Source organism: Serratia sp. BFP-2025, assembly GCF_050880365.1.
GTDB lineage: Bacteria > Pseudomonadota > Gammaproteobacteria > Enterobacterales > Enterobacteriaceae > Serratia > Serratia surfactantfaciens.
In genome coordinates, this window is sequence record NZ_JBPAFV010000002.1 from 1 (window position 1) to 115,343 (window position 115,343).

101 protein-coding genes and 1 tRNA gene (1 of these 102 running past the window's edge) are annotated in these 115,343 nt (G+C 60.5%); 33 read left to right on the top strand and 69 right to left on the bottom strand.

All coding sequences use genetic code 11. The features are described 5' to 3' along the window. Positions 1-165: 165 nt before the first annotated feature. Positions 166-1,419 carry an N-acetylmuramoyl-L-alanine amidase AmiC gene (gene amiC / locus ACRAWE_RS15535; protein WP_019455729.1) on the bottom strand — a complete coding sequence of 418 codons (1,254 nt, stop codon included), beginning with the start codon at positions 1,417-1,419 and terminating at the stop codon, positions 166-168. Positions 1,420-1,640: 221 nt separating this feature from the next. Here amiC and argA point away from each other — a divergent pair, with 221 nt between their 5' ends. Continuing rightward, the gene (gene argA, locus ACRAWE_RS15540) at positions 1,641-2,984 is read left to right on the top strand and encodes an amino-acid N-acetyltransferase (RefSeq protein ID WP_154747479.1); all 1,344 of its coding nucleotides are present in this window, start codon (positions 1,641-1,643) and stop codon (positions 2,982-2,984) included. 42 nt (positions 2,985-3,026) lie between these two features. Here argA and recD read toward each other — a convergent pair whose 3' ends face one another. From recD to rppH, 12 genes are all read right to left on the bottom strand, one after another. After that, entirely contained in the window at positions 3,027-4,877 is a 1,851-nt protein-coding gene (gene recD / locus ACRAWE_RS15545; RefSeq protein ID WP_432525592.1) for an exodeoxyribonuclease V subunit alpha, read from the bottom strand. Beyond that, entirely contained in the window at positions 4,874-8,434 is a 3,561-nt protein-coding gene (gene recB, locus ACRAWE_RS15550) for an exodeoxyribonuclease V subunit beta (protein WP_432525593.1), read from the bottom strand. The genes recD and recB overlap by 4 nt, the downstream gene beginning before the upstream one ends. After that, positions 8,431-11,319: a pitrilysin gene (ptrA, locus tag ACRAWE_RS15555; protein WP_432525685.1), complete on the bottom strand. Its 2,889-nt coding sequence runs from the start codon at positions 11,317-11,319 to the stop codon at positions 8,431-8,433. The genes recB and ptrA overlap by 4 nt, the downstream gene beginning before the upstream one ends. Positions 11,320-11,551: 232 nt before the next feature. Continuing rightward, complete coding sequence (gene recC, locus ACRAWE_RS15560) at positions 11,552-14,923, bottom strand: exodeoxyribonuclease V subunit gamma (protein WP_154747475.1); 3,372 nt, start codon at positions 14,921-14,923, stop codon at positions 11,552-11,554. A 32-nt stretch (positions 14,924-14,955) separates the two neighbouring features. Continuing rightward, positions 14,956-15,312, bottom strand: a complete 357-nt coding sequence (locus ACRAWE_RS15565; protein ID WP_156785438.1) for a prepilin-type N-terminal cleavage/methylation domain-containing protein — start codon at positions 15,310-15,312, stop codon at positions 14,956-14,958. Beyond that, positions 15,302-15,748: a YgdB family protein gene (locus tag ACRAWE_RS15570; RefSeq protein ID WP_063917945.1), complete on the bottom strand. Its 447-nt coding sequence runs from the start codon at positions 15,746-15,748 to the stop codon at positions 15,302-15,304. Before ACRAWE_RS15570 ends, ACRAWE_RS15565 begins: the two co-directional genes overlap by 11 nt. Further along, positions 15,745-16,323: a prepilin peptidase-dependent protein gene (locus ACRAWE_RS15575; RefSeq protein WP_432525594.1), complete on the bottom strand. Its 579-nt coding sequence runs from the start codon at positions 16,321-16,323 to the stop codon at positions 15,745-15,747. Before ACRAWE_RS15575 ends, ACRAWE_RS15570 begins: the two co-directional genes overlap by 4 nt. Beyond that, on the bottom strand, positions 16,317-16,820 hold the full coding sequence (locus ACRAWE_RS15580) for a prepilin peptidase-dependent protein (protein WP_019455720.1): 504 nt from the start codon (positions 16,818-16,820) through the stop codon (positions 16,317-16,319). The genes ACRAWE_RS15575 and ACRAWE_RS15580 overlap by 7 nt, the downstream gene beginning before the upstream one ends. A gap of 175 nt (positions 16,821-16,995) precedes the next feature. Next, positions 16,996-17,790: a thymidylate synthase gene (gene thyA, locus ACRAWE_RS15585; protein ID WP_016929918.1), complete on the bottom strand. Its 795-nt coding sequence runs from the start codon at positions 17,788-17,790 to the stop codon at positions 16,996-16,998. Between the two features lie 7 nt (positions 17,791-17,797). Next, positions 17,798-18,670 carry a prolipoprotein diacylglyceryl transferase gene (gene lgt / locus ACRAWE_RS15590; protein WP_019455719.1) on the bottom strand — a complete coding sequence of 291 codons (873 nt, stop codon included), beginning with the start codon at positions 18,668-18,670 and terminating at the stop codon, positions 17,798-17,800. A 222-nt stretch (positions 18,671-18,892) separates the two neighbouring features. After that, positions 18,893-21,139 (bottom strand): phosphoenolpyruvate--protein phosphotransferase, encoded by a 2,247-nt coding sequence (gene ptsP, locus ACRAWE_RS15595; RefSeq protein WP_019455718.1) that lies wholly within the window; start codon positions 21,137-21,139, stop codon positions 18,893-18,895. A 12-nt stretch (positions 21,140-21,151) separates the two neighbouring features. Further along, positions 21,152-21,679 (bottom strand): RNA pyrophosphohydrolase, encoded by a 528-nt coding sequence (rppH, locus tag ACRAWE_RS15600; protein ID WP_025160232.1) that lies wholly within the window; start codon positions 21,677-21,679, stop codon positions 21,152-21,154. A 696-nt stretch (positions 21,680-22,375) separates the two neighbouring features. Here rppH and mutH point away from each other — a divergent pair. From mutH to ACRAWE_RS15620, 4 genes are all read left to right on the top strand, one after another. After that, on the top strand, positions 22,376-23,062 hold the full coding sequence (mutH, locus tag ACRAWE_RS15605) for a DNA mismatch repair endonuclease MutH (RefSeq protein ID WP_019455716.1): 687 nt from the start codon (positions 22,376-22,378) through the stop codon (positions 23,060-23,062). Positions 23,063-23,162: 100 nt separating this feature from the next. Continuing rightward, a complete protein-coding gene (locus ACRAWE_RS15610) occupies positions 23,163-23,879 on the top strand; it encodes a TerC family protein (RefSeq protein ID WP_019455715.1) in 717 nt (238 codons plus the stop codon). A 156-nt stretch (positions 23,880-24,035) separates the two neighbouring features. Continuing rightward, positions 24,036-24,254, top strand: coding sequence for a YgdI/YgdR family lipoprotein (locus ACRAWE_RS15615; protein ID WP_019455714.1), 219 nt, complete (start codon positions 24,036-24,038; stop codon positions 24,252-24,254). A gap of 206 nt (positions 24,255-24,460) precedes the next feature. Beyond that, on the top strand, positions 24,461-25,501 hold the full coding sequence (locus ACRAWE_RS15620; protein ID WP_019455713.1) for an NADP(H)-dependent aldo-keto reductase: 1,041 nt from the start codon (positions 24,461-24,463) through the stop codon (positions 25,499-25,501). Between the two features lie 34 nt (positions 25,502-25,535). Here the strand turns inward: ACRAWE_RS15620 and lplT are convergent, their stop codons facing one another. The 3 genes from lplT to ACRAWE_RS15635 form a co-directional block, all read right to left on the bottom strand. After that, entirely contained in the window at positions 25,536-26,720 is a 1,185-nt protein-coding gene (gene lplT / locus ACRAWE_RS15625) for a lysophospholipid transporter LplT (RefSeq protein WP_432525595.1), read from the bottom strand. Continuing rightward, the gene (aas, locus tag ACRAWE_RS15630; RefSeq protein ID WP_432525596.1) at positions 26,720-28,873 is read right to left on the bottom strand and encodes a bifunctional acyl-ACP--phospholipid O-acyltransferase/long-chain-fatty-acid--ACP ligase; all 2,154 of its coding nucleotides are present in this window, start codon (positions 28,871-28,873) and stop codon (positions 26,720-26,722) included. The genes lplT and aas overlap by 1 nt, the downstream gene beginning before the upstream one ends. Before the next feature lie 350 nt (positions 28,874-29,223). After that, positions 29,224-31,482 carry a molybdopterin guanine dinucleotide-containing S/N-oxide reductase gene (locus ACRAWE_RS15635; RefSeq protein WP_432525597.1) on the bottom strand — a complete coding sequence of 753 codons (2,259 nt, stop codon included), beginning with the start codon at positions 31,480-31,482 and terminating at the stop codon, positions 29,224-29,226. 220 nt (positions 31,483-31,702) lie between these two features. On the opposite strand from ACRAWE_RS15635, the gene galR reads away from it, so the two are divergent. The 3 genes from galR to ACRAWE_RS15650 all read left to right on the top strand — a co-directional run bounded on the left by galR (position 31,703) and on the right by ACRAWE_RS15650 (position 33,533). Beyond that, the gene (gene galR, locus ACRAWE_RS15640) at positions 31,703-32,722 is read left to right on the top strand and encodes an HTH-type transcriptional regulator GalR (RefSeq protein ID WP_025160231.1); all 1,020 of its coding nucleotides are present in this window, start codon (positions 31,703-31,705) and stop codon (positions 32,720-32,722) included. 158 nt (positions 32,723-32,880) lie between these two features. Next, entirely contained in the window at positions 32,881-33,225 is a 345-nt protein-coding gene (locus tag ACRAWE_RS15645) for a type II toxin-antitoxin system RelE/ParE family toxin (protein WP_033652133.1), read from the top strand. A 5-nt stretch (positions 33,226-33,230) separates the two neighbouring features. Then, entirely contained in the window at positions 33,231-33,533 is a 303-nt protein-coding gene (locus tag ACRAWE_RS15650; RefSeq protein ID WP_211130137.1) for a helix-turn-helix domain-containing protein, read from the top strand. Positions 33,534-33,560: 27 nt separating this feature from the next. On the opposite strand, the gene lysA is transcribed toward ACRAWE_RS15650, so the two are convergent. Further along, entirely contained in the window at positions 33,561-34,823 is a 1,263-nt protein-coding gene (gene lysA / locus ACRAWE_RS15655) for a diaminopimelate decarboxylase (RefSeq protein ID WP_432525598.1), read from the bottom strand. Positions 34,824-34,957: 134 nt separating this feature from the next. On the opposite strand from lysA, the gene ACRAWE_RS15660 reads away from it, so the two are divergent. After that, positions 34,958-35,881 (top strand): LysR family transcriptional regulator, encoded by a 924-nt coding sequence (locus ACRAWE_RS15660; RefSeq protein WP_019455705.1) that lies wholly within the window; start codon positions 34,958-34,960, stop codon positions 35,879-35,881. Here the strand turns inward: ACRAWE_RS15660 and ACRAWE_RS15665 are convergent. Continuing rightward, positions 35,871-37,025: an MFS transporter gene (locus tag ACRAWE_RS15665; RefSeq protein WP_154747467.1), complete on the bottom strand. Its 1,155-nt coding sequence runs from the start codon at positions 37,023-37,025 to the stop codon at positions 35,871-35,873. The two genes, ACRAWE_RS15660 and ACRAWE_RS15665, sit on opposite strands and share 11 nt — an antisense overlap. Positions 37,026-37,342: 317 nt before the next feature. After that, positions 37,343-38,251, bottom strand: coding sequence for a LysR family transcriptional regulator (locus ACRAWE_RS15670; protein WP_019455703.1), 909 nt, complete (start codon positions 38,249-38,251; stop codon positions 37,343-37,345). A gap of 108 nt (positions 38,252-38,359) precedes the next feature. Here ACRAWE_RS15670 and ACRAWE_RS15675 point away from each other — a divergent pair, with 108 nt between their 5' ends. Beyond that, positions 38,360-39,244: an MBL fold metallo-hydrolase gene (locus tag ACRAWE_RS15675; RefSeq protein ID WP_063917950.1), complete on the top strand. Its 885-nt coding sequence runs from the start codon at positions 38,360-38,362 to the stop codon at positions 39,242-39,244. 66 nt (positions 39,245-39,310) lie between these two features. Then, complete coding sequence (locus ACRAWE_RS15680; RefSeq protein ID WP_015378930.1) at positions 39,311-39,958, top strand: DsbA family protein; 648 nt, start codon at positions 39,311-39,313, stop codon at positions 39,956-39,958. Positions 39,959-39,986: 28 nt separating this feature from the next. On the opposite strand, the gene ACRAWE_RS15685 is transcribed toward ACRAWE_RS15680, so the two are convergent. Next, positions 39,987-40,694, bottom strand: a complete 708-nt coding sequence (locus ACRAWE_RS15685; protein ID WP_019455701.1) for a hypothetical protein — start codon at positions 40,692-40,694, stop codon at positions 39,987-39,989. A gap of 206 nt (positions 40,695-40,900) precedes the next feature. Between ACRAWE_RS15685 and ACRAWE_RS15690 the strand changes: the two genes are divergently transcribed. After that, on the top strand, positions 40,901-42,628 hold the full coding sequence (locus tag ACRAWE_RS15690) for an ABC transporter ATP-binding protein/permease (RefSeq protein WP_019455700.1): 1,728 nt from the start codon (positions 40,901-40,903) through the stop codon (positions 42,626-42,628). Between the two features lie 36 nt (positions 42,629-42,664). Here ACRAWE_RS15690 and agaF read toward each other — a convergent pair whose 3' ends face one another. The 6 genes from agaF to agaR are packed head-to-tail and all read right to left on the bottom strand — an operon-like array spanning position 42,665 to position 47,346. Then, entirely contained in the window at positions 42,665-43,099 is a 435-nt protein-coding gene (agaF, locus tag ACRAWE_RS15695) for a PTS galactosamine/N-acetylgalactosamine transporter subunit IIA (protein WP_019455699.1), read from the bottom strand. A gap of 10 nt (positions 43,100-43,109) precedes the next feature. Continuing rightward, the gene (locus tag ACRAWE_RS15700; protein ID WP_019455698.1) at positions 43,110-44,003 is read right to left on the bottom strand and encodes a PTS system mannose/fructose/sorbose family transporter subunit IID; all 894 of its coding nucleotides are present in this window, start codon (positions 44,001-44,003) and stop codon (positions 43,110-43,112) included. Then, positions 43,993-44,772 carry a PTS N-acetylgalactosamine transporter subunit IIC gene (agaW, locus tag ACRAWE_RS15705; RefSeq protein ID WP_019455697.1) on the bottom strand — a complete coding sequence of 260 codons (780 nt, stop codon included), beginning with the start codon at positions 44,770-44,772 and terminating at the stop codon, positions 43,993-43,995. The genes ACRAWE_RS15700 and agaW overlap by 11 nt, the downstream gene beginning before the upstream one ends. 15 nt (positions 44,773-44,787) lie before the next feature. After that, on the bottom strand, positions 44,788-45,264 hold the full coding sequence (agaV, locus tag ACRAWE_RS15710; protein ID WP_019455696.1) for a PTS N-acetylgalactosamine transporter subunit IIB: 477 nt from the start codon (positions 45,262-45,264) through the stop codon (positions 44,788-44,790). Position 45,265: 1 nt separating this feature from the next. Beyond that, a complete protein-coding gene (locus tag ACRAWE_RS15715; RefSeq protein ID WP_019455695.1) occupies positions 45,266-46,549 on the bottom strand; it encodes a D-tagatose-bisphosphate aldolase, class II, non-catalytic subunit in 1,284 nt (427 codons plus the stop codon). Between the two features lie 23 nt (positions 46,550-46,572). Further along, a complete protein-coding gene (gene agaR / locus ACRAWE_RS15720) occupies positions 46,573-47,346 on the bottom strand; it encodes a transcriptional repressor AgaR (protein ID WP_004931804.1) in 774 nt (257 codons plus the stop codon). Positions 47,347-47,849: 503 nt separating this feature from the next. Between agaR and ACRAWE_RS15725 the strand changes: the two genes are divergently transcribed. Beyond that, on the top strand, positions 47,850-49,070 hold the full coding sequence (locus tag ACRAWE_RS15725) for a CynX/NimT family MFS transporter (RefSeq protein ID WP_019455693.1): 1,221 nt from the start codon (positions 47,850-47,852) through the stop codon (positions 49,068-49,070). A 178-nt stretch (positions 49,071-49,248) separates the two neighbouring features. On the opposite strand, the gene ACRAWE_RS15730 is transcribed toward ACRAWE_RS15725, so the two are convergent. Next, complete coding sequence (locus ACRAWE_RS15730) at positions 49,249-49,365, bottom strand: YmiA family putative membrane protein (RefSeq protein WP_071532867.1); 117 nt, start codon at positions 49,363-49,365, stop codon at positions 49,249-49,251. Between the two features lie 387 nt (positions 49,366-49,752). After that, a complete protein-coding gene (locus tag ACRAWE_RS15735) occupies positions 49,753-51,405 on the bottom strand; it encodes a multidrug ABC transporter permease/ATP-binding protein (protein WP_063918002.1) in 1,653 nt (550 codons plus the stop codon). 178 nt (positions 51,406-51,583) lie between these two features. On the opposite strand from ACRAWE_RS15735, the gene ACRAWE_RS15740 reads away from it, so the two are divergent. From ACRAWE_RS15740 to lldD, 3 genes are all read left to right on the top strand, one after another. Continuing rightward, positions 51,584-52,504, top strand: coding sequence for a LysR family transcriptional regulator (locus ACRAWE_RS15740; protein ID WP_019455690.1), 921 nt, complete (start codon positions 51,584-51,586; stop codon positions 52,502-52,504). Positions 52,505-52,827: 323 nt separating this feature from the next. After that, positions 52,828-54,411, top strand: a complete 1,584-nt coding sequence (locus tag ACRAWE_RS15745) for an L-lactate permease (protein WP_211130520.1) — start codon at positions 52,828-52,830, stop codon at positions 54,409-54,411. Positions 54,412-54,453: 42 nt separating this feature from the next. Further along, the gene (gene lldD, locus ACRAWE_RS15750) at positions 54,454-55,593 is read left to right on the top strand and encodes an FMN-dependent L-lactate dehydrogenase LldD (RefSeq protein ID WP_063917954.1); all 1,140 of its coding nucleotides are present in this window, start codon (positions 54,454-54,456) and stop codon (positions 55,591-55,593) included. Between the two features lies 1 nt (position 55,594). Here the strand turns inward: lldD and ACRAWE_RS15755 are convergent, their stop codons facing one another. Together ACRAWE_RS15755 and ACRAWE_RS15760 are read right to left on the bottom strand one after the other, a co-directional pair. Beyond that, on the bottom strand, positions 55,595-56,404 hold the full coding sequence (locus ACRAWE_RS15755) for a MoaF C-terminal domain-containing protein (protein WP_432525599.1): 810 nt from the start codon (positions 56,402-56,404) through the stop codon (positions 55,595-55,597). A 35-nt stretch (positions 56,405-56,439) separates the two neighbouring features. Beyond that, positions 56,440-57,705: an MFS transporter gene (locus ACRAWE_RS15760; protein WP_063917956.1), complete on the bottom strand. Its 1,266-nt coding sequence runs from the start codon at positions 57,703-57,705 to the stop codon at positions 56,440-56,442. Positions 57,706-58,360: 655 nt separating this feature from the next. Between ACRAWE_RS15760 and ACRAWE_RS15765 the strand changes: the two genes are divergently transcribed. Then, the gene (locus ACRAWE_RS15765) at positions 58,361-58,792 is read left to right on the top strand and encodes a VOC family protein (RefSeq protein WP_019455685.1); all 432 of its coding nucleotides are present in this window, start codon (positions 58,361-58,363) and stop codon (positions 58,790-58,792) included. A gap of 6 nt (positions 58,793-58,798) precedes the next feature. Here the strand turns inward: ACRAWE_RS15765 and ACRAWE_RS15770 are convergent, their stop codons facing one another. Continuing rightward, entirely contained in the window at positions 58,799-60,343 is a 1,545-nt protein-coding gene (locus tag ACRAWE_RS15770; RefSeq protein ID WP_063917957.1) for a BCCT family transporter, read from the bottom strand. A 158-nt stretch (positions 60,344-60,501) separates the two neighbouring features. Here ACRAWE_RS15770 and betI point away from each other — a divergent pair, with 158 nt between their 5' ends. Further along, positions 60,502-61,098, top strand: coding sequence for a transcriptional regulator BetI (betI, locus tag ACRAWE_RS15775; RefSeq protein WP_063917958.1), 597 nt, complete (start codon positions 60,502-60,504; stop codon positions 61,096-61,098). A 9-nt stretch (positions 61,099-61,107) separates the two neighbouring features. On the opposite strand, the gene ACRAWE_RS15780 is transcribed toward betI, so the two are convergent. Further along, positions 61,108-62,877 carry an ABCB family ABC transporter ATP-binding protein/permease gene (locus tag ACRAWE_RS15780; protein WP_025160225.1) on the bottom strand — a complete coding sequence of 590 codons (1,770 nt, stop codon included), beginning with the start codon at positions 62,875-62,877 and terminating at the stop codon, positions 61,108-61,110. A 180-nt stretch (positions 62,878-63,057) separates the two neighbouring features. Here ACRAWE_RS15780 and ACRAWE_RS15785 point away from each other — a divergent pair, with 180 nt between their 5' ends. After that, positions 63,058-63,915 (top strand): AraC family transcriptional regulator, encoded by an 858-nt coding sequence (locus ACRAWE_RS15785; RefSeq protein WP_211130057.1) that lies wholly within the window; start codon positions 63,058-63,060, stop codon positions 63,913-63,915. A 193-nt stretch (positions 63,916-64,108) separates the two neighbouring features. On the opposite strand, the gene actS is transcribed toward ACRAWE_RS15785, so the two are convergent. Then, a complete protein-coding gene (gene actS, locus ACRAWE_RS15790) occupies positions 64,109-64,861 on the bottom strand; it encodes an amidase activator ActS (RefSeq protein ID WP_432525600.1) in 753 nt (250 codons plus the stop codon). 149 nt (positions 64,862-65,010) lie between these two features. Here actS and ACRAWE_RS15795 point away from each other — a divergent pair, with 149 nt between their 5' ends. From ACRAWE_RS15795 to ACRAWE_RS15815, 5 genes are all read left to right on the top strand, one after another. Next, on the top strand, positions 65,011-65,580 hold the full coding sequence (locus tag ACRAWE_RS15795; protein WP_432525601.1) for an HdeD family acid-resistance protein: 570 nt from the start codon (positions 65,011-65,013) through the stop codon (positions 65,578-65,580). A 147-nt stretch (positions 65,581-65,727) separates the two neighbouring features. Further along, positions 65,728-66,066, top strand: coding sequence for a hypothetical protein (locus tag ACRAWE_RS15800; RefSeq protein WP_074056032.1), 339 nt, complete (start codon positions 65,728-65,730; stop codon positions 66,064-66,066). A gap of 251 nt (positions 66,067-66,317) precedes the next feature. Further along, positions 66,318-66,932, top strand: a complete 615-nt coding sequence (locus ACRAWE_RS15805) for a 2OG-Fe dioxygenase family protein (RefSeq protein WP_230329007.1) — start codon at positions 66,318-66,320, stop codon at positions 66,930-66,932. Further along, a complete protein-coding gene (locus ACRAWE_RS15810; RefSeq protein ID WP_432525602.1) occupies positions 66,929-68,161 on the top strand; it encodes a cysteine desulfurase-like protein in 1,233 nt (410 codons plus the stop codon). Before ACRAWE_RS15805 ends, ACRAWE_RS15810 begins: the two co-directional genes overlap by 4 nt. 254 nt (positions 68,162-68,415) lie before the next feature. Then, positions 68,416-69,408, top strand: a complete 993-nt coding sequence (locus ACRAWE_RS15815) for a LacI family DNA-binding transcriptional regulator (protein ID WP_211130061.1) — start codon at positions 68,416-68,418, stop codon at positions 69,406-69,408. Between the two features lie 90 nt (positions 69,409-69,498). On the opposite strand, the gene ACRAWE_RS15820 is transcribed toward ACRAWE_RS15815, so the two are convergent. Genes ACRAWE_RS15820 through ACRAWE_RS15830 form a run of 3 tightly spaced genes read right to left on the bottom strand, consistent with a single transcriptional unit; the run spans position 69,499 to position 73,129 of the window. After that, the gene (locus tag ACRAWE_RS15820) at positions 69,499-70,896 is read right to left on the bottom strand and encodes a c-type cytochrome (RefSeq protein WP_063917964.1); all 1,398 of its coding nucleotides are present in this window, start codon (positions 70,894-70,896) and stop codon (positions 69,499-69,501) included. Then, positions 70,893-72,545, bottom strand: a complete 1,653-nt coding sequence (locus ACRAWE_RS15825; protein WP_432525603.1) for a GMC family oxidoreductase — start codon at positions 72,543-72,545, stop codon at positions 70,893-70,895. Before ACRAWE_RS15825 ends, ACRAWE_RS15820 begins: the two co-directional genes overlap by 4 nt. Continuing rightward, positions 72,542-73,129 (bottom strand): sugar dehydrogenase complex small subunit, encoded by a 588-nt coding sequence (locus ACRAWE_RS15830; RefSeq protein ID WP_019455671.1) that lies wholly within the window; start codon positions 73,127-73,129, stop codon positions 72,542-72,544. Before ACRAWE_RS15830 ends, ACRAWE_RS15825 begins: the two co-directional genes overlap by 4 nt. Positions 73,130-73,877: 748 nt before the next feature. Here ACRAWE_RS15830 and ACRAWE_RS15835 point away from each other — a divergent pair. Then, the gene (locus ACRAWE_RS15835) at positions 73,878-74,828 is read left to right on the top strand and encodes a 2-hydroxyacid dehydrogenase (RefSeq protein ID WP_432525604.1); all 951 of its coding nucleotides are present in this window, start codon (positions 73,878-73,880) and stop codon (positions 74,826-74,828) included. A gap of 87 nt (positions 74,829-74,915) precedes the next feature. Next, positions 74,916-76,226, top strand: a complete 1,311-nt coding sequence (locus tag ACRAWE_RS15840) for an MFS transporter (protein WP_019455669.1) — start codon at positions 74,916-74,918, stop codon at positions 76,224-76,226. Between the two features lie 204 nt (positions 76,227-76,430). On the opposite strand, the gene ACRAWE_RS15845 is transcribed toward ACRAWE_RS15840, so the two are convergent. The 6 genes from ACRAWE_RS15845 to xerD all read right to left on the bottom strand — a co-directional run bounded on the left by ACRAWE_RS15845 (position 76,431) and on the right by xerD (position 82,847). Continuing rightward, positions 76,431-76,504: transfer RNA gene (locus ACRAWE_RS15845), tRNA-Gly, on the bottom strand. A gap of 147 nt (positions 76,505-76,651) precedes the next feature. Continuing rightward, the gene (gene lysS, locus ACRAWE_RS15850; protein WP_019455668.1) at positions 76,652-78,169 is read right to left on the bottom strand and encodes a lysine--tRNA ligase; all 1,518 of its coding nucleotides are present in this window, start codon (positions 78,167-78,169) and stop codon (positions 76,652-76,654) included. A gap of 9 nt (positions 78,170-78,178) precedes the next feature. Then, positions 78,179-79,277 (bottom strand): peptide chain release factor 2 gene (gene prfB, locus ACRAWE_RS15855; RefSeq protein WP_100219139.1). Its coding sequence is split into 2 segments (ribosomal slippage): positions 78,179-79,201 and positions 79,203-79,277, totalling 1,098 coding nucleotides; the frame shifts between segments, so codons are not numbered across the junction. A 166-nt stretch (positions 79,278-79,443) separates the two neighbouring features. Beyond that, positions 79,444-81,177 carry a single-stranded-DNA-specific exonuclease RecJ gene (gene recJ, locus ACRAWE_RS15860; protein WP_019455665.1) on the bottom strand — a complete coding sequence of 578 codons (1,734 nt, stop codon included), beginning with the start codon at positions 81,175-81,177 and terminating at the stop codon, positions 79,444-79,446. 6 nt (positions 81,178-81,183) lie between these two features. Continuing rightward, a complete protein-coding gene (gene dsbC, locus ACRAWE_RS15865; protein ID WP_019455664.1) occupies positions 81,184-81,900 on the bottom strand; it encodes a bifunctional protein-disulfide isomerase/oxidoreductase DsbC in 717 nt (238 codons plus the stop codon). A gap of 26 nt (positions 81,901-81,926) precedes the next feature. Continuing rightward, a complete protein-coding gene (xerD, locus tag ACRAWE_RS15870; protein ID WP_154747450.1) occupies positions 81,927-82,847 on the bottom strand; it encodes a site-specific tyrosine recombinase XerD in 921 nt (306 codons plus the stop codon). 85 nt (positions 82,848-82,932) lie between these two features. Between xerD and fldB the strand changes: the two genes are divergently transcribed. After that, positions 82,933-83,451: a flavodoxin FldB gene (gene fldB, locus ACRAWE_RS15875; RefSeq protein ID WP_019455662.1), complete on the top strand. Its 519-nt coding sequence runs from the start codon at positions 82,933-82,935 to the stop codon at positions 83,449-83,451. Positions 83,452-83,487: 36 nt separating this feature from the next. Here the strand turns inward: fldB and creD are convergent, their stop codons facing one another. From creD to sdhE, 5 genes are all read right to left on the bottom strand, one after another. Continuing rightward, positions 83,488-84,852, bottom strand: coding sequence for a cell envelope integrity protein CreD (gene creD / locus ACRAWE_RS15880; RefSeq protein WP_019455661.1), 1,365 nt, complete (start codon positions 84,850-84,852; stop codon positions 83,488-83,490). A gap of 80 nt (positions 84,853-84,932) precedes the next feature. Then, positions 84,933-86,351 carry a two-component system sensor histidine kinase CreC gene (gene creC / locus ACRAWE_RS15885; RefSeq protein ID WP_432525605.1) on the bottom strand — a complete coding sequence of 473 codons (1,419 nt, stop codon included), beginning with the start codon at positions 86,349-86,351 and terminating at the stop codon, positions 84,933-84,935. Beyond that, positions 86,348-87,043 carry a two-component system response regulator CreB gene (gene creB / locus ACRAWE_RS15890; protein WP_432525606.1) on the bottom strand — a complete coding sequence of 232 codons (696 nt, stop codon included), beginning with the start codon at positions 87,041-87,043 and terminating at the stop codon, positions 86,348-86,350. Before creB ends, creC begins: the two co-directional genes overlap by 4 nt. Beyond that, positions 87,043-87,465 (bottom strand): protein YgfX, encoded by a 423-nt coding sequence (locus tag ACRAWE_RS15895; RefSeq protein WP_019455658.1) that lies wholly within the window; start codon positions 87,463-87,465, stop codon positions 87,043-87,045. Before ACRAWE_RS15895 ends, creB begins: the two co-directional genes overlap by 1 nt. Beyond that, entirely contained in the window at positions 87,446-87,712 is a 267-nt protein-coding gene (gene sdhE, locus ACRAWE_RS15900) for an FAD assembly factor SdhE (protein WP_019455657.1), read from the bottom strand. The genes ACRAWE_RS15895 and sdhE overlap by 20 nt, the downstream gene beginning before the upstream one ends. Before the next feature lie 321 nt (positions 87,713-88,033). Here sdhE and ygfZ point away from each other — a divergent pair, with 321 nt between their 5' ends. Continuing rightward, positions 88,034-89,026: a tRNA-modifying protein YgfZ gene (gene ygfZ / locus ACRAWE_RS15905; RefSeq protein ID WP_154747448.1), complete on the top strand. Its 993-nt coding sequence runs from the start codon at positions 88,034-88,036 to the stop codon at positions 89,024-89,026. A 38-nt stretch (positions 89,027-89,064) separates the two neighbouring features. Here ygfZ and ACRAWE_RS15910 read toward each other — a convergent pair whose 3' ends face one another. Both ACRAWE_RS15910 and trhA read right to left on the bottom strand, forming a co-directional pair. Then, the gene (locus tag ACRAWE_RS15910) at positions 89,065-89,562 is read right to left on the bottom strand and encodes a DUF2165 family protein (protein WP_154747447.1); all 498 of its coding nucleotides are present in this window, start codon (positions 89,560-89,562) and stop codon (positions 89,065-89,067) included. A gap of 150 nt (positions 89,563-89,712) precedes the next feature. Next, entirely contained in the window at positions 89,713-90,387 is a 675-nt protein-coding gene (trhA, locus tag ACRAWE_RS15915) for a PAQR family membrane homeostasis protein TrhA (RefSeq protein WP_063917971.1), read from the bottom strand. A gap of 183 nt (positions 90,388-90,570) precedes the next feature. Between trhA and ACRAWE_RS15920 the strand changes: the two genes are divergently transcribed. After that, positions 90,571-91,179, top strand: a complete 609-nt coding sequence (locus ACRAWE_RS15920) for an HD domain-containing protein (RefSeq protein ID WP_025304127.1) — start codon at positions 90,571-90,573, stop codon at positions 91,177-91,179. A gap of 40 nt (positions 91,180-91,219) precedes the next feature. Here ACRAWE_RS15920 and rbsK read toward each other — a convergent pair whose 3' ends face one another. From rbsK to ACRAWE_RS15980, 12 genes are all read right to left on the bottom strand, one after another. Continuing rightward, entirely contained in the window at positions 91,220-92,146 is a 927-nt protein-coding gene (rbsK, locus tag ACRAWE_RS15925) for a ribokinase (RefSeq protein ID WP_019455653.1), read from the bottom strand. After that, entirely contained in the window at positions 92,143-93,051 is a 909-nt protein-coding gene (gene alsK, locus ACRAWE_RS15930) for an allose kinase (protein WP_019455652.1), read from the bottom strand. The genes rbsK and alsK overlap by 4 nt, the downstream gene beginning before the upstream one ends. A gap of 10 nt (positions 93,052-93,061) precedes the next feature. Next, a complete protein-coding gene (gene alsE / locus ACRAWE_RS15935; RefSeq protein ID WP_019455651.1) occupies positions 93,062-93,733 on the bottom strand; it encodes a D-allulose 6-phosphate 3-epimerase in 672 nt (223 codons plus the stop codon). A 31-nt stretch (positions 93,734-93,764) separates the two neighbouring features. Further along, positions 93,765-94,799, bottom strand: a complete 1,035-nt coding sequence (locus tag ACRAWE_RS15940; protein ID WP_019455650.1) for an ABC transporter permease — start codon at positions 94,797-94,799, stop codon at positions 93,765-93,767. A gap of 10 nt (positions 94,800-94,809) precedes the next feature. Then, on the bottom strand, positions 94,810-95,796 hold the full coding sequence (locus ACRAWE_RS15945; protein WP_154747444.1) for an ABC transporter permease: 987 nt from the start codon (positions 95,794-95,796) through the stop codon (positions 94,810-94,812). After that, entirely contained in the window at positions 95,789-97,306 is a 1,518-nt protein-coding gene (locus ACRAWE_RS15950; protein WP_432525686.1) for a sugar ABC transporter ATP-binding protein, read from the bottom strand. The genes ACRAWE_RS15945 and ACRAWE_RS15950 overlap by 8 nt, the downstream gene beginning before the upstream one ends. Positions 97,307-97,308: 2 nt before the next feature. Then, positions 97,309-98,292, bottom strand: a complete 984-nt coding sequence (locus ACRAWE_RS15955) for a substrate-binding domain-containing protein (protein WP_019455647.1) — start codon at positions 98,290-98,292, stop codon at positions 97,309-97,311. A 48-nt stretch (positions 98,293-98,340) separates the two neighbouring features. Next, positions 98,341-99,159, bottom strand: a complete 819-nt coding sequence (locus tag ACRAWE_RS15960; RefSeq protein WP_004931653.1) for a DeoR/GlpR family DNA-binding transcription regulator — start codon at positions 99,157-99,159, stop codon at positions 98,341-98,343. Between the two features lie 380 nt (positions 99,160-99,539). Further along, positions 99,540-99,857, bottom strand: coding sequence for a BrnA antitoxin family protein (locus tag ACRAWE_RS15965; protein ID WP_063917974.1), 318 nt, complete (start codon positions 99,855-99,857; stop codon positions 99,540-99,542). Beyond that, positions 99,820-100,143 carry a BrnT family toxin gene (locus ACRAWE_RS15970; RefSeq protein WP_063917975.1) on the bottom strand — a complete coding sequence of 108 codons (324 nt, stop codon included), beginning with the start codon at positions 100,141-100,143 and terminating at the stop codon, positions 99,820-99,822. The genes ACRAWE_RS15965 and ACRAWE_RS15970 overlap by 38 nt, the downstream gene beginning before the upstream one ends. Before the next feature lie 77 nt (positions 100,144-100,220). Further along, complete coding sequence (locus ACRAWE_RS15975; RefSeq protein WP_432525607.1) at positions 100,221-100,967, bottom strand: SDR family oxidoreductase; 747 nt, start codon at positions 100,965-100,967, stop codon at positions 100,221-100,223. Positions 100,968-101,062: 95 nt separating this feature from the next. Next, positions 101,063-101,296 carry a hypothetical protein gene (locus ACRAWE_RS15980; protein ID WP_019455641.1) on the bottom strand — a complete coding sequence of 78 codons (234 nt, stop codon included), beginning with the start codon at positions 101,294-101,296 and terminating at the stop codon, positions 101,063-101,065. 189 nt (positions 101,297-101,485) lie between these two features. On the opposite strand from ACRAWE_RS15980, the gene ACRAWE_RS15985 reads away from it, so the two are divergent. Genes ACRAWE_RS15985 through ACRAWE_RS15995 form a run of 3 tightly spaced genes read left to right on the top strand, consistent with a single transcriptional unit; the run spans position 101,486 to position 104,095 of the window. Beyond that, positions 101,486-102,145, top strand: a complete 660-nt coding sequence (locus ACRAWE_RS15985; protein ID WP_019455640.1) for a response regulator — start codon at positions 101,486-101,488, stop codon at positions 102,143-102,145. A gap of 4 nt (positions 102,146-102,149) precedes the next feature. Continuing rightward, complete coding sequence (locus ACRAWE_RS15990) at positions 102,150-103,556, top strand: ATP-binding protein (RefSeq protein ID WP_019455639.1); 1,407 nt, start codon at positions 102,150-102,152, stop codon at positions 103,554-103,556. An 11-nt stretch (positions 103,557-103,567) separates the two neighbouring features. Continuing rightward, positions 103,568-104,095: a GNAT family N-acetyltransferase gene (locus ACRAWE_RS15995; protein WP_025160214.1), complete on the top strand. Its 528-nt coding sequence runs from the start codon at positions 103,568-103,570 to the stop codon at positions 104,093-104,095. 10 nt (positions 104,096-104,105) lie between these two features. Here the strand turns inward: ACRAWE_RS15995 and ACRAWE_RS16000 are convergent, their stop codons facing one another. The 8 genes from ACRAWE_RS16000 to ACRAWE_RS16035 form a co-directional block, all read right to left on the bottom strand. After that, a complete protein-coding gene (locus ACRAWE_RS16000; protein WP_074056052.1) occupies positions 104,106-105,071 on the bottom strand; it encodes a quinone oxidoreductase family protein in 966 nt (321 codons plus the stop codon). Positions 105,072-105,179: 108 nt separating this feature from the next. After that, positions 105,180-108,059 (bottom strand): aminomethyl-transferring glycine dehydrogenase, encoded by a 2,880-nt coding sequence (gene gcvP, locus ACRAWE_RS16005; RefSeq protein WP_004931634.1) that lies wholly within the window; start codon positions 108,057-108,059, stop codon positions 105,180-105,182. 93 nt (positions 108,060-108,152) lie between these two features. After that, the gene (gene gcvH / locus ACRAWE_RS16010) at positions 108,153-108,539 is read right to left on the bottom strand and encodes a glycine cleavage system protein GcvH (RefSeq protein WP_025160212.1); all 387 of its coding nucleotides are present in this window, start codon (positions 108,537-108,539) and stop codon (positions 108,153-108,155) included. A 163-nt stretch (positions 108,540-108,702) separates the two neighbouring features. Further along, complete coding sequence (gcvT, locus tag ACRAWE_RS16015) at positions 108,703-109,800, bottom strand: glycine cleavage system aminomethyltransferase GcvT (protein ID WP_019455634.1); 1,098 nt, start codon at positions 109,798-109,800, stop codon at positions 108,703-108,705. A gap of 508 nt (positions 109,801-110,308) precedes the next feature. Then, on the bottom strand, positions 110,309-111,511 hold the full coding sequence (gene ubiI / locus ACRAWE_RS16020) for an FAD-dependent 2-octaprenylphenol hydroxylase (RefSeq protein ID WP_211130108.1): 1,203 nt from the start codon (positions 111,509-111,511) through the stop codon (positions 110,309-110,311). 78 nt (positions 111,512-111,589) lie between these two features. Further along, a complete protein-coding gene (gene ubiH / locus ACRAWE_RS16025; RefSeq protein WP_019455632.1) occupies positions 111,590-112,768 on the bottom strand; it encodes a 2-octaprenyl-6-methoxyphenyl hydroxylase in 1,179 nt (392 codons plus the stop codon). Between the two features lie 4 nt (positions 112,769-112,772). After that, a complete protein-coding gene (gene pepP / locus ACRAWE_RS16030) occupies positions 112,773-114,086 on the bottom strand; it encodes a Xaa-Pro aminopeptidase (protein WP_019455631.1) in 1,314 nt (437 codons plus the stop codon). Positions 114,087-114,141: 55 nt separating this feature from the next. After that, complete coding sequence (locus ACRAWE_RS16035) at positions 114,142-114,720, bottom strand: YecA family protein (RefSeq protein ID WP_025160211.1); 579 nt, start codon at positions 114,718-114,720, stop codon at positions 114,142-114,144. 319 nt (positions 114,721-115,039) lie between these two features. Here ACRAWE_RS16035 and zapA point away from each other — a divergent pair, with 319 nt between their 5' ends. Beyond that, positions 115,040-115,343, top strand: partial view of a cell division protein ZapA gene (zapA, locus tag ACRAWE_RS16040; protein ID WP_019455629.1) — the 5' portion only. Its footprint extends 26 nt past the window's final position; 304 of the gene's 330 nt are visible here — the first part of the coding sequence; its start codon is at positions 115,040-115,042; its stop codon lies beyond the right edge, outside the window.

Genomic DNA, 115,343 nt, shown 5'->3' on the forward strand with positions numbered 1-115,343 from the left:
CGGGGTGGAGCAGCCTGGTAGCTCGTCGGGCTCATAACCCGAAGGTCGTCGGTTCAAATCCGGCCCCCGCAACCAACTCTTGATGACAACAGATAAGCACCCTGACGGGTGTTTTTTTGTATCTGCAATCCGCGAAAATAGCCGGACTCGCGCCCGGCCCTGCCGTTATCGGCTCGCCAACGCGCCGCCGTTGGCGAAATAAGCCTTAATACCCGCCAGAATCGACTCCGCCACCTGCTGTTGGAAATGGCTGGTGCGCAGCTTGCGCTCCTCTTCGATGTTGCTGATAAACGCCGTCTCCACCAGGATCGACGGGATATCCGGCGCCTTTAACACCGCAAAACCGGCCTGATCGACGCGATTCTTATGCAACCGGTTGATTTTGCCCATCCGATTCAACACTTCCTTGCCGAACTTCAGGCTGTCGTTGATGGTCGCGGTCTGGATCAGATCGAACATGGTGTGGTCGAGATAGCGGTCGCCGCTCTTGCTGACGCCGCCGATTTGGTCCGACGCGTTCTGTGTCTGCGCCAGGAACTTGGCCGCCGAACTGGTGGCGCCCTTGGTGGACAACGCGAACACCGATGAACCGCGCGCCGCGCGGCTGGTAAAGGCATCGGCGTGAATCGAAACGAACAGGTCCGCACGCTGCTTGCGCGCCTTGGCGACGCGCACCTTAAGCGGGATAAACACGTCTTCGTTGCGCGTCATGAACACCTTCATGTTCGGCTCGCGCTTGATCATGGCGCTCAGCTTGCGGGCAATCTGCAGCACGATGTCTTTCTCGCGCGTCTTGTACTTGCCGATCGCACCGGGATCTTCGCCGCCGTGGCCAGGATCCAGCATGATGACGATTGGCCGATCGCGCCCCGCCTTGCCGGCCTGCGGCGCTTCCGGCGGCAGCGTGCGCTCCAGATCGCCCTTGTTGTAATCTTCCAGTAACGCCAGTAGCGGATCATACTCCTCACCGCCGCTGCCGACCTTGGTCGGATAGAGATCCATCACCAGACGGTTGCGATACTCCGGCACCGGCGCCAGCGTGAAAATATGCGGGCTGACGCTTTGTTTGAGCTCCAGCACCAGCCGCACGGTATTCTGATCAAACTGGCCAACGCGCGCCTGCTTGAGATAAGGATCGTCGGCGCGCACCTGCCCGGCGATGCCTTTCAGCACGCTGTTGAGGTGAACGCCTTCAATATCCACCACCACGCGATCGGGATTGGTCAGCGCAAACTGCTTGTATTTGAGTTCGACGTTGGATTCCAACGTGACGCGGGTATAGGTGGAGGATGGCCAGACGCGCACGGCGATCACGTGCGATGATGCGGCGAAGCCCGTACGACTCACACTCAGCAACCAGCTGGCGGCAACGCCCTGTAATAAACGACGGCGGCCCAGATTGTGATTAGAGTTTGGCATGCGGCTCCGGCAGTAATAGCTGTTTACAACAGATGAAAAAAACACCAATGAAATGGGGATGCCGAAAACTTTAACCAATCATTCCAGCCCTGTCATCAGAAAATCTTTTTATGGTTTTTCAATTTATTAACGATTTAGCGCCCTTAGCGCACTCTTCATGACGATTTCCCACTTGCCATCGGCACAATAAAAGAATAAAAATACAAAAATACCGTATAAATATGCAAAGAGGTTTGGCCGTGAAGGAACGTAGTACAGAGCTGGTGCAAGGATTCCGTCACTCAGTCCCCTATATCAACGCCCACCGCGGCAAGACGTTTGTCATCATGCTCGGCGGGGAAGCCATCGAACACGAGAATTTCTCCAACATCGTCAACGATATCGGGTTGCTGCATAGCCTGGGCATTCGCCTGGTGGTGGTTTACGGCGCGCGGCCGCAAATCGACGCCAATCTGGCTCAGCATAACTATGAGCCGATCTACCACAAACACACCCGCGTGACCGACGCCCATACGCTCGAACTGGTCAAGCAGGCTGCCGGCCTGCTGCAGCTCGACATCACCGCCCGGCTGTCGATGAGCCTCAACAACACGCCGTTGCAAGGCGCGCATATCAACGTAGTCAGCGGCAACTTCATCATCGCGCAACCACTGGGCGTCGATGACGGCATCGACTACTGCCACAGCGGCCGCATTCGCCGCATCGATGAAGACGCAATCCACCGTCAGCTCGACAGCAACGCCATCGTGCTGATCGGCCCGGTCGCGGTTTCGGTCACCGGCGAGAGCTTCAATCTGACGTCAGAAGAAGTGGCTACCCAGTTGGCGATCAAACTGAAAGCGGAAAAAATGATCGGTTTCTGCTCCTCGCAGGGCGTAACCGATGCCGAAGGCAATATCCTTTCCGAGCTGTTCCCCAACGATGCGCAAAAGCGCCTTGAAGAGCTGGAGGAAGGCGGCGATTACCATTCCGGTACCGTGCGTTTCCTGCGCGGCGCGGTGAAAGGCTGCCGCAGCGGCGTGCGCCGCAGCCACCTGATCAGCTATCAGGAAGACGGTGCGCTGGTGCAGGAACTGTTCTCGCGCGACGGCATCGGCACCCAAATCGTGATGGAGAGTGCCGAACAGGTGCGCCGGGCGACGATCAACGACATCGGCGGCATCCTGGAGCTGATCCGGCCGCTCGAGCAGCAGGGCATCCTGGTGCGTCGTTCGCGTGAACAGCTGGAGATGGAGATCGACAAATTCACCATTATCGAACGCGATAACCTGACTATCGCCTGCGCGGCACTGTACCCGTTCCTGGAGGAAAAAATCGGTGAAATGGCCTGCGTGGCGGTGCATCCCGATTACCGCAGCTCTTCGCGCGGCGAAATGCTGCTGCAGCGGGTAGAAAACCAGGCGCGGCAGATGGGGTTGAAGAAGCTGTTCGTGCTGACCACCCGCAGCATCCACTGGTTCCAGGAACGCGGATTCACTCCGGCGGAGGTCGACGTGCTGCCGATGCAAAAACAGGCGCTGTACAACTACCAGCGCCGTTCCAAAATCCTGCTGGCCGATCTGTAATCCCTGCGGGCGCGGCCGTTCCTTGCCGCGCCCTTTTGCCGCTTATTCCGCTGTCTGCAGCCGTTCAGCCAGCCCGCTGCGACGCTGGGTCGGCGTGCGAATGGCCCGCAACAGCACCGCCTCCGTAGCGTACAGCGAGAGCTGCTTGCGCGCACGGGTGATCGCGGTATAAACCAGCTCGCGCGTCAGCACCGGCAAGAAGTGATTCGGCAATACCAGGACCGTATGGTCAAACTCCGATCCCTGGGACTTGTGCACCGTCATGGCATAGGCGGTTTCATGCGCCGGTAAACGGCTCGGCTGCACCGATTTGATGCTGCCGTCCGGCAGTTGGAAATGCACGCGCAGTTCCCCCTGTTCATCCGGCAGCGTAATGCCGATATCCCCATTGAACAGCCCCAGCGCGCTGTCGTTGCGGCCGATCATCACCGGCCGCCCTCGGTACCAGCGGCCGAGCACGCCCGGCTTACGGTCGATCAGACCGGCGCGCTGCAACCCGAGCTCAATGCGCTCGTTCAGGCCGGCGACGCCGAACGGCCCTTCACGCAACGCGCACAGCACCTGGAAACGGCCAAAGGCCGCCAGCACCGTCGCTGCGTCCGCGCCTTCGGCGGTCAGCCGTAGAGAATCGCGATAGCCCGCTACGCAGGCATCCAACAGCGCCTGATACTCTTCACTCGTCGCCAGCGCATAGCCCGCGACATCGCCGAAACTGCCGTTTAGTGCCGCCAGCGCGCGATCCCCGGCACCGGCGTTAACCGCCAACGCCAGTTGGCCGATGCCGGAGCGGGCATCGAAGCGATAGCTCTTGCGCAGCAGGCATAGGCTGTCACGCACCGCCGCTTCTGCGTCAGCCTGCCGCCCTTTGATCGCACAACCGGTCAGGCGGCTCAGCTCTGCCGCGCGCGCATCGCTGTATCCCTGCTCGGCAAAACGGCAAATGTCCCCCAACACCGCACCGGCCTCCACCGAGGCCAGCTGGTCACGGTCGCCAAGGAAAATCACCCGTGCCTGGTCGGGCAGCGCGGCAATCAGGCGCGCCATCATCGGCAGATCGACCATCGAGGCCTCATCCACCACCAACACATCCAAATGCAGCCGGTTGCCGCGGTGATAGCGCATGCGCTGGCTGTTCGGCTGCGCCCCCAACAAACGGTGCAGCGTCGCCGCCTCGGTCGGGAACAGCGCCTGCTGCGCCGGGGCCAGCGCCAGCTGGCGGCTGGCGCTGCCGAGCGACTCCGTCAGGCGCGCCGCCGCCTTGCCGGTCGGCGCCGCCAGCTGAATGCGCAAGCGAGCGCTTTCATCCAGCTGTACCAGCGCCGCCAACAGTTTGGCGACGGTGGTGGTTTTACCGGTGCCCGGCCCGCCGGAAATGACCGCAATACGCCGCGTTGCAGCCACCGCTGCGGCGATTTTCTGCCAGTCGGGCTCGTCGCTCGCCGCGCCGAACAAGCGATCGAGAATGGCACGCAGCTCCGCCTCCGGCACCGCCAGCGATTCGCCTTCACCACCGATAAACGCCGCCACTTCACCTTCGTTTTGCCACATGCGCTGCAGATATAAACGCGGCCCGCGCAGCACCAACGGCGTAGCGCCGCTGCCGTCTCCGACCGCCGCACTGGCCGCCAAACGCTGTTGCCAACGCGCGCTATCCGGTCGCCCGGCGGCTTCCCACATCGCCAGCGCCAGCGCCGGCTGGCGCCCTTCAAACAGGGTGTCCGCCTGCAGTTGATCCAGCATCAGGCAGACGTGACCGGCCCCTGCCTCTGCGCTCAGGCAGGCAGCGGCCAGCAAAATATCGGGTTCGTCTTCGCTCGCCACCACGCGGGCAAACTGCACGTCCAGCGGCCGCAGCGCGCCAAGCACCACCGCCTGCTCCAGCAGTGCGATCATGATTCTTCCTCCGCCGCCGCAGCTTCGCCGCTGAACAAGCGATCCATTCCCGCCACCAGCTCAAATTCGGGGAGACAGGTGAAAATGCCGTTGCCCGGGTGCGCCGCATCCACGCCGCGCAGGAACAGATAAATCACCCCGCCGAAGTGGCGCCGGTAATCATAATCCGGCAGCCGATGACGCAGATAGCGATGCAACGCCAGCGTGTAGAGCTGGTATTGCAGATCGTAACGATGCTCCGCCATCGCCTGCTCCATCGCCGGCCGGGTATAAGCGCTGCTGTCTTCCCCCAGCCAGTTGGACTTGTAGTCCAGCAGGTAGTATTTGCCCTGCCAACAGAACACCAGGTCGATAAAGCCTTTCAGCATGCCCTGCACCTGATGGAAATCCAGCGCCGGGCAGCGAGCGGAAAGCGGATCGTAACGCTTCACCAGAGCATCGAGATCCTGCGCCTGCAACAGCCGGTTAATCGGCAAATAGAACTGCAACTCCGCCTGCTTGTGCTGCGGCGTTAGCGCCGCCAGCGTCACGCCGCTGCCATCGAGCGGCGTGTTGAGCAACACCTGCATCCACGTCAGCAAAATCGGCTGCCAGTGTTCAGCGAACCCTTGCTGTTGCAGCTGTTCCAGCAGCCACTGTTCGTCGAGCGGCTGGGTGAAGTCCAGCGTTTCAAACAGGCTGTGCAGGAAGGTGCCGGGCGTCGCGCCGCGCGGGAAGGTATGCGGTGTAAGCGCTGGCTCACTTTCTTCCCCCCGCTCGCCGGCGGCGTCGATATCCAGACGCGGCAGCAGATCCTGCATCAGGCTCGCGCCGTGCTGCTGCAAACCGGTATAGCTGGTCACCCGCCAAAAATCCTGGATCCGCCGGGTAAAGCTTTTCGCCGCCAGCGCTTCGGCCAACGCCGTCTGGGGCTGCCAGGGCGCCTCGTCCGGCGATTCAACCAGCGACAGCGCAATGCCGCCACCCGCCAATTGCTGCAGGCGCTCCTGCAGATACACGGCGTCGCCGGGCTGCCCGCCCTGCACCAGATAACCCAATGCGCTGCGGTGCAGATCGGTATCGCCCTGCTTCTTGCGCGTGCCCTGGAACAACGGCGCGATGCCGATGCTGCAGTGGTACACCGAGCGGGTCAGCGCCACGTACAGCAGACGCAGGTCTTCCGCCAAGCGCTCCTCCTCCGCCCAGGCCTGGCTCTCTTCATTGGCATCGAGATCCAGCAACGCCTGGAAACTGTGGCGATCGTGATACAGCGCCTGCTGCTGCTGGCGGAAATTGCCGACGAACGGCAACCACACCAGATCGAACTCTAGCCCCTTGGACTTGTGAATAGTGATCACCTGCACCAGATGCCGGTCGCTCTCCAGCCGCAGCTGCTGATTGTCGGACTGGCGATTGGGCTGGGCGATCTGCTGCGCCAGCCAGCGCACCAGCGCATGCTCGCTGTCGAGCTGCGCCGCAGCCTCCTGCAACAGCTCTCCCAGATGCAGCACATCGGTCAAACGCCGCTCGCCGCCGGGGCTGGCCAACAGGTTCTCCGCCAGCTGGCGCGCTTTCATCACCTCGCTCAGCATCGGCAATACGCCGCGGCGCAGCCAAAGCGTGCGGTAATTATCGAATTCGTTAACCAGCGCGTCCCAGGCGCGCTCATCGCGGCTCAGGCCGTCCAGCGTCGGCGCATCCAGCCCCATCAGCCCGGTGGCCATAGCGCTGCGCAGCGTGCGTTCCTGCTCCGGTGCCAACACCGCCTGCAGCAACCACAGCAGGTCTTTGGCTTCCGGGGTGTCGAACACGCTGTCGCGGTTGGACAGGTAGACCGACGGAATGGACAATGCGCTTAGCGCATCACGCACCAACGCCGCTTCATTCCGGCTGCGCACCAGCACCGTAATATCGGAGGCTTGTACTGGCCGAGATTCCTTGCCGCCATGCAGCCGCGCCAGCCCCTGCTGCCCGGCGCTAAGCCAGTCGCGAATTTGCGTGGCGCACAGGCGCGCCATCAGCTGTTGGTAATCGCTTACACCTGCGCCTTCTCCCTGCTGCAGCCAGAACTGCATCGCCGGTTGCGGCTTGCCGTGCAGCTCAAACGCCAGCCCTTGGTTCTTTTCCGCCGCGTTGACCTCGATAAAGGGGATTTGGCCGAACAGGAAAGGTTTTTCTACCTGAGAAAACAGGTGATTGACGCTGGCGACCATCGACGGCGACGAGCGCCAGTTGGTCTCCAGCGTATAGTGGGCGCTCACCTCTGAACGCGCACGCATGTAGGTGAAGATGTCGGCTCCGCGAAAGGCGTAAATAGCCTGCTTGGGATCGCCGATCAACAGCAGGCCGCAATCGGGCCGGCCGACGTAAAGCTTTTGGAAAATACGGTATTGCTGCGGATCGGTATCCTGGAATTCATCGATCATCGCCACCGGGTAACGCTGGCGGATCGCCTGCGCCAGCTGTTCGCCACCGCCGCTTTGCAGGGCGCCGTCCAACCGGCTGAGCAGGTCGTCAAAACCCAACTCGGCGCGCTGGCGCTTTTCCTGCTGAATGGAGGTGCGGATTTCGCTGAGGGCACGCGCCATGATTAAATCACGCAACGTCAACGGCTCATCGAACAGCTCGTCGATCGCTGTAAACAGCGCATGGCGCGGCGGTTCGCCTTTCTTGGTCTTCTCCAACAGCACCGACTGGCGAAACTTGTCCAACTCCTTCGGCAACTGGTAATCCTGGGTTTCCTGCCCGCTCCATTCGCCGACCTTGTTCAGCCAGTTCGGCAGGTGCTTGCTGCTGTAGCTGCGCTTATCGACGCCGGACTGAGCGATCAATGCCTCCAGATCGCCCGCCGCCGCCCGCCATTGCGCCTTGATGGCGTCGATGCGCGCAACGATCTGCTCATGGCGCATCAATACGGTTTCTTCGTCTTTCGGCGGCCGACGCAGCGCCGGCGCTTCGCCGTGCAGATAACCGGAAAGATCTGCCAGCAACGCTTCCGGGCCGCTCCACTCCTGGCTGATCGCACGCGCCACGCCCAGCGGCAACGGATAGCAATGACGGCGCCAGAAATCTGCACAGGCCTGCCGCCGAAGCGGCAATTCGTCTTGCACCAGCGTTTGTTCAAACAGCATGCCGGACTCGAAAGCGTTGTGGGTCAACATCCGTTGGCAAAAACCGTGGATGGTGTAGATCGCCGCTTCGTCCATTTGCCGCTCCGCCGCCAGCAACTGTGAGGCGGCGTCGCTCAAATCGTCGATTTCTTCCATCAATTCGATAAATAGCAGATTTTTGCATTCTGCGTCTTTACCGCGCACGCAGGCGATGCGCAGCCCGTGGATATTGTCGCGGATGCGCCCGCGCAGTTCCTCGGTGGCGGCCTCGGTAAAGGTCACCACCAGGATTTCTTCGACCGTCAGCGGACGGGGAAACGCTGCTTCACCGCCCAAGCCCAGTAGCAAACGCAGGTACAGCGCGCCGATGGTGAAGGTTTTTCCGGTGCCCGCCGACGCCTCGATCAGGCGTTCGCCGAACAGCGGTAACGTCAGCGGCTCCAGCCTCTGCGGGGCAACTTCCGTCATGGCGTCGCCACTTTGCGCGGCAGGATCTGCTGCAATGCAGAGGCGTTCGGATAGGTGACCCAATCCTTAGGCGCCGCATAGTCCGCCTTGTCTTGCCCGCTGCCGCTGACCTGCGACAGCACCGCCAATCCTTGCGGCTGGATCACCGCCTGATGGAAGTAATCCGCCAGTTTGGCCGGCGTCAACTGTTGCACCTGCGCGATCAGCTTCTGCCGGGTATCGAAAGCGAAATTGCCGCGATCGAAATCGTTGGCGAACCGGCTGGCTTCCTCACTCAACGTTTGCGGCCGCTGCTTCAGTTCATTGATCAGCGCCTGTTTGTATTGCTCAAAATCGGCCTCGCTCATTTCACGCAGACGCTTCTCGGTTTTCGGGTAGAAATCCTGATAGCGCTGGTACAGGTAGGCCGGCTGCTTGCTGTTGCTCTGCAGCAGGAAGCCGACGCCCCACTGGCGCCCCACCGACATCGGGAAGGCGAAGACCGCATACCCCAATTGCTCCTGGGTGCGCAGTTGGCTGTAGAACCACGGCTGAATGATCTGCCCCAGCAGCGAGCTGTAGGCCATGCCGGTCACTTCGTCGTAGCCGGTCGGCACATAGACTGCCGCCAGCGCCGAATCGGTGCTGCTGCCCACCTGTTGCAGGTTGGCCAACTGATTCTTGTCCACCACCACGTCTTCGCCGTGCCACCATTCAATACCGGTACAGCCCAGGCGATGTTTCAGCGTCGACGCCAGCGTATCGACCTGTTGCTTGCTCATGTTGCCCACCACCAGCAGCTCCGGCGTGGCCTCGGCCAGCAGGCTGTCGCGATAGGCCAGCACGTCTTTCAGCGTCAGCGTCTTCAGCACTTCGCGGCGTTCGCTGCGCTCGGAGTACGGCACGCGTGAAACCATTTGCACCGGCTGAATGGCCAGCTCGAACGCCTTGCCCTTCTCGGCGGCGTCCAACTGCTCCAGATACCAGGACTTGGCCTGCGCCAGCTGATCTTCCGTCGGCGTGAAGCTGGAATAGCCCTCGATCAGCGCAGTCAGCAACTGCGGCAGACGCTGGGTAAAGCCGTTGGCGTTAAACATCAGACCGTTATTCGGTGAGGTCGAGAAGCTCAACCCGCCGACCGACGCCTGATAACTCAGCTGATCCAGCGCGAGGCCGGCCAGATAATCCGTCAGCGAGAACAATACCTGGTTGCGCGCGGAATCCATGGTTTTGGCGTTGCGGAAAGCGACGGTGACGTCGGCCTTCGGCTCGTCGGCAAAGTAGCGGCTCGGCATGTACAGCACGCGCAGACCGGGTTTATCCACCACCATTTCCGGCTTTTTGAACTCGTGCGACGGCTTGGTCAGGGTAAAGTCATCCGGAATGTACGGGTTGAGCGCTGGCAATGACAGGGAAATGCCGCTGCCCAGTTGCTGCCACTGCGTGAAGCGCTGCGGCGTGATTTTGTCGACCTGGTAAGGCGCATTGACGAAATAGGCCGTCTTGTTGTGCGGTTCATCCGGGCTGACGAACCAGATGCGCGCATTTTGCGGCGTCATGGCGTCCAGGCGTTCGGCGATCGCCTTAGGATCATAGCGATCGGCCAGGTAAGGCGCGTCCAGCGCATGCTCAACCGGCACGCGCAGCATGGTGTCCACCAGCCATTCGATATAGTCCATGTCGCGCGTGATCGAGGGATAACGGAAGTCCAGGTTCAGAACATGCGAGATTTCGTCGAAGTAGCTCTGCTTGATGCCTTCGCTGCGCAGCATTTTCAGGTAATTGAAGATGGCGGCGACGACCTCGTCGCGCTTGGCCAGGCCTTTGTCGGTCAGGGAAACGCTGATGGCGAAGACGCCGCCGTTGCGATCCACCATCGGATCGGCGCCGGCATTGATGGCGTCCGCCAACCCCTGTTTCTGCAGCCAGTCGGACAGCGTGTTCTTGCTGCGGTTGCCGATCAGGTAGCTGATGTAGGTATCGGTTTTGCTGCGAAACGCGGCGCTGTTGTTATCGATGCGGAACTCGATCTTCAGCTGCTTGCGCGGTTGCGCCGGGACATAGTGAATGATGATGCCTTGCTGTTCCGGCGTGACGGCTGGCACGGTGATCGGCGGCACGCTGGCGTCGTGATTCGGCACGCGGCCAAAGGTTTTCGCCGCAATGTCAGCCAGCTGCGACAGCGGCTGATTGCCGTACAAAACGCCCATCATCAGGTTGGCGGAATAGTAGCGCTTATAGAAGCCGGTCAGTTCATCGTGCAGCTTGCTGTCCGGCTTGTCTTTCAGCGTGTCGAGATTGCCGCCGGAGAAGCGCGCGCTTGGGTGCGCCGGGTTAAGAGTTTCCGCGCCGACCTGCGCCATACGCATGCCGTCGCGCGAACGCGCCATCGTCAATTCGGCATTCACCGCGTTGCGCTCGCGATCGGCGTTGCCCGGATCGAGCAGCGGCTCGGCAATGGCGTCGGCCATGCGATCGACCGCCGGCTCCAGCGCGTCATTTTCCACTTCCAGATAGAAGGCGGTGCGATAAGAGGCCGTACTGGCGTTGTGGCTGCCACCGTGCTTTTTCAGGAATTCGGACAGGTTTTCCGGCTCTGGATAGCGTTTGGAGCCCATCAGCACCATATGCTCCAGATAGTGCGCCAACCCCAGTTGGCTGTTCGGATCTTCGAGAGAACCGACCGGCAACGCCAGCGCCGCCAGCGACTTCGGCGCCTGGGCGTCTGACACCAGCAGCACCGTCATGCCGTTAGCCAGCTTGATCGCCTCGTACTGGCGCGGATCGTGCTCGCTCTTGTTGATCTTCTCCGCCAGCGGTTGCCATCCTTGCGCGGCCCAACTCAACGGCGCCCAACACATAGCCAATAATACCAGCCCGGCGATACGGGCCAACTGTCTGCGCATATCCAAAATAAACCCCTATTCCGACGTCGCTACGCCCACTCCTTGACGTTGGCGACGTGCATCAAAATCACATAACCAAATCTGTACTCGCCGAGTTCTCCGCCAGTGTGTCGGCCTGAGAAACGGCGGGTATATGCCTGTACGTTATGTAAGACCGGGAATCACCCCAATGGTTGAATATAACCTTCGTTATTTTTACCACCTCGCGCCGCACAGCACCACCGGGGGATTGTTACCCCAGGTTATGTCGCGCCACCGGCAGCAGATAACGCTCTGTTTCGGCCAGTATTTGCGCTAAGTAGTCATTGTCTAACTGTCGGAACACTCGCTGCACGTAGGGATCTTCCCCTTCGCCGGGAATGCGCTGATCGCCCTGCCAAGCCTGCAGCAATTTGGCGCGGGCCTTAATTTGCGCTTCTTCCTCCCAGTCGATTTGCTGTGTTTCCGGCTGATAGCACTGACTCAGCCATGCCCAGCCGCTCTTGTTCAGCAGCAACAGCGGCTGACACAAACCGCGCTGATAGCCCGCCAGCAGTTCCGCCAGCTGCGCTTGCGCATCTTCAGGAGCCAGCGCGGCAAAGCGCCAGGCGGAGTTCTTGCGGCCGTAAATGCGGCTCTCGCCGGTGCCGCCGGCGCAGCAGTACACCAGATGCTCCAACCACAGCAATATGCCGTCCACCGCCGATAGCGTGGCGGGCCGCCAGCGCAGCAGGCCGTCATCCTGCACCTGATGCAGCCAGCCGCTGAGGCGCACGCCGGCTATCTCGATATCCAGCTCCAGGCTATGGCTCGGTGTGCGCTCCGCACGCACCTGCTCGGCCAGTTCGCTCATCTCTTCCTGCTGCTTTTGCCAATAGATTTCGCCGAAAGCGCCATAAGGCAAGCCACCGGCGGCGCGCACCCGCTGGAATAGCCGCTCGGGATCGTCGCCGTCGATCAGGGTATTCAGCAGTTGGCTGTTGAATTGGTAGCGGCTGAGATTATCCAGCGTGAAGGGCTCTTCGTCCGGCAGTTCGGTCTCTTCCAGGATGAAACTGACGCCCAACCGCAGCTGGAAGAAGGCGCGAATCGGATGACGGTAAAACCGCAGCAGCTCATCCAACGAGACCTGCTGCAACGCCTCGGCGGGCAGCGGTTGGTTAAAGGCCGGATGCGCCGCGCCACGCCCGTCGGCGGCGGGCAACCACTCGGCGGCATAGCTTTGCTCCTCCGAGCCCGGCAAGAAATTCTCGGCGGCGAACGGCATGCGCGCGTGCCACGTCAACAAGTGCTCGCCAACCCGTTGGGCGCTGTCGTCCGCGCTGAGCTCTTCATCTCCCGGCAGACAATAGCTTTGTTCGAGGTACTCCAGCAGCTCGGTCACCAATACTGAAGGATAGCGCGGGCTGTTGTCTTGAATGGAACGGCCGATGAAGCTGATATACAGCCGCTGTTGCGCGGACAGAATCGCCTCCAGGAACAGATAGCGGTCGTCATCGCGGCGGCTGCGGTCACCGCGTTTGACCTGTTGCGCCATCAGATCGAAGCCCAGCGGCGGCAGCGTGCGCGGATACACGCCGTCGTTCATACCCAGCAGGCACACCACCTTGAACGGAATGGAGCGCATCGGCATCAGCGTGCAGAAGTTGATTTGCCCGGCGAGGAAGCGCTGGCTGATGCGCTCCTGATCGAGCCGCGCCGCCAGATCGTCGCGCAGAATGGTCAACGGCACCTCATCGGGATAGCGGGCCGCCAGGCCAAAATTGATGGCCTGCTGCCATTGCTGCTCGATCAATGCCAGCACCACTTCGGTGTCGCTGTCCGCAACGAAGAAAGCATCCAGCAGTTGCCGGCACAGCGGCAGCCACGCGTCGAGCGAGCGCGCCTCGCTCAAGATTTGCCGCCAATGGCTGAGCTGCGCCAGCAGATCCGCCAGTTGTCCCGCCAGTTCGGCGACCAACCCGCTCGACTCGTCGTAAGGCAAAATGCCCTGCCAATCGCCGGCATTGCTGTCCATCGCGTAGCCGAGCAGCATGCGCGTAATGCCGAAGCGCCAGGTATGCTGGCCAGTGGCGGGCAGATCCAGTTCGCGCACGTTATCGTCGTCCAGGCCCCAGCGTACGCCGGATTCACCCACCCAATGACGCAGCAGGCGTAACCCCTCTTCGCCAATGGCGAAACGGGCGGCCAGGGCCGGCACCTCCAGCAGCGCCAGCACCTGCTCCGAAGTAAAGCGGCTTTGCGGCAGATCGAGCAGAGAAATGAACGCCTGCAGCGCCGGATGCGCCTGGCGAGCCTTACGGTCGGAAATGGCGAACGGCAGGTAGCGCTCGGCAGGGGCATTGCCGAACACTGCCTGAATGTAAGGCGTGTAGCTGTCGATATCCGCCACCATCACGATGATATCCCGTGGCGTCAACGAGGGATCCTCCGCCAGCATGGTCAGCAGCCGATCGTGCAATACCTCCACTTCCCGCTGCGGGCTGTGACAGGCGTGCAGGCTGAGGGAACGGTCTTGCGGATCGAGCGGGCGCTTGCTGAAGCTGCTTTCCAGCGTATCCGCCGTAATGCCGATTACCGCATGGTCTTCCAGCTCCAGCATATCGCGCTGAACGGCGTGCAGCATGGTATCGGCCGGGATATCGACAAAGGCGTCGACCTCTTGCGCCCCCTCCATCTGCGACAGCAGATAGAGGTGATCGCGCCCCAGCTTGCCCCAGGAGGCCAGCAGCGGGTTGCTGAGCTGCTGCTGCCCTTCGGCGTCAAACAGATGCGCCGCGTCGCCAGGCTCGCGAAACAACCCCTGTTCGCGCGCCTGATGGTAGTGACGACGCTTGCGGCTCTGCAAGCGGGCCAGGAAAGCGTAATCCTGAATGTCGCCCCAATAGTAGCGGCAGGGGTTGGTGAACATCAGGTGGATATCGATATGCCGCCCCAGCGCCTGCAGCGCCTCCAGATAAACCGGCGGCAGCGCTGAAATACCGCAGATAAACACCCGCGGCGGCAAACCGGCCGGACACGTTGTCGCCTGCTCCAGCGCGTGGATAAAGCGACTGTACAAATTGGCGCGATGCCATTCAGGCTGCCCCAGCTCGCGCGTGTATTCCACCAGACGCACCCAGAGCGGCGCCTGCCATTGCTGCGCCTCCGCCAGACCGTCGATGCGCTCGCCGCGCTGCCAGCTCTCCAGCCACTGCGGGCGGTAAACCAAGTATTGGTCGAACAGGTCAGCTACCCGGCCGGCCAACTGGTGGATTTTACGCTTGTCGCCGTCATCGGTCAGATAGTGCTGCAGCGGCGCGAACGCCGGCTGGGTCAGCATCTCCGGCAGCAGCCACATCAACTTCCAGGTCATGGCGTCCTTGCTGAAGGCGCTCTCTTTCGGGATATCCGGCAATACCCGGGTGAACATGTCCCAAATGAAGGTCGCCGGCAGCGGAAACGCGACATTGGCGGCGATGCCGAACTGTTCCGCCAGCTGCATTTGCAGCCATTGCGCCATGCCGGGGCTCTGCACCAGTACCACTTCCTGTTGAAAAGGATCGGCCAACGGATCTCTGGCTATCAGCGCGCTGGTCAGCGTTTTCAATAAATCCAGCTGATTGGAATGATAAACCGTGAACATGAAGGCTCCTTTAAAACAAGATACGTACCGGCTCAAAAACGGGTGCAATACCAGCGGCTCAGCGTCGCCCACTGCCGCTGCGGCGTTTGTATACTGGCCGTCAATCGGCGGCACCCCACATCAGCACCCTCGAGCACCGTCTCGCGTCGCCAGCCTTCCGGCGGCGGTTCAGCATCGGGCCGCCCGGTGACGGCAAACGCTTCAAGCTGCTGGTGCGCCAATATCCAGGCTTGCCGGTAGTGCCACTGGCGCTGGAACGACTGCAACAGCACCTGATGATACTGTAACAAGCCAAGCAGCGACACCGAGAACAGCAAAGCCGCCACCAGCACCTCCGGCAAACTGAAGCCGTTGCGGGATATCCGCCGTACGCGAGCATTAGCCGTCACAGTCGGCCAGCCTTTTCTCAGGGCAAAAATCCAGCCGGCCATCGGGCTGCGCCAAGATCCTGCTGGCAACCTCCGCCCCCTCAAACGCACCCAACTGATAAAGCCATAACGGCTCACCGCCGCGCATCTCGCCCCGGCCGCGCACCATCACTACGCCCGCTCTGGCAGATAACCGGGCGCAGGCCGTCAGTTCCGCGCGTTGCCGGCATGACCAGGCCCCTGTAGCCAAATCGGCGCGTGGCCAGCGCTGGATCATGCCCCAACTCAGCGCCGAAGCGGCCTGATTGTAAGCCTGGAGGTAACGTTGCTGATCGGCCGCCAGCAACAGAGCGTTGTCCAATTGCCGATGCTGAGCATTGAGCAACATCAGCCCCAACGCCAGCAGCAACATCACCGCCGCCAGGGTGCTGCCGCCTTGCTGAGTACGCCGGTTCATGGCAACGCCGCCATCTCAACGCTCCCGTTCAGGCTGCGCCCGATACGCGCATCGCCGACAGAGCGCCCCGCCAGGCTCAAACGGGCCAACACGGCCCCGTGCTCCCCCCGTTCGATCGCCACATGAAACCGCTCAATGCGCACTTCGTCACGATCGAGCAACCGCTCCCAGCCGCCGCCATCGCATTGGTTTACGCCGCGCTGCCCTTCCAAGCCGCCATTACGCAGCCGATAACCGAAGTAGCCCGCATCTTCACCCGACGTGAGCCATTGCCCGCTGCGCGTGATGTCGTAGGCGACGATGATGCAGCTCCCCGCCGCCTCTCCCGCTGCCTGACCGATCAACAGCGGACGCCCGGCGCACTGTCCGGCGCAAAAACCGGCGCGGCGCAGGTCTTTCTCGATGTTGAACGCCAGCTGCCGCAGCGTTGACTCCAGCCGGAAATGCTGGCCGACGGCCACGTTTTGCTGGCGCAGCAGCGGGTAGGTTTTCGCCGCGCCGAGCGCGATCACGCTACCGAACACCAGTGCCAGCATCACCTCCGGCAAAGTAAAACCGCGTTCTAAGGTCAACATAGCCCGATGCCCCTTATCCGATGCCCTTCGCTGCACAAACGCAGCCTTCCCCGCGCGGACAGCACCAGCCGCAGGCCGCCAGCATCGTTACTGAGAAGAATGTGCCCCGCCTGGGCGGTATTGCGCAAACCGTAAAACCCGATCTCTTTGCCGGTGTAGCCCCTCAAAACGACGTCGGGATAAGGCGATGAAAAGACCGGCCCCTCGGCGGAAGCGCAATCCGGCGGCGGCGCACCACCGCCCAGGCACCAGGGGGCGCCGTGCTTGAACCACAGCAGCGTCGTGCGGTTGCGCCCGTTAGCCTCCGCCTGCAATCGCAGTAAAAACGCCAGCAGCTGCTGGCCGGTGTGCTCCAGCCGCAGCGCTTGCTGATGGTGGCGCCATTGGCCGACGCCCCAACCGGTGAGCATGCCGGCGATCAGGAGCGCCGCCAGCAGCTCAATCAGCGTCATGCCGCGCTGGCGATCGTCGATGTTCGATAGCGTATTTTCGTTCATGCGGCCAGTGTACGGAGGGCCACAAGGCGGTAAAGCCGTATGCGCAAGCCTTGCGGCAAGCTGCGCAAGGTTTTTTCTGTAGCGACAAGTGGCGACAGTAAAATGCGGCGCGGCGCGCAATGCGGATAAAAAAAGGGGGCGCAATCGTGCGCCCCCTGGTGTGATGCGGTTAAGGTCAGATCGCGACCGGCGCCTTGATGGCCGGATGCGGATCGTAACCTTCGATCTCGAAGTCTTCGAAGCGGTAATCGAACAGCGAAGCCGGCTTGCGTTTGATCACCAGCTTCGGCAACGGGCGCGGTTCACGCGTCAGCTGCAGCTGAGTCTGCTCCATGTGATTGCTGTACAGGTGAGTATCGCCACCGGTCCAGACGAAGTCGCCCACTTCCAGATCGCACTGCTGCGCCATCATGTGCACCAACAGCGCATAGCTGGCGATGTTGAACGGCAGGCCAAGGAACACATCGCAGGAACGCTGGTACAGCTGGCAAGAGAGCTTGCCGTCCGCCACGTAGAACTGGAAGAACGCGTGGCACGGCGCCAGCGCCATCTGGTCCAGCTCGCCGACGTTCCAGGCGGAAACGATGATGCGGCGCGAGTCCGGATCTTGCTTCAGCTGTTGGAGCACGTTGCTCAGTTGATCGATCTGACGGCCGTCCGCCGCGCCCCAGGCGCGCCACTGTTTGCCGTAAACCGGGCCGAGATCGCCGTTTTCGTCGGCCCACTCGTCCCAAATGGTGACCTTGTTGTCACGCAGGTAGGCGATGTTGGTATCGCCGTTCAGGAACCATAACAGCTCATGAATGATCGAACGCAGGTGACATTTCTTGGTGGTCACCAACGGGAAACCTTCCTGCAAATTGAAACGCATCTGGTGGCCGAAAATCGACAACGTGCCAGTGCCGGTACGGTCGGCTTTAGGGGTGCCCTCGGCGAGCACCTTGTTCATCAAATCCAGATACTGTTTCATTTGTCCCTCACGACACTTGTTGCTGCGGGCGACGACGGTACGCCCAAATCATCATAATAACACCGGCCACCACCATTGGGATGGACAGGATCTGCCCCATGCTGATCACGCCGTCAAACAGGCCGAGCTGAGCATCCGGCTGGCGGAACGCTTCGACGATGATGCGGAATGCGCCATAACCGATCAGGAACAGGCCCGATACGGCGCCCATCGGCCGCGGCTTGCGAATGAACAGGTTCAGAATGATAAACAGCACCACGCCTTCCAGCAGCAGCTCATACAGCTGCGACGGATGGCGCGGCAGCACGCCGTACTGATTCAGCAGCGGCAGCAGGGAAGGATCGGCGGCGGCGAGAGCCACGTCTTCGCTGCGCGAGCTTGGGAACAGCATCGCCCAAGGGGTGTCGGTGGTCACGCGGCCCCATAGCTCGCCGTTGATAAAGTTGCCGAGGCGGCCGGCGCCCAAACCGAACGGAATCAAAGGCGCGATAAAATCGGAAACCTGGAAGAAGGTGCGCTTGGTGCGGCGAGCGAACCAGAACATCACCAGAATCACCCCCATCAAACCGCCGTGGAACGACATGCCGCCATCCCAGACTTTAAACAGATAGAGCGGGTTATCCAGGAACAGCGGCAGGTTGTAGAACAGCACATAGCCTACGCGGCCGCCGACAAATACGCCCAGGAAACCGGCGTAGAGCAGGTTTTCCACTTCATCTTTGGTCCAGCCGCTACCCGGCTTGTTGGCGCGGCGCACCGCCAGCCACATGGCAAAAACGAAGCCGACCAGGTACATCAGGCCGTACCAATGCAGAGAAACCGGGCCAATGGAGAAAATGACCGGATCAAATTTAGGAAACGCCAGATAGCTATTGCTCATCTATCACCACAACATGTCTGTTATTTTTCCCCATGCGGGGGCGGCAGGTGCCAAACGGCGACGCAGGTTATCCCACGCCCTTCAAGCGGCAGCGTTGACCGCTGCGGTTTGCAGGGCGACGAGCATGCGCCGCGCTGAGGTTGCGCATCATAACATAGGCTTAACGCGGTCCGGTCCGGCTGAGCGGGAAAAGTTCTGTAAAAAAATTACCGCCTGCGGCGGTTATCTGCCGCCGCGAATCAACCCGCCCATGCCGCGTCGTTCCATAAAAGCCGCCACCAAATGGCGCACTTCGGTGGTCATTTGGGTGTTCAACACCCGGTGCGCCAGCACTTCGGCGTCGGACAGCTCGATATGCCGCAGCAGGTATTTGATGCGCGCCACGCTGCGGCCGTTCATGCTCAGATTGCGGTAGCCCATGCCCACCAGCAACAGCGCGCCCATGGGATCGCCGGCCAGTTCGCCACACAGGCTAAGCTGCAACCCCGCCGCCTTCCCCTGTTCGGCGATCAGCTTAAGCACCTGCAGCATCGCGGGATGCAGGCTGTCATACAGCGAAGCCACCCGGGTGTTGTTGCGATCCACCGCCAACAGATACTGGGTTAAATCGTTGGTGCCAACCGAGATGAAGTCAACGCGCCCGGCCAAATGCGGGATCAGGAAAATCATCGACGGCACTTCCAGCATCACGCCGATTTTCGGTTTCGGTATCCCGTAGCCGAGCACCTCTTCCACCTCGCGCCCGGCGCGGTCAATCAGGCGTTTGGCCTCGTCGACCTCTTCCAGGCTGGTGACCATCGGCAGCAGAATGCCCAGATTGCCGGTGCCGGCATTGGCGCGCAGCATGGCGCGAACCTGAATCAAAAAAATCTCCGGCTGATCCAGGGTGATACGGATACCGCGCCAGCCCAGACAAGGGTTCTCCTCACTGATCGGCATATAGGGCAGTTGCTTGTCGGCGCCGATGTCTAAGGTGCGCAGCGTGACCGGTTTGCTCGGGTAAAGCTGCAGCATGCCCTGGTACTGCGCGACCTGCTCCTCTTCGGAAGGGAAGCCGCTTTGCAACATGAACGGGATTTCGGTGCGGTATAGCCCCACGCCATCCACTCGGCCGCCCAACAGCTGCTCATGTTCCGGGCTGAGACCGGCGTTCAGCATCACCTGAATGCGTTCGCCGCTTTTCAGCTGCGCCGGTTGCTCGACGTCATCTTCCGCCAGTTTGCTCAGCTCCAGCTCTTCGCTGATCAGCCGCTGATATTCCTGCACCAACACCGGCTCAGGATCGACCAGCAGTTCGCCGCGATAACCGTCGACGATCAGCAGCCGTTGGCTGAGCAGAGAAGGTTGGATGTCAGCGCCCATCACCGTCGGCACCCCCATCGCCCGCACCAAAATCGCCGCATGCGAGTTGGCGGCGCCGTCGCGCACCACAACGCCGACCAGGCGATCCTGCGGCACCTCGGCCAGCAATGTCGCGGTCAGTTCATCCGCCACCAGCACGAAACGCGCCGGCCACTGGGTGGCGCCCTGAGTGGTGTCGTCGAGATGGAACAGCAGGCGCTGGCCGAGCGCGCGCAGGTCGCTGCCGCGCTCGCGCATGTAGGTGTCCTGCAATTTGGCGAACTGCTCGGCAAAGGCTTCTATCACCTGTTTCACCGCCCACTCCGCCACTGAACCGTTGTCGATTTCGGCGAACAGTTCGCGCTTGAGGCGGGCGTCGTTTAACAGGTGAGAATAAAGATCGAAGATCGCCGCGCTCTCTTTTTGCGAGCTGGCAGCAAAACGCTTGCTGAAACGGCGAAATTCCGCGCCGGCCTCTTCCAGCGCCAGCGTCAAGCGTTCGCGTTCGCTGGCGGTGTCCAGCGTCGACGCGCGGTAAACCTGATCGAGCGACGGTTGGCTGCTGTCCTGCCACCCTTCCGCTACGGCTACGCCTGGCGAGGCCGCCAGCGCGCGCACGCGCGTTTGGCGATACTGGCCGAAAATAGCATTCAACTGCGATTGTGAAAGGATCCCGGCCATCTGCGTGGCCAGAGTCACCATGAATGACTCTTCGCTTTCGTCGAACTGGCGCAGCTCACGCTGCTGCACCACCAACACCCCCAACAGCTGGCGCCGATGAATGATCGGCACCCCAAGGAAGGATCGGAAGCGATCCTCTTTCACCTGCGGAACGTATTTGAAGCTGGGGTGGCTTTGGGCATCGGCCAGGTTGATGGGCTCGGCCCGGCGGCCGACCAACCCGACGACGCCCTCGTCAAACGCCAATGCGATAGTGCGCCCGCGCGGCTTTTTCAGCCCGCGCGTGGCCATCAGGTAATAGCAGCGACGGTCATTATCCGCCAGGTAGATGGAACAGACTTCAGTGTCCATCGCCAGACAGGTTTCATTGACCAGCAGATCCAGCGCATCCGTCAGACTGGCCGCCGCGGCCACCTTCTCTACAATTTCTCGCAAGCGCGTGAGCATAGTCTGCTTAACTTAACCTCTCTTTCGGCGATAAGCGGGAGCCTGCCGCGGCGCCGCTTGCTCTTGCATCGGCATCACGGTCACGGCGAATTCTTTCATCACCCGGCGGTAGACGTCGCGTTTAAACGACACCACCTGGCGCACCGGATACCAGAAGCTCACCCAGCGCCAACCGTCGAACTCCGGCGTGCTGCTGCGCTGCATGTTGATATCAGCGTCATTGCACAGTAGCTGCAACAAAAACCATTTTTGCTTTTGGCCGATACAAACCGGCTTTGTGTCCCAACGCACCAAACGTTTCGGCAATTTATAGCGCAACCAGTTGCGGGTCGAAGCCAGGATGCGCACATCCTTTTTATTCAGCCCCACTTCTTCGAACAGCTCACGGTACATCGCCTGCTCCGCAGTTTCACCAGGGTTAATCCCACCTTGGGGAAACTGCCAGGAGTGCTGACCGTAACGGCGGGCCCATAAGACCTGCCCCTGACGATTACAGATTACGATACCAACATTCGGGCGGTAGCCATCATCATCGATCACCGGACTACCTCGATAAGCTTAAATTCGCATAGATATCCTGATTGTTTCACACAAGCTACAGGCGGTAAACCACTGCTTTACGGTGCTGCGGGCCGGATAACATTGGGATAACTCACAGATATGGGCAAAGTTATAAACATACCCCAGCATTTCGGAGCGGTTTTATTCACTTTTTCTGTGGATAGGTGTGTGCAGAACTCGAGGGATAAGCCGGTAAAACTCTCAAACCCTAAAATCGGCCTTTATCGCCAAAAACACACATTAAGTTTAAAAACAAAAAGTTAACCAATGAACCCCAGTTATGTACAGGGCAAAAATGTGATCTATGCACGGTAAGGATCTTACCCTGGCGAAAGATCCACCAACGCCGTTTTTATCCACAGATTATCCGGGCAAGTTACGCACAAAACGGACAAATTCGTAAAAACCCGCCCGAGTCAAGGCTGTAAATTGAACCAGTGATCGGTAAAAATTTGGGTTATCCCATAAATCTGTGGATAAATAGGTGTAAGATCCTGTTTATTGTCGGTGGCTTCAGGTGAACAAGCCCCGCACGCGCATTGCCGCTCACATCGGGAAAGAAAAAAAGTCATGTAAAATCATGCTACTATTATTCTTTTCCCCAGGCGATAGCGGCCATCGTCCGCCGTGTATAATCTCAGTACGTTTTTCAACCAAATTCGACAGGCTTGATTTATGGCGTTTTTATCCCCTTTGCCGCCCCCGCCGGAAAATGAACGGCAGCTGTTCGAGCGCGCTCAGGCGCTGGCCGGCTTCAGCTTCGGCGAACTGGCCGCCCGCGCACAGTTGCCGATCCCCAAGGATCTGAAACGCGATAAGGGCTGGGTGGGCATGCTGCTGGAGCTGTACCTCGGCGCCATGGCCGGCAGCAAGCCGGAGCAGGATTTTCCCGAACTGGGCATCGAGCTGAAAACCATCCCTGTCGACGCCGCAGGCAAACCGCTGGAGACCACTTTCGTCTGCGTGGCCCCGCTCACCGGCAACAGCGGCGTTACCTGGGCCAGCAGCCACGTTCGCCACAAACTGGCGCGCGTCCTGTGGATCCCGGTTGAAGGCGAGCGCCAAATCCCGCTGGCCGAACGCCGCGTCGGTTCGCCGCTGCTGTGGAGCCCGAGCGCCGCAGAAGAAGAGAGGCTGCGCCGCGATTGGGAAGAGTTGATGGATCTGATCGTACTCGGCCACGTAGAGCACATCACCGCACGCCACGGCGAGGTGCTGCAACTGCGACCCAAAGCGGCCAACAGCAAGGCGCTCACCGAAGCCATCGGCGAGCAGGGGCAACCCATCATGACGCTGCCGCGCGGTTTCTATCTGAAAAAGGGTTTTACCGGCGCATTGCTGGCAAGACATTTCTCGATCTAAGCGATTTCGTTTAACTCTGGTTTAGCTAACCCTGTCAGCGCCACGATAAACGCGTATAATTCACGCTTTGCATTTATTAAGTATTAAGGTGTGCCGGGCAATGTTCGAATGGATTATGGATCCCAATGCCTGGTTAGCGTTAGGCACGCTAACCATTCTTGAGATCGTACTGGGTATTGATAACATCATTTTTCTGTCGCTGGTGGTGGCCAAGCTGCCTAAAGCGCAACAGAACAAAGCTCGCCGACTAGGTCTGGCCGCCGCCATGCTGATGCGTCTGGCGTTGTTGGCCTCTATCGCCTGGGTGATCCGCTTGACGCACCCGCTGTTCACCGTACTGGATCACGCCGTTTCCGCCCGCGATCTCATCCTGCTGCTGGGGGGATTGTTCCTGATCTGGAAAGCCAGCAAAGAGATCCACGAAACTATCGAAGGTTCGGAGGAAGAACACCACACCAAGGTGCACAGCTTCTTCGGCGCTATCGTGCAGATCATGCTGCTCGATATTATCTTCAGCCTGGATTCGGTGATTACCGCCGTGGGCCTTTCCGACCACCTGTTCATCATGATGGCGGCGGTGGTGATCGCCGTCGGCGTGATGATGTTCGCCGCCCGGCCGATCGGTGAATTCGTCAATCGCCATCCGTCGGTAAAAATGCTGGCGCTGGCGTTCCTGATCCTGGTGGGCTTCACGCTGATGCTGGAAAGTTTCCAGGTGCACGTGCCGAAAGGCTACATCTACTTCGCCATGTTCTTCTCCATGTCGGTAGAAGCGCTCAATCTGATGCGCAGCAAGAAAAACCGCTCGCCGGAATAAACCTTATACGAAAGCCGCCCCCGGCGGCTTTCGTCCCTTCGTTGACCTCTCATTTCACTTTTTCTTATCAGATAAAGACTTATCTGAGACGCCCTTCGCCGAGAGTTTGCTAATCTTGAAATAACAATGTTTTCTGCACAATCGAGGATCCGCAGGATGAAAAAGTGGGTAATGGCAGTGTCTGCGCTGGTCATGGCCGCCGGTTTGGCGGGATGTTCCAGCGACTACGTAATGGCGACCAAGGATGGCAACATGATCCTGACGCAGGGCAAACCGGAGATCGACAAAGACACCGGCCTCATCAGTTATAAAGATGAAAAAGGCAATCACCGCCAGATCAACGGCGATCAGGTTTCTCAGGTTATCGAACGCTAATTACCGCTCGCCGGCTATCGCCCATTCAAGCGCGGTAGCCCTCATTCGTGTCCGCACGGAATCCGCTTCCCCCATCTTCACCGCTTGGTTATAGTCAGGAAAGGCGACATCGCCGCCCGACGGACTTCGCGCCGTCTTCTGACATTGGGCTCCTGTTTTACCGGGCCGCGCGGCCCGTCAGCGCTAACAAGAAAGGAAGGCCGTTAATGCAATACCACCGTATTCCCCACAGTTCTTTAGAAGTGAGCGTGCTGGGACTGGGCACCATGACCTTTGGCGAACAGAACAGCGAAGCCGACGCCCATGCGCAACTGGACTATGCATTGGCCGCAGGCGTGAACCTGATAGACACCGCCGAACTGTACCCGGTGCCGCCCCGCCCGGAAACCCAGGGCCTGACCGAGAGCTATATCGGCAGCTGGATCAAGGCGCGCGGCAACCGCGAAAAAATCGTCCTGGCCAGCAAAGTCTCGGGCCCGGTGCGCGGCACCGACAGCAGCATCCGTCCGCAGCAGGCGCTGGATCGCAAAAACATCCGCGCCGCGCTCGACGCCAGCCTCAAGCGGCTGAATACCGACTATCTCGATCTCTACCAATTGCACTGGCCGCAGCGCGCCACCAACTGCTTTGGCAAACTCAATTATCAATACACCGATGACAAAGCCACGGTCACGCTGCTGGAAACGCTGGAAGCGCTGACCGAACAGGTGCGCGCCGGCAAAATTCGCTATATCGGGGTTTCCAACGAAACGCCCTGGGGCGTGATGCGCTACCTGCAGCTGGCGGAGAAGCACGAGCTGCCGCGCATCGTGTCGATTCAAAACCCGTACAGCCTGCTGAACCGCAGCTTTGAGATTGGCCTGGCCGAGATCAGCCAGCACGAAGGGGTGGAGCTGCTGGCCTATTCCAGCCTGGCGTTCGGCACCCTGAGCGGTAAATACCTCAACGGTGCAAAACCGGCCGGTGCGCGCAATACGCTGTTCACCCGCTTCAACCGTTATTCAGGGCAGCAAACCCAGCTGGCGATCGCCGAATACGTGGCGCTGGCCAAAAAACACGGGTTGGATCCTTCGCAGATGGCCTTAGCCTTCGTGCGCCAACAGCCGTTCGTCGCCAGCACCCTGCTGGGCGCCACCTCGGTGGAGCAGTTGAAAATCAACCTCGGCAGCCTCGATGTGGTATTGGATGAGGACGTGCTGCAGGCGCTTGAAGAGATCCATACCCGGTTTACCATTCCGGCGCCTTAATACAGCGAGGGCGCAGCCTGCGCTGCGCCCCGTTTCACCGCCGCTGCGACCACCACAGTGCGCTAATCGACAGCGCAAACACCACGCCAAATCCGACGCCGACGCCCACTACCGGCACGCCCAGCTTCACCACCAGCGAATACAGCGCCAGCATCAGCAACATGGCGGCGTTTTCACCCAGATTTTGCACCGCGATCGCATTGCCGGCGCCGACCGAATGCTTGCCCCGCTCCTGCAGCAGCGCATTGAGCGGCACCACGAAGAAGCCCCCCAGCATGCCGATGATCGCCAACAAGGCATAGGCATTGAGCATGGTGGTTTGCAGCGCGAATACCGCGACCGCGACGCCGATCAGGATCCCAGCCGGCATACAGCGCTTCACCGTCTTCAGCGTAACGAAACGCGCGGCACCGCCGGCGCCCACCACGATGCCGACGGCCACCATGGCGTTCAGCAGCGTCGGCGTGGCGTTATCGGCGATGCCGAGTGCCACCGGCACCCACAGCACCAGCAGAAAACGCAGCGTCACGCCGGCACCCCAAAACAGGCTGGTGCCGATCAGGGAGAAACGCGTCTGCCCATCGCGCCATAGCGTAACGCAGGCGGTAAAGAAGCTGTTCGTCATGGCCCGCGGGCGCCAGGAGGCCCCCGGGCGCGCCGCCGCCAGACGCGGAATATACAGGTTGGCAACCACCGCCCCCGCGTAAACCAAGGCGCAGGCCGCCAGCGCCGCCACCACATGCCAATCCGCCAGCATGCCGCCGGCCACCGAGCCGGTCAGAATGGCGGCAATGGTCGAGGCTTCCATCAGGCCGTTAGCCTTGACCAGCTTCTCGCCGCTAGTGATCTCGCCCAGAATGCCATATTTGGCCGGTGAATATGCGGCAGCGCCTACCCCGACCAGGCTGTAGCCGAGGAACGGGTTGAACCCAAAGCAGATCACCAACGCCCCCGCCAGTTTCAGGGCGTTGGCGAACATCATCACCCGCCCTTTGGCGAAGCTGTCGGCCACCTGACCGACAAACGGCGCAAGAATGATGTAGGTGGCAACAAAGGCCATCTGCAGGATCGGCTGGCTCCAGTCCGGATAAAGCTGCTGTTTGATCAACGCCAGCGTGGCGAACAGCAACGCATTGTCGCCGAACGCCGAGAGGAACTGCGCGCTGATCACCGCGATCATGCCGCGTGACAACAAAGGGGACTCGGTCGAAGGATTCATCAGGCACTCTCCGGCTGTTCGGCCATGTGACGCAGGGTGACGAAATCGGGTTTGCCGCTGCCCAGCACCGGCAACGTTTTCAGCAGGCGGATATCGCGTGGCACCGCCAGCTCCGGGCTGCCCAGTTCACGCGCCACCCGCAGCAACGCCTCGCGGGTGATGGCGGGATCGGTGGTGAACAGCACCAAGGCCTCGCCTTTGCTGCTGTCGCTTTTGACCGTTGCGGCATGCAATTTTTCCGGCGACAACCGCTGCGCCAGCAGTTCGACGCTCTCCAGCGACACCATCTCGCCCGCCAGCTTGGCGAAGCGCTTCACGCGCCCGCGAATGGTGCAGTAGCCCTGCTCATCCAGGCTGACGATATCGCCGGTGTCGTACCAGCCCGGCTGTAGCACGCCGTTGGCATCTTCCGCCGCCGGCGGTTCCAGTTCGCCGGGACGCTCAACCCGCAGATAGCCTTTCATGATATTCGGCCCCTTCAGCTGCAGGCGGCCGCCGTTGTCGATCCCCGGCACCGCGATCAGACGTGCCTCCATCTGCGGCATGATGCGGCCGACGGTGCCTACCTTGGTCGCCAGCGGCACGTTGATCGACACCACCGGCGCGCACTCGGTCACGCCATAGCCTTCCAGGATGCGAATGCCGTATTTATCCTGATAGATCTGTTTGGTGCTGTCCGCCAGTTTCTCTGCACCGGCCACCACGTAGCGCAGGCGGGCAAAATCATACGGATGGGCGAAGCGCGCATAGTTGTTGAGGAAGGTCGCCGTGCCGAACAACACCGTGCAGTTGCGGTCATATACCAGCTCCGGCACCACGCGATAATGCAGCGGGCTGGGGTAGAGAAAAATGCGGCTGCCTGTGAGAAGCGGCGTCAGCAGCCCCACCGTCAGGCCAAACGAATGGAATAACGGCAGCGAGGACATGAAGCGGTCGCGCGGCGTGAAATCGGCAATGGTGCGGATTTGTTCTACGTTGGCCAGCAGGCTGGCATGCGAATGCACCACGCCCTTGGGGTGGCCTTCAGAACCTGAAGTGAACAGGATCAGCGCCGCATCCTCCGGGCGTTGCGGCAACACCGCGCGCTGCGGCTGCAGCAAATGCCGCAGGATCCACAGCTTGTCCGCCAGCGTGACGGTGTCTTTCAGATCTTCCAGATACACCCAGTTGGCCTGCGTCACCTGCTCCGGCAGGTGGGTCAGCTTGCCCTTTTCCAGAAACTGACGCGAGGTGACGATGGTCTTGATGCCGGCGGCGAGCATCGCGCTGTTCAGGCCGTTGGCGCCGGCGGTGTAGTTGAGCATCGCCGGAATACGGTTGCGCAGCGAAGCGCCGAAGATCGCCGCCGCGGTGATGGTGGCATTCGGCAACAGCAGCCCGACGTGCTCCCCTTCGGCGGTAAAGCGCTGCAGAATGCGGCTGACGCCCAGCGATTTCTTGATCAGCGTCTGGTAACTGTCTTCTTTGAAAGCGATGTCTTCGATACAGGGCTTGCGGCGCCCGTAGCGGTGCTGCGCCGCCAGCAAGGCATGGAACAGGGTCTGCGGTTCACGCGTATCCATCCGCGCCCGCATCATGATCTGCATCAGGCGATCGCCCGCCAGCGCACGGCGTTCGCGCGCACGCGGCGCCTCCGGCATCGGCAGCGTGGTCGGCGACAAGATGCGGATGCTGATTCGCGGGAACCAGCGGATCTTGAACACCCCGGCCATGCGGCCGAACGGACTGAATTCGGGGCCGTCGATCCGCACCGGAACCACAGTGGCGCCCGATTTGGCGGCAATAAACGCCGCGCCGTCGTAAATTTTCATCAGCGCGCCGGTCACGGTGATGCGCCCTTCAGGGAACACCACGATCGGCCGCCCCTGTTCGACCATGCGCACCAGCTGCTTGATGGCCATCGGCTTGGTGGGGTCGAGCGAGACAAAATCGATGTAAGGCCGCAGCCAGCGCATAAACCAGCTCTCGCCGATGCTGGCGTAAACCGCAAACACCGGTTTAATCGGCAGGAACAGCGCCAACAGCACGCCGTCAAGAAAAGAGACGTGGTTCGGTGTAATCAGCAGTTTTTGCCGATCGAAGTGCTGGACGTCCCCTTCGACCCGTACCCGAAACAACAGGCGAAACAGCGCGCGCAGCAGTGAAAATATCATGCCCTTCTCCCTTGGCCATGGAGGCGTAAATCGTTGTAGGGAAAAGAATACTATATGGCGGGCAAAAAAAAACCTACGCATCCGCGTAGGTTGGTGCAATTGAAAATGGCTTCAGCATGCAAGGCACGCTGATTTCTCACCAATCAATACCTCTGGGATCACCTACTCTAGAGAGATGCCGTGCAGGAAACTACCGCCGAATCGCAAGAGTTCTGCTCCAAATGCAACCAGCTGTAAATTTCCCGCGACCGGCTGTAATAACTCAATGAAACTTAAACCTTCACGGCGACCAAAAGATAAATAATCGCCGCGGAGCCCCCTCTCCAGGTACGCGATCGGGCGCGCCTCGCTCAGCGAGCGCTAACCTCCACCAGACAGCTCATGGCATTCGGCCCCTGCGTCAGCGGCGAGGTGCCGATATCCAGCGTCAGCACGTTCGGGTTGCCCGCCTGTTCAATCGGTTGACGCTGCACGCCAACGCCCGGATCGAACCAAGCGCCGGTCGCCATCAGCACCACCCCACGCGTTACACCGTCGGTCAGCGATACCCCCGCCAGGCAACCGCCGCGCGCGTTGCTGACCAGCACTTCGGCGCCGTCCAGCACACCGCGCGGCGCGGCGTCGTCCGGATGCATATACAGGGTTTCGCGCCCGGCGGTTTTGTTCCCCTGCGCCAGCGGCGCCGGATCCATCTGGCTGTGCAGACGATCGCTCGGTTGGATGGAGATCAGATGCAGCGGCCAGTTTTTGGCCTGCGGTGCCCCCAACCACTCCACCGGCGGTTGCCACTGCGGATGCGGGGCGAAATCCTGATAGCGATAACCGGCGATCCGCTCGCTGAACAGTTCAATCTTGCCGCTGGGCGTTTGCAACGGATTGGCCTGCGGATCGGCGCGGAACGCGTCGAAAAACACAAACTCTTTGGCGGGCGCGGGCAGTTCGACATAGCCCTGCCGCCAAAACGCCTCAAACTCCGGCCAGGCGACGCCAGCGCGCTGCTGCGCCACGCCGCATTGCCGGTAGATCTCTTCGATCCAGGCCCGTTCGTCGCGGTTCTCGGTGAAGCGTTCGCGATAGCCGAGACGCTCCGCCAGATCGGCGAAGATATCGAAATCGTTGCGCGCCTGGTGCTGCGGCGCAATGGCCTGATGCATCGCCAGCACGTAGCGATCGCGCGACGAGCCGCCGATATCGTTACGCTCCAGCGAACTGGTGACCGGCAGAACGATGTCCGCCATCTTGGCCGCCGCCGTCCACCAGATATCCTGGACGATCACCGTGTCCGGCTTTTGCCAGCCCTCCACCAGCCGATTCAACTGCTGATGATGATGGAATGGGTTGCCGCCGGCCCAGTGCACCAAATGAATATCCGGGTAGTGCCGCGTCTCGCCGCAAAATTGATAGGCTTCGCCGGGGTGCAGCAGCATATCGCAGATGCGCGCCACCGGGATCGCCAGCCCGGCCGGGTTGTCCCCGACCGGCATGGTCGGCGCGGGCGTGTCCACGCGCGGGTTGCCGACGCCGTTCATCGAACCGTGGCCGAACGAGAAACCGCCGCCCGGCAACCCCACCTGCCCCAGCATCGCCGACAGTGCGATCATCATCCAATAGGGTTGCTCGCCGCGGTGCGCGCGCTGCACCGAGTAAGAACAGGTGATGAAACTGCGCACGCCGATCAGCTGCCGCGCCAACAGCGCGATGCGGGCTGCCGGAATGCCGGTGATAGCGCTGGCCCAGACGGGGGTTTTCGCCACGCCGTCGCCGGCGCCGTTCAGGTAATCCGCCAGCTGCTGATAACCCACGCAGTGGCTATGCAGGAAGGCTTCGTCCTGAGCGCCCAGCCGTTGAATTTCGTAAGCCAGCGCCAACATCAGCGCCACGTCGGTATTCGGCCGGATCGGGATCCATTCCGCATTGACGAACTCGGGGCAATCGTCGCGCATCGGGCTGATGTTGATCACCGGCGTGCCCTTGCGCGCCAGCTTTTGCAGCCAGGGCTTGAGCGCATGCTCCGCCGCGCCGCCGGAAGAGACCTGGGCGTTTTTCAGCGCCAGCCCGCCGAACGCCACAAACAGTTCGCAGTGTTCCACCACGCTCGGCCAGCTGGTGACCCGGCCGGTGAGCGGCGAGAAAGTGCCGATCACATACGGCAGGAAGAACTGCGCCGCGCCCCAGCTGTAGTTGCCCTGCTGATCGACGCCGCCGCCGCCGCTGAAGTAGAACCGCCGCACCAGCGAACGCGCATGGTGCAGTCGCCCGGCCGATGACCAACCGTATGAGCCGGTAAACAGCCCGGAAGCGCCGTAACGGTCGCGCACCCGACGGTTTTCCTCCGCCACCAGATCGAGCGCCAAATCCCAGTCCACCTCGATGAAATCTTCTCTGCCGCGCAGCGTGCGATCGCTGCCTTCGCGCTTTTGCAGCCACGAACGGCGCACCGCCGGCTTGCGGATGCGCTTGTCGGAATAAACCATCGGCGCGATGGAATCGAGCAGCGGCGAAGGGTCAGGATCGTCGACGAAGGGTTCACAACGGATAAGCCGGCCGTCTTCAACCACGGCGGTATAGGCGCCCCAATGGGCGAGCTGCGGATAGCGTTTAATGGACATGGCGTTCTCGGCGCAAATCGGAATCCACAGACGTTACCTCAGCCTGTCGCCAGCGCCAACGTACAAATTGCGCTATCGTTCGGCCGGTGGTGGTTATGCGCGCAGCCACGAAGAGATTCTGCAACGGCCGCCACAAGTTGCGCACGACACCGCTTGCAGCCTCGGTTTTTTTCCGCAAGACTGGGGGATGTAAGCGATTACCCAGGATGTGTTGACTGATATGGCTACGATAAAGGATGTTGCCAGGCTGGCGGGTGTTTCCGTGGCCACGGTATCCCGCGTGATAAACCATTCCCCCAAGGCCAGCGAAGGATCGCGCACCGCGGTGCTGGCCGCCATGGAACAGCTGCAGTATCACCCCAACGCCAACGCGCGGGCGCTGGCGCAGCAATCCACCGAGACGCTGGGCCTGATCGTCTCCGACGTTTCCGATCCCTTTTTCGGCGCGATGGTCAAAGCGGTCGAACAGGTGGCCTACGCCACCCGCAATTTTCTGCTGATTGGCAACGGTTACCACGACGCCGAAAAAGAGCGCCAGGCGATAGAACAGCTGGTGCGGCACCGCTGCGAAGCCCTGGTGGTGCACGCCAAAAGGCTGAGCGATCGGGAGCTTTGCGACTGGATGCAACAAATCCCCGGCATGGTGCTGATCAACCGCACGCTGCCGGGTTTTGAAGCGCGCTGCGTGGCGCTCGACGATCGCTACGGCGCCTGGTTGGCGACCCGCCATCTGATCCAGCAAGGGCATCAGCGCATTGCCATCATCTGCTCCACCCACCAGATTTCCGACGCCACCGATCGCCTGCAAGGCTATCTCGACGCGCTGCAAGAGCATGGCATTGCGGTGGATGAAAAGCTGATCGCCTACGGCGAGCCGGACGAGATCGGCGGCGAACAGGCGATGACCGAGCTGCTCGGCCGCGGCCGCTCGTTCTCTGCCATCACCTGCTACAACGATCCGATGGCCGCCGGCGCGCTGTCAGTACTGAGCGATAACAGCGTCGACGTGCCGGGGCAAATTTCGCTGATCGGTTTCGATGACGTGCTGATTTCGCGCTATCTGCGGCCCCGCCTGACCACCATTCGCTACCCGATCGTGGCGATGGCCACCCAGGCGGCTGAGCTGGCGCTGGCGCTGGCCAATCGGCAGCCGCTGCCGGAAGTCACCAACATGTTCAGCCCGACGCTGGTGCGCCGCCACTCGGTCGCCACCCTCAACAACGCGCACGAACAGCCGTAATGACATCGCTGCATGGGTGAGCCGTCACCCATGCGTTCATATTGCGCAGCCCTCCGCATTTCCCGACTGTTGATTTTTTCCGCTCCCTGCGTTCGTGCATATTGTTCGAATAATAACCTTTACACTATATAGTATAAACGCTATATTTGGAGCGAATCATGTGGCAAGTGGTGACCGTCGAACGGTTCGACGACTGGTTTTTAGCGCTGAACAACGCCCAGCAAACCAGCATCCTGGCGGCGATCTTCAAATTACAGACGTTCGGCCCGCAGTTGGCGCGGCCGCACGCCGATACGCTGCATTTTTCCGACGCGGCCCGGCAGTTGAAGGAGCTGCGCGTTCAACATCGCGGGCGCCCTTTCAGAGTGTTTTTCGCTTTTGACCCACAGCGGCAAGCGGTGCTGTTGTGCGGTGGCGATAAAACCGGCGACAAGCGCTTTTACCAGCGCATGTTGCCCATCGCCGCCATGGAGTTTTCACATTATCTGGCCACCCGGAGGTAGTGCAGATGGCTAAACCTTTATCCCAATTGATCGACAAGCTCGATCCCGCCGTCGTTGGCGCAGCCAGGCAAAAAGCGGACAAGGAAATTTTCGAACTGCGGCTGGCGATGCTGCGGGAAGAGCTGGCGGTCTCTCAGGTTGAATTGGCGAAGCGGCTCGGCATCAGCCAACCCTCCGTCGCCAATTTGGAAAAGCGCGGCAGCGAAATAAAACTGTCGTCACTCAAACGCTATATCGAGGCGATGGGCGGCACGCTGTCGCTGGACGTGCAATTGCCCAATGGCCAGCACCGCCGCATGACGCTGTGAAGCGGGCGCCAGGCGCCCGCCCGCTTATCAGATAAGCTCCAGCGCGATCAGCTCTTCGATGGTTTGGCGGCGACGAATCAAACGCGGTTCGCCGTTTTCGAACAACACTTCAGGCAACAGCGGACGGCTGTTGTAGTTGGAAGACATCGACGCGCCGTAGGCGCCGGTATCGTGGAACACCAGATAATCGCCGATCTGTACCGGCGGCAGCTCGCGGGTTTCCACGCCGCCGCCCGCCTGCTGGGTGAACACGTCGCCGGATTCGCACAGCGGCCCGGCGATCACCGTTTCGCGCAGCGGCTGCCCCGACGTGTCGCGGCCATCGGCCGGCAACAGCGAAATATGGTGGTAGCTGCCGTACATCGCCGGCCGCATCAGATCGTTAAAGCCGGCGTCCACCAGCACAAAGTGGCGGCTGCCCATGTCTTTCACCGCCCGCACTTCGGCCACCAGCACGCCCGCCTCCGCCATCAGGAAGCGCCCGGGTTCAATCTCCAACTGTACCGGGTGCCCCAAATGCGCGGCGATGCGCTCACGCGCCCGGTTCCACAAACCGAAATAGTGCTCGGTATCGATCGCTTCTTCGCCGTACTGATAGGGGATAGACAGGCCGCCACCGGCAGAAATGGCGCTGATGTCATGGCCGAGATCGATCACCTGCTGCACCATCGCGTCGCAAACTCGCTCCAGATGCTGGTAATCGACGCCGGAACCGATATGCATATGCACGCCGACAAGCTTCAGGCCATAGCGGCGGATCTTCTCCACCGCCTGCGGCAGATCGGCATACCAGATGCCGTGCTTGCTGTTCTCGCCGCCGGTGTTGGTTTTCTGGCTGTGGCCGTGGCCAAATCCCGGATTAATGCGCAGCCACACCGGGTGCCCCGCAGAAACCTGACCGAGTTGATCCAGCATGTCGATGGAACCGGCGTTGACCGGGATCTTCAATTCGCTGACGCGCGCCAGCGTGGCGTGATCCAGCACGTCTGCAGTAAAGACGATCTCGCTCGGTTCGCCGCCCGGCTGAAAACCGGCCTGCAGCGCCCGCTCGATTTCACCCAGCGATACCGAATCCACCTTCACGCCCTGCTCGCGCATCAAGCGCAAAATATGAATGTTCGAACAGGCCTTCTGCGCGAAGCGGATGGTGTCGAAGTGGCGCAGCTGAGCGATGCGCTGGCTGATGATGTCGGCATCATAGGCCCAGACCGGGCAACCGAAACGCTGCGGCAAGGCCAGCAGGTTAGCGGCGTTCAACGCGGTGGAGGTGTTGTGCAACGGGCGTGGCATGGCGATATTCCCAATTCGAAAGTAACGGCGGATAAAGCCATAGTGCCGCACGCTGAATCGACTGGAAAATATCTATTTAGCCGTAGTCTATTCATTTATGATATGGCTTTCTTCCCCAGCCGAGCAGCCTCGCCATGCACAACATCTCTTTGCGACAGATCGAAATCTTTCGGGCGGTGATGACCACCGGCAACCTGACCGAAGCGGCGGCCCTGCTGCAAACCTCGCAGCCGACCGTCAGCCGCGAGCTGGCGCGCTTTGAGAAGCTGATCCGGCTGCAGCTGTTCGACCGGGTGCGGGGGCGTTTGTCCCCTACCGTGCAGGGGCTGAGGCTGTTCGAAGAAGTGCAACGCTCCTATTACGGCCTCGATCGCATCGTCAACGCCGCCGCCGGCATTCGCCAGTTTCAGCAGGCGCAGCTGTCGATCCTGTGCCTGCCGGTATTTTCTCAATCGCTGCTGCCGGCGGTGTGTCGGCCCTTTATCGAACGTTATCCGGAAGTCAGCTTCAGCGTGATCCCTCAGGAGTCGCCGCTGCTGGAGGAGTGGCTGTCGGCCCAGCGCCACGACCTTGGGCTGACGGAAACCGCCCTGACGCCGGCGGGTACCGAGCGAATGACGCTGATGACGTTGAACGAAGTCTGCGTGCTGCCGGCGGGTCACCCTTTATCGGCGAAAGACCAGTTGACGCCGCAGGATTTCGCCGGGCAAAACTTTATCAGCCTGTCGAGCACCGACAGCTATCGTCACTTGCTGGATGCGCTGTTCGCCGAACAGGGCGTCGAACGGCGCATGGTGATGGAGACCCACAGCGCAGCATCGGTGTGCGCCATGGTGAGGGCCGGCGTGGGCGTATCGATCGTCAACCCATTGACGGCGCTCGACTATGCCGGCAGCGGGGTGCACGTGCGGCCGTTCAGCATCGAGGTACCGTTCACCGTCAGCCTGATCCGGCCGCTGCATCGCCCTTCTTCTGCGCTGGTCACGGCCTTTATCGACCATCTGCATCAGCAGGCGGCCGGTTTCCCCGCTCGGCTCGACGCGGCGATCAGGCGCTAGCCGGGCGCTTGGCGCGTTTAAAGGTCACCAGGCACAGCAGCAGCCCCAGCAGCGCTATCGCCGCCGCCGCCAGAGGAACGCGGGTCAACCCCAGCCCCTGCGCAATCACCGCTCCGCCTACCCAGGCACCGAGTGCATTGCCGACGTTAAACGCAGCAATATTCAGTGTGGAAACCAGATTCGGCGCTTTCTTGCCGTAAGTCACCACGTTGATCTGCAGCGCCGGCACCGCGGCGAAAGCGGCGGCGGCCCACAGGAACAGGGTCATTTCCGCCGGCACCAGCGCATGGCTGGTCCAGTGGAACAAGGCGGCGAACAGCGCAATGGCCAGGAAAGTGCAGCTGAGCGTCAGCGCCAACCGCCAGTCAGCCAAGCGGCCGCCAACGATATTGCCCACCGTCAGGCCTACGCCCATCAGCAGCAGCGTCCAGCTTACGCCGCTCGCCGAGACACCGGTCACTTCGGTCAGCAACGGCGCGATATAGGTGAACAGCGCAAACATTGAGGCAGCGAACGCCACCGTCATCAGCAGCGACAGCCAAATGCCGCCGCCGCGCAACGCCGCCAGCTCTTTTTTCAGATCGGTCGGCGCCTCATCTTTTAACGCAGGCAGCTTGGCATACAGCGCCAACAACGACAGCACGCCGATCAGCGCCACCGCCCAGAAGGTGGAACGCCAGCCCAGCGCCTGCCCCAAGGCGGTGCCGAGCGGCACGCCCAGCACGTTGGCCAGCGTCAGGCCGGTGAACATCAAGGCCACCGCCGAAGCCCGTCGGTTGGGTGCCACCAGATTGGCGGCCACCACGGCGCCGATGCCGAAAAACGCGCCGTGGCACAGTGCGGTGATGATGCGCGCCAGCATCAGGAAGTTATAGCTGTATCCCAACGCGCACATCACGTTGCCGATGATGAAGATCACCATCAGCAGCAGCAGCGTATTCTTGCGCGGCAGTTTGGCGGTCAACAGCGCCATGATCGGCGCGCCAATCGCCACGCCCAACGCATAGCCGCTGATCAGCCAGCCGGCCGACGGGATCGACACCTGCAGATCCCCTGCCACGTCAGGCAGCAGCCCCATAATGACGAATTCGGTGGTGCCGATGGCAAATGCACTTAATGCCAGTGCGAGCAAAGAAACAGGCATGGGTAACGCTCCCGGTCAACACAGCCCGGCGTCAGACGCTCAGGGCTATTCAATAAACAAGCATAATCCCGGGCCACCCGCAGGGCGGCCCGAACAAGCGGGGTCAGATGAGATGTTCCAAGCGGAGGGATAATACTTAACCCTATAATTAATAAGTTTTATTCTCGCTTTTCGCCCCACAGAAATAGCACGCGGCGCAGAGCGAAGACCAGCAGAGACAGGCGGACAGCGCACAAATCATTCAGCGCTGGGCGCTAAGCGCTTGAATGCGCTGACGATGAAAAATGTGTGCAAATGTTACCGCATTGTTAATTTCATCAGCGCAGCGTCGCCTGCCACTGCGGATCGCTGGCGAACCACTCCACCAGAAAGTCCAGCATGGTGCGCAGGGTAGCGGGCATTTGTCGACGTGAAGTGTAGATGCCGTAGATGCCCATCGACTGCGGCCGATAGCCCGGCAACAGTTCCACCAGCTCGCCGCTGGCCAGCAGCGGCGCCGCCGAATAATAGGGCTGCATGGAAATGCCTGCGCCCTGCACCGTGCCGGCCATCAACACCACCGACTCATTGGCGCTCAGGTTACCGCTGACCGCCACCGCCGATTTCACCCCCTGCGCGTCGAAATGCCACAGGCTTTTGCCGAAATAGGAGTAGGTCAGACAGTTGTGCAACGCCAGATCCTGCGGCTGACGCGGCGTGCCGTGCGCCGCCAGATAAGCCGGCGCGGCGCACACCACCGACGCGCAGCTGGACAGCGGCCGGGCGATCAGATTGGGATCCAGCTCATTGGTGATGCGCAGCGCCAGATCGATGCGTTCCTCCACCAGATTCACCGCCCGGTTGTTCATCTGCAGATCGACCGCCACCTGCGGGTGACGCTTCAGATATTGAGCGACGGCCCCCACCAGCGCCGTTTGCCCCAGCGACTGCGAACAGGTGATGCGCAGCAGGCCACGCAGCTCATCGCTCTGCCCTTCCTCCACCAGATCGATCTCCCCCGCCAACGCCAACATTTGCCGACATCGCTCAAGAGTGCGCTCACCGGCGTCGGTCAGACTAAGCTTACGGGTAGTGCGATGCAGTAAACGCGCTCCGGCCCATTGCTCCATTTGCGCCAGATAGCGCGTCACCATCGCACGTGACATCTCCAGCGTTTCCGCGGCGGCGATCATGCTGCCGCGATCGACGATGGTGACAAAAACCTCAGCGGCGGTAATGCGATCCATGATTAGTCCGATTTATGCAACGAATAATTGCTTATTATCCGGTTTTTCTATCGCTTTATGCAACCTAACATCATTACAACATTAACCGATACCTAAGGACCTCTGCCCATGTTTAAGAAATCACTGTTAACTCTGGCCTTCACCGGCGTCGCCACCCTGAGCGCTTACGCCACCGCTGCCGACACCCTGACCATGGAAGTGTATAACCCGGGCGAGAAAAGCGTGTTCCCGGTGTCTTCCGAGATCGTCAGCGGCAAACACGAAGTGGCGCTGATCGACGCTCAGTTCCAGCGCAACGATGCCGAAGAGCTGGTGAAAAAGATCAAGGCGACCGGCAAAAAACTGACCACCGTCTACATCAGCCATTCGGATCCGGATTTCTACTTCGGTCTGGACGTGATTAAGGCCGCCTTCCCGGAGGCGAAAATCATCGCTTCGCCGGGCACCATCAAGGACATCAACGCCACCAAAGACGGCAAAGTCGCCTACTGGGGCCCAATCCTGAAAGACAACGCGCCTAAAACCGTGATCGTGCCGCAGCCGCTGCAGGGCGACAGCTTCACCATCGACGGCCAAAAAGTGGAAGTGAAAGGTCTGAACGGCCCGACTCCCGATCGCACCTTCGTCTGGATCCCGGCGCTGAAAGCGGTAGTGGGCGGTGTCGCGGTCGCCGGGGACAATATCCATCCGTGGATCGCCGACAACCAGAGCGTGGAATCGCGCCAGCACTGGCAGCAGACGCTGAAAAACATCGAAGCGCTGAAGCCGCAGGTCGTCGTGCCGGGCCACTTCCTGCCGGGTGCAGCGCAGACGCTGGCATCGGTGCATTTCACTCAGAAATACCTGACCACGCTGGAAGCCGAGCTGCCTAAGGCCAAGGATTCCACCGCGCTGATTGAAGCGATGAAAAAGCACTACCCGACGCTGAAAGACGAATCGAGCCTGGAACTGAGCGCGAAAGTGCTGAAAGGCGAGATGAAGTGGCCGCAATAAGCGCCCGAGCGTGATTGAACCAGTCCTGGCGCGGCGGCGAACTGCCGCGCCAGGCGAGGAGCTAAGATGACCGAAACCACTTTGCATTACATTTTCGATCCGCTGTGCGGTTGGTGCTACGGCGCCGCGCCGCTGGTGAAAGCGGCTCAGAGCCTCCCAGGGCTCAAGGTCGTGCCGCACGCCGGCGGCATGATGACCGGCAACAACCGCCGTCAGATTACCGACGAATGGCGCAACTACGTCATTCCGCACGACAAACGCATCGCCGAAATGACGGGCCAGCCGTTCGGTGAAGCCTATTTCAACGGTCTGCTGCGCGACACCACGGCGGTGATGGATTCCGAGCCGCCGATCACCGCTATCCTGGCGGCGGAAAAGCTGGCGGGGCGCGGGTTGGACATGTTGCACCGCATTCAGCAGGCGCACTATCAGGAAGGCCGTCGCATCGCCGACACGCCGGTGCTGGAAGCGTTGGCGAAAGAGCTGGGATTGCCTTCGGCGGCGTTTATCGCCGAAATGCGCTTCAACAGCGGCGCGCCGACCGCGCAACATATCGCGGAAAGCCGGGCGCTGCTGGCCAAAGTGCAAGGCCAGGGCTTCCCGACCTTTGCACTGCAGGATAGTGATGGCCGCCTGCATCTGCTGCCGGCCGGCAATTATCTGGGCAATGTGGAAGCCTGGAAGAATCTGCTGGGCGCCGCCGCACTGGCGTAATCCTGCTCGCCCCGGTCGTCGGGGCGGGTCATTCTACCCGCACGAACCTCCCTTCCGCCCGCACGTTGTGACCGAACCCGCAATCGCCCCGCGTGTGCATTTCCAACGCTTGCTCGCCGAACTCCATCGTCACGTCGCAGACCTGCGCGCTGTCCGACTCGTGCTGGTGGTAGACGGCCTTGCCGTGTGCGATCGGCAGCTCCGCGGAAAAGTCCCCCATGTTCGGCCCGTAATACAGCCCCATCTGCGGCATCGCGTAGCCGGAAAAATCGATCAGCCAGCGCTCGCCCTGCGGCTTAACCACCACTTCACTCCACACGCCGCGCCCGGCGTATTGCCAATACACGCCGCCCGGCCCCTGCGGCTGCGGCCGCTGCGCCAGACGTTGACGCAACAGGCTCAGGTTGTGCTGCGATTTATCGTCGTGCGGTGCCAGCGCCAGATAGGCCTGCGCCTTGAGCAATTCGCCGGCGTGCATCAGCGACAGCGCCACGTTGTTGTAAGCCGTGGCAACCGCCTGCTCGCTCAGGCCGCAAAATTCGCTCCAGGCCGCCTGATCGCGAAAGATGTCGGCGGCTTTGGCGTAATCCTGCCGCTGATAAGCCTTTTTTCCCAGTTCGGCGTAGCTCGCCACCTTTTGGCAGTCGGCAGCAATGTCCGGCTCGTCAATGTGCGCCCAGGCCCGGACGCTGGCGAAGACGCCGCAGGTCAGCAACAGGGGAAACCAAGCCTTCATCGTTTATCCTTTCTGCAAAAATTCGGCGCCAGTATAACCGCCCGGCGCCGGAGTGTATGCCGCAATTGCGATCGCCTGCATGGCCGCCGGCGATTCAACCGTATTATTTCAAACGGTTAGCGGAGTCAAAACTGCTTACAGTCACGGTTTGTTTGTTACCGGCCCGCGGCCCATGCTGAACAAAATGCCGCAATGAATGAGCCGCTATGAACGCAACCCCCTTGCAGAAACACGCCGTTTGGCAGCTGATCAAACCCTTTTGGGTGTCAGAGGAGCGATGGCGCGCCTGGATGATGCTGATCGCCATCGTCGTCCTGTCGCTTGGCCTGGTCTATATCAGCGTGCAGATCAACCAGTGGAACCAGGTGTTCTACGATGCGCTGCAGAACAAGAACTACCCAGTGTTCAAGGCACAGCTGTGGCGCTTTACCTATCTGGCGCTGATCTTCATCGTGCTGGCGGTCTATAAAATCTACCTGACCCAGGGGCTGCAGATGCGCTGGCGGCGCTGGATGACGGAAAAGTTCATGGATAAATGGCTGGCGCATCAGGCGTATTACCACACCGAGCAGCAGCAGATCGTCGATAACCCCGATCAGCGTATCGCCGAAGATCTCAACGTGTTGACCCAATATACCCTGTCGCTGTCGCTCGGGCTGCTCTCCAGCCTGGTGACGCTGTTTTCCTTTATCGACATTTTATGGCACGTCAGCGGGCCGATGACCTTCGCACTCGGCCAGCACGCCATCACCTTGCCCGGTTATATGGTGTGGTTCGCGCTGCTGTATGCGGTGTTGGGATCGCTGTTGATCTGGTGGGTCGGTAAACCGCTGGTCATGCTGGGCTTCAACCAGGAACGGTACGAGGCGAACTTCCGTTTCGGCCTGATCCGCATCCGTGAAAACAATGACGCCATCGCGCTGTACCACGGCGAACCGCGCGAGGCACAGCAGTTGGGCGACCGTTTCGATACCATTCGCAGCAACTGGTGGGCGATCATGCGCATCACCCGGCGGCTGAACATCGCCACCAACTTCTACGGCCAGTTCGCTATCGTGTTTCCGCTGCTGGTGGCGGCGCCACGCTACTTCTCCGGCGCCATCCAGATGGGCGGCCTGATGCAGATCGCCTCGGCCTTCGGCCAGGTGCAGGGGGCGCTGTCGTGGTTTATCGACGCTTTCAACGATTTGGCGACCTGGAAAGCCTGCGTCAACCGTCTGGCGGGCTTCAACGCCGCCGTCGATCAGGTGCATCATCAGCCGCGCGGCATTCAGCTGCGGGAAGAGGCCGTCCATCCGTTAACGCTGGACAATCTCAGCCTGAACTTGCCCGACGGCCAGCCGCTGCTGACCGGCGCCGAGATGACGCTGCAACGCGGCGATCGCCTGCTGATCGTCGGCCCTTCCGGCTGCGGCAAGTCGACGCTGCTGCGAGCCATCGCCGGCATCTGGCCTTACGGCGCGGGTGCCATCGGGCTGGCGGCCAACGCCAACACGCTGTTCCTGCCACAGCGCAGCTACATTCCGATCGGCACGCTGCGTGAAGCGTTGAGCTATCCGAGCCTGGCGACAGAATACAGCGACGCGCAGCTGATGCGGGTGCTGGAAAACTGCCGCCTGAAACACCTGCAGCGCTGGCTGGACACCTCCGCCAACTGGAGCCATCGCCTGTCGCCGGGCGAGCAACAGCGGCTGGCCTTCGCCCGCGCCCTGCTGATACGCCCTAGCCTCCTGTTCCTTGACGAAGCCACCAGCGCGCTGGACGATGAAACCGAGCAATTGATGTACTGCCTGCTGGTGGATGAACTGCCGGACGTGACGCTGATCAGCGTGGCGCACCGCAACAGCGTGGCGAAATATCACCAGACCTGCTGGCGCTTCAGCCGCGGCGAAGACCAACCGGCGCGCCTGGCGCTGAGCCCGTTGCCGGCATAACTCACGAAGCCGGGCGCGAGCGCGCCCGGTTTTCGTTCAGATGCCGTCGGCCTGCACGTTTTCGCATTTCACCCGGCGGCGCTCATGCCACAGGCTGGTCAGGCCGCGTTTACCGCACGCCAGCGCCACCTCGCGAAACTCATCCAGGCTCAACCCGTCGCGCTCCAGCATCATTTCCGCCGCCAGCTGCATATTCACGCCGGTCAGCACTTCACAATCCCCCTGCGCATCCGCCAGCTCGCAGGCGCTGCGAAACGGCGAGCCGCCGAGCATGTCGGTGAGAAACACCACGCCGTCCGGCTGCGCCACTGCGACCAGCGCCGAACGCAAAGCCTCCCTGAGCTGCGCGGTGCTCATCTGTTCGGGGAAATCGACCGCCGCGCAGTGCGGCTGTGGCCCCACCACCTGTTCCACCGCCTGCAACAGCCCGCTGGCGAAGCCGCCGTGGCCGGTAATCACAATGCCTGGCATATTCCGCTCCTCACAAAATGCCGATAAATTTGCCCGCTACGCCGATGACTACGGTGACGCCAATCAGCTTCACCGGCGAGAATCCGCGCTTCATCAGGAAGAAAATGAGCAGCGTGAAACACAGCGGCAGTAAGTTGGGCATCAGCTTGTCCAGCACGTCGGTCTGCAGCGCCACGCTGGCCTTGCCGGCATGCATCACCAGCGGCGTGGACAGATGCACATACGAGGCCACCAGCGCGCCGATCACCGTCATGCCGACAATGGAGGCGGCGTGCGAAATACGCCGGGTGTGGGTCTTCAGCAGCGCCAGCGCGCTGGTGCCGGCCTGGTAGCCGTAGTGCGCCAGCCCGAAACGCAGGCCGAAGTGGAACAGGTTGAACAGCAGCAGGAAGACGATCGGCCCGAACAGGCTGCCCTCCAGCGCCAACGAAGCGCCTATCCCGGCGCAGATCGGCAGCAGCGTCAACCAAAACAGCGCGTCGCCGATGCCGCCAAGCGGCCCCATCAGCGCCACTTTCACCGCGCGGATGGTGGAGATCTTCTCCTTGTTCTGCTCCATTGCCAGCACCAGGCCGGACAGGAAGGTGACGTCGAACGGGTGCACATTGATAAACTCCATGTGCATCTTCATCGAATTGGCCAAATCCTGCGGGTTGCGGTGGATCTTGCGCAGCCCGGGGATCAGCTGATACAGCCAGCCGCCGGCCTGCATGCGCTCGTAGTTGAACGATGCCTGTAGCAGCAGCGAACGCCAGGCCATGCGGTTGATGTCGCCGCGCGTCAGCGCTTCGGCGGGCTGGCTGTCCAGGTAATCGTCCTGCTCCACCTGGCTGGTGGCCAGCGCCTGCGCCATACGCTGATCGGCCTTTTGCGCCAGCAGATCGTCGGAATCGTTAAATGCCATCTTCGGCGTCCTCCTGCGGAGCGGGCCGAGCCGTCGCCTCTGCCGCGCCGCGTTGCGTGTTGAAGAAGTCGATCAGAGCGATCGCCAGGGCGCCCAGCGCCACCGCCAGAATCGGCAGTTTGAGAAACGTGACCGAGATGAAACCGAGAATGAAATAGGCCACGTAGGTTTTTTTCATCATCACCTTCATCAGCAGCGAGAAACCGATCGCCGGCATCATGCCGCCCGCCACCGCCAGCCCGTCCAGCAGCCAGCCCGGTGCCTTCTGCACCATGGCGCTGGCCGCATCGGCGCCGAAGTAAATCGGCAGGAACGCCACCACGAAATAGAAGATGAACAGAATGCTGATGCCGAGGTAGTTCACCCGTTCGATGCCGCGCCAGTTCAGCTCTTTCACCATACGATCGCAGCGGTGCATCATCGGTGAGAACAGCGTAAACAGCAGCGTGATGCAGCCCTGCACCGCTATCGAGAACGGCACCGCCACGCCGATCGCCACTTTAGGATCGGCCTTGGTCAGAATGGCGAACGCGGTGCCGATCACCCCGCCGATCACCACGTTCGGCGGTTGGGCGCCCGCCAGCGGCACCATCCCCATCCACACCAGCTCCAGCGTGCCGCCCACCAGCAAGCCGGTGTAGACGTCGCCCAAAATCAGCCCCACCAGCGGCCCCATCACCACCGGCCGGTGGAAGTGGGTCAGGCCGTCGAACAGATCAACCCCCGCCAACCCGGCCAACAGCGCAATCAATAACGCATCCGTCAACATGCTTCCCCCCCAGGCTCAAAAGAGCAGTTTGCCGATCGCCTCGCCCGCCTCATCCGGCACCCGGCGCACTTCGCACTCCACGCCCAGCGCCGCCAGCGCGCGGAACGCGGCCACGTCGCCGTCGTCCAGCGACACCGTTTTGTGCACCTGCCGCTTCCCCTCGGCGAAATGCATATTGCCGACGTTGACGAAACGGATCGGCACCCCGCCGCGCACCAGCGTCAACACGTCCTGCGGCGTTTTGCATACCAGAAAGATCTTCTGTCGATCCGCCGCCTTGTGGATCACGTCGATGGTTTTCTGCAGCGTGAAATAACGGGTCTGCACCCCTTCCGCCACCACCATGTCCATCAGGTTCTGCTGCACCGGATCGGCGGCGGCCTCGTCGTTGGCCACCACCACCAGGTTGGCGCCGAGAGTGTTGGTCCAGGTCACGCCCACCTGGCCGTGCACCAGGCGATTGTCGATGCGGGTCATTAAAATGTTCGGCATGTCAGCGGCCCTCCGGATAGCAGGCGGCGTGGTAATCGTCGAGCACCTGCGTCACTTTATGCAGCACCCACTCCTGCGGATCGGCGCTCAATTCGCCGGCGTTCAGCGCCCGCGCCTGATCCGGCAGATACTGACTGAGCAGCGCCAGCGGCGCCGGGCTGCGGCGCAGGTTGTCCAGCAAGCCGTCGACCGCCTGCTGCACCTGCGGCTGCGGCCAGTAGTAACGCACCCGATCGCTCAGGCTGTAGTGGCGATCGAGGTACTGTTGGTGCGGCGTACCGTGGTAATAGCGGCTCCACTGTTGCGGCTGCTCGCGCATCACCTGTTCCAGCGTGGCGCACAGCTGCGCCGACTGGCGTTCCCCCAGCCATTCGCGTTCGATGCGATCGAGGGCGAACAGCGCTTCGCGCAGCGCAAAGGTCAGCGCCGGCCCCACCTTCAGGATGGCGAAATGATCGCGCACCAGCTGGCGATAGGCCTGCGGCGGTTGGTAGTCCGTGGAGTGCGCTTCATAGATCATGCCCGGCTGCCGTTCGATGAAATGGCTCAGTGCATCGGCGCGTTGCGGCTGGTAACGTTCGACGCTGTGGTGATCGAACTCGACGCCCGGCTGCACCACCAGCGCGATGGTTCGCTGCCAGGCATCGTTCAGCTCGGCCTTTTGCCAGGCGATACGGTGTGTTTCCAGGGTTTGCGCCACCGCCTGCGGCGTGGTGACCTGCAGGCCCGCCAGCGCTTCCTGCGCGCCGCCCGGCACCGGCACTTCGGTGCCGATCACATAGACCGGCGCTTCGCCGCCGCTCTGCGCCCAGGCGCGTTCCGCCACCGCGCACAAACGCGCTGCCCGCTCGGCGACAGCGGCATCCCCCAGAGGCGAGGGATCATCGGCGCACGACATGGAACAATCGAGATGAATTTTGCGAAATCCCGCGCGGACGTAATCGTCGATCAACGTTTCCGCCAGCGTCATCGCTTCCTGAGCCGGGCGATCTTGCCAGGCGTTGGGCCCCAGATGGTCGCCGCCCAGCCACACGCGCTCGCGCGCCAGGCCAACCTCATCCGCCAGCCGCCACAGCGCATCGCGAAACTGGGTCGCCGTTTGGCCGGTATAGCCGCCGAACTGATTGACCTGGTTGGACGTCGCTTCCACCAACACCGGCGTGCCACGGGCTTTGGCCTGCCGCAACGCGGCCTTCAGAACCCAGGGATGGGCGGAACAGACGGAAAAGATCCCGACCGGCATACCGGCCTTGTGCTGCTCGACAAGCTGTAACAACTGCTGCATGAAGCCCCCATGCAGGCGCCCTGCTACCGATCGGCGATGATGACCTCCACGCCCAGCTCGGTTAACGCCCGCTCGTAATCGTCCGGAAGACGGCTGTCGGTGATCAGCCGATGGATTTGTCCGGCTTCGCGAATCATGCAAAAGCTCTTGCGACCAAATTTGCTGGCATCCGCCACCGCGATAATCTCGCGTGCCACCTCGCACATTACGCGATTGAGGTGCGCCTCACCGGGGTGAGGCGTGGTGATGCCGGCGCTCAGATCGAACCCATCGACGCCCAAAAACAGTTTGTCGAATCGGTACTGACGCAATTGCTGCTCGGCAGCCGGACCGTAGAGTGAGTAAGAGTTGCGGCGCACGCTGCCCCCCAGCACCATGACCTCCACCCCGTCGTTTCCCGAAAGCTCGTAGGCAATGTTCAGCGCATTGGTCATCACCACCAGATCGCGCCGCCCCTTCAGGAACGGCACGATCTGCGCGGTGGTGGAGCCGGAATCGAGGATCAGCGCATCGCCGTCGCGCACATAGCCGGCCGCCGCGTTGGCGATCAGCGTTTTGACGTCGCGATTCAACCGCCCTTTGTCCCGCAACGGCCGATCGAAAGCGAATTGCTGATTGAGCATCGCGCCGCCGTAAGCGCGCAGCGCACACCCTTTTCGTTCCAGAAAGCGCAGATCGTTGCGGATCGTCACCGTGGATACCGCAAACTGTTTGCTGAGCTGCTCCACGCGCACGCTGCCGTGCTCGCATAACAGATCGATGATGTGTTCACGTCGCTTTGCGGTATTCACTGGCATGAGCTGCGGTCCTCAGGTTTCCGGCATCGCCGGGGAGAAGATGGCTTTCGCTCTACTGCGCTGGCATTACAGCAAAGCGAAAGCAATGAAATTGTGATCGGGCTTACAGCCCCGTTTTAGCAAAAAAATCGCCAAAAAACCTTTCGAATCGAAATAGATCGAAAAGTCAGGAAGCGGAATGGAGGCAAAGTGAAATGCCATGACGAGCGCGCACGCCGGAGAGCAGCCGCATGGGGGGAGAGAGAAGTGAAAGCGGCGCATGGCCCGCCCCGCGCCAGGACTTTTAGTTCACTCAGTGACCAGGATCACATAATGGCAATTATCCTGTCACCGACGGGGATTAACCGCCCCTATCACGCCGGCCCCTCCCCTTGTCAGCGTGAAGCATCTTCCCTACACTTGCGATCGGATACCGCCAATTTGGCGGTACGTAAGCGTTAACGTCAATCAACGCATCACGCCATGCAGCGCTGATTGACTGCATGCCCTGGTGCGAGGAACCCATGCCGCAACCCGCTTCATCCCCATCATCCAGCTTAACCCCGCGCCGCCGTTTACATCGCCCGGTACTGCTGATCGTCGGCATCATGCTGATCGCGGCCAACCTGCGCGCCGCCCTGACCAGCGTGGGCCCGCTGCTGGAGCAGATCCAGCAACAGCTGGCGTTATCCGCCACCGCCGCCGGCCTGATCAACTCGCTGCCGCTAATCCTGTTCGCCGTTCTTTCGCCGCTGACCCCGGCGCTGGCGAAACGCATCGGCATCGAGCGCACCCTGGGCCTCGCCCTCGCGCTGCTGGTTTGCGGCATTGCGCTGCGTTCCCTGCCGCAAGACGCCATGCTGTGGCTGGGCAGCATCCTGATCGGCGCCGCCATCGCCCTCGCCAACGTAGTGCTGCCGACGCTGGTGAAAAGAGATTTCCCACATCGCGCCGCCGCCATGATCGCCGCCTATGCGGCGGTGATGTCGCTGGTCGCCGCCATCGCCTCCGGCCTGGCGGTGCCGCTGGCTTCGCTGGGCGATCTCGGCTGGCGGTTCTCTTTGCTGTGCTGGGGGTTGCCCGCGCTGCTGGCGCTGCTGGTGTGGCTGCCACAGCTGCGACGCCCCGCCACGCCCGCAGTCAAAGAGCCGCTGTCGACGGAGCCGCAACGCTATCGTTCTCCCTGGGGCAGTGCGCTGGGATGGCAGGTGGCGATGTTCATGGGGCTGCAATCTATTGCTTTTTACACCATTATCGGCTGGTTCAGCGCCTTTGCCGCCAGCCACGGCACCTCGGCTCAGCAGGCGGGCTTCGAGCTGTTCGTGTATCAGGTGGTGGCGATCGTCGCCAACTTTGTGATGGTGGTGATTTTGCCGCGGGCGCGCGATCAGCGAGCGATCGCGCTGGGCAGTTCTCTGCTGATCTTTATCGGCGTCGGGGGATTATTGGTGCAACCCGCCAGCTCGCTGGTGTGGTTGACGTTCGCCGGGTTGGGCGCGGGGAGTTCGCTGGTGCTGGCGCTGTCGTTCTTCGGATTGCGCAGTCAGCATCATCACCAGGCGACGCTGTTATCGGGTATGGCGCAATCCGTCGGTTATCTGCTGGCGGCCTTGGGCCCCACCCTGTTCGGCCTGCTGCATGACCTGACGGAAGGCTGGCGTTTGCCACTGATCGTGTTGCTCTGTCTGACTCTCCTGCAAATGCTGTTCGGCGCATTGGCCGGCCGTAGCCGCCTGATCGGTTAGCGCCGCTGGGCGATAGGTCGCTCCGCCTCAGGGGCGTTATCCTGCCACAAATCTTCAATGAAGGCGCGCTGCTCATCGCTCAGCACCCATGAAGGCGGAATTTTGGACTGCGCGCGACGCCGAGCGCCCTCACGATTTTTAGCCTGCTTTTTGTTCACCAATCGTCTTCCTGCTCAGCTTACTTAATCAGTAGCCAGTAAATCACGGCAGCGGTTAGCAGCCAGAACAGCCCACAACCGATAAACACGCATAGCCATGCCTTACGTTTGATATTTGATCCATCCTTGCTCACCACAGCGCCCCTAACCAATAGATTAAACCATTCAAACGATGATTATTGATCTGTTTTAACGATCGATAAAGTAGTTTGTTCCTATGGATATTTAAAAAATCACTGCTACCCAAATACCTGCATTGCAGTATCAATGAGCACGGCACCGTGGATACCACTGTTATCGGCAGCCGATAACGCGTATTGATAGGCGAACGAACATACAGTGTGTCACACCTTTAATGGCTAAAATTAAACCACTGGTAAATAATTAGTCACTAAATCATTTGACTGGTCATAAGCCAAATCGGCAACAGGCGACGCTGAAGAAGAGGATGAAAATGAAGCGACGTACTGAATCGCATGAGGAGAAGCGCCGGCCCGTTTGGGTTTCGCCCGGGCCGGCGAGGATTAGCCAATTCGACTGACGGAGTCTCGGCTGGCGTGTTCACGCTCGCAGCCGGTCAGTTCGCGCAGCTGGCCGGAGCGCATCTCAAGCAACCGATCGGCATGTTCGAAATAGTGGTCGTCATGGCTGATGGCGAATACCGTTTTGCCTAACGCGCGCAACTCTGGCAACAGCTCGCGATAAAAAATACGCCGGAACTGCGGATCCTGATCCGCGGCCCATTCATCCAACAGCAGGATATCGCGCTGTTCCGCCACCGCCAGCAGCAGGGCCAGACGTTTGCGCTGCCCCTGCGACAGCTGCGGGTTGGTCACCCTGTCGCCGTCGAACTGCAGTTTGCTTTTCATATTCAAGCGCTCGAGCCAGACGGCGACCAACTCCGCATCGGGTTCGCCACCTTCCGGCCCTTGCAAGCGATCGAACTGATGAAAATCGGTGAAAATCGCCGAAAACAGCCGACGATAATCCGGCATATCCGCTGCGGTCTGGGCGATGCCATCCACAACGATGTGCCCGCTCACCGGCCGGTACAACCCGGTCAGCAGCATCGCCAGCGTTGACTTGCCGCTGCCGTTGCCACCGATCAAAAAGACCAGCTCGCCACGCCGCAGCGTCAGATTGAGCGGCCCGACGGCAAAACCGGGCTGCTGTTCCGTATCCGCATAGTGAAAAACCACGTCGCGCAGTTCCAGCGTCTGCCAGGCACGGCCGGTGGCGGCAGGGAACGCCGGTTGGTACTCGGCCAGGCGCAGCGTCTTCAGCTTGTTGAAGGCGACTTCGGCGCTGACCAGCGTCGGAAACGCTCCGACCGCCTGCAGTAATGGCGTGCGCAAGAACAGCAACGTCAGGGAATACGTGGCGGCTACCGTCGAGTTCGCCCATCCCAGGCTGTTGGCCATAAAGAACACCAGCCCGATCGCCCCCAACATCATGATATTTGACCAGTTGAGCGCACTCAGATGGAAGGTATCGGCGCGAATGATATGGTAGCGGTAAGCTTGCGCATCAGGCTGATAGACCTGTTCGTACAGCGCCTGCGCTCGCTTGCGGTTCAACGTCAGTTCCTTACGACCGTCAATCACCGATTCATAATGATGATAGAGACGCTCTTCTGACTCGCGCAAACTGGCCATATGGCGATAAACCCGCGAGACCAGACAACCACTGCCCACCACGGTGATGGCGACCCACACCGCCGTCACCGCCAGCATTTTCGGTGACAGCCATCCCAGATAGGCCGCCGATCCCAGGGTTAAAATCACCCCTTGCACCAGTTCGGGCAAGCGCACGAAGGCGACGGTGATATTGCGCACATCGCTGGACAGGCTGGCCAATAATGAGGCGCTGCCTAGCTGTTCGAGGCGTTCAATATCGGTATCCAGGATGCGCTTCACTAACTGCCCGCGCAGGCGGTAGACGAAGTAATGGCCCAAGGTCGTCAGCGCCAATTGCGAGCCCAGCGTGACCGCCATCAGCAATGCCAGCAGGGCAAGAAACATCGGCAGCACGGCCAATGCATCGCCGCCGGCGTCCATCAGGTATTGATTGATAAATGCAATGATACCGATGCCTAAGCCGGCGCTGGTCATGGTCAATGCCATCACCGCCAGAAAGGGCCAACGATACTGGTGATAAACCACCCGTAGCAGTTCCATGAAAAAACCTCTGAAGTCGCGATCTGGCAGGCATTGTAAGCGGCGCGAGAATGAGATCAAGACGAATTCTCATTGTTCGCGCAGCCTCTGATTTCGGCGTCGGGGGCATTTTGATGATTGCTTATTGAAACGAGAGACTTACACTGGCGCCACTTGCCGCTGAAGGGAACAGCCGATTATGCTCGCCACTCACGAATACGCCAACGACCTGATTCTGTTTGCCCTGATTGTCGACTGCGGGTCGTTCAGCAAGGCTGCGGAGAGCGCCGGCATCACCAGCTCGGTGGTCAGTAAACGCATCGGGCGGCTGGAAAAATCGCTGGGTGCCCGCCTGCTGTACCGCACCACCCGCAGCCTGACGCTGACCGAAAGCGGCCAGGCGCTCTACCAGCAGGCCAAAGAGATCGGCGCCAAAGTGCAGGAGGCGCTGTACGCCGTCAGCGAAAAGAGCGAAGAGTTGACCGGCACCATCCGCATGTCGGTGCCAACCATTTCGGGCGAGCTGCTGCTGAGCGAAAGCGTGGCGGAATTTTGCGCCCAGCATCCCAGCCTGAAGGTCGAAATGCGGCTGGAAAACCGCTTCGTCGATCTGGTGGAAGAAGGCATCGATCTGGCGATCCGGACCGGCACCATGCCGGATTCCAGCCTGATTGCCCGGCCGATCTTCGATTCCCGCTGGGTGATCGTCTGCTCGCCGGGCTACCTGGAAAGCCACCCGGAACCGCGCAGCGCCGACGATCTGCTTAGCCACAACTGCCTGACCTACACCTACCAGGAGAGCGGCACCGCCAACTGGCTGATGAAGCGGCCAGGGCGCAACGACATCTACGAGCTGCAGGTTAACGGCAACCTGTCGGCCAACAATGCGCGAGCGATCCGCAAAGCGGTAATCGGCGGTCACGGCATCGCCATGGTGCCGCGCTGCATGGTGTACGAAGACTTGCAGGACGGAAAACTGACGGAGATTTTGGCCGGCCACTGCGGCAAGGTGCTGGGCATTTACGCCGTCTATCCTTACACCCGCAATCTGCCGTTAAAAACTCGCCTGCTGATCGAACATATCATCGGTTCCTACCAAAATATCAGCCATTACTTTTGAGTTTTCTGCTCTGATTATTTCTCCATGGCCGGAAAATGCCGTGGGGATTACGGCATTTTTGGACATAATCTATTGAACATTACCGCTTAATTAATGTGAACTCGCGCATTCATCACACAAAAACCACTTCTATTAGTCTGATTTTAAACACATTAATTTAACCCCTCACACCGACGTTTTCCCCGCCGGCGGCGCCGTTCGCCGATGTTAAAAAATTACCGCATGGCATCGTCGCCAACGTTGTGATTAGAATAAAAATGTTGCGGTAATTAACCTTTCAGCTACATCTCTCTGCCCATAAAAATAATAACCCTGAGGATCTTATGCCCCTGCTTTTCAGTATTGCGCCCATCATCCTGCTGATCTGGATGATGACCAAAAGGAATGGCGTGCCCTCTTACCTCGCCCTGCCGCTGACGGCCGCCGTGGTGTACGCCGTACAGCTCTTGTGGTTCGATGCCTCGCTGCGGCTGCTGCATGCCCATATCATCACCGCGCTGGTGTCGACGCTGACGCCGATCACCATCATCGCCGGCGCCATCCTGCTCAACAAACTGATGCAGGTGAGCGGCGCGGAAAACGTGGTGCGCCGCTGGCTGGAAACCATCAGCCCCAATCCCGTGGCCCAACTGATGATTATCGGCTGGGCGTTCGCCTTTATGATTGAAGGCGCCAGCGGCTTCGGCACCCCGGCCGCCATCGCCGCGCCGATTCTGGTCGGGCTGGGCTTCAACCCGCTGCGCGTCGCTCTGTTGACGCTGGTGATGAACTCGGTGCCGGTCTCCTTCGGCGCCGTGGGCACCCCCACCTGGTTCGGCTTCGCCAATCTCGGCCTGTCGGACGCCAGCCTGCTGGAGATCGGCCGACAAACCGCGCTGATCCACTTTGTCGCCGGTTTCATCATTCCTCTGCTGGCGCTGCGCTTTATCGTTTCCTGGCGGGATATCCGCCGCAATCTGCCGTTTATCCTGCTCAGCGTACTGAGCTGCACCGTGCCCTATCTGCTGTTGGCCCAGGTGAACTATGAGTTCCCGGCGCTGGTCGGCGGCGCGATCGGCCTGGCGCTGTCGGTGCTGCTGGCGCGCGGCGGCATCGGCCTCGCCCGCAGCGACAAACCGCAGAGCGCCGGGCAAGCGGTGCCGTTCTTGCAGGTGGTCAAGGCCATGACCCCGACCCTGCTGCTGATTGCTATTCTGATAGTGACGCGCGTTCACCAACTGGGCCTCAAGGCGCTGCTCAACAACACCGCGCTGCTGTGGCAGGAAAATCTCGGCTGGCTCGGGGAGCTGCGCGTCAGCCGGGCGCTGATCGTCGAACTGCAACACGTGCTGGGCACCTCCGCCGCCGCCGGCTACAAAACGTTGTATGTCCCGGCGCTGATCCCGTTCCTGCTGGTGGTGCTGCTGTGCATTCCGCTGTTCCGGCTGAATGGCGGCCAGGTGCGGCAGATGTTCAGTGAAACCGGCGGGCGCATCGCACGGCCCTTTATCGCCCTGTTCGGCGCACTGGTGATGGTCAACCTGATGATGCAGGGCGGCGACAACGCGCCGGTGATCCTGATCGGCAAAGCGCTGGCGGCGCTGACCGGCGACAGCTGGCTGCTGTTCTCGTCATTGCTCGGCGCGCTGGGATCGTTCTTCTCCGGTTCCAATACCGTCTCGAACCTGACGTTCGGCGGCATTCAGCAGTCGATCGCCCAGAGCAGCGGCCTCGACGTCAATCTGACGCTGGCCTTGCAGTCCGTCGGCGGCGCCATGGGCAACATGGTGTGCCTGAACAATATTATCGCGGTCTGCTCGATCCTCGGGATCGGCAACGCCGAAGGCAAAATCATCAGAAAGACCGTGCTGCCGATGCTGGCGTACGGCGGGATTGCGGCCGGTATGGCGGCGATCCTCACGCTCTGATCGACAACTCGTTATCGCAAGCAAGACAAGAAGGTAAACACTATGATCATCTCCGCGTCAACCGACTACCGGGCCGCCGCCCAGGCCAAACTGCCGCCGTTTCTGTTTCACTATATCGACGGCGGGGCCTACGCGGAGCATACGCTGAAGCGCAATACCGCAGACCTGGCCGATATCGCCTTGCGCCAGCGCGTGCTGCGCAATATGTCCGAACTCAGCCTGGAAACCACGCTGTTCGGCGAGCAGCTGGCGATGCCGGTGGCGTTGGGGCCGGTGGGGCTGACCGGCATGTACGCCCGCCGCGGTGAAGTGCAGGCCGCGCGCGCCGCAGCCCAAAAAGGCATTCCGTTCACCCTGTCCACCGTGTCGGTCTGCCCGATCGAAGAGGTGGCGCCGGCGATCGATCGGCCGATGTGGTTCCAGCTCTACGTGCTGAAAGATCGCGGTTTTATGCGCAACGCGCTGGAGCGTGCCAAGGCCGCCGGCGTGAAAACGCTGGTGTTCACCGTCGACATGCCGGTGCCGGGCGCCCGTTATCGCGACGCCCATTCGGGGATGAGCGGCCCTAACGCCGCCCTGCGCCGCGTGCTGCAGGCGTTTACCCATCCGCAGTGGGCCTGGGACGTCGGCCTGCTCGGCAAGCCGCACGATCTGGGCAACGTTTCAGCCTACCGCGGCAAACCGACCAGCCTGGAAGACTACATCGGCTGGCTGGGCGCCAACTTCGATCCGTCGATTTCCTGGAAAGATCTGGAGTGGATCCGCGAATTCTGGGACGGCCCGATGATCATCAAAGGCATTCTGGATCCGGAGGATGCCAAAGACGCCGTGCGCTTCGGCGCCGACGGCATCATCGTTTCCAACCACGGCGGCCGCCAGCTGGACGGCGTGCTGTCGACCGCGCGCGCCATGCCGGCGATCGCCGACGCGGTGAAAGGCGACATCACGCTGCTGGCCGACTCCGGCATCCGCAGCGGCCTGGACGTGGTACGCATGATCGCGCTGGGCGCCGACACCGTACTGCTGGGGCGCGCCTTCGTCTATGCGCTGGCGGCGGCCGGCGAAGCCGGCGTCGCTAACTTGCTGGATCTGATCGACAAAGAGATGCGCGTCGCCATGACGCTCACCGGCGCGAAAACCATCGCGGAGATCAACGCCGGTTCGCTGGTCAGAAACGCCTGACTCACAGCGGCTGCACGCCCTCCGGATAAGCGTTGTAGCTCATCTTGCTGATGAAAGCCCCGGCCGGCGACACCAGAACCCGGCCGGCGGCGTCCAGCCCGAGGAAGGTGCCGGTGCAGCGCCCGGAGATAAAATCGAAGAAGAATACCGAGCACACCGGGATAATCTTTTCCCGGAAGGTGAACAGGAACATCTCGTCCTCAAACTTGTAGTAGGTGGCATAGTCCATGTCACCGTGGCCGAACTGTTCGCCGCGCAGGTTTTGCCAGGCATAGCGCTCGGTGTTGACGTAGAAGTGTTCGTAGTAATGGTTGGGGCTGTAGACGTTCAGCGTACGATAGCCGATCAGCTCACGGGTCAGATGCGGCGCGATGCCGCCCGGCGTGACGCCGACAATCCGGCCGACGTGGAAGCTTTGCTTGAGGCGCGAGCCCTTTTCCACCGTCTGTTCCGGCAACAGCGTGCTGCGCACCAGCAGCGCCCGGCCACTTTCACGGTTGAGCACCAGCGTCAGGCACTCGTTGCCCGGCGACTGCAGCGGAATATTGAAGAAATAACGTGCGGCGGAGGTTTGCACCTCTTCATAAGCGTCCTCACCGCTCTCCCCGCCCCAGGCCCAAAGCACCCGCTGCCGATCGGCGCTGAAGCGCAGCGTGATTTCCCCGCCGTCTTCAAAGGCGATCTGCAACGTTTTGCCGCGCCAGTCCTGAGTGCCCGGCAGCCGGTTGGTGTCGATGCCGCGCGCGAAATCGTCGTAATTCTTCCAGTCCGGTTCGGCATTTTGATTCAGTACGGATGGTTCTGCTGACATCTTCGCTCTCCTTGATTAATGGGATGAAAGCCGCTTTAAACGTCGACGACGCCCGCCGGTTTCACCGCTCTGCGGTTCACCACGGCAGGAGCCGTTTCATCGAGAAAACAACTCAGTACGCCGGCGCAGACGGCGCCGGCAGCCGCCAGCCACATCACGCTGACCAACCCGTAGCGATCGGCGATCAGCCCGGCGATGAACGGCGCCAGACAGCCGCCAATCACCTCGCCGATCCCCATTACCAGCCCCAACGCGGTGGCGATACGGGCCGGCGACACCGTTTCAGAGGGGATGGTGGCCATAAACAGCGTGAAGCACCCAAGGCCGGTATAAGACAGGAACACCAGCACGCCCAGCAGCCACGGGTTGTCGACGTAGCTCAGGAACAGCGGGCAGCACACCGCCAACAGCGAAAAGAAGATCAGCGTCGGTTTGCGGCCAAGGCGATCGGAGATCGCCGGTACCGCCACGCCCCAGAAGACCCAGGCGGCGCCGATGGCGCTCATGATGCCGCCCATCGTGCCTTCGCCGAAGCCGCGGTCGGTCACCAAAAAGTTAGGGGTGAAGGTAATGATGATCATGAACCAGGTGACGAACACGCAGGAGATCAGAATGCACAGCGCAACGTTCTTGATTTTGAACAGCTCGCCGTAAGCGGCTTTGCCCGCCGCCTTGCCGGCCGCCGGCGCGGCGATAAAGGCGGGATCCTTTTTACCGTTCACATAGCGATAGATCAGCCACGCCAGAATGATGCCCGGCACGGCGGTCAGGTGAAACGCCATGCTCCAGCCCCACTTCTGCGCCAGATAGATGATCAGCGGCGGCGCGATAATGCCGCCCAGCAGCCCCGGCGCCGCGCCCTGGATCAAACCCATGTTGAAACCGCGGCGCTGCGGCTGCGATTTTTCCACCATCAGCGACTGGGCGATCGGCAGCACCGGCCCTTCGGCGATCCCCATCAGCGCTCGGAAGATCAATAACATGGCAAAGCCGCTGACCAGCCCCGACAGTGCGGAGAACAGCGAAAACACCAGGATCGATAGGATCAGCATCGGTTTGCGGATATTAAAGCGATCGGCGATAGCCCCCAATCCCGCGCCGGACAGCGCCCAGGTTAACGCCAACACCGCCGACAGCGTGCCGAGATGCACGTTGCTCAGCTTAAGGTCGGCGGCAATCATCGGAAACAGAAACGAGATGGTGAGGCGATCGACGAACACGCAGCCGAAGACAAAAAATAAAATAATCAGCAACCGGTTCTCTTCACTTAATGTTCCGCGTGGCCCTGGCGATGTATTCATAGCGTCATTGGTCCATAAGTTAACTTATGAATGGCGACCCGCCATGGCATAAGTGCGTTAAGCGTTCGGCCAAGGGAGAATTTGGCCATCCGTCACAACAACAACTCATTAACATGTTAATGACATAAAATTATCGCAAGCTGCGGACATGTCAAACGGCCGTTGAAAACGGCGTCGGGAGAACAAATCAGGCATTTTTCACCGCGCGTGAACGACATGAAAATAAATCAACTTTTTGTTTTTAATAAATAAACCAAATTTATTCGGCACTTTTTATTTTTATAAAAGAAACCAAAGCCACGTGATTTATAAATACGTTAATAAACAAAACTTAATCCTTTCTTATAAATAGACGGTATCTTCCCTTTCATCGGCCTTATAACCCCACCCTTTTTATTATTTGAATCTGTTTGCTTTATAGCGACCATAATGCGAACGATTAACTCCATTGTGTTAATCAATAATCACGCGATGACATTATCAATGCTGAATAATAATAAAAGCGCAGGCCGTGACAAGAATCACAAACAGAGCTCCCTTTTTCATGCCCAGTGAACGGGTTATTACCGGCGCGGCTAGCTTATGCCAACTCGATCCAAACTCGGATGGAAAATGGCGGCATGATAAGCGGCAGACAACCCGCAAGGAGATGAACATGACGGCAAAACTGACCGAAGCCGGTTTCTGGCGCAAAACCGCCGACTCTTCATCGCGGCGCGAGCCGCGCGTGCTGATTCGGGTCTACGTCGACGAAGGCGAGATTGACCGTGCCATCGCGTTCTACGAGCAGCTGCACGGCGTGGAAGCGGATATGCGCTTCGACTTTCCCGAGCATCGGCTGGTGCTGGCGGCGGTGGGGCCGTTTCTGATTCTGGAAGGGTCGGAAGAGCAGCTGCGCCCTTTCCGCAGCACCGTCGGCACGCTGCTGGTCGATGACATTTATCCTTACCACCGGCGGCTGCTGGCCGCCGGGGCCGAGATCTTCTTCGGCCCGGTGGAGGTGCCCACCGGCGCCTGTTTCAATGCGCGCCTGCCGGACGGCACGATTGTCGAGTACGTGCATCACCGGCCGCGCGCGGACGAATAATCTGCCTCAGGGAAGCGCCGGCTTCATGGCGTAACCGCACAGGTCCTTGCGCAGGCTAAGCATATACAGCACGATCACCGCCGAGAACGGCAGGCCGCACAGCACCACTGCGGTCTGCATCGCGCTGAAGCTGCCGGCGTACAACAGCCCGGCGCACACCAGCGTGGTGACCGCCGCCCAGAACACCCGCAGCCAGGCCGGCGCGTCATCGTGAGCGGAACCGCCCTGGCAGGAGAGGTTGGCTATCATCAGCGTGCCGGAATCGACCGGCGTCAGAAACAGCACGAAGCTTATCACCACCACGAAACCGGCGGTCAGCTGGGTATAAGGCAGGTATTCGAACAGCTTGAACACCGCCATCGGCGGATCGCTTTGCGCCACCTGCCCCAGGATCGCCTGCCCGCCTTCCAGCACCAGGCTGATGGCGGTATTGCCGAAGATCGACAGCCACGCCAGCGTGAACCCCAGCGGGATCAACAACACGCCGAAGATCAGTTCGCGGATAGTGCGCCCTTTGGAAATGCGCGCGATAAACAGCCCGACGAACGGCGCCCACGCCACCCACCAGGCCCAATAGAACAGCGTCCAGGCGCCCTGCCATTGGCGCGCCTTGCCGTACAGGTACATATCGAAGCTGCGGCTGACCAGCGAAGTCAGATAATCCCCGACGTTCTGCAACAGGCCGTTGAGCAGGTTCAGCGTCGGGCCGGCCAGAAACACGAACAGCAGCAGCAGGCACAGGAAGCCGACGTTGATGTTCGACAGCATGGCAATGCCCTTCTCGACGCCGGTGATCGCCGCCAACGTGGCCACCACCATCATCACCACGATCAGTGCCAACAGCACGCCGGTGCTTTGCGGGATATCGAACAGGTAAAACAGCCCCGAGTTCACCAGCAGCGCGCCGATCCCCAGGTTGGTTACCATCGAGATGACCGTCACCAGAATGCCGAAACTGTCCACCAGATGGCCGACGCCGCCGTGGATGCGCTCGCCGAAGATCGGATACAGTGCGGAACGCAGCGCCAGCGGCAAACCGCGGCAATAGGCGAAATAGGCAAGCGCAGTGGCGATCAGCGCATACAGCGCCCAACCGTGCAGCCCCCAGTGCAGGAAGGTGAGTGCCATCGCCTGTCGCGCCGCCTGCACGCTGCCGCCGCTGCCTTCCGGTGGCGACAGGAAGTGATCCAGCGGCTCGTAGGCGCCGTAATACACCAGCGCAATGCCGATGCCCGACGAAAACAGCATCGCCACCCAGGAGGGGTAGCTGAACTGCGGCGGCTCGTCATCCTGGCTGAGGCGAATGTGGCCAAAGCGCGACAGCGCCAGCCAGAACACGAACGCCATGCAGGCGACCATCAACAACATGTAATACCAGCCGAACACGTCGGCCACCCAGTTCTGCGCAACATTCAGCCACTGTTTGCTGGCGGCGGGAAACAGCACAATCAACGCCCCCAGCAGCAATATCACCGCTGCAGAGCCGAAAAATACCGGGGCATTCAATCTGACAGGTTCTTCGTCAAGCGATGGAGGAGTTTTTATTGTCATTGGCAGGCTTCCATGAGGCGAAAGACTGACGATTTGAATGCAACTTTTATTTAACATTTAATCGTCATTTATTTGACATTTTTGCAGCATATAGAGTATTGATTGACCGTTCAATCAATCAAATCCAAAGTGTGATTGGCCTATCAGTTGAGGAAAATATGTACCGCAGAGACATTCCTGAGCAGCGCAAGGAACAGCTGATTAACGCCGCCTTCGAGGCTATCAGCGTGGTGGGACTGGCCGGCGTCACCCTGTCGCAGGTGGCGAAAGAAGCCGGACTGTCGACCGGCATCGTCAGCCACTATTTTGGCGATAAGGAGGGATTGCTGAGCGCCACCATGCGCAAGATCCTGCGCGATTTGCGCGACGCGGTGGCCGAGTGCCGCGCTCAGGCGGCGAGCGACAGCCAGTCGCAGCTGTGCGCCATCATTCAGGGCAACTTCCACCCCAGCCAAACCAACGCCATTTCCATGCGCGCCTGGCTCGATTTCTGGGCCGCCAGCATGCATCAGCCGGTGCTGCGCCGCCTGCAGCGCGCCAACGATCGGCGGCTCTATTCCAATATTTGCAGCCAGTTCCGCCGCGAGCTGCCGCTGCAGCAGGCGCGCGACGCAGCGCGCGGGCTGGCGGCGATGATCGATGGCCTCTGGCTGCGCGGCAGCCTGGCCGGGGATGAAACCGATCTGCAGCAGGATTACCGCATCGCCTGCGACTACGTGATACAACGGCTGCAGGCCGCTCCGTCGGCGGAGTAAACGGCGGCGTCAGCTCAGTTCGTGATCTTCGCTGTACTGGGTTTGCCACATCGCAGCATAGCGGCCGTTTGCCGCCAGCAGCGCCTCATGCCCCCCGCGCTCGACGATTTCTCCCGCCTCCAGCACGATGATCTCATCGGCGTCCACCACGGTGGAGAGCCGATGGGCGATCACCAGCGTAGTGTGGTTGCGGCTCACCTCGCGCAGGTGCCCCTGGATTTCGCGCTCGGTTTGGGTATCCAGTGCGCTGGTCGCCTCGTCGAACACCAGAATGGCCGGATTTTTCAGGATGGTGCGCGCGATCGCTACCCGCTGCTTTTCACCGCCCGACAGCTTCAGCCCACGCTCGCCCACCCGGGTATCGTAACCGTCAGGCAGACCGACAATAAAATCATGGATATGCGCCAACCGCGCCGCCCGCTCTATTTCTTCATCGCTGGAGCCGGTTTTGCCATAGCCGATGTTGTAGCGCAGCGTATCGTTGAACAGCACCGTATCCTGCGGCACGATGCCGATCGCCTGCCGCAGGCTGGCCTGGGTCAGCTGGCGAATGTCCTGGCCATCGAGGGTAATGGCGCCGCCCTGCACGTCGTAAAAGCGAAACAGCAGGCGCGACAACGTGGACTTGCCCGCGCCGGAGGCGCCGACCACCGCCACCGTGTGGCCCGCCGGTATGGCAAAACTCACCTGTTTGAGGATCGGCCGACGCACGTCGTAGCCGAAGCTGACCGCATCGAACCGCACTTCGCCGCGATCGAGACGCAGCGGCTGCGCATCCGGGCTGTCGACGATTTCGCGCTTCTCCTGCAGCAGATCGAACATGTTCTCCATGTCGATCAGCGCCTGACGCACCTCCGAGTAGATGAAACCAAAGAAGTTCAGTGGCTGATACAGCTGCAACAGGTAGGCGTTAACCAGCACGAAATCGCCGACCGTCATCGTCCCCCGCGTAATCCCCTGCGCAGCCATCGTCATCATCACGATCAGCCCGATCGAGATAATGGCGGTTTGCCCCAGGTTAATCGCGGTAAAACTGAATTGGTTCTTGATGGCGGCGTATTCATACAGCCTGCGCGACAGATCGAAACGCTCGGCCTCGAACTCTTCATTGCCGAAATACTTCACGGTTTCATAGTTCAGCAGGCTGTCGATGGATTTGCTGTTGGCGTCGGCATTGGCCTTGTTGAGCTCGCGGCGAAAGCGGGTGCGCCAGCTCACCGCCAGCACGGTGAACAGGATGTAGCAGCCGACCGTCGTCAGGATCGCCAACGCGAACCAGCCGTTCAACATGTGCCACATAATCGCCGTGACCAGCGTCAGCTCGAACAGGATCGGCACGATAGAAAACAGCAACCGCGACAGCACGGTAGACACCGCCTGGGTGCCGCGCTCAATGGACAGCGACAGCCCGCCGGTCTGGCGTTCCAGATGGAAGCGCAGGCTCAGCGCGTGCAGCTGACGAAACACCCGCACGCCCAACAGGCGCGTGGCGTTCTGGCTGACGTGGATAAACATCACGTTGCGCAGCTCCTCAAACAGCGCGCCGCCCACTCGCGCCACGCCGTAGGCGACGATCAGCCCCAGCGGTACCGCCAGCATTTTCGCCGTCTCGCCGCTCAGTGCATCGACCATCGCTTTGTAGGCCAGCGGCACCAGCGTGGTGCTGACCTTGGCCGCCACCATGAATACGAAGGCCACCACCAGATACCAACGCAGCCGCGGGTTGTCTTTCGGCCACAGATAGGGCAGCAGGAATTTCAGCAAACGGGAACGATCCATCATGTAATATTCATCTTCTCGGTCGGGCTCGCGGCGCACGGCCGCGCGGGGTTATGATTTTGGCCTGGCCGGCGGCGAACGCCGCAGCCATCCCGTTTTCCTGCAATGGCAACTCAGCATCATCCGTCAGGAGACGCGGCGGCGGTTCGGGCAAAGTTCAGGCATGGAGGAGACAATCACATGACCCACTCGTATGCAAAACGCTTTGCGCAGGTCTTTGACTATATCGACCGCCACCTGGACGAGGCGCTCACCGTCGAAAAACTGAGCGAAGTGGCCCATTTTTCGCGCTTTCATTTTCAACGCCAGTTTAGCGCGTATTGTGGCATCTCGGTGTGGCGTTATATCCAGTGGATGAGGCTTAAACGCGCCTCGTACCGCCTGGCGTATAACCCGCTGGAGCCGGTGATTGACATCGCGCTGGACGCCGGTTTTCAGAACCCGGAGTCCTTCAGCCGCGCCTTCAAACAGGCGTTCAGCCAAACGCCGAGCCAGTTTCGCAAACAGCCGGCCTGGATCGATTGGCAACAGCGCTTTCCCGAACCGAAACACAAAAGGAAACAACCCATGAAGGTAGATATTGTCGATTTTCCGGCCACGCCGGTGGCGATGATCGAACATAGCGGCCCACCCGCGCTGGTCAACGAAACCGCCGCACGCTTTATCGAGTGGCGCAAAACCAGCGGCCTGTCGCCGGTCAGAAGCAGCCGCACTTACGGCATCGCGCCGCACGATCCGGCCATCACCGAAGCGCAGGACTTCCACTTCTTCATTTGCGGCGAAGTCACTATGCCGATCCCGGAGGACAACGCCTTCGGCGTGGTGAACGGCACGCTGCCGGCCGGGCGCTGCGCGGTGCTGCGCCATCACGGCTCGCTGGATGGGCTCTCGGAAAGTGCCCACTATCTGTACCGCGAGTGGTTGCCGGCCAGCGGCGAGGAACTGCGCGATTTCCCGCTCTATTTCCACTACCACAACTTCGTGCACGAGGTGGCGGAATATGAACTGGTGACCGATCTTTATCTGCCGCTGAAATAACTCATCTCAGGCTCCGCAAGGAGCCTGAAATTAATGGCAAATCTGATGCCGTTGCCGGGCTTACAGAAGACAACCTATAAAAAATAAGGAAAATCAATGTATTGATTTTCGGCTGTTCACCACCAGGGAGGAAAAACCACGCTTTTTCCTCCCTGGTCAACAGGCTAGGGCTCCGCAAGGAGCCTGATTGGCGTTAACAGGATGGCGACGAACCCTGCGGCGGCAGATAACGCTGCGGATCGAGCGCGGTGGCGCGGTAGCGAATCTGGAAATGCAGGAACACCGAATCGGTGCCGGTGCTGCCCATGGTGCCGATCTTCTGCCCCGCTTTCACATCCTGGCCGTTGCGCACCAGCGTAGTGTCGTTGTGCGCATAGGCGGTGATAAAGTCTTCACCGTGCTTAATCATGATCAGGTTGCCATAGCCGCGCAGCTGGTTGCCGACGTACACCACTTTGCCTTTGGCGGAAGCGTAGATCGGCTGGCCGCGTTTGCCGGCAATGTCGATGCCCTTGTTGCCGCCATCTGAATTGGAGTAGGCCTGCACGATTCGGCCGCTGGTCGGCCAGCGCCAGCAGCGAGCGGCGCCCGGCGGCGGCGTCTGCTTGGCGATCGCGGCGGAAGAAGAGGTTTTACGGCGCGTGGCGGCGGTTTTGGTCGGCGCACCGCCGCTCAGCCGCAGTTTCTGCCCCACTTCCAGATTATAGGGCGCGCGTATCTTGTTGATTCTGGCCAGATCACTGACTTCGCTGTCGGTGATCCAGGCGATGTAATACAGCGTATCGCCCCGTTTGACGGTGTAGGACTTGCCGGTGTAGCTGCCCTTCGGCAGTTTGTCGTAGTCGCGGTTGTAGGTGTTTTTACCCGAACACCCGGCCAACAGCAGCCCCAATGCCAGACACACCGCGATGCGGCGCCACCCTGCCAGTTTGCTTCCTGTGCTCAAATCCTGTCCTCGGTCGTCGTTTCGGTTCTGATGCGCGTCAGCCGCACAGTGTAACATTTGCGCCGGGTCAGTCAAAAACCCCCAGACGGTCTATGCTAAACAGGTAAGGATGACTGATTTATTACCCAACGACGAAATGGAGTACTGTCATGTTGAACCTCGACCGCAATAATCTGCCCCTCCTGAGCGAAGATCTGCTCAAAAAGCAACGCACCACCCTGCTGATCATCGCCTTCCTGCTGCTGGCCGGCGGCATACTGTGCCTGGTTAATCCTTTCGCCTCCGGCGCGGCGTTGAGCATCGTGGTGGGCGTCCTGCTGCTGTTGAGCGGCGCCGGGCTGATTATCGCCATGATCGCCAATCGGGCGCAGAATACCTGGCCGATGATCGGCGGCATTTTGCTGGGCGTGGCCTACCTGATTATCGGCTATGTGTTCATCACCAGCCCGCTGGCGGGCATTTTGGCGCTGGCGGTGTACCTTGCCGTGCTGTTCGCGCTCGGCGGCATCGCGCGCCTGGCGGCTGGCTATATGCGCCGCGGATTGCAGGGCAACTGGCTGCAGTACGTCATTGGCGTACTCGATTTGATCATCGCCTGGATGCTGATCGGTTCAGGCCCGGCGGCGTCGGTCACGCTGGTGACGGCGATCGTCGGCATCGAGATGCTGGTCAGCTCCTTTGCGCTGTTCCAGGCGGCGAATCTGTTCAAACGCGCCTGACCCTACCGGCCCGCCGCCGGCGGGCCGTCACTTCGTCTCCTCTTCTCCGCCGTTTCCAGGCAAAACAACGCGATACCCCCGCAGCTTGTCCGTGGTTATCTTCATCGGTAAGTGCCAATATAGGTGAAGACAAGGGAGCTGAAGCCGATGACCACCCATTCCAACCCGCTGAACTCACGTGAAGTTTGCCTGCAATTGCGCCACTTCAATCAGGTAATCGGGCAGCAATGCCGCAATATGGCGCGTCAACAAACCGTCTGCCCATGCTGCCTGGCGGACATCGCCACCGGTTGCGACGCCGGTATCAAATTGTGCGGACAGCAGTTAGCCAAGCCGAGCCCGCAAACCCCACTGTTTCAGCAGATTCGTAATCTGCTGCTCGATCTGCGCGCCGAAGCGAAAGGGGTTCACAGAATCGATACCCTGAACCGCACCAATAATGAAATTTCCTGGCTGTTGCGCGAGCTGTATTTCGAAACCTTCTGACCGTTTCGACCATGCAGTCACCCCGTGCCATCTGCTGCGCGGGGAATAGGCCGCGCCATGTCGCCTCCCTCCTCGTACGCCCCTTCCGCTCTTCGCGTTCACCCAGCTTTACGACCGCCATCACACCTCGCCAACCTCAAATTGCGTTGGTTATAGAGTCGTCTACAATTCAATCGAATTACCCCCTACAACATCAGAAATTATTATTATTAGAGGTGATTATGTTACAGAAACACGAAAACGTAATAAGTATGACTGTACTAAGCCCACAAGCCACCCAACAACTGATGCCTTCGTTTTCCTTCTTGCCCCACACGCAACACGCCGATGGCAAATATCGCCTGCGCCGTTATTCGGTCGTCAAATATCTCAACCCCAACGTCGCTGAAGTGGGGCCACGCACCTTCATGCAGTCCGATCAGATCAACCACTTCCAGGGCAACGTGGTGCGCCGCTTCGAACCTATCGACAGCGCCGTGCTGCAGAGCGCCGGCATGGCGGAGATGTGCAACCTGTTCGCCGAAAATAACGAGCTGCCGGAAGGCACCGAGATAGAGATCCACCAAATGCGCGTGGTCGCCATCCAGAAAGATACGCTGGTGGCGCCGGAAGGCATTCACCAGGACGGTTTCGACCATATCGCCATGATCGCCATTCACCGGCACAACATCGTCGGCGGCGAAATCATGCTGTACGACGACAGCCATCACGATCCCTTCTTTAAAAAAGCGCTGGCGGACGGCGAGGCCGTGCTGCTGGCGGACAGCAAACTGTGGCATAACGCCACGCCGATCAACGCCGTGAGCCCGCAAGAAGAAGGCTACCTGGATCTCTTCGTCCTCACCGCCCGGGGAGAGAAAGCATGATCTTTACGCCCGAGCTCGCCCGAAGCCAGTTCAGCGCCCTGTCTCAGCAGATCGACGGCAAGCCGGTGATTTTTTTCGACGGCCCCGGCGGTGCGCAGGTCTCACGGGGCGTGCTGGAAAAAATGACGGACTACCTGGGGAAATACAACGCCAACCTGGGCGGCCACTACTTCTCCAGCCGCGTCACCGGCGAGGTGATGGGCCAGGCGCGGGAATCGGTGCGCGCCTTGTTAAATGCGCCGTCACCCGACAACATCGTCTTCGGCATGAACATGACCACGCTGACTTTTCACCTCAGCCGCACTATCAGCCGTGGCTGGCAGGCCGGCGATGAGGTCATCGTCACCGCGCTGGATCACTACGCCAATGTCTCCAGCTGGCGGCAAGCCGCCGCCGATAAAGGCGCTGTGGTGCATCAGATAGCCTTGGAGCACGCCGACTGTTCCCTCGACGCCGCGAAAGTGTGTGAACGCATCAACGCCAACACCCGCCTGGTGGCGGTCAGCTACGCCTCCAACGTCACCGGCAGCATCGTCGATATCAAAACCATCGTCGAAGCCGCACATCGGGTAGGCGCGCAGGTATATGTCGACGCCGTACACTATGCGCCGCACAACCTGATCGACGTACAGGCGTTGGGTTGTGATTTCCTGGTCTGTTCCGCCTACAAGTTCTTCGGCCCGCACGTCGGCATGGCCTATATCGCGCCGCAGTGGCTGCAGCGTCTGCAGCCGTACAAAGTCGAACCGGCCACCGACGTCGGCCCCGGCCGTTTCGAGACCGGCACGCAGAGCTTCGAGGCGCTGGCCGGCGTCACGGCGGCGATCGATTATCTGGCGCAATGGGGCACGCCCGGCGCGCCGTTAAGACAGCGTCTACAGGAGAGCTTCGCCGCTTACCACCGGCACGAAGAGGCGCTGTGCCGCCACTTTTTGCAACGGCTGGAGACGCTCGACGGCATCCGGCTCTACGGTAATCCGCAGGCGGACAGCACACGTCGCACGCCGACCTTCGCCCTGACCTTCGATGGTCATACGCCTGATGCGATCGCCCGCCGCCTGGGGCAGCACAATATCTGCGCCGGCAGCGGGCATTTCTATGCGCTGGGCCTGGTTCAGCAGTTGGGGCTGCAAGAGGGCGGCGTGCTGCGCATCGGCATGATGCACTACAACACCCAGGGCGAGATCGACACGCTGTTCGAGACGATCGCCGAAGATATCCTCAGTTAACCGCAGCATCGGCCCGCTCACCCCATTGGGCGGGCCGCAAAGGGGTAAATGGCCTTTTCCTCCCTTGATAGCAAACCGTCATGATCTGCGAGGAAAAGAGCCTATTAATGCCGGTATGGCATGGAAAAGATAGCGAGAACGGCGCATCTTGCGGTAGCCGCCCGACGCCCGGAGACAGCACATTGCACTCATTCTCTTTTGACTCGGCAGTCGGCATAATGACAAACACGGTCTGGGTCAGATGAGAATCAATGGTGAAGTCGCAGCGAATTACGTTAAATGACATAGCTGTACTGGCGGGTGTCACCAAAATGACGGTCAGTCGCTATCTGCGCACGCCGGAGAGGGTGAAACCAGAAACGGCGGCGCGCATTGCCAGCGTGATCGAGGACGTCGGCTATCAGGCCGATCCTGACAACCCGACCCTCTCTGCCAACAGCCCTCCCCTGATCGGCGTTCTGGTCCCTTCCTTTAACAATCTGATCTTTGCTGACGTGCTTGCGGGCATTGAATCCGTGTCGTCTGTGCAGGGCTATCAGACGCTGGTGGTCAATTATGACTACAACAGCAAACGTGAAGAGGAGCAAATTGCCGCCATTCTGGCTTTTAAGATCAAAGGGCTGCTGCTGACCGAGTCGGTCCATAGCCTGCGGGCGGAAAAATTCCTGCGGGCGGCGAAGATACCCGTTGCCGAAATTATGGGGCTATCAGGCAACGCAGATCGAATTAACGTGGGTTTTGACAATGTCAAAGCCGGCTATGACATGACCACCATGCTGCTGGCTAGCGGTAAAAAGCGCATTATCTATTTTGGTTCAATGTCTGATATCCGCGATGAACAGCGCTATGCGGGATACTGCCAGGCGATGGCGAACCAGGATTTGCCTACCGGGCGCATTTCCCCCAATAAGGTCTCTTCCATTTCGATCGGGACAGGCATGATGACGCTTGCGAGCCAACTGTACCCGGATATGGACGGTATTCTCTGCACCAATGACGATCTGGCCGTGGGGGTGCTGCAGGAGTGCCTGGCAAACGGCATCCGCGTCCCCGCGCAAATCGCCATTGCCGGATTTCACGGTCTTGAGATCGGGCAGGTCATTACTCCCAAACTGGCCAGCGTACTGACGCCACGGTATGAAATGGGGAAAGTGGCGACAGAGATCATCATAAAGAAAATCAAAGGGCTGCCGACCATTGAGCACGTCGATCTCCACTATCGCCTGTCGATGGGGGAGACGATATAGCTTGCCCTGCCGGTTTCGTCTGCGGAAAAGCCCGCCTTGCGCCGTTCAACTTCAGCCAGGCGGCGTCGCCCACCTGGCCGTTCCCTCCCCTTAACGCGCCTTACGGCGACGGAGCCAAAATAGTATCAGCAGGATGACGACTATCGCGCCGCCGGCCATGCCCGGCAGAATCATCGGCTGCGCGCGTGCCAACAGCGGTTTCGGCCCCCCGGCGCGCACTTCACTCACGTCGGCCTCGGTCACGCTCAGCCTACTGTTGCCGTATTTCTGCAGCACGAAGTTCGCAATATCGGCAACCTGCTTATCCGTCAGCTCGCCGATGTAAGAACCGGCCCCAAAGCTCGGCATCAACACATGCTTACCGTCAACCCGGCGATCGACCCCCTGCAGAATAACGGCTATCAAATTTGACGGGTTGCTCGCTGCCGTGGTGGAGTTATTGAACAGCGATGGGTAGGCCTGGTTAAGGCTGCCGCTGCCGTCCGGCTGATGGCAACTGGCGCAGTAACCGCTGTAAAGCACCTCGCCGCTATTGAGCGTGTGGTTGGCGTTGGGCGAGTTCACGCCGCGCAGGTTGCGCTCGACGTTGTAGTGCGCCAGGCTAAGACTGGCGCTCTGACGATCGTCGCCCTGCGCAGGCACGCTCTTCAGGTAAATCGCTATCGCCCGCAGCTGCCGGTCGGTAAGGTATTGGAAGCTGTGCTCAACGGCCTCGGCCATCGGCCCCGCCGCTTGCGCGCGCCCTTCCACCCGGCCGGTTTTCAGATAGTCCATTAACTCCTGCTCGCTCCAGCTGCCGATGCCCTCCTGACGATCGGCGGTGATATTTGGCGCGTACCAGGCGCCCAGCGAAGCCCCCATCAGGAAACGCGAGTTGTCTTCCGCCATCAGCACATTACGCGGCGTATGGCAGGTTCCGCAGTGAGCCGGGCCCTGCACCAGCGCGGCCCCTTCGTTCCATGCGTCATCCTTTGTCGGATCCGCGACGTAGCGCCGATTGTCCAAATAGAGCATATTCCACACCGCCATGGAGAGACGGATATTGAACGGGAACGGCAGATCGGTGTAGTGCTCGGCCGGTTCATCGACCGGGGCGACGCCATGCATAAAGTAGGTATACAGCGCATGGATCTCGTCATCACTCAGACGGGTGTAGGCGGTGTAAGGCATTGCCGGGTAGAGATGCGAGCCATCTTTGCGGATCCCGGATCGCAGCACGTCGGCAAACTCAGCTTCGGAATAGCCACCGATGCCGTATTTCACCGATGGGGTAATATTGGTGGCGTAGATGGTGCCCATCGGGGAAGCGATGCCATATCCCCCGGCAAAAGGTTTGCCCTGCTGCTGCGCATTCGTATGACAGGCCATGCAGTCCGAGGCGATAGCCAGCGCCTGCCCTTTAGCGATCAGATCGCCGTCCCGAGCGTGCGCCGCGAGGCCGCATCCCAGCAGCAGCGCCGCCGCCAACGAGTGGGTTACTTTATTCATTTGCTCTCCAGGGCGCGCAGTACGTCATTGGCCGCCTTAAGCCCAAGCGCCGCCATCGTCAACGTGGTGTTGACGACGCTGGCCGAAACCATCGCGCCTCCGCCCGGGATCCAAAGGTTGTCATGATCGTGAGCGCGGCAGTTACCGTCCACCACCGAGTTGCTGGGATCGCTGCCCATGATCGTGCCGCCCATAATGTGGTTGTTGGCATTCAGCTTGTCGTTAATCACAAACTCTTGCGCATCAAACAAGTCGCCGATCTGGCGCAGCTGAGTTTTGACCACTTCCAGCCCTTTGCGCACGTAGTCGCCGACGTCGTAGTGGATGTCCGGGCAAGCCAGGCCATGTTTGTCTTTGCGGGTTGGGCTCAGCGTTAGGCGGTTATTCGGATCCGGCAGCGGTTCCAGGCTGATGGAGAGATCCACCGAGCGGCTGGCGCGGTCGCGCACCTCCTCCTGCAGCGCCTTGCCGACCTTGCCCGTTTTCAGCACCTCCAGGGCGGATGGGATCACCCGATTGATGTTATTGATGATGATCTTGTTGGCGGAATGGTCGCTGCGGAAGGCGCCGTCGCGATACCCCACCATGCAGCTGCTCTGCGCCGGACCGCGGCCAACCCACAGAGGCTCACGCGCCAGGAAGGAACAGTGCAGGCCGGAGTGGTCCATCATGTTGCGCCCCACCTGATCCGAACTGTTCGCGATGCCGTTCGGGTTCTTTTCGTTGGCCGCCAGCAGCAGCAGGCGCGGGTTTTCAATCCCATTGCAGGCCAGAACGAACGCTTTGCCGATCGCCCGATGAGAGCGGTGCGTGGTGTCGTACCAATGGACGGCAGTGACGCGGTTATTGTCGTCGGTGTCGATTTTGTACACCACCGCTTCGGGGATCACCTTCGCCCCTTTGTGTTCAGCCCGTTCAACGTGGTGAATGCCGTTGTACATCGCTCCGCTCGGACAGATCGGTTGGCAGTTGTTATTACCGCAGCAGGTGGGCCGCCCATTCCAGGGCCGAGTGCTGCGACCTTGCGGAATGGGCACCGATTTAAAACCGTGAGGATTTACAATCTCCGCGATACGCCGGTCGCCGTAGGCCCAGGGCACCATGTCCATCGGGTAAGGCCCACTGCGTTCCGCAGGGGACTGCCACTCCGGGTTGTTCGGGCCAGCAACGCCGATCTCCTCTTCGGCTTTGGCGTACCACGGTTCGATTTCCTGGTAGGAAATCGGCCAGTCTCGCCCTACGCCGTAGAGGGATTTCATGCGAAAGTCATTGGGGTGATTGCGCCAGCAGGAGGCTGCCCAATGCCAGGTGGTTCCTCCCACCACGCGCAAGTAACCCTGCTTAAAACCAGATCCATTGGGGCCGGTCAGCTTGATATAGTCGTTTTCCGGGAAATAGAGCGGCGCGGTGGCGTACTCCGATTGAGGGTAAAGTCCCTGGAAGTCCGACCCCGCACGGTTGTGCAGCGGCATATTGCGCCAGTTTTCCACCGCCTGAGCGCGCTCAATGCGCGGGCCGGCTTCAAGCACCAGCACCGAATATCCCTGGCTCACCAAAGTATCCGCCATCAGGCCGCCCACGATGCCGGAACCGACAATGACGACATCGGCTTCAGCATCGCCGGCAGCATTTATGATTGGGCTTTTCACGCGGGCTCCTTATCTTTTTCGGCAAATAAGGCAGGCAAATCTGTTGCGGGAATAGCGGGTTGGCGGGTCACGCCCGGCGGCAGGCCGGTCCACCACAGGGGGCCAAAATTACACCAGGTCGGCACAATCAAAGCATCCTGCACCGTGCGGTACATCAGCGCCTCTTTATAAGCGATCAGCTGGCCATGTTCGGCGTTTGAAGGATCTACGGTTCCGGTATACCACGCGGTCACAATTGCCTGGATCAGCTCACTCTGCCCCTGCTCGATCGCCTTTCGGTTAAAGGCTTCCGCATCTGTGGTTTGTTGGCTCAGGATGAACAGGGCGTTGAGCTGTGGGTTCAGCTGCGGAAAATGCTCGCGCAGTGCAGAAAAATAGCGGGCGGAGAGCGTGACGTCCAGATCGTCAAACGCCGTAATTTTCCTCGAAATTTGCAAAAATTGCGCGTATTCAATGGGCGAAGCGGCAATCTGAGCCCGTTCCGCATAGGTAATATTTGAATAAGGTAACAGGCTGGCGGTGACGATTACGCCCACCATTTTTGCCAGCGCCTCCCTGCGGGTAAGCACGGTTTGCAACGACATAGTTAGCTCCAAAATAATTATGTTTTTGTATAGTTTTTTTTAATATGTATCAGAATGCATGCAAACCAAAATGAAAAATGGCATCTAAATGAGGAATAGCATTAAAAGATCAAGGTGTTATGGCGTTGCCGTTTTTTGCACCGACGATAAACTCACGGTGCATTAATGACATAATAAAAACGCGCGACGAATTACCCGGAAAATAACTCGGCGTAATTTATGTCGTAAATGGATTCGACCCGACGCAATATTTAAACGCCAAACGTTAGCCGTATTTACGAGAGGGGCGAGCCCTTGTGCAACATCTGAAATAGCACTCGTGCACCATTATTCAGGTGGTGGATGAGGGAGGTTTTCCGCCGACAGTCTGAGCCGTTGCGGGATCGTCTTTGACATGACGGAATAAGCGCCGGCCTATCTCACGGCTTTTAGCTGCTTAAAAACATGACAAAAATCACTTAATGGCATGTTACGAAACGACGTTACCTATCCTGTGATCCACAGCAGATAATCGCTGGATATTCACCGATTCCAACAGGGTTGATAGGTTTCACTGACCCGGCCACCGGCATAATGTGCTTATTTCCCCTGATAATAACTGACAGAAATAATGAAATTGCACACCAGATCACGCCAGCAGTAACACGGTTTTTTAACACTCTTTGGCGTGATACAGATCGCAAAAATAAGCGGTAAAAAAACGTCTGATACAGGATATCCCATTTTGTTTTCAGACAGGATCGCAACCATGCATACTGACACTCAACCTACCGTTTTACTTATCGCGCCGGTCATGGACGCTTTACAGATCGCGTTGGACGCCAGTTACCGGGTATTCCGTCTCTATGAACAATCTGACATTCCGGCCTTTTTGGCTCGCCATGGCGCAGAGGTTCGGGCGGTGGTCACCCGTGGCGATGTGGGGGTCACCCGAGAGACGCTGGAACAGCTGCCGCAGGCCGGCATGATTGCCGTCTTTGGGGTGGGCACAGACGCTATCGATCTCAACTACACCCGGGAGCGTGATATCCGCGTCGGGATCACCGCCGGTGTGCTGACCGATGATGTGGCCGATCTGGCGATGGGGCTGCTGCTGTCCGCCAGCCGCCGCCTGTGCCAAGGGGACCGCTTTGTGCGTGAAGGCCGCTGGGAAACGACGCAGCCGCCGCTGGCGACCAAAGTGAGCGGCAAACGCATCGGCATTTTTGGCATGGGGAACATCGGCCAAGCCATCGCCCGACGAGCCAAAGGCTTTGATATGACCGTCCTGTATACCGATCGCCAGCGCAAAGGCGGCCTGGACTATCAGTGGTGCACCGATCTGCACGCGCTCGCAGCACAGAGTGATTTTCTGGTGATCGCGGCGTCTGGCAGTGCGGAGAACCGCGGGATTATTGATGCTAGCGTATTTGCCGCCATGCCCGATCGCGCCTGGCTTATCAATATCGCCCGCGGCAGCCTGGTCGATGAACCGGCGCTGATAACGGCGTTACAAAATCATGTTATCGCCGGGGCCGCTCTGGACGTATTTGAAAACGAACCCCATGTACCGGCGGCGCTCTTGGCTCTCGAGAATGTTCTGCTTCAGCCCCACGTGGCCAGCGCTACCGTAGAAACCCGCCAGGGAATGAGCCAATCCGTTTTGGATAATCTGGCTGGTTATTTTTCCCATCAGGATATTCCTGGCTTAATTCAATAAAAATGATCGCCTGAATGGCGAACCATCATTTTTATTCAGCCTAACAAAATATCCGCTTATCGTGGCGGATATCATCGAGGCGTTACTATGACCGATAAAATACCAGGAACTCGCTGGCTGCGGGTTATCGCGCCGATCCTTATCACCTGCATTATTTCATTTATGGATCGCGTTAATATCAGCTTTGCTCTGCCGGGCGGCATGGAACAGGATTTAGGCATTACCAGCCAGATGGCTGGCGTGGCCAGCGGTATCTTTTTTATTGGTTATTTATTTCTGCAGATTCCCGGTGGACGGCTGGCGGTTTACGGTAGCGGCAAACGTTTTATTGCCTGGTCGCTCGTGGCCTGGGCGATTGTCTCTATCGCTACCGGGTTTGTCACCCATGAATATCAGTTGCTCGCGCTGCGTTTTATTCTCGGGGTCTCCGAAGGTGGGATGTTGCCGGTGGTGCTGACCATGGTAAGCAATTGGTTCCCGGAAAAAGAACTGGGCCGGGCCAACGCCTTTGTCATGATGTTTGCGCCATTGGGAGGGATGCTGACCGCCCCGGTTTCCGGCGCGATTATTGCCGCCCTCGACTGGCGCTGGCTGTTCATTATCGAAGGCTTATTGTCGATCGTGGTGTTGACCATTTGGTGGCTGGTGATCAGTGACCGCCCGGAAGAAGCGCGTTGGCTACCGGCCAAGGAACGCGAATACCTATTGACCGAGCTGGCCCGGGAGCGCAAAGCGCGAGAAGGGATGGCGCCGGCGGCCAAAGCGCCGCTCAAAGCCGTGTTCCGTAACAAAGGATTGATGCGCCTGGTCGTGCTGAATTTCTTCTACCAAACCGGTGACTATGGTTATACGTTGTGGCTGCCCACCATCTTGAAGAACCTGACCGGCGGCAGCATGGCTAATGTTGGCGTGCTGGCGATCCTGCCGTTTATTGCCACTCTGGCGGGGATTTATGTGATTTCGCTGTTCAGCGATCGCAGCGGTAAACGCCGTTTATGGGTGAGGATCTCCCTGTACTGTTTTGCGGCGGCGCTGGTGGCCTCGGTAATTCTGCATGAGCATGTGGTGGCCGCTTATATCGCGCTGGTGGTATGCGGCTTCTTCCTTAAAGCGGCAACCAGTCCATTCTGGTCCATTCCCGGGCGCATTGCGTCGGCAGAAGTCGCCGGCAGCGCACGCGGGGTGATCAACGGGCTGGGCAATCTCGGTGGGTTCTGCGGCCCCTATCTGGTGGGCGTCATGATTTATCTGTATGGGCAGAATGTCGCGGTTTGCGCGCTGGCCGTATCGCTGCTGCTGGCAGGCACCATCACCTTCCTGCTGCCGAAAGAGTGCGATCGCGCCGGCGGAGAAACCGACGACCGCCTGCCATCAGGGGCTAAACAGAAGTGGAGTTAAGCGGCAATAACGCTCTGTGGGCAGCGACGGCGGCTCACACCCGCGTCAGGCTTGGGTGGCGCGTTGTTTATCGCGCCAAAACGCAGGACCAGGGGGTGAGATGATCACAAGCCAACTCGATACCCAAACGGTAATGCGGTTCGGTGAGAAATCGTCTTTTCTGAAAGTGGTTATAACTTAATGAAATGATACATAAGGAGATTTTGGAGCGGGTGAAGGGAATCGAACCCTCGTATGCAGCTTGGGAAGCTGCCGTTCTACCATTGAACTACACCCGCATCGGTGTGCGACAGGCATTATAACCGGTTATCGGCGGCGGGCAAGCGGAGATAGCGCGTAACTGTCGATGTTTTAAGCGGTTAAGTCCCGTGGGCGAAAAAAAACCGGCGCAGCTGCCTGCACCGGTTGTTGCACGCTAAACGGGATTACTTCTGCGGGCGCATCGCCGGGAACAGAATCACGTCGCGGATGGTGTGGCTGTTGGTGAACAGCATCACCATGCGGTCGATACCGATGCCCAGGCCGGCAGTCGGCGGCAGGCCGTGCTCCAGCGCGGTGACGTAGTCTTCGTCGTAGAACATCGCTTCGTCGTCGCCGGCGTCTTTGGCGTTCACCTGGTCGGCGAAGCGCTGCGCCTGGTCTTCGGCGTCGTTCAGCTCGGAGAAGCCGTTGCCGATTTCACGGCCGCCGATGAAGAACTCGAAGCGGTCGGTGATTTCCGGGTTAACGTCGTTGCGGCGCGCCAGCGGCGACACTTCAGCCGGGTACTCGGTGATGAAGGTCGGCTGAATCAGATGGCTTTCCGCCACTTCTTCGAAGATCTCGGTCACGACGCGGCCCAGACCCCAGCTCTTCTCAACCTTGATGCCGATGGATTCGGCGATGGCCACCGCTTTGCCCATGTCGGCCAGATCAGCCAGATCGGTTTCCGGACGGTATTTCTTGATCGCCTCGGTCATGGTCAACTTCTCGAACGGCTTGCCGAAATCGAACACTTCGTCGCCGTACTGCACCTGAGAGGTGCCCAGCACTTTCTCGGTCAGGGTGCGGAACAGGCTCTCGGTCAGTTCGATCAGGTCTTTGTAATCCGCGTAAGCCATGTAGAGTTCCATCATGGTGAACTCTGGGTTATGACGCGGAGAAACGCCTTCGTTGCGGAAGTTGCGGTTGATTTCGAACACGCGCTCAAAGCCGCCGACCACCAGACGCTTCAGATACAGTTCCGGCGCGATGCGCAGGTACATGTCGATATCCAGCGCATTGTGGTGCGTGATGAACGGACGCGCGGACGCGCCGCCCGGGATCACCTGCATCATCGGGGTTTCGACTTCCATGAAGCCGCGTTCCACCATGAAGTTACGGATAGCGGACATCACCTGCGAACGCACTTTGAAAGTGTTGCGCGATTCTTCGTTGGCGATCAGATCCAGATAACGTTGACGGTAACGGGTTTCCTGATCCGCCAGGCCGTGGAATTTGTCCGGCAGCGGGCGCAGCGCTTTGGTCAGCAGACGCAGTTCGGTGCAGTGGATCGACAGTTCACCGGTCTTGGTTTTGAACAGCTTGCCGCGCGCGCCGAGGATATCGCCCAGGTCCCATTTTTTGAACTGGTCGTTGTACACGCCTTCAGCCAGATCGTCGCGCGCGACGTACAGCTGAATGCGGCCGCCCACGTCCTGCAGCGTAACGAAGGACGCCTTGCCCATAATGCGGCGAGTCATCATGCGGCCGGCGACGGTCACTTCTACGCCCAGCGCTTCCAGCTCTTCGTTGTCTTTATCGCCGTACGCAGCGTGCAGTTTGTCGGAGGTGGAATCGCGACGGAAGTCGTTCGGGAACGCAATGCCGTTCTCGCGCAGGCCGGCCAGTTTCTCGCGGCGGGACTGCAGTTCGTTATTGAGATCCAGCGCCTGATCGGCGCCCTGTACTTGTTGTTCAGACATTTCTATTCCTCATAACCCGGCTTTCAAACTTGCCTCAATGAATTTATCCAGGTCGCCATCCAGTACGGCCTGCGTGTTACGCGTTTCGACGTTGGTGCGCAAATCCTTGATGCGGGAGTCATCCAGCACGTAAGAACGGATTTGGCTGCCCCAGCCGATGTCGGACTTGTTGTCTTCCATCGCCTGTTTATCAGCATTTTTCTTTTGCATCTCAAACTCGTACAGCTTGGCTCGCAGCTGTTTAAACGCTTGATCCTTGTTCTTATGCTGAGAACGATCGTTCTGGCACTGCACCACGATGTTGGTTGGCAGGTGAGTAATACGTACGGCGGATTCGGTTTTGTTGACGTGCTGACCGCCCGCACCGGAGGCGCGGTACACGTCAATGCGCAGATCCGCCGGGTTGATATCGATATCGATATCGTCGTCCACTTCCGGGTAGATGAACACCGAACTGAACGAGGTGTGGCGACGGCCGCCGGAGTCGAACGGGCTCTTGCGCACCAGGCGGTGCACGCCGGTTTCAGTGCGCAACCAGCCGAACGCGTAGTCGCCGATGATCTTGATGGTGGCCGATTTCAGGCCCGCGACGTCGCCGTCGGACTCTTCGATCACTTCGGTTTTGAAGCCTTTGGCTTCGGCCCAGCGCAGGTACATGCGCAGCAGCATGCTGGCCCAGTCTTGCGCCTCGGTGCCGCCGGAACCGGCCTGGATGTCCAGGTAGCAGTCGGCGCTGTCGTATTCGCCGGAGAACATGCGACGGAATTCCAGCAGCTCAAGCTTGGCGATCAGTTGATCCAGCTCGGCGACCGCTTCGTTGAAGGTCTCTTCATCGTCGGCTTCCACCGCCAGTTCCAGCAGCCCGCTGACGTCTTCGCCGCCCTGCTGCAGTTGATCGATGGTTTCAACGATGGTTTCCAGCGCGGCGCGCTCTTTGCCGAGCGCCTGTGCGCGCTCAGGCTCGTTCCAAACGTCCGGCTGCTCCAGCTCGGCGTTGACTTCTTCTAGGCGTTCCTTCTTGGCATCATAGTCAAAGATACCCCCTAAGAACCGCAGTCCGCTCGGACAGGTCCTGAATTCGGTTTTTTACCGGATTAATTTCAAACATGGTTTCGTTCTTTTACGTTGATGTCGTCGATGGCGGAATGCCATTGGAACCGCTAATTCTAACGGATCCGGGCGGCAGTTTATAGCGAGTTGGTCAGTTTTTGTGGCGATCGGGTAGGATGCAGGGGATTGGAGAGCCCAATCCCCGAATTGCGTTCAATTTCGCCTCAGCGCGGCCAAAGATGCTGGATCAACAGCTGCACGTTGCGGTTGCCGCGAAACTCATTGACGTCGAGCTTGTAGGCCAATTCCACTTCGCGCACGCTGCTGTCCGGCCACAGCGTGGTGTCCACGTTGAAAGCGATGCCGTCGAGCAGCGGGCCGCCGCCGAGCGGCTCCACCATCAGCTTCAGGTGTTTCTCGCCCACCAACCGCTGCTGCAGAATGCGGAACTTGCCGTCGAAGGTCGGTTCCGGGAACGCCTGGCCCCACGGGCCGCCCTCGCGCAGCAGCTCCGCCGTCGTCAGCGACAGCTCCTGCATCGCCAGTTCGCCGTCAGACCAGATAACCCCTTCCAGCATCGCCGGATCGAGCCACTCCCCCACCAGCTCGCCGAAACGCTGGCGAAACTCGTCGAATTTGGCTTCTTCCAGCGACAGCCCGGCCGCCATCGCGTGGCCGCCGAACTTCATCATCAGCCCAGGGTTCAGCATATCCAGCCGCTCCAGCGCGTCGCGCATGTGCAGGCCTGGCACCGAACGGCCTGAGCCTTTCAGGATGCCGTCGCCCGCCGGCGCGAACGCGATCACCGGACGGTGGAAACGCTCTTTGATACGCGAAGCGAGGATGCCCACCACGCCCTGATGCCATTCCGGGTGATACATCGCCAACCCGTAAGGCAGCTCGGTGCTGGTGCGCTCCAGCTGATCGCACAGCTGCAAGGCCTCCACCTGCATGCCCTGCTCGATCTCGCGGCGCGTCTGATTCAACGCATCGAGATCGTTGGCCAGCATACGCGCCTGAGCAATGTCGTCGCTCAGCAGCAGTGCCACGCCGATCGACATGTCGTCCAGCCTGCCGGCGGCGTTGAGCCGTGGGCCGAGGGCGAAACCGAGATCGTTGGCCGCCAGTTGGCGGGCGTCGCGGTTGGCCACTTCAAGCAGCGCGCGGATGCCTGGGCGGCATTTGCCAGCGCGGATGCGGTTTAACCCCTGATACACCAGAATGCGGTTGTTGGCGTCCAGCGGCACCACGTCAGCCACGGTGCCGAGCGCCACCAGATCCAGCAGCTCCGCCAGATTGGGCATCGCCAGGACGCGCTGCTCGAACCAGCCGCTCTCCCGCAGGCGGGCGCGCAGCGCCAGCATCAGATAGAACGCGACGCCCACCCCGGCCAACGACTTGGACGGGAAAGCGCAGCCGCGCAGGTTGGGATTGACGATCGCTTCGGCCGCCGGCAGGGTCTCGCCCGGCAGGTGGTGATCGGTCACCAGCACTTGCATGCCCTTGGCGTGCGCCACGTCGACGCCGGCGTGGGAAGAGATGCCGTTATCGACGGTGACGATCAGCTCCGCGCCGCGCGCCGCCGCCTGTTCCACCACTTCGGGGCTCAGGCCGTAACCGTCTTCGAAGCGGTTCGGCACCAGATAGTCGACGGCAGCGCCGCCCATGCTGCGCAGCGCCAACACCGTCAGCGCAGTGCTGGTGGCGCCGTCGGCGTCGAAATCGCCCACCACCATGATGCGGCGGCCGTCAGCCAGCGCCTGTTGCAGCAGGCTGACCGCGGCGTCGATGCCGTCCAGCTGTTGCCAGGGCAGCATACCTTTGACGCCGCGCTCCAGTTCTTGCTCAGCCTGCACGCCGCGCAGGGCGTAAAGCCGCCGCAGCAACGGCGGCAAACTGGCGGGCAGATGCGTGTCGTCCGCCGCCGGGCGGCGGCGTAGTTGCGTTTTGATACTCACCGGCGATTAACCACCGGCTTTGGTAGCGGCCTGGTGCGCGTCCAGCATGGCGGCCATCTCTTTCGGCCCCTGATAGCCTGGAATCATCATGCCGTTTTCCAGGATGATCGCCGGCGTGCCCTGAATGCCGAACTGCACGCCCAGCTCGTAATGCTTGCTGATGTCGGTTTTGCAGGTCGCCGGGGAGATGGCGTCGCCCTTCATGGCGGCGTCAAACGCCTTGGCCTTGTCGGCGGTGCACCAGATTGACTTCATGTCTTTTTCAGCCTGGGAGGCCAGCCCCTGGCGCGGGAACGCCAGGTAACGCACGGTGATGCCCAGATCGTTGTACTCTTTCATCTGCTGGTGCAGCTTGTGGCAGTACCCGCAGGTGATGTCGGTGAACACGGTGATCACGTGTTTTTCTTTCGGCGCCTTGTAAACGATCATCTGATCTTTCAGCGCGTCCAGCTTGGTGCTCAGCAGCTGATTGGTCACGTTGACCGGCTCTTTGCCGCTGACGTCGAACAGCGGGCCTTGCAGAATGTGCTTGCCGTCTTCGGAAGCGTACAGTACGCCGCTGTCGGTCAGCACCGTTTTCAGGCCGGCGACCGGCGAAGGCTGCACGTCCGCCTGCTGGATGCCCAGACCGGCGAGCGCTTTTTTGATCGCTGCGTCATCGGCATGGGCGGTGCCGGCCACCGAAGCCACCAGCAGAGAAAGCAGCATTAAACCTTTTTTCATTGTTCCAATCCTTTCGAACCCGCCGCTCAGGCGCGCGGGTGATGCTGTTGATGTAGCTGTTTCAGTCGTTCGGTCGCTACATGAGTATAAATTTGCGTGGTCGAGAGATCGCTGTGCCCTAACAACATCTGTACGACACGGAGATCGGCCCCATGGTTCAGCAAATGGGTGGCGAACGCGTGCCGCAGCACGTGCGGCGACAGACGCTCGCTGTCGATGCCTGCAAGGATCGCATAGTGTTTGATGCGATGCCAGAACGTCTGTCGGGTCATTTGCTGGCAGCGGGTGCTGGGGAACAGCACATCCAGCGTCTGGCCGTTGACCAGCCAAGGGCGGCCATGTTCCAGATAATTTTCGATCCAGTAAACCGCCTCTTCGCCCAGCGGCACCAGCCGCTCCTTGTTGCCCTTGCCGATCACCCGCACCACGCCCTGGCGCAGGCTGACGTCGCTGATGCTCAGCCCCACCAGTTCGGAGACTCGCAGCCCGGTGGCGTACAGCACTTCGAGCATCGCCTTGTCGCGCAGCTCCAGCGGCTGATCGACGCAGGGCGCCTGCAGCAGCGCATCGACCTGCGCCTCGCTCAGATCCTTCGGCAAACGCTGCGGCAGCTTGGGGGAAGCCAGCTGCGCAGTGGGATCGTCGGCACGCAGTTTTTCGCGGTACAGATACTGAAACAGGCGACGCATGGCGCTCAGCAAGCGCGCGGAACTGGTGGCCTTGTAGCCGCCGTCCACCCGCTCGGCGAGAAACGCCTGCAGATCCAACGCCTGCGCCTGCAGCAAGGTGGTGTTTTGCTGGCCAAGCCAGGCGCCCAGGGCCTGTAAATCCAGCCGGTAAGAGGCCAGCGTATTTTCCGCCAGATTACGCTCAAGCCACAGCGCATCCAGGAATTGTTCAATCAGCGCATTGTCTTGCTGTTGCACGCGGTCCTCTCTTTGTTGCATTTCCACCCGCGCCATTATGCCTTAAGCCGGCGCAAATCAGGTATACTCGCTGCAATTCTCTAAACAGCAACGTAACGGTTTACACATGAAGATTGGTCTGTTTTACGGCTCCAGCACCTGCTACACCGAGATGGCGGCGGAAAAAATCCGTGAGATTCTGGGTGAGGACCTGGTCGACCTGCACAACCTGAAAGACGTCTCGCCCAAGCTGATGGAGGAGTATTCCATTCTGATCCTCGGCATCCCAACCTGGGATTTCGGCGAGTTGCAGGAAGATTGGGAAGCGATCTGGCCGCAACTGCCGGCGCTGGATCTGAAAGGCAAGATCGTCGCCATGTACGGCATGGGCGATCAGCTCGGTTACGGTGAGTGGTTCCTCGACGCGCTGGGCATGCTACACGATCACATCGCGCCGCTGGGTGTACAGTTCATCGGCTTCTGGCCGACTGAGGGCTTCGAGTTCACCAGCCCCAAACCGCTGAGCGCCGACGGCAAACACTTTGTCGGCCTGGCGCTCGATGAGGTCAACCAATACGATCTGAGTGAAGAGCGCCTGCAGCAATGGTGCGAACAGATCCTGTTGGAAATGGAGCCGCTGCTGTAACCGCTATCGGGCGCTTAACGCGCCCGATTTCCCCGCTTATTTCCACAGCCGGAAACGTGGCTCTTCTTCGCTGGCTGGCGTTTCCTTTGTCAGACGCGCCGGATCAGCCACCTGATACCAGTCCAGCTTGCGCGTCAGCAGCATGATGCCCGCCAGAATGGCGAACAGCAGCCCTGCCCCCAGCACCAACGCATTGTCCTCCGACTGCAATAGCAAATAGAGCACGCCGTACAACAACAATAAGCTCGCGGCGAACAGCGCACCGCGCAACTTGCCGCGCAGTACGGCGCTCAGATAGAAGGCGATCAGCCCGCTGCAGGCGATGCTGGCCGCCAGGTAAGCGAGAGCGAACCCCAGGTGTTCGGAAAAGGCCAGCAGAATCAGGTAGAACAGCACCAGCGCCGCACCGACCAACAGATATTGAATCGGGTGCACTCGCAGCCCGGTCAGGGTTTCGAACAGGAAGAACGCCATAAACGTCAGCCCGATAAACAGCAGCGCGTATTTGACTGCGCGCTCGGTCAGCTGATAGTGATCGACCGGTTCGACCAGGCTGGCGCTGAAGGCCGGCAGCTTATCCTCGTCGATAATGCCATCATCGTAATAGAACGCACTGTTGATGTTGTTGGCAAACCAGGTGCTGCGCCAGCGAGCGCTAAACCCCTGCTCCGTCACCTTGCGTTCGTCCGGCAGGAAGTTGCCGAGGAAATTCGGATGCGGCCAGTTGCTTTGCAACTGCAGTTCGCTGCTGCGCCCCAGCGGCACCAGCGACAGGCTGCTGGTGCCCGCCAGCGTCAGGGTGAAATCGGCGTTCAGTCCCTCTTTTTGTTGCAGCGCCGCCAGCGTCAGCGGTGCGTGGATCCCCTGGCGCAACGATCCCACACCGGTGCCCGGCTCAAAGGCCACCGGCTGCGGTGTTGCCAGCGGAGAAATGCTCTTGATGCCGCGAGAGTCGCTCAGCGCTACCAGTAAGAACGGCTGGCCGACGGTCACGTTGGCGCGTTGCAAATCCGTCAGCTCCGGCTGACCGAAACGCACCTTGAAGTTCAGCGGCCCTTGGTAAACCTGCGTCTGATAAATGCCCAGCTTGCGCACCTCCACATTCGGCGCCCCCTGTACCTGAAGCGACTCCGGCAACAAATAGCGGTAATGCTGCACCCGCTGCACCACCGTTTGCCCTTTCTCGTCTTTCTTCTCTTCTCGTTCGACATAAGGAATGACAATCAACGGGCCGAGCACGCGCTGTGCCCCGCTGGTGCTGTCGCTCACCTGCCCGACCACGCTTTGCCGATAGCCGCTACGTTCGTCGATCACGCTCATCAGCTGGGCGATGGGAATCAACATCACCAACATCAATCCCAGCAACGTGGTTATTTTCCAGAAAAGTACCGATTTCATCATGCTCACTCCTTGTAGGTAATGAGGTCACGATAAAACCCGCAGGTGAAATCAGAATGTGGTTATGTGAAGGGAAGGTGAAGTCACAGCGATAACATGAACGTCGCTTCCACCCCGTGCGGCCGGCGGTTGTGCAGGTGAATACCGCCATGATGCAGACGGGCGACTTCCTGCACGAAGTTCAGGCCCAGCCCGCTGCTTTTCGGGCGTTCGGCACGCGGCAGCGAATAAAAACGCTCGAACACCTTATCGAGCGCATAGTCAGGAATGCCGCTGCCGTCGTCGCAGACGCTAATGCAGTAATGCTGTTCCCGCCGTTCGCCCCGCACGCTGACGCAACCACCCGGCGGGGTAAAGTCGATCGCGTTGTCCAGCAGGTTGGTCAGCGCCTGGCTGATCAGCAACGCATCGCCGTTCAGCGTCACCTCCGCCAACGTATCCAGTTGCAACCTGACGCCGCGCTGCGTCGCCTGCGCCTCTTTACCCGCCACCGCCTGGTCGATCAACGCCGCGATAGCGATGGGCGCCGTCTCCATTTCAGGCCGGCTCTCCAGCCGCGCCTGCACCAGCAGTTTATCCACCAGCTGCTGGATACGCGCGCTTTGCTGCTCGATGTTGGTGAGAAAACGCCGGGCGGTTTCCGGCGGCGGCAGCTCCTGCAACAGCTCCGCCGCGCCCCTGATCGCCGCCAACGGGCTTTTCAACTCATGCGTCAGGGTATGCGCATACTGTTCGATATAAGCTTTGCCTTCCAGCTTAAGGCGCATGCTCTCCAACGCCTGCGCCAGTTGCGTCAGCTCCTTGCCGCCCACTTTGGGCAGCGGCGCGTTTTCCCCCTGCGCCACCCCGTCTGCATAGCGCACCAGCCGGCCTATCGAGCGGTTGATCCACCACACAAATACCGCCCCGATCAGCAACGCGATCCCCAGCAGCAATGCGCCGGCCCACAGAATGCGCCGTTCGCTGCGTTTGATCACCGGCGCCATGGTGCTGTTGGGTTTGCCCACGGTGAGCACACCGATAATGCGCCCTTGTTCTATCACCGGCGCGGCCACATACATCACCGAACTGTTTTCATCCTGTGGATCGCTGCGGGTGCTGCGGGCGCCGTACTGGCCGCGCAGCGTTCGATAAACGTCATTCCAGCGCGAATAATCCTGCCCCAGCGCGCGGCCGGCGGAATCGAAGATGACCCTGCCCCGCGCATCGGTAAGATAGACGTGGTATTCACTGCGATCCTTGCGGATGCCGGAGATATTGGCGCCGATCGGCCGCTGATTCAGCTGCATAAACGCCTGCGCCAGTTGGCCATGCGCCGCATCGCCGCGCTGCATGTCCTGACGGGCGATTTGCGCCAGCAGGTTGGCGGTGTCCACCAGCGTGCCTTCGGTAGCGCGCCGCACACCGGGCTTAACTTCCTGGACGAAAATGCTCAGCACGAAATACCCGGCCACCGCCACGATCAGAAAATATCCCAGCAGCAGACGCAGGCCAATTTTCATGGCTGGCAGCTCACGCTGTAGCCCAATCCCCGGTGGGTGTGGATCGGCGGTTCACCCGGCTCAACCGCACGCAGCTTGGCACGCAGCGTTTTGATGTGGGTATCGACGGTGCGATCCAGACTTTCTTCCGCCTGCGCCCAGACGCTTTCCATCAGTTGCTGCCGCGAGAACACCCGTCCGGGTGCCAACAGCAGAGTTTTCAGCAGCAGGTATTCGTAACGGGTCAGCGGCAGCGGCCGCTGGTGATAGCAGATGATGGCGGCGTCTTCGTCGAGGACGAAAGCGCCGAAATGGTAGAGCGCGCTCTGCTGCAGGCGCTGCTGCTTATGCAGGCGGCGCAAAATGGTACGCACCCGGGCGCTGACCTCGCGAGGGGAGAACGGTTTGGCGACATAGTCATCGGCACCGATCTCCAGCCCGATCAGGCGATCCACTTCATCACTGCGGGCGGTAAGAAACAGAATCGGCAGATCGGCCGCCTGAGCCAGCAGGCGGCGGCACAATTCAAAGCCGTTGATATCCGGCAAACCGACATCGAGGATAGCGAGCGCGGGCGCGCCCTGCGCCAGCGCCTGCAACGCCGGCTCTGCGCGTTCGAACCAGCGCACCTCGAAGCCTTCGCTCTCCAGCGTGTAAACCAGCGTATCGGCAATGCTGGGTTCATCTTCCACCAACCAGAGTACGGGTTTCATCAGTGCTCCTCGCCGTCACCCGCCGGAGGATACAGCAACAGCTGCCGCAGATGGCGCCACTCCTCCTTGCCCATGCAGTCGGAAGCCAGCCACAGCCGGCGGCGCTTTTTGCCCTCCATCGGCTGCAGCGTCAACAGCATGCCGTAGCCCGGCATCCAGGGTTTTTTCGCCAGCTGCCATTCGCGGCCGTGCCAGCTGAAGCGCCGGTCTGCCAGCAGCCGCAGTTCACCCTGCACCGCCGCGATGCGCTTCTGGCTGCGAATGCACTGAAACACCACCAGCGTCAGCAACACCAGCCAGAGCGGGCCAAAGCCTTCCGGCCAGGGCGAAATCAGGATCAGCAGGATCAGAACCCCGTGGGTCAACAGGGAAAACAGCTGGGTGCGCCAGGAAATACGGATATCACATCGCCACTGGGCCACGGTCTTTATTTCGCGTTTGGATCAGGGTCACCATTCTTTGCAGCTCGCTGTCCTGCGGCGCGCCATGATTCATCAGCCAGTTGAACAAATCGGGATCGTCGCACTCCAGCAGGCGGATGAACAACGCCTTGTCCGCGTCATTCAGGCTGTCGTATTCGTATTCGAAGAACGGCATGATGGAGATGTCCAGCTCGCGCATGCCACGGCGGCAAGCCCAGTGAATACGTGCTTTGTTGTTAATATCCATGTTGTTATGACTCACCTCTTTTCAGCGCGGCAGCGCCAGCGCAGGGTTCAAATGACACACTGTATGGCAACGCCGTCGCAATATAATTCCATCAGCCGGGGGATCTGTCTGCAAGGGCGCCCTGGCCGCAAGCCTATAGAGTAACAATTTGACATACACGCCGGGAAGCCGCTTGGAGGTGGAAAACGCAATAAAGCGCAAAATGCCAAAAAAAGCGCCCCCCGGCACCGCGGCGCGAATAACAGTTTGCAAAGCCCGCCGCCTCTTTTACCATGGGTTCAATACCCTTCAGGTAAGCTAAACGTTGAGCAGGAACTTACTATGGCGCATAACATTCCATTCCCACCCCGTCAGCCCTCCGCTTCCACCCATCTTCCCCTGACGCTGATCTCGCTGGAAGATTGGGCGCTGGTGACGCTGAACGGGCCGGACACGGTGAAATATCTTCAGGGCCAGGTGACGGCGGACATCGACGCGCTGGCGGCCGATCAACACGTGCTGTGCGCCCACTGCGACGCCAAGGGCAAAATGTGGAGCAACCTGCGTCTGTTCCGCCGTGGCGAAGGCTTCGCCTATCTGGAGCGCCGCAGCGTGCTGGACAGCCAGCTGGCTGAAATCAAAAAATATGCGGTGTTCTCCAAAGTCACCATCGCCGCCGACAATGACGCGGTGTTGCTGGGCGTCGCCGGTTTCCAGGCGCGCGCCGCGCTGGCGGGCCTGTTCGCCACGCTGCCGAGCGCCGAGCACCCGGTGGTGCAGGAAGGCGAGACCACGCTGCTGCACTTCAATGCGCCGGCGGAGCGTTTTCTGCTGGTGACTCGCCCCGCCGTGGCCGAACAGCTGATCGGCAAACTGCACGATCAGGCGGAGCTGAATGACAGCGGCCAGTGGCTGGCGCTGGAGATCGAGGCCGGTTATCCGGTTATCGACGCCGCCAACAGCGCGCAGCTGATCCCACAGGCCACCAACCTCCAGGCGCTGGAAGGCATCAGCTTCAGCAAGGGCTGCTATACCGGTCAGGAGATGGTGGCGCGCGCCAAGTTCCGCGGCGCCAATAAGCGTGCGCTCTACTGGCTGGAAGGTAAAGCCGCCCGCGCCCCGCAGGCGGCGGAAGATCTGGAGCTGCAGCTGGGGGAAAACTGGCGCCGCACCGGCACCGTACTGGCATCGAGTCAGTTGGCCGACGGCACGCTGTGGGTGCAGGTGGTGATGAACAACGATCTGGATGCCGACAGCAAGCTGCGGGTACGCGACGATGCCGCCAGCCAGCTGGCGATCAAACCGTTGCCCTACTCGCTGGCCGAAGAGAAATAATCCGCCGGCCGCAGGCGCCCTGCCTGCGGCCGTCTTAATTACTCGTCCAACTCCCCATCGCGCTGCACCAGGTAGATCAGCACCAAGATGATGGTGACGAAGAAGCGAAACGCACTCGGTACGCCGTTCCATTGCTGCGACATCCACATGCCGAACCACTCTCCCCCAATCGACATAAAGCCGACCTGCCAGGTGAGGAAGCCCAGCGTCAGCCCCATTACCGCCAGCTTTTTCCGGCCGTTGAAAGCGTTAGCGGGCAGTTTCAGGCCGCCCAACAGACGCAGGCCGCCGATCCAGCACAGCAGCGCGGTCAGGCTCTCCAGCGTAATGATGAAAATATAGCCAGCGTGATGCAGCCACGGTGTCTGTATCGAGCGGTAGCCGATGGTGGCGTCGGGAAAAATGGTGTCCATCATAAAGACGTGGCGCACGAAGGCGAAGTTGGAGCCGTAATCGGTGATATTGCCGAAGGCCACCAGCGAAGCGAACAAAGCGATAGCGCAGACCAGCAGCGCTTTGGATAAGCGAACGATCATCTTAGTGAGTCCTGAACAGAGGTGAGAGAAACGGTATGCGGGCTCAGAAATGAAGGAACGGGCTTGCTGGATACCCGAAAGAAGCAAGCGCCTCTTTTTTAAAACAAAAGAGGCGCCAGTGCAATACGCATTCAGACGTAGCGGCAACGCTTAGACGTACAGGTAGATCGCCATGAAATGGCAGGCGCTGCCGCCGAGCACGAAGGCGTGCCAAATGGCGTGGCCAAAGCGAATGCGCTTGGAAGCGTAGAAAATCACGCCCAGGGTATAGACCACCCCGCCGATCGCCAGCAGCGTGACGCCGCCGGCCTCCAGCCGCGTAACCAGCTGATAAATCACGATCAGCGACAGCCAGCCCATCGTCAGGTAGGTCACCAGCGACAGCGCTTCAAAACGGTGGGCGAAGGCCAGCTTGAACAGCACGCCGAGCAGCGCCAACCCCCAGATTACCGCCATCAGGCCCTTCGCCAGCGGCGAATCCAGCCCTACCAGCAAGAACGGGGTGTAAGTGCCGGCAATCAGGAGATAAATGGCGCAGTGGTCAAATTTTTTCAGCCAATGCTTGGCCTTTTGATGCGGAATCGCATGGTACAGCGTAGAAGCGAGAAACAGCAGGATCATGCTGCCGCCATACAGGCTATAACTGGTGATGGCCGTCGCATCGGCGCCGGTATTCACCGCCTGCACCAGCAGCAACACCAGGCCGACAATACCGAACACCAGCCCGATGCCGTGGCTGATGCTGTTGGCGATCTCTTCCGCCCACGGATAAGCCGCGGCGACGATTTTATCGGCCCCGGTTTTCACTACGTCCGTTTTCCCCATAACGCGCAACCCCTCAAAATGCCCTGCTTTGTGCGAAATTAACGCAAAGCAGCTTAACTGAGAATAATTCCAGTGTACACGTGTACGCTAAAATAAAAATGTGAACGCGTGTAACCATCGAAATCCCCCGCCCGCTGGTCTACAATCGTCAGGCTTCAACCCACCCACCTTGAGGTTTACACCATGTCATCCGCTGTACCCGCGTTAGATTTCGGTTCAATGACCCAGGTCATCCAGTTCCTGATGGAAATCGATAAGTTGAAAGGCGTACAACGCCGCACCAAGGTACTGGGCACCCAGCGCCAGGAAAACTCCGCCGAACACAGCTGGCATTTCGCCATCGCCGCCATGAGTCTGGCACCCTACGCCGGTGATGACGTAGACATTCAGCGCGTGATCCAGATGGCGCTGCTGCATGACATCGTGGAAATCGACGCCGGCGACGTGCTGGTCTACGATCTGGCGGCCCGCGCGGCGATCCACGATCAGGAAGTGGCGGCGGCGCGCCGTCTGTTCGGCATGTTGCCGGAGGCTCAGCGCGAGTATTTCACCGCTTTATGGCAGGAATATGAAGACGGCGAAAGCGCCGATGCACGCTTTGCCTTACTGCTGGATCGCACCATGCCGATGCTGATGAACCTGCACAACGAAGGCCAGAGCTGGGTAGAAAACGGCATCAGCCTGGAGCAGGTGCTGGCGCGCAATGCATCAATCGCTGACGTACACCCCGAGCTGTGGCACCACATGGAGCAACATCTACGGGATGCGCAGCGCAAAGGCTGGTTGAAGTAAGGGGACCGGGCTGCCGCCTCTGCGCCGCAGCCCGTCGCCGTCACGCGCACGCCCGTTGGCGCGCCAGCGCCTCGTCATAGCTCGGCATCGACACCGCCGCTCCCGCTCGCTCCACGCAGACCGCCGCATAGGCGGCGGCGAAGCGCACCGCCTCGGCTAACGGCACCTGATTCGCCAACTGCGCCGCCAGGGCGCCGTTAAACGCATCGCCCGCGCCGGTAGTGTCTTTCGGCTGCGCCGGAAACGCCGGGATCAGCTCGCTGCGCTCCCCGTCCGAGAACAACGCCCCCTGCGTGCCCAGCGTCACGATCAGCAAGCGAATGCCCTTGGCGTGCAGCACCTGCGCCGCCTGCCGCGCTGAAGCCTCATCCCGCACCGGCACGCCGGTCAGCAACGTGCATTCGGTGGCGTTGGGCGTCAGCAGATCGACCTGCGCCAGCAGGCTGTCCGGCACCGGCTGAAACGGCGCCGGGTTGAGAATGATGAACGTCCGCGCCTCACGGGCGATAGCGATCACCTGCTCGATCGCCGGCAGGTTGTTCTCCAGCTGGGTCAGCAGAATATCCGCCGCGGCGATCGCCGGCCGGCACTGGCGCACCTCATCGTCGCTGACCGTCAGATTGGCGCCGGGATCGACGGCGATCATGTTCTCCGCATCCTCGCCGGCAACGTAGATAAGCGCATTGCCGGTCGGGCAATCGCCGGTCGAGAACAGCGTCACCGCATCGAAGCCGGCGGCGGCGAGATGACGCCGGGCGAAGGCGCCGAAGTCGTCGCGCCCCACCTTGCCGATATAATGCACCCGCGCCCCGGCGCGCAGCGCGGCGGTGGCCTGATTGGCGCCCTTGCCGCCCGCCCCCATCATACTGTTGCGGGCAATCAGCGACTCGCCGGGCTGCGGAAAGCGCGCCATGCCGGCGACGATATCCAGGTTGAACGAACCGAACACGCAAACTTTGCCTTTCATTGCTGATACTCCCTGCTCAATTGGAGGTGGCGCCGGGCGGCCAGACAGGCGCCTTTGCTGCCGGTTTCATCGCTGAGGCGGCTGACGGAGATCGTCAGCCCCTGTGCCGGCTGCGGCCCGCGCAAATGGCGGCGGATCTCTTGCTCCAGCTGCGCCAACGGAAAACCGCTCATGGCGATCACGCCGCCGCCCAGGATCAGCCGCTCTGGATCGAGCACGTTCATTTCGATGGCGATGGTCTGCGCCAATCGATCGACGAAGCGGCGCAGATCCGGATGATCGCCGTGGCATTCGAACAGCCGCTCGAACGGCGTTTGCGGCGCGTTGGCGCGCGCCCAGCCGGTCAGCCAGTGGCCGGAGGTCAGGCTCTCGACGCAGCCTCGTTTGCCGCACGGGCATTCACCCTGATGGCCTGGCCAGGGAATGTGCCCCAGCTCGCCGGCGGCGCCGTGCGCCCCGTGGTAAAAATCACCGTTCAGCCACAGGCTGTTGCCCATGCCGGTGCCCAGATACAGCCCCACTGCCACCTGCGGCAGCGCCGGCAGCTGCTGCAGATCCCACCACAACAGGTGGTTGACGTCCTTGTCCATTCGCACCGGCAGCGTCAGCCGTTCGCTCAACAACGCCGCCACCGGCTGGGCATCCAGCGCCGGGATAAACGGCAACGACAACACCCGAGAACGATCGCGGCTGAGGATCCCCGGCAGCCCCAGCATCACCTGCACCACCTGACGATCCTCGCAATGCCGGGCGATAAGATCGCCCAACGCCGCCAGCGGATCGGCCCGCTGCGCCCAATCGGCGGTCGCTATCTTGCGGTAACCGCTGAACTCGCCTTCATCATCCATCAACAGCAGGCGGGTATTGGTGCCGCCGACGTCAACGCCAAGAAAATGCCGCATCATATCCCCCGCCTCAGGCCGCTTGCCGCATCTGATCCAGCATCTTTTCCCACGCCGTTTCCAGATCCGGATCGAGGTTGAACAGCCCGGAACTGCCGACGATCAACACTTCCGCACCGGCGCCCATCAGATCGCGGTAGGTGCGCTGGTTGCAGGATCCATCTATTTCGATCAGATAGTTCAGATCCTGTTGGCGTTTCAGATCGCGTAATTGGCGGATCTTTTCCAGCATTTCGGGAATGAACGGCTGCCCGGCATAGCCCGGATCGACGGTCATCACGGTGACTTTATCCAGCAGATGAATATAGTGGCGGATAAACTCCACCGGCGTGGCCGGGTTCAGCACCACCCCCACTTTTTTGCCCAGCGCGCGGATTTGGTTAATTACCCGGAACGCGTCGCGGTTGATGGTTTCGGCGTGCGGACAGATAAAATCCGCGCCGGCGCGGGCGATAGGGTCGATAAAATCGGTCGGGTTCTCCACCATCAGATGCACGTCCAGCAACAACGAGGTGTGCGGCCGGATCTGTTCGATAAAGAACGGCGACAGCGTGATGTTTTTAACGTAGTGCCCGTCCATGATGTCGATGTGCAACATATCGGCGCGGCGGTTCAGCACCGCCAATTGCTGCCGAATATCCATCAGGTTCATGCACATCAGTGAAGGTGAAATCTGGTATTTCATTAGCGTTATCCTGCGCAAAAGGGAAAAAAGATCAGTGGCCCGCCGCGGTTCTGGCCTGTGCCGCGCTGCGGCGCATCGCCCGCCGCTGCCGATAGCGATGGCGGAAAAACTTCAGCGCCAGCACCGCGATCAGCACCGCGCCCCACATCGCCAGACTGAAGTGCGGGCTGACGTTCATCAGGTTCAAACCGGTGGCGATCACCTGCAGCACCACCAGCGCCAACACCACGCCGCTGACCCGGCCGAAGCCGCCGAACGGATCGGTGCCCCCCAGAATGATCGCCAGCACCGTCAGCAGCAGGTAAGAGTCGCCGTAGCCCATGCGCGCCGAGTTGAAGCGCGCCATCATCACCAGCCCGGCGATCACGCACAGCAGGCTGGAGAGGGTGTAAATGGCGATCAGTACCCGGTGGGTATTCACGCCGCTGAAGTGGGTAGCGTTGATGTTGCTGCCGCTCATGTAGATACACTTGCCGAGCCGGGTTTTCTGCAAAAACAGCGCCAGCAGCGCGGCGACCGTCAGGAAGATCAAGAGCGGCACCGGCACGCCCAGCACGCTCTCGGCGCCGATAAAGCGCACGATCTCCGGCATGCCGCTCAGCGCCGCACCGCGCGTCAGGTAAATGCCGATGCCGTTGACCGTGGTCATGGTGGCCAGCGTCACCAGAATCGGATGCGCGCCGACGTAGGCCACCAGCGCGCCGGTCGCCGCGCCGATAAGCCCGGCCAGCAGCATCGCCGCCGCCAGCGCCAACGCCAGCCACAGCGCCTGCATCCCCAGCCCGGCGTCCGCCGGCAGATAGCGGATAAACAGCCAGGCCATCAGCAGGCTGGTCAGGTTGGCGCAGGCGATAATGCACAGGTTCAGACCACCGCTGAGGATCGGAATGAACATCGCCAGAGTCAGCAGGCCCAGTTCCGGCAGCTGGAACGCCACGCTGGTGAAGGTGGCGCCGCTGAAGAAGCGCCCCGGCATCAGCAGGCTGAAGGCCAGCACCACCGCCAGCAGCAATGCCATCAGACCGACGGCGGCGCCGTCCGGACGAAATTTCAGGTTATTGCCCATCAGGCGCTCCTCAGGCGAAACCGACATCGGTTTCTTTGCGTTTCTTGTAGTGGGTGACGGTGATCGCCGCGACGATCACCAGACCGATCGCCACGTTCATGAAATAGCTGGACACACCGATCAGGTTGAGGCCGTTTTTCAGCACGCCGATCAGGAACACGCCCATCAGCGTGCCGACCACGCTGCCCTTGCCGCCGTTCAGGCTGGCGCCGCCCAACACCGCCGCCGCCAGCACGTCCAGCTCGCCGCCCACCAGCGCGTTGGGCACCACTTCCCCCATGCGGTACACCTGCACCAGGCCGCCGATCGCCGCCATCGCGCCCAAATAGCCATAGGCGAACAGGTGCAGCAGGCCGACGCGGATGCCGATGCGCCGCGCCGATTCCGCATCGCCACCGACGGCGAACAGCTGGCGCCCGAGGTGGGTCTTGTTCAGCAGCAGCCAGGTCAGCAGCGCCACCGCCAGCATCACCAGCGTCGGCAAGCCGAGCTGATAGCTTTGCTCGCCCAGTTGGAACGGCAGCACGCTGCGCGGCAGCGTCCACCAGTCCGGCAGCGCGTACAGGCTGCGGCCGTTGGTCAGCCACATCAGCATGCCGAACAACAGCGCCTGCATGCTGATGGTGACGATGATCGAGACGATGCGCAGGCAGTAGATCAACAGCGCGTTGACCATGCCCAGCGCAGCGCCAATCGCCAACGCCAGCAGGATGCTGCCCGTCGGGCTGGCCAGCCCGTAGTGGATGGCCAGCGTGGCGATCAGGTACTGCACCACCGAGGCCACCGCGGCGAAGGAGATATCGATACCGCCGGTCACCAGCACCACGAACAGGCCGAGGGCGAAAATGCCGCTCACCGCGTAGCTTTCGCTGAGATCGAGCAGGTTCTGCACCGTCAAAAACTGGTCGCTGAGCAGCGAAAAGACGATGATCGTCAGCAGCAGCACCCAGGCCAGGTAGCCTTCGTTGCCGCGCGGTTTCAGGCTGAATCTACGCATTGATCGCCTCCGCCAGCCGTTGCTGGCTCACCTGCCCCGGCAGGTACTCGCCGATCACGCTGCCGCCGCTGAAGTGCAGCACCCGATCGCAGTTGTAATACACCTCCGGCACCTCGTCGGAGATCAGCAGAATCGCGATCCCCTCCTGCGCCAGCAGATGGATCAGTTGGTAGATGCTGGCCTTCGCGCCGACGTCGACGCCGACGGTCGGCGAATCGAGGATCAGGATCCGCGGCTGGGTCAGCACCCACTTGGCCAGCACGATCTTTTGCTGATTGCCGCCGGACAACGTCGAGACCGCCTGATCCGGATCCGCTACCCGCACGCCGAGTTTGGCGATCCACTCCGCCACGATGCGATTCTTGCGGTAGTCGTCGATCAGGCGAAAACGCCCGCGCAGCTTATCGAGAATGGTCAGCACCGCGTTGTCCGCCACCGACTGTTGCTGCACCAGCCCCAGCGTCAGGCGATCCTCCGAAACGTAACCGATGCCGGCCTTGATCGCGTCCTTATGGCCGCGAAAGCGCACCGGTTTGCTGTCGAGGTAGAGTTTGCCGCTGTCCGGCCGGGTCATGCCGAACAGGCTCAGCGCCAGCTCGGTGCGCCCGGAGCCGAGCAGCCCGCACAGACCGAGCACCTCCCCCTGATGCAGCCGGAAGCACACGTCCTGATACTGGCCGGCGCGGCTCAGGCGATCCGCCTCCAGCATCACCCGATCCTTATTCAGGCTGGGCGCTTTCAGGCGATAATCCAGCTTCAGACCGGTCATCAGCTCGGTCAGACGATCGCCGGTGATCTCCGCCGCCGGCCAGGTGCCGACTTTGTTGCCGTCGCGGATCACCGTGACGCGATCCGAGATCTCCAGCACCTCGTCCAGCCGGTGGCTGACGAACACCACGCAGATGCCCTGCGCTTTCAGATAGTCCACCGTGCGCAGCAGTTGGTTAACCTCGGTGCGGGTCAGCGAAGCGGTCGGTTCGTCCATGATCACCAGCCGCGCCTCCGCCACCAGCGCACGGCAGATCGCCACCTGCTGGCGCTGCGCGATCGGCAGCTCCGCCACCCGTTTGTCGAGATCCAGATTGAAACTCAGCGATTGCAGCTGGCGCTCGGCGGCGCGCCGCAGCCGTGCCGGGCGGTGCCAACCCAGCAACCCGCGCAGGTTGTGTTCGAAGGCGATGTTTTCCGCCACCGTCAGATTGGGAAACAGCGACAGATCCTGGTAAATCACCTGAATGCCGAAAGCGCGCGCCTGATCCGGCGACAGCCGGCCGAAGGTTTGCCCATCGATGATGATGCGGCTGCCGTCGTCCGGTTGATAGACGCCGGCGATCGCCTTGATCAGCGTGCTCTTGCCACAGCCGTTGGTGCCGGCCAGGCAGTGCACTTCTCCCGGCATCAACGCCAGTGAAATCTCGTTCAGCGCACGCTGCCCGCCAAAGGTCATCGACAGCTGTTGCAGCGCGATCAGCGGCGCGCCCTGCGTTGCCGTATTGCCGGAAATCGCCATGATCACAGCCCCATCTTCACCAGTTTCGGCAGGTTTTGCTTATCCAGGCTTTCGGTGGCGTTGCCGAGAATGGTGTGCTGCTGAGCATCCACCTGCACCTTGCCCATGCCTTCAATGGTCATGCCGTCGGTGATTTTCTCCCCCTTATGCATCATGTCGGCGATGCGCACGAACACTTCGCCGGCCACCATCGGATTCCAGATGTAACCGCCCTTGATGGCGCCGCGATTGACCAGCGAAGCGCCCTGGCCCGGGCTGAACGGTCCGATGACGCAGATATCGTTGCTTTTGCCTCGGTTGAGCACTGCGCGCCCAGCGCCGATCGGCCCCTGCGAACCGAACGCCAGCACGCCTTTCAGATCGGGATATTTAGCCATCAGGTCGTTGGTGGTGCGCACGCTGTCATCCAGCGATTCCCCCACGCCAAACTTGTCGCCTACCAGTTGCATGTTCGGGTAGTGTTGCTTCTGGTAGTTGATGGCCGAGTCCGACCAGGTGATGTGCAGCGGCACCGTCAGGCTGCCGACATACACCGCATACTTACCCTGCTCTTTCATGCAGGCGGCCAACGCTTTCATATGGTTGACCCCATGCTGCGAGGCGTCCACCAACTCAAAATCCCAATCGGCGTACTTCTGGCCGGGGGACTCGTGCACGATCACCTTGATGCCCGCCTCCTGCGCGCGCTTGAGCACCGGTTCCAGCACCCGGGCGTCGTTCGGCACCACGCCGATAATGTCCACCTTCTGCGCGATCAGATCTTCGATGGCGCGCACCTGCAGCGCCGGATCCGCCGCCGTCGGCCCAACCATCCAGGCGTCGATACCGCGTTTGGCGCTCTCGCTTTTGATGCCGGCCTCCATGGCGTTGAACCAGGGAATGCCGCCGATTTTCACCACCACGCCCATTTTCAGCTTGTCCGCCGCCTGCGCGGATAGCGACAGCAGCAGCGAGGCAAACAGACCGACCAGTACGGATTTTTTCATTGTTCTCTCTCCACAAGTGTTGGCTGTAATAAAGGGTTTTCGTTGTTGTTATCGCGCCGCCCTTTTCGCGGCGGGTGAAACTTCGATCACGTCGACGTTGTTCCAGGCCAGTTCCTGGCGAAACTCGTCGTCGCTGAGCCTATCGGTGATTAAGGTATCTATCTCCCGGTAGTGGCAGATGCGCGCGAACGAGCGGCGGCCGAACTTGTTGCTGTCCACCAGCAGGAACTTGCGCTCCGACGCCAGCAGCATCTGCTGCTTCAGCCGCGCATGGTGCTCATTGCTCTCGCGGATGCCGCCGTCCTGGCAGATGCCGTGGCAGGAGAAGAACAGCTTGTTGATCACGAACTCTTTCAGCATCTGCTCCGCCAGCACGCCGATAAAATCCTCGTACTTGGCGGAATACTCGCCCCCCAGGCCGATGGTGCGCACGTTGGCTTTGCAGGCCAGCGTCTGGATGATGTGCAGCGAGTTGGTCAGCACCACCAGTGAGATATCCGGCAGCTGGCGCGCCAAAAACCAGCTGGTGGAGCTGCTGTCCAGCAGCAGGCAATCCCCCGGCGCGATAAATTCCAGCGCGCGTTTGGCGATGCGCGTCTTCTGCTCCGGCGCTTCGTTGCTGCGTTGGCGGAACGATTCGCCCTGGTCAATCTCGGCGGGCACATAGGTTTTTTCCACCGCCGGCGGCTCGACGAACACCGCGCCGCCGTGGCTGCGCAGCAGCAGGCCGCGCCGTTCAAGCAGGGCCAGATCACGCCGCGCCGTCTCGATAGAGATGTGGCACAGCTGCGCCACCTCCTGCACCATCACGCGGCCGCGCTGGCTCAAGACTTCGGTGATAAAGCGATGACGTTCTACAGGCAGCATGTTTCTTTTCTCCTCCACAACGATGATTACGATATCGATTTGCTGCGCCGCGTTTTGCGCGCAGACGCAAAGCGCCTCGCCCCGCGATCGGTCAACGATGGCGCTGTGATAGTTGTCAAAAAAATCGGGAAGGAATTGAAATGAATAATTACGAAAGTGTGGAGTAACAGACAGTTATGATGAACGAATGCCTGAGGCGCACAGCAGAGAAACGGTAAACGGTCACAATTCCACGTTCCGCAACATGACCGTTAATGACCGTTTTTGTGGTTTTGACCGAACGCCGCCAATAGACAGTCGAGGTTGAGAGGCATTACCTGAAAAAACGGCAAAAAAAATCCGGCGAGAGCCTCACCGGATTGTTAGCCGCCTGACACACATTATTCCTCGTGCTCATGCTCTTTCAACATCGCTTCACGCAGAACGGCATTCAGGCGTTTCTGATAGCCTTTGCCTGGCCGCTGAAGCCAGGCCAGCACATCCGCATCGATGCGGATGGTTTTCGATACTTTCATCGGTTTATAAAAACGCCCCTGCACCGCAGTCTGCCACGTTTCCTCCCCCAGCGCCGGCGCATCGGCGTAATCGATATCCTCGTCCGGCAACGCGCTCAGCGAAGCAAGTTGCGCTTTCTGCTCCTCCGTCAACGGAGGGAGTACGCTATGGGCCAGATTTTTGGCGGAATTTTTGCGCTTCATATCTTCCCCTCTGTTTGGCATCGGCCTTGCGCGCTGAAATGATGCGCACGATCTCTATCGTATCGCCATCGACATCCGTTTCGATCGTCGTATGCGCCACCAGCAGCAGCAAACAGGAGCCGACCATACCGATCGTTTGCCAAGGTTCTTCTCCGCCCTCGATCCTTTCCAGCACAGCCAAATGGTTGGGATCCAGAAAAACTCGCTGCGCAATCTCAACGCTGACACGGTGTTTGCGTTGGTTACTGTGATTTTTATTCTGATTCCATTCAAAATAAACATACATTTTTGTAACCACATTTTGGTTGTTATTTAACCAAAACACATCGCCTACGGAGAGATGCCAAAACCCTCCGGATGCGTTCAACGCCCGCCTGCAGCCTCGATAAAAGTGCCGGTCACGTAAGACGCGGCGTCGGACAGCAACCAGGCGATCGCCTCCGCCACTTCCTGCGGATGGCCGCCGCGCTGCATCGGCAAACTGTCCTTCACGCGATCCACCCGGCCGGGCTCACCGCCGCTGGCGTGCATCTCGGTATAGATGAAACCGGGCCGCACGCCGTTGACGCGAATGCCCTGCGCCGCCACTTCCCGCGATAACCCGATGGTCAGCGTATCGACGGCGCCTTTCGAGGCGGCGTAGTCGACATACTCTCCCGCCGCCCCCAGTCGGGACGCCGCGGAGGAAACGTTGACGATGGCGCCGCCCTGCCCGCCATGGCGCAGCGCCATGCGCTTCACCGCCTCGCGGCAACACAGGAAGTAACCGGTAACGTTGGTGCTCAGCACCTGATTGATGCGCTCGGCGGTCAGCTGTTCAATGTTCGCCTGCTGGAACAGAATGCCGGCGTTGTTGACCAGCGCGCTGAGCGTGCCCAGCCCGGCATCCAGTGCGTCGAACATCGCCATCACCTGCGCTTCGTCGGCCACGTCGGCCTGCAATGCCAGCGCCTTGCCGCCCTGCGCCTCGATCTCCGTCACCACCTGCCGCGCCGCACTTTCGTCGCGCAGGTAATTCACGCCCACCGCATAGCCCTGCCGAGCCAACAACAAGGCGGTCGCGCGGCCAATTCCCCGGCTTGCGCCAGTCACCAATGTCACTTTCGTCATCGTATTTTTTTCTCTGGTTGGCGATATAAAAATAACGGCCTGCACACAGACCCCGTTTGCCAGTCAGAGTATAGAGCGGCGCTCTAGAAAACGCTTCAGAGCTGAGCCAGGCGGCGCAGCAGCTTTTTAATCCGGTATTTCGCGCAGCCGGAGGCGTCCGTTACCGCCACCTGATGGCCCCGCTGCAAAGCGGAAGCATGCAGGCCTTTGTGAGCAGGGCTGTGCACATCACCGCGAAACGACAGCATCAACAGAATGAGCAGCATCGCCAAGCCTGAATCCATCAGCCGCCGCGAAGCGCCCGCGCTCGGGTAACCGTCAGTGCGCATTGTCGCCCTCTCTGTGGTGATATCGAATGGCGACAAAAATAACTGAAATTCCCTCGCGCTCCCTTAACGCGAGATTAAAGCCAGATTAAGGTTTGCTTAAGAACGCGCAGGCAAAGCGGGTTTCCCCGTTGTCTTCCCGTCAGGGTTATAGTTAGATAATCGCGACTCAAGGATCTCAGCGGAATAAACGTGAACATACTGTTGGTGGAAGACGACCTGCAATTAGGCAAGGCGCTGTGCCGCGCATTGGAGCTAACCGGCTTTAATTTGTGCTGGGTGCGCCTGCTCGCGGACGCGGAAAATAAACTTTCACCCGGCGGGTTCGACTTAATGCTGTTGGATCTCACGCTGCCGGACGGCGACGGTCTGCAGAAACTGATCGCCTGGCGCGCCGCCGGGCAAAATATCCCGATCATCATCCTGACCGCCCGTGACCGCATCGAAAGCCTGGTGAACAGCCTGGATTCCGGCGCGGACGACTTTCTGGCCAAACCCTTTGCACTGCCCGAGCTCATCTCGCGCGTCAAGGCGGTCAACCGGCGCATGGCCGGCTTCGCTTCGCAAACCTGGAGCCTCGGCACGCTGTATCTCGATCCGGTCAACCATCAGGTGACGCTGGATAACGAACTGCTGATGCTGTCGAAAAAAGAATACCACCTGCTGCACGAGCTGATGCGCTGCGCCGGCACCGTGGTGCGCAAAGCGGTGTTGGAACAGCGGCTGTTCGGCCACGGTGACAGCGTGGAAAGCAACTCGCTGGAAGTGCATATGCATAATTTACGCCGCAAGATCGGTAAAGAAAGAATCATTACCGTACGCGGCATTGGCTATTTGCTGAAAAAAGAGTAACGGGATGATCAGTTTCAAATCCTTCTTTATGCGCACCATTGTTTTTCAGGTTATGGCTATATTGCTGCTGTGGGGAGTATTAATCGGCTGGGTGAAATACTTCTATTACCCTGATGCAGAAAAGTATTTGGATAATCAGCAGCGCCTTGTCGCACTCGGCATCGCTAATATTCTCGACAAAACCGACATTGCCGATCCCCGTTATATCGACATCATCAAAGATATCGAGGAGATGTATATCGAATCGATTAAAAACGGCGCCGTGGAAGAACTAGACTATCGCCCGTTATTTTTGGTTTACGATCGTGACAATCGGCTTATTTACGCCTCGCCCCGGCAGGAACAACCGCTGAATCTGCCTCCGACGGTGCTGACCGGCACCATCAGCTACGCCAACGTGGAATGGCATATCGCCGGTAGCTGGAGCGATAAGCAGCAGTTTAGGGTGATTGTCGGCGAATCCTTCGACAACCGTACCACCATTTTCGGCAACCCGGCGGAGAGCACCGCCCTACCGCTGCTGGGCATTCTGGCGGCGATCATCATCACCTTACTGTTTACCGCCTACTTCAGCCTGCGGCCGCTGCGCCAGATCGCCCGCACCATTTCCGATCGCCAGCCGGGCAACCTGTCGCCGATCAACGTCAGCGAGCAGTATCAGGAGATCCGGCCGGTGGTGGTGGAGGTCAATAAGCTGATGGCGCGCATCGACGCCGCCAACCAGCGCGAGAAACGCTTTATGGCCGATGCGGCGCACGAACTGCGCACGCCGATCGCCGCCGTGCTGGCGCAGCTGCATCTGCTGACTCAGGTTTCGGAGCGGCAGGAACGCCAGGAGATCATCGGCGACATGCAGCAAGGGCTGGATCGCGCGGCGTCGCTGTCGCGCCAGCTGATCAACCTGGCCAAGCTGGAGGCGGAAGATTTTCCGCTGAAAATTGAGGCGGTGGACATCTACGCCGAAATCGGCAAATGCATCGCGCAGCACGTTCCCTATGCGTTGGAAAAAGACGTCGAACTGTCGCTCGACGGCAGTGAGGACGTGGTGGTGAGCACCGATCGCCATGCGCTGATCGCCATCTTCACCAATCTGCTGGACAACGCGCTCAAGTACGCGCCGCCCGGCAGCCGCATCGAAGCCAATATCCGCTCGCTGGCGCCGCTCGGCTGCTATATTACTTTGCGCGACAACGGCCTCGGAGTGAGCGAAGAGCACCTTCCGCGCCTGTTTGAACGCTTTTACCGCGTGCCCGGCACGCAGCAGACCGGCAGCGGACTGGGATTAGCCATCGCCCGCAACCTGGCCGACAAAATCGGCGCACAGCTGCGCATCACCGAGGGCCTCGACGATCGCGGCATCGGCTTTATCATCGATTTGCCGGAAAGTTACCGGCCACAGATTGAGAGTTAATCACGAACATGATCGCCCCTGTACTGCTGCAACGGCAGCAACTTGACCGGCTATGGGATATCGACCGCAGTGAAATTATCGACACCCTGTATCGCCTGCAAGACGGCAAGCTGCAGCCCTACCCGGACTACTATGATGTACGCGGTTGGGATCCGCACGATCGGGAAACCTATACGCCAATCCATGAGGCATGTTTCGATCGCGGTGGCGCGTTTTTCGCGCTGTTCGACGGCGAGGAGATCGTAGCGGCGGCGGCGCTGGACACCGAGCCGCGCGGCCCGCAGCAGGATCTGCGCCAATTGCTGTTCTTTTACGTTAGCGCGCACCAACGCGGCCAGGGGCTAGGCAAGCAGCTGTTCCAGCTCTGCCTGAGGCAGGCCGAGCAAGAAGGGGCCGCCGGGCTGTACGTCTCCTCCATCCCCAACAAAAGCACCGTAGACTTCTACCTGGCGCAGGGTTGCCGGCTCATCGAGCGCCCGGATGCCGAGCTGTTCGCCCGCGAGCCGGAGGATATTCACCTGGTCTGCGCTTGCCGCTAGCGGCTGCAGCTTAGCGAGCGATGCGCATCACCGAACGTACGTCGCTTTTCTTGTTCAGATCCCACACCTCAGCGATCTCCTCGAGCGCGTGCTCCTGCGTCTCGATAGTGAGCGCCCCTGTCGCCGCCAGCGCCAGAATCTCGGTCGCGTAACGCTGCATCTCAGGGATCGGCGGGAAGTTGCCGGTGCCGCTGCCGAGGATCTGCAGCTGATTGCTGCGCAGCACCGCCGCCGGCAGCCGGATGTCCGGCGCCGCCATCGAACCGACGTTGACCAAACGAATACCGCGCCCGCCGGCATAAGACGAAAGATCGTGATTATTGAGCGTCGCGAGCAGCGCTTCCGTCGCCGGGCCCCAGATGTAATCGACGATCACCTGATAACCGCTCGGCCCCGCAGCCGCCGCGAAGGCCTGCGTCAACGCTTCGCCCTGCAGGCTCAGATCCACCGTGGCGTCCACGCCCAACGCCTCCAGCACGCTCAGGCGGCGGCCGGCGGCAACGATGCGTCCGGCCCCCGCCTGACGCGCTGCTGCAACCGCCAGTTTGCCCGAGGTGCCGGTAGCGCCGATGATCAGCACCGTTTCACCAGGCTGCAGATCCGCTCGCCAGCGCAGCGGCAGCCAGGCGGCGAAGGCGGGATTGATCAGCGCCGCCGCCGTGGCGTCGTCCACCGCCTCCGGCACCGGCACCGTCCATGACGCGACGCTGCGCTCGGCCATTGCGCCGTAAGGGCGGCGGAAAGAGGCGAAGTACACCCGTTGCCCGTCCGCCGTACGGCCCACGCCGTCGGTGCCGGGCACGATCGGCAATTGCTTCGGGCTGGAATAATGGGTGCCGGCGACGGTGGCGCGATCCAGCTGTTTGATACCGGCCGCCAGCACGTCGATCGGCACCTCGCCGGCTTGCGCCTGAGGCTCCTCAAAGGTGCCGAAAACCGGGGCTTGCCCCAACGCTGTTACGATTGCCGCTTGCATGATGACTCCTCAAATCGTGGGAACGTACAGAAAAGAATAGGCCGCAATAAAATAAAAAGGGACACCGCATGATGCGGTGTCCCTCAAGCACAAACTTTGCCGAACGTGTTATTCGTAGTCGCTCATCGGCACGCAAGAGCAGAACAGGTTACGGTCGCCGTACACGTCGTCCAGACGTTTGACGCTCGGCCAGTACTTGTTCTCACGCACGCCGGCGACCGGGAACACCGCCAGCTCGCGGCTGTACGGGTGCTGCCAGTCGTTGACCAGCTCCGCCTGCACGTGCGGCGCATTCACCAGCGGGTTGTCTTCCAACGGCCATTCGCCTTTGGCGACGCGATCGATCTCGCTGCGGATCGCCAGCATCGCATCGATAAAGCGATCCAGCTCCACTTTGCTTTCCGACTCGGTCGGCTCGACCATCAGCGTGCCCGCTACCGGGAACGACATGGTCGGCGCGTGGAAGCCGAAGTCGATCAGGCGTTTGGCGATGTCCATTTCGCTGATGCCGGTCTCTTCCTTCAGCGGACGAATGTCGAGGATGCATTCGTGCGCCACGCGGTGATCGCGGCCGGTATACAGAATCGGGTACGCGTCCTTCAGACGGGTAGCGATGTAGTTGGCGTTCAGGATCGCCATCTGGCTGGCCTGCTTCAGGCCTTCCGCGCCCATCATGCGGATGTACATCCAACTGATCGGCAGGATGGAGGCGCTGCCGAACGGCGCCGCGGAGACCGCACCCTGCTGGGTGGTCACGCCGTCGATCTGCACGACGCTGTGGCCCGGCACGAACGGCGCCAGGTGCGCTTTCACGCCGATCGGGCCCATGCCCGGGCCGCCGCCGCCGTGCGGAATGCAGAAGGTTTTATGCAGGTTGAGGTGCGAAACGTCCGCGCCGATGTAGCCTGGCGTGGTGATGCCCACCTGGGCGTTCATGTTGGCGCCGTCCAAATATACCTGGCCGCCGAACTGATGCACGATCTGGCACACTTCGCGGATAGTTTCTTCATACACGCCGTGGGTCGACGGGTAGGTCACCATGATGCAAGAGAGTTCTTCGCCCGCCTGCTCCGCCTTGACGCGCAGATCGTGCAGGTCGATGTTGCCGTTCTTGTCGCAGGCGACCACCACCACGCTCATGCCCGCCATCTGGGCGGAGGCCGGGTTGGTGCCGTGCGCGGAGCTCGGGATCAGGCAGACGTGGCGGCCCGCTTCGTTACGGCTTTCGTGGTAGCGACGGATCGCCAGCAGGCCGGCGTATTCGCCCTGCGCGCCGGAGTTCGGCTGCATGCACACCGCATCATAGCCGGTCAGCTGCACCAGCCACTGGGACAGTTGGCCGATCATCTGCTGGTAGCCGGCGGCCTGCTCCGGCGGGCAGAACGGGTGCAGTTCGGAGAATTCAGGCCAAGTGATCGGGATCATCTCCGCCGCGGCGTTCAATTTCATGGTGCAAGAGCCCAGCGGGATCATCGCCTGGTTCAGCGCCAGATCCTTACGCTCCAGACGATGCATGTAACGCATCATCTCGGTTTCGCTGTGATAGCGGTTGAATACCGGGTGGGTCAGGATCGGGTCCTGGCGCAGCATGGCGGCCGGGATCGATTGGCTGTTTTTGCTCACCGCCGCGTCCAGCGCGTCGATGTCCAGACCGTGGTTGTCGCCGGCCAGCAGTGCGAACAGCGTTTGCACGTCTTCACGCGAGGTGGCTTCATCCAGCGTGATGCCCACGGCGCCGTGAATGTCGGTACGCAGGTTGATGCCGAAGCTCAGCGCGCGTTCCAGCACCGCCGCCTTGTCTTTCACTTCAACGGTCAGGGTGTCGAACCAGGTGTTGTGACGCAGCGTCAGGCCGGCCTTCTGCAGCCCGGCGGCCAGAATGTCGGTCAGGCGATGGATACGCCCGGCGATGCGCTGCAGCCCTTGCGGGCCGTGGTACACCGCGTACAGGCTGGCGATGTTGGCCAGCAGCACCTGCGAGGTACAGATATTCGAGTTGGCCTTCTCGCGGCGGATATGCTGCTCGCGGGTCTGCATCGCCATGCGTAGCGCGGTGTTGCCGGCGGCATCGCGGGAAACGCCGATGATGCGGCCCGGCATCGAGCGCTTGAACTCGTCGCGGCAGGCGAAGAAGGCGGCATGCGGGCCGCCGTAGCCCATCGGCACGCCGAAGCGTTGCGCGGAGCCGAACACCACGTCGGCGCCCTGCTTGCCCGGCGCGGTCAGCAGCACCAGGGCCATGATGTCGGCGGCCACGCTGGTGATGATTTTGCGCGATTTCAGTTCAGCCAGCAGCGCGCTGTAGTCGTGCAGTTCACCGGTAGTGCCCACCTGTTGCAGCAGCACGCCGAACACGCCGTCCAGCTCCAGCACTTTCTCCGCTTTATCGACGATGACGTCGAAGCCGAAGGTTTCGGCGCGGGTGCGCACCACGTCCAGCGTCTGCGGATGCACGTCGTCAGCCACGAAGAAGCGGTTGGCGTCTTTCAGCTTGCTGGCGCGTTTGGCCAGGGCCATCGCTTCGGCGGCGGCGGTGGCTTCATCCAGCAGCGAAGCGGAGGCCAGATCCAGACCGGTCAGATCGAGGGTCACGGTCTGGAAGTTCAGCAGCGCTTCCAGACGGCCCTGCGACACTTCCGGCTGATAAGGGGTGTAGGCGGTGTACCAGCCTGGGTTTTCCAGCATGTTGCGCAGGATCACCGGCGGCGTCAGCACGGCGCTGTAGCCCATGCCGATATAGGATTTGTAGCGCTGATTCTGCGAGGCGATCGCCTTCAGCTCAGCCAGCGCCTGATGTTCGGTCGCCGCGTCGCCGACCGGCGGCGGCCCCGGCAGCTGAATGTCCGCCGGCACGATCTGTTGGATCAGCGCGCTGAGCGAGCGAGCGCCCACCGCTGCCAGCAACTCCTGGCGTTGTTCCGCAGAAGAGCCGATATGGCGTTCGATGAACGCTTCGCTGTGTTCGAGTTGGCTGAGTGTCTGAGTCATTGCTACAAATTCCTGAATGCTTGCGTGATACGGGATATAGCTTGAGCGGTAACTAAAACGCCCCGGCCGGAAGGGCCTGGGGCGTGGTCACGATTACTCGTCGATCGAGGCCTGATAAGCCGCGGCGTCCAGCAGGTTCGCCAGTTCGCCTTCGTCTGAGGCTTTAATCTGGAACAGGAAGCCTTCACCGTAAGGTTCGCTGTTCACCAGCTCAGGGGAGCTTTCCAGCTCGGCGTTCACCGCCACGATTTCGCCGCTGATTGGCGCGTAGATGTCCGACGCCGCCTTAACCGATTCCGCCACGGCGCAATCCTCACCGGCGGCGACCTTGCGGCCCACTTCCGGCAGATCGACAAACACCATGTCGCCCAGCAGTTCCTGCGCGTGTTCGGTGATGCCTACGGTGTAAACGCCGTTACCTTCTGAACGAACCCACTCGTGGGAGGATGCGTATTTCAATTCTGTTGGCACATTGCTCATAGCCGGTTACTCCTTCGAAGAAATAATTTCCCGTCGTCTTTCACACTGCAGCGTTGTTGGCTGCGTACGTTCACCTCGGTCACTTACCGCAGTAAGCTCCCGAGGACTCGCGCACTTGCCGCCTAGCCGCAGCGCGAAATCCCTAGGGAAGAATCAATAAAAATCAATTTGTCAGCGGCTTGCCGGCGCGAACGAAGCCAGGCTTGGTCACTTTGACCGGCATTTCACGGTTGCGGATCTGCACGATGGCCTGCTCGCCGATGCCGGCGGGCACGCGCGCCAGCGCGATGCTGAAGCCCAGGGTCGGAGAGAACGAGCCGCTGGTGATCACGCCTTCGTGGGTCTGCCCCGCCGCGTCGGTGAAACGCACCGGCAGCTCATTACGTAATACGCCTTTTTCCGTCATGATCAAGCCGACCAGTTGCTCGGTGCCCTGATCGCGCTGTTGTTCCAGCGCTTCGCGGCCGATGAAACGGCGATCTTCCGGCTGCCAGGCGATAGTCCAGCCCATGTTGGCGGCCAACGGCGAAACGCCTTCGTCCATCTCTTGGCCGTAAAGGTTCATGCCCGCTTCCAGACGCAGGGTGTCGCGCGCGCCCAGACCGGCCGGCTTGACGCCTGCGGCCAGCAATTTCTGCCAGAAATCCGCCGCCTGTTCTTTCGGCAGCGCGATCTCATAGCCGGCCTCACCGGTGTAACCGGTGGTGGCGATGAACAGCTCGCCGGCCTGCACGCCGAAGAACGGCTTCATGCCTTCGACCGCGCTTTTTTGTTCCGGGGTAAACAGGGTGCCGGCGCGCTCTTTGGCCTGCGGGCCCTGCACCGCGATCAGCGCCAGATCGTCGCGCACCGTCAGCGCTACGCCATACGGCGCGGCGTGCTCTTCGATCCAGGCCAGGTCTTTGTCGCGCGTGGCGGAGTTCACCACCAGGCGGAAATAGTCTTCTGTGAGGAAATAAACGATCAGGTCGTCGATCACGCCGCCGGAGGCATTCAGCATGCCGGTATACAGCGCTTTGCCGGGTTGGGTCAGTTTGGCGACGTCGTTCGCCAGCAGGTAACGCAGAAACTCGCGGGTGCGGGCGCCGTGCAGATCCACAATGGTCATGTGAGACACGTCGAACATGCCGGCATCCTGACGCACCGCGTGGTGCTCATCGAGCTGCGAGCCGTAGTGCAGCGGCATCATCCAACCGTGAAAGTCTACCATGCGCGCACCGCACGCCACGTGCTGGTCGTACAGTGGGGTTTGCTTTGCCATCTTTTCCCTCTTTCCACTCGGTCGCTAGAAGTTAGGGTGCTGCCACGCAATGCGGCGGAGCCTGGCTCGCGGCCCGATCGCCATGGCGCACTGACTGCTCAACACAAATGCTGCGCCGGGACGGGCGGAAACTGCGTGCAACCGCCGTGACGCAAACGATACCTTTCCCTCGAACTTATCACCGAACGACCACATTAACCATAAGTTAAAATAGGCTCATCGCCGTTCCGGGGCGGTAAAATGCCGGGCTAGTGTGCAGAGTTTTTCACTGGAAAAATGCGCTTTAAGGCACAAAATTAACAATTAAAGCGGCAAAACTCCGAACTTATATAACAAACCGACGGCCGGGCATGGGATCCTGACTTTTGATAACCGAACATGGAATTAGAAAAAGTAATGATAAAAAGCGGCTGAAATTAGATTATTTCAAATGAAGGGTTATATAAGGAAAGACGATGGCATAAGGCGAGAAGCGCGAGCCCGATGCGGGCTCGCAGAAGGCGGGCGGTCAGGCAAGCCACTCGGGCAGATCGTTCAGGCCCATCGCCTGACGCACCAGCTTCGGTTTGACGCCCGGCAGGCTGTCCGCCAGCCGCAACCCCACGTCGCGCAGCAGCTTTTTGGCCGGATGGTTGCCGTCGAACAGTTCGCGGAAACCCTGCATGCTGGCCAGCATCACCGCCGCACCATGTTTACGGCGGCGCTCATAGCGGCGCAGATAGAGGTGCTGGCCGATATCCTTGCCCTGCCGCTGCAGGCGGCGCAGTTCGGAAATCAGCTCGGCGGCGTCCATAAAGCCCAGGTTCACGCCCTGCCCGGCCAGCGGATGCACGGTATGCGCCGCATCGCCCACCAGCGCCAGGCGGTGCGCGGCGAAACTGCGCGCATAGCGGCCGGTCAACGGGAACGCCAGCCGTTCGCTTTCCAGGCTGCAAGCGCCCAAACGCATATCGAAGGCCATCGCCAGTTCGCGATTGAATTGTTCCGGCTCCAGCTGCTTGAGGCGTTCGGCCTCTTCCGGCGCGACCGACCAGACGATGGAGCTCAAATGCGCATCGTTGAACGGCAAGAACGCCAGAATGCCGTCGCCGTGGAAAATTTGCCGCGCCGTCGCCTGATGCGGCTCTTCGGTGCGGATGGTGGCCACCAGCGCATGGTGGCGATAGTCCCAGAAGGTCAGCGGGATATCGGCGTGCTGACGCAGCCACGACTGGGCGCCGTCGGCGCCGATCACCAGCCGGGCGGTCAGCATGCGGCCATCCTCCAGCGTGATGAAGGCGTCGTTCTCGCCCCACGCCACCTGCTTGAGCGCGGCCGGAGTGATCAGCGTGATGTCCGACAGGCTTTCGGCGCGCTTCCACAGCGCCTGCTGGATCACCGAGTTTTCGATAATGTGGCCGAGATGGCTGAAGCCGCATTCGTCGCCGCGGAAGGCGATTTTGCCGAAGCTGTCGCGATCCCACACTTCCATTGCGTTGTAGGCGCTGGCCCGCAGCTGGAGAATGTCATCCCATACGCCGATATGCTGCAGCAAACGCTCGCTGGCGGCATTGATGGCGGAGACGCGCAGGGCCGGCTGTTCCGACGGCGGCGCCATCTCCGGCTGTCGCTGCTCCAGCACCGCCACGCGCAGCCCGCTGCCCTGCAGGCCGCAGGCCAACGCCAGCCCCACCATACCGCCACCGGCGATAATCACGTCAAATGATTGCATGCTGCTCGATTTCCTTAAATAACGCGCGACGTCTTGACGCACCGCGCTTTGGGCGCGCCAACGCGCCCGACTATGTCTTTAACGTTCCACCCAGCCCAACGTACGCTTGGCGAAGGCGTCGCGCACTGCGGGCAAACGCTCCATCGCCATCAGCCCCAAATTGCGGCCAACCACCAGCGGGCCGTAACGGTTGGCGAACAGATGGATCAAGCCGTCGGTCACGCCGATCGTCGCCTGCTGATCTTGTTGCCGCCGCTGCTGATAGCGGCTCAGCAACGCATAACCGCCGGCGTCTTCGCCACTGTTCACCGCTTCCGCCAGCGTTTCCGCCAGCGACATCACATCGCGCAGGCCGAGGTTGAACCCCTGCCCGGCGATCGGGTGCAGCGTCTGCGCCGCGTTGCCTACCAACGCCAGCCGGTGGCTGACATGGCGATCGGCAGTCAGCAGAGCGAGTGGGTAACTGTGCCGTTTGCCGGCCTTGAGGATACGCCCCAGCCGCCAGCCGAAAGCCTGTTGCAGCTCGGCGATAAAGCGCTCGTCGTCCCAGGCGTCGACCTGGGCGCGATCCTCGCGCGCATGGCACCACACCAGCGAACTGCGCCCCTGCGACATCGGCAACAGCGCCAACGGCCCGTAACGGGTAAAGCGCTCGAAGGCGCGCCCCTGCGGATCTTCCGCCGTGGTGACGTTGGCGATGGTGGCGAACTGTGGATAGTCCTCCTGGCGCCACTGCATATTGCAGGCCTGCGCCAGCGCCGAGCGCGAGCCGTCGGCCGCCACCAGCAGCTGCCCGGCCAGGCGTCGGCCATTGTCCAGCAGCACTTCCGCCCGCTCTGCGGTGCGAATAACGTCCACCACCCGCGCGGGGCAGTGCAGCGTGACGCCCGGCGCCTTCGCCAGCAGCGCGAACAGCCGCTGCCCGGCGTCGTGCAGTTCGATCACCTGGCCGAGCGCATCGACCTGATAATCCTGCGCCTGCAGATTCACAAACCCGGCGTGGCCGCGATCGCTGACGTGCACCTGAGTTATCGGCGTGGCGCAATCGCGCAGCGCCGGCCAAACGCCGATACGCGCCAACTGTTGGCAAGTGCCCTGCGCCAGAGCGATGGCGCGAGCGTCAAAGCCCGGGTGGCTGCGGTCGTCCGGCCGAGTCGCCTCGACCAGATCCACCGCCATTCTTCCCTGAGTGAGCGACGAAATGGCCAGCGCCAGCGTCGCGCCCGCCATACCGCCGCCAACGATAATTACGCTCATTCCGTTACCTTGCCGCCGCCATCAACGCTTCGATGGCATCGGCGTCTTTCACCACGGTGGCGGTCAGGTTTTCATTGCCGTCGGCGGTGATCACGATGTCGTCTTCGATACGGATGCCGATGCCGCGGTATTCCGCCGGCACGTCCGCATCCGGCGCGATATACAGCCCAGGCTCCACGGTCAGCACCATACCCGGCTCCAGCAGCCGATCGCGGCTCGGCGTGCCATAATGGCCGACGTCGTGCACGTCCAGGCCCAGCCAGTGGCTCAGCCCGTGCATAAAGAACTGACGGTGGGCCTGCTCGGCAATCAACTGGTCGACTTCACCTTTCAATACGCCCAGCTCCACCAGCCCGACCACCATGATGCGCACCACTTCGTCATTGACTTCGCGGATGCTGGTGCCGGGTTTGAACAGCTCCAGCGCACGCAGCAGCGACGCCAGCACGATGTCGTACACTGCGCGCTGCGGCCGGCTGAACTTGCCGTTGACCGGGAAGGTGCGGGTAATGTCGCCGGCGTACCCCTGATACTCGCAGCCGGCGTCGATCAACACCAGATCGCCGTCGCGCATCTGGCTCTCGTTCTCGGTGTAGTGCAGGATGCAGCCGTTTTCGCCGCTGCCGACGATGGTATTGTAAGACGGGTAACGGGCACCTAGGCGGGTGAATTCATGATGAATTTCCGCTTCCAACTGGTATTCGAACATGCCCGGACGGCATTTTTCCATCGCGCGGGTATGTGCCAACGCGCTGATCTCGCCGGCGCGGCGCATCACCGCCAGCTCCTCCGGCGATTTGAACAGCCGCATGTCGTGCAGCCACGGCCGCCAGTCGGTGACGGTGGCCGGCGCCTGCAGATTCTGGCGGAATCCCTTGCGCAGCTTGTCCAGCGCGCCGAACAGGATCTGATCGGCGTAGGCGTATTCGCCCTGCGCGTGGTAGACCACGTCCAGGCCATTCAGCAGCAGGTGCAGCTGGTCATTGATTTCATCGAACGGCAGCGCGCGATCCACGCCCAGCTTCGCCGGCGCGGCGTCTTGCCCCAGACGGCGGCCAAACCAGATTTCCGCCGTCAGGTCGCGCACCCGGTTGAACAGCACGCTGTGGTTGTGCGTTTCGTCGCTTTTGATCAGCACCAGCACCGCTTCCGGCTCATTGAAGCCGGTCAGGTACCAAAAGTCGCTGTTCTGCCGGTAGGGATAGTCTGAATCTGCACTGCGCGTCGTTTCCGGCGCAGAGAAAATAACCGCCGCGCTGGCCGGCGCCATTTTCGCCAACAGCGCCTGACGGCGGTTGTTGAATTCCTGCTGAGTCATTACCTTCTCCTGAAATCATGCCATCCGCACCGCCGGCGGAGGGGCGATAGAACGTTTAGTGCAGCGTCGGTTTGATATTTTCCGGCGCCGTCGGCTTGTGACGAGTGAATTCGCCGTAGCACATGATGGCGGCGACCCGCACATACTCCGCCACTTCTTCCAGCGACTGTTCCAACTCTTCCTGATCTTCGTCTTCGTCGTAGCCCAGCTGCGCGATGTTACGCAGATCGTCGATCGCTTCACCGACCTCGTCTTTCACCTGGGCCAGCTTCGGCTGCATCATGCCCAAACCGAGCAGGAAGTGGTTGACCCAACCGGCCAGCGCGTCGGCGCGATCGAACACGCTGACGATCTCCCCTTCGGGCAGCATCAGTTGGAACAGGAATTCGTCGTCTTCCAGCGTTTCACGCGTCGCTTCATACAGCTGCTGCAACGGTTGGCTGAGCGCCTGCGGGAAGGCGACGCCTTCATTGGTCAGATCGTGCACCAGCGCCTGCCAGCCGGCATCACGGCTGCCGCCGCACAGCAGGCCGCTGATCAGGCCGTGCATTTCTGCCGCGGTCAACGCCACCGACTGTTGGTTGAGGGCCACGGTCAAAGATTGGTAACTTGGAAATGTATTCTGTATAGACATGCGCATTCGTCATCGTTGGCAGGATAAGTTCGTGGTATGCTACCACCAAGGTCCGTCGCTATACCAGATAAGCGCGACACCTCAGTGGCTAGTTATAATCGTGATGTGGCAGGTCTCACACTGCGCCGGCGGGTGACGAAAGTGCGGTAAATACGCATTTTGAAACCCTTTTTTGACTGGCGATGTCTGCCGCAGTAGATTACAACCAGGTACTGAAAAAGGGGTTGTATCTTGGTACCGAGGTATATATAGTGGCGCCCGCTTTGACGGCCCGGCCAGGGCGGACAAGGCTGGCGCGAAATTTAGGCAGGAAGGTGGCATGTCTGCACAACCGGTAGATATTCAAATTTTTGGCCGCTCGTTAAGAGTCAATTGCCCGCCAGAACAACAAGATGCGTTGAATATGGCGGCGGACGATCTTAACCAACGGTTGCAAGATCTAAAAGTTCGCACTAGAGTCTCCAATACTGAGCAACTGGTTTTCATCGCGGCATTGAACGTCTGTCACGAACTTGCTCAAGAACGGTTGAAAACCCGTGACTATGCGTCCAATATGGAACAACGCATACGGATGCTGCAGCAGACCATTGAACAAGCGCTGCTTGAACAAGGTCGCATCTCTG

What these genes read in the sequence shown, in the direction of transcription:
- amiC (WP_019455729.1), bottom strand. Translation starts at nt 1,419, where the DNA reads ATGCCAAACTCTAATCACAATCTGGGCCGCCGTCGTTTATTACAGGGC.
- argA (WP_154747479.1), top strand. Translation starts at nt 1,641, where the DNA reads ATGCAAAGAGGTTTGGCCGTGAAGGAACGTAGTACAGAGCTGGTGCAA.
- recD (WP_432525592.1), bottom strand. Translation starts at nt 4,877, where the DNA reads ATGATCGCACTGCTGGAGCAGGCGGTGGTGCTTGGCGCGCTGCGGCCG.
- recB (WP_432525593.1), bottom strand. Translation starts at nt 8,434, where the DNA reads ATGACGGAAGTTGCCCCGCAGAGGCTGGAGCCGCTGACGTTACCGCTG.
- ptrA (WP_432525685.1), bottom strand. Translation starts at nt 11,319, where the DNA reads ATGCGCAGACAGTTGGCCCGTATCGCCGGGCTGGTATTATTGGCTATG.
- recC (WP_154747475.1), bottom strand. Translation starts at nt 14,923, where the DNA reads ATGTTCACGGTTTATCATTCCAATCAGCTGGATTTATTGAAAACGCTG.
- ACRAWE_RS15570 (WP_063917945.1), bottom strand. Translation starts at nt 15,748, where the DNA reads ATGAACCGGCGTACTCAGCAAGGCGGCAGCACCCTGGCGGCGGTGATG.
- ACRAWE_RS15575 (WP_432525594.1), bottom strand. Translation starts at nt 16,323, where the DNA reads ATGTTGACCTTAGAACGCGGTTTTACTTTGCCGGAGGTGATGCTGGCA.
- ACRAWE_RS15580 (WP_019455720.1), bottom strand. Translation starts at nt 16,820, where the DNA reads ATGAACGAAAATACGCTATCGAACATCGACGATCGCCAGCGCGGCATG.
- thyA (WP_016929918.1), bottom strand. Translation starts at nt 17,790, where the DNA reads ATGAAACAGTATCTGGATTTGATGAACAAGGTGCTCGCCGAGGGCACC.
- lgt (WP_019455719.1), bottom strand. Translation starts at nt 18,670, where the DNA reads ATGAGCAATAGCTATCTGGCGTTTCCTAAATTTGATCCGGTCATTTTC.
- ptsP (WP_019455718.1), bottom strand. Translation starts at nt 21,139, where the DNA reads ATGCTCACGCGCTTGCGAGAAATTGTAGAGAAGGTGGCCGCGGCGGCC.
- mutH (WP_019455716.1), top strand. Translation starts at nt 22,376, where the DNA reads ATGGCGTTTTTATCCCCTTTGCCGCCCCCGCCGGAAAATGAACGGCAG.
- ACRAWE_RS15610 (WP_019455715.1), top strand. Translation starts at nt 23,163, where the DNA reads ATGTTCGAATGGATTATGGATCCCAATGCCTGGTTAGCGTTAGGCACG.
- ACRAWE_RS15615 (WP_019455714.1), top strand. Translation starts at nt 24,036, where the DNA reads ATGAAAAAGTGGGTAATGGCAGTGTCTGCGCTGGTCATGGCCGCCGGT.
- ACRAWE_RS15620 (WP_019455713.1), top strand. Translation starts at nt 24,461, where the DNA reads ATGCAATACCACCGTATTCCCCACAGTTCTTTAGAAGTGAGCGTGCTG.
- lplT (WP_432525595.1), bottom strand. Translation starts at nt 26,720, where the DNA reads ATGAATCCTTCGACCGAGTCCCCTTTGTTGTCACGCGGCATGATCGCG.
- aas (WP_432525596.1), bottom strand. Translation starts at nt 28,873, where the DNA reads ATGATATTTTCACTGCTGCGCGCGCTGTTTCGCCTGTTGTTTCGGGTA.
- ACRAWE_RS15635 (WP_432525597.1), bottom strand. Translation starts at nt 31,482, where the DNA reads ATGTCCATTAAACGCTATCCGCAGCTCGCCCATTGGGGCGCCTATACC.
- galR (WP_025160231.1), top strand. Translation starts at nt 31,703, where the DNA reads ATGGCTACGATAAAGGATGTTGCCAGGCTGGCGGGTGTTTCCGTGGCC.
- ACRAWE_RS15645 (WP_033652133.1), top strand. Translation starts at nt 32,881, where the DNA reads ATGTGGCAAGTGGTGACCGTCGAACGGTTCGACGACTGGTTTTTAGCG.
- ACRAWE_RS15650 (WP_211130137.1), top strand. Translation starts at nt 33,231, where the DNA reads ATGGCTAAACCTTTATCCCAATTGATCGACAAGCTCGATCCCGCCGTC.
- lysA (WP_432525598.1), bottom strand. Translation starts at nt 34,823, where the DNA reads ATGCCACGCCCGTTGCACAACACCTCCACCGCGTTGAACGCCGCTAAC.
- ACRAWE_RS15660 (WP_019455705.1), top strand. Translation starts at nt 34,958, where the DNA reads ATGCACAACATCTCTTTGCGACAGATCGAAATCTTTCGGGCGGTGATG.
- ACRAWE_RS15665 (WP_154747467.1), bottom strand. Translation starts at nt 37,025, where the DNA reads ATGCCTGTTTCTTTGCTCGCACTGGCATTAAGTGCATTTGCCATCGGC.
- ACRAWE_RS15670 (WP_019455703.1), bottom strand. Translation starts at nt 38,251, where the DNA reads ATGGATCGCATTACCGCCGCTGAGGTTTTTGTCACCATCGTCGATCGC.
- ACRAWE_RS15675 (WP_063917950.1), top strand. Translation starts at nt 38,360, where the DNA reads ATGTTTAAGAAATCACTGTTAACTCTGGCCTTCACCGGCGTCGCCACC.
- ACRAWE_RS15680 (WP_015378930.1), top strand. Translation starts at nt 39,311, where the DNA reads ATGACCGAAACCACTTTGCATTACATTTTCGATCCGCTGTGCGGTTGG.
- ACRAWE_RS15685 (WP_019455701.1), bottom strand. Translation starts at nt 40,694, where the DNA reads ATGAAGGCTTGGTTTCCCCTGTTGCTGACCTGCGGCGTCTTCGCCAGC.
- ACRAWE_RS15690 (WP_019455700.1), top strand. Translation starts at nt 40,901, where the DNA reads ATGAACGCAACCCCCTTGCAGAAACACGCCGTTTGGCAGCTGATCAAA.
- agaF (WP_019455699.1), bottom strand. Translation starts at nt 43,099, where the DNA reads ATGCCAGGCATTGTGATTACCGGCCACGGCGGCTTCGCCAGCGGGCTG.
- ACRAWE_RS15700 (WP_019455698.1), bottom strand. Translation starts at nt 44,003, where the DNA reads ATGGCATTTAACGATTCCGACGATCTGCTGGCGCAAAAGGCCGATCAG.
- agaW (WP_019455697.1), bottom strand. Translation starts at nt 44,772, where the DNA reads ATGTTGACGGATGCGTTATTGATTGCGCTGTTGGCCGGGTTGGCGGGG.
- agaV (WP_019455696.1), bottom strand. Translation starts at nt 45,264, where the DNA reads ATGCCGAACATTTTAATGACCCGCATCGACAATCGCCTGGTGCACGGC.
- ACRAWE_RS15715 (WP_019455695.1), bottom strand. Translation starts at nt 46,549, where the DNA reads ATGCAGCAGTTGTTACAGCTTGTCGAGCAGCACAAGGCCGGTATGCCG.
- agaR (WP_004931804.1), bottom strand. Translation starts at nt 47,346, where the DNA reads ATGCCAGTGAATACCGCAAAGCGACGTGAACACATCATCGATCTGTTA.
- ACRAWE_RS15725 (WP_019455693.1), top strand. Translation starts at nt 47,850, where the DNA reads ATGCCGCAACCCGCTTCATCCCCATCATCCAGCTTAACCCCGCGCCGC.
- ACRAWE_RS15735 (WP_063918002.1), bottom strand. Translation starts at nt 51,405, where the DNA reads ATGGAACTGCTACGGGTGGTTTATCACCAGTATCGTTGGCCCTTTCTG.
- ACRAWE_RS15740 (WP_019455690.1), top strand. Translation starts at nt 51,584, where the DNA reads ATGCTCGCCACTCACGAATACGCCAACGACCTGATTCTGTTTGCCCTG.
- ACRAWE_RS15745 (WP_211130520.1), top strand. Translation starts at nt 52,828, where the DNA reads ATGCCCCTGCTTTTCAGTATTGCGCCCATCATCCTGCTGATCTGGATG.
- lldD (WP_063917954.1), top strand. Translation starts at nt 54,454, where the DNA reads ATGATCATCTCCGCGTCAACCGACTACCGGGCCGCCGCCCAGGCCAAA.
- ACRAWE_RS15755 (WP_432525599.1), bottom strand. Translation starts at nt 56,404, where the DNA reads ATGTCAGCAGAACCATCCGTACTGAATCAAAATGCCGAACCGGACTGG.
- ACRAWE_RS15760 (WP_063917956.1), bottom strand. Translation starts at nt 57,705, where the DNA reads ATGAATACATCGCCAGGGCCACGCGGAACATTAAGTGAAGAGAACCGG.
- ACRAWE_RS15765 (WP_019455685.1), top strand. Translation starts at nt 58,361, where the DNA reads ATGACGGCAAAACTGACCGAAGCCGGTTTCTGGCGCAAAACCGCCGAC.
- ACRAWE_RS15770 (WP_063917957.1), bottom strand. Translation starts at nt 60,343, where the DNA reads ATGACAATAAAAACTCCTCCATCGCTTGACGAAGAACCTGTCAGATTG.
- betI (WP_063917958.1), top strand. Translation starts at nt 60,502, where the DNA reads ATGTACCGCAGAGACATTCCTGAGCAGCGCAAGGAACAGCTGATTAAC.
- ACRAWE_RS15780 (WP_025160225.1), bottom strand. Translation starts at nt 62,877, where the DNA reads ATGGATCGTTCCCGTTTGCTGAAATTCCTGCTGCCCTATCTGTGGCCG.
- ACRAWE_RS15785 (WP_211130057.1), top strand. Translation starts at nt 63,058, where the DNA reads ATGACCCACTCGTATGCAAAACGCTTTGCGCAGGTCTTTGACTATATC.
- ACRAWE_RS15795 (WP_432525601.1), top strand. Translation starts at nt 65,011, where the DNA reads ATGTTGAACCTCGACCGCAATAATCTGCCCCTCCTGAGCGAAGATCTG.
- ACRAWE_RS15800 (WP_074056032.1), top strand. Translation starts at nt 65,728, where the DNA reads ATGACCACCCATTCCAACCCGCTGAACTCACGTGAAGTTTGCCTGCAA.
- ACRAWE_RS15805 (WP_230329007.1), top strand. Translation starts at nt 66,318, where the DNA reads ATGACTGTACTAAGCCCACAAGCCACCCAACAACTGATGCCTTCGTTT.
- ACRAWE_RS15810 (WP_432525602.1), top strand. Translation starts at nt 66,929, where the DNA reads ATGATCTTTACGCCCGAGCTCGCCCGAAGCCAGTTCAGCGCCCTGTCT.
- ACRAWE_RS15820 (WP_063917964.1), bottom strand. Translation starts at nt 70,896, where the DNA reads ATGAATAAAGTAACCCACTCGTTGGCGGCGGCGCTGCTGCTGGGATGC.
- ACRAWE_RS15830 (WP_019455671.1), bottom strand. Translation starts at nt 73,129, where the DNA reads ATGTCGTTGCAAACCGTGCTTACCCGCAGGGAGGCGCTGGCAAAAATG.
- ACRAWE_RS15835 (WP_432525604.1), top strand. Translation starts at nt 73,878, where the DNA reads ATGCATACTGACACTCAACCTACCGTTTTACTTATCGCGCCGGTCATG.
- ACRAWE_RS15840 (WP_019455669.1), top strand. Translation starts at nt 74,916, where the DNA reads ATGACCGATAAAATACCAGGAACTCGCTGGCTGCGGGTTATCGCGCCG.
- lysS (WP_019455668.1), bottom strand. Translation starts at nt 78,169, where the DNA reads ATGTCTGAACAACAAGTACAGGGCGCCGATCAGGCGCTGGATCTCAAT.
- dsbC (WP_019455664.1), bottom strand. Translation starts at nt 81,900, where the DNA reads ATGAAAAAAGGTTTAATGCTGCTTTCTCTGCTGGTGGCTTCGGTGGCC.
- xerD (WP_154747450.1), bottom strand. Translation starts at nt 82,847, where the DNA reads ATGCAACAAAGAGAGGACCGCGTGCAACAGCAAGACAATGCGCTGATT.
- fldB (WP_019455662.1), top strand. Translation starts at nt 82,933, where the DNA reads ATGAAGATTGGTCTGTTTTACGGCTCCAGCACCTGCTACACCGAGATG.
- creD (WP_019455661.1), bottom strand. Translation starts at nt 84,852, where the DNA reads ATGATGAAATCGGTACTTTTCTGGAAAATAACCACGTTGCTGGGATTG.
- creC (WP_432525605.1), bottom strand. Translation starts at nt 86,351, where the DNA reads ATGAAAATTGGCCTGCGTCTGCTGCTGGGATATTTTCTGATCGTGGCG.
- creB (WP_432525606.1), bottom strand. Translation starts at nt 87,043, where the DNA reads ATGAAACCCGTACTCTGGTTGGTGGAAGATGAACCCAGCATTGCCGAT.
- sdhE (WP_019455657.1), bottom strand. Translation starts at nt 87,712, where the DNA reads ATGGATATTAACAACAAAGCACGTATTCACTGGGCTTGCCGCCGTGGC.
- ygfZ (WP_154747448.1), top strand. Translation starts at nt 88,034, where the DNA reads ATGGCGCATAACATTCCATTCCCACCCCGTCAGCCCTCCGCTTCCACC.
- ACRAWE_RS15910 (WP_154747447.1), bottom strand. Translation starts at nt 89,562, where the DNA reads ATGATCGTTCGCTTATCCAAAGCGCTGCTGGTCTGCGCTATCGCTTTG.
- trhA (WP_063917971.1), bottom strand. Translation starts at nt 90,387, where the DNA reads ATGGGGAAAACGGACGTAGTGAAAACCGGGGCCGATAAAATCGTCGCC.
- ACRAWE_RS15920 (WP_025304127.1), top strand. Translation starts at nt 90,571, where the DNA reads ATGTCATCCGCTGTACCCGCGTTAGATTTCGGTTCAATGACCCAGGTC.
- rbsK (WP_019455653.1), bottom strand. Translation starts at nt 92,146, where the DNA reads ATGAAAGGCAAAGTTTGCGTGTTCGGTTCGTTCAACCTGGATATCGTC.
- alsK (WP_019455652.1), bottom strand. Translation starts at nt 93,051, where the DNA reads ATGATGCGGCATTTTCTTGGCGTTGACGTCGGCGGCACCAATACCCGC.
- alsE (WP_019455651.1), bottom strand. Translation starts at nt 93,733, where the DNA reads ATGAAATACCAGATTTCACCTTCACTGATGTGCATGAACCTGATGGAT.
- ACRAWE_RS15940 (WP_019455650.1), bottom strand. Translation starts at nt 94,799, where the DNA reads ATGGGCAATAACCTGAAATTTCGTCCGGACGGCGCCGCCGTCGGTCTG.
- ACRAWE_RS15945 (WP_154747444.1), bottom strand. Translation starts at nt 95,796, where the DNA reads ATGCGTAGATTCAGCCTGAAACCGCGCGGCAACGAAGGCTACCTGGCC.
- ACRAWE_RS15950 (WP_432525686.1), bottom strand. Translation starts at nt 97,306, where the DNA reads ATGGCGATTTCCGGCAATACGGCAACGCAGGGCGCGCCGCTGATCGCG.
- ACRAWE_RS15955 (WP_019455647.1), bottom strand. Translation starts at nt 98,292, where the DNA reads ATGAAAAAATCCGTACTGGTCGGTCTGTTTGCCTCGCTGCTGCTGTCG.
- ACRAWE_RS15960 (WP_004931653.1), bottom strand. Translation starts at nt 99,159, where the DNA reads ATGCTGCCTGTAGAACGTCATCGCTTTATCACCGAAGTCTTGAGCCAG.
- ACRAWE_RS15965 (WP_063917974.1), bottom strand. Translation starts at nt 99,857, where the DNA reads ATGAAGCGCAAAAATTCCGCCAAAAATCTGGCCCATAGCGTACTCCCT.
- ACRAWE_RS15970 (WP_063917975.1), bottom strand. Translation starts at nt 100,143, where the DNA reads ATGTATGTTTATTTTGAATGGAATCAGAATAAAAATCACAGTAACCAA.
- ACRAWE_RS15975 (WP_432525607.1), bottom strand. Translation starts at nt 100,967, where the DNA reads ATGACGAAAGTGACATTGGTGACTGGCGCAAGCCGGGGAATTGGCCGC.
- ACRAWE_RS15980 (WP_019455641.1), bottom strand. Translation starts at nt 101,296, where the DNA reads ATGCGCACTGACGGTTACCCGAGCGCGGGCGCTTCGCGGCGGCTGATG.
- ACRAWE_RS15990 (WP_019455639.1), top strand. Translation starts at nt 102,150, where the DNA reads ATGATCAGTTTCAAATCCTTCTTTATGCGCACCATTGTTTTTCAGGTT.
- ACRAWE_RS16000 (WP_074056052.1), bottom strand. Translation starts at nt 105,071, where the DNA reads ATGCAAGCGGCAATCGTAACAGCGTTGGGGCAAGCCCCGGTTTTCGGC.
- gcvP (WP_004931634.1), bottom strand. Translation starts at nt 108,059, where the DNA reads ATGACTCAGACACTCAGCCAACTCGAACACAGCGAAGCGTTCATCGAA.
- gcvH (WP_025160212.1), bottom strand. Translation starts at nt 108,539, where the DNA reads ATGAGCAATGTGCCAACAGAATTGAAATACGCATCCTCCCACGAGTGG.
- gcvT (WP_019455634.1), bottom strand. Translation starts at nt 109,800, where the DNA reads ATGGCAAAGCAAACCCCACTGTACGACCAGCACGTGGCGTGCGGTGCG.
- ubiI (WP_211130108.1), bottom strand. Translation starts at nt 111,511, where the DNA reads ATGCAATCATTTGACGTGATTATCGCCGGTGGCGGTATGGTGGGGCTG.
- ubiH (WP_019455632.1), bottom strand. Translation starts at nt 112,768, where the DNA reads ATGAGCGTAATTATCGTTGGCGGCGGTATGGCGGGCGCGACGCTGGCG.
- pepP (WP_019455631.1), bottom strand. Translation starts at nt 114,086, where the DNA reads ATGACTCAGCAGGAATTCAACAACCGCCGTCAGGCGCTGTTGGCGAAA.
- ACRAWE_RS16035 (WP_025160211.1), bottom strand. Translation starts at nt 114,720, where the DNA reads ATGTCTATACAGAATACATTTCCAAGTTACCAATCTTTGACCGTGGCC.